This window comes from uncultured Aquimarina sp. (genome assembly GCF_947500065.1).
GTDB lineage: Bacteria > Bacteroidota > Bacteroidia > Flavobacteriales > Flavobacteriaceae > Aquimarina.
In genome coordinates this window covers 1-115,343 of record NZ_CANMQT010000008.1, presented here as the reverse complement: position 1 = coordinate 115,343, position 115,343 = coordinate 1, and the positions used below count along the sequence as shown (strand labels likewise).

The following is a 115,343-nucleotide window of genomic DNA, read 5'->3' as shown; positions in this document are numbered from 1 at the left end:
AGACTCAATAAGGCATAATGTATTCTTTTTTCAATTGCCTTAACCGAAACCCCTGTGATTTCTGCAATTTCTTTATAGGATTTCTTGTCAATTCGCGATAATAAAAATGTTTCTTTTTGTTTTTCTGGTAGTTCGTCTATTGCGTTTTTTAATTTAGACATGAATTCTTTTTCTTCAATAATGAATTGGGGATCTTGATTATTGAGATCAGAATGCGGTCTCTGTTCATATTTAAGTACCACTTTTTTATGAGCAATATGGTTTAGTAGATTGTTGTTCGCTACAGTAAACAGGTAGGCTTTAGCCTTTAGAAAAAATACTTTTTTACAATTTTGCCATAGTTTGATGAAAGCATCTTGAATAATATCTTCTGCCAGATCAATATCACCACATTTATAGTAGATAAGATTCCGCAACGATTTTGAATAATCATCAAAGATTGATTCAAAGTTTTTTTCATCACAAACAGATTTCTTTTCCATATATTTTCCGAAGATATTTATTTTATAGAGATATCAAAAAAAGTAAAACTTATTTTGTTTATATTTTTAACATTGGACGACTACAATGTTAATAGATTTTAGGGGCTTTTTTGTGTTTAAACTGATAAATCTATAGAATGTTATAGTATTAATGGTTTTAATAATTAAAATTCATTGCAATCGCACCCGAAAAAGTTACCATAAATTTGCCTAATTACGCAAGAGGGATTTATTTCCTAAACGTAACAATGGATAATGTAAGTAAAGCGGTGAAAATTGTTAAAAACTAGATTGCTATAGAGTTTTTAAATAAAAATCTATTTTAGATATCCAAAAACCCTTGTATAATGTATACAAGGGTTTTTTATGATTACATTGAAAAGTAATTCTAGGGTTATGTGCAAATAAAAAATCCACCACATTTGCGATGGATTTTTTACTTGTAGTGACCTAGGGCGGATTCTAGCAACCTCCTGCGCTATAATCATAAGTTCGTAGTATAAATTATTGCGGTTTTTTTTAAAAAACTGATAATTATTGTTTTACAAACCTCTTTACAATTGTTTTTCCTCTATAATCTAAAAATACTATTTTGATCAAATAAACTCCAGATGGCAGAGTAGCTACATGTATAGTTTCATCTTTCGAATAGTCAATTATTTGTTTTACCAGCCTTCCGTTTGCATCGTAAATGGATAATCGGTTATTTGATGGAATTTCAGCAATCTGAATCTCATTTACTACGGGATTTGGATATAGTTTTACAAGTTCCTCTTGTATTTCTCCAGGAAGTACGGTTAAAATCCTAGTCACAAAATTAGCAGAAAGATAGTTTTCGTTACCTGGTTGATGAGCCGAAATAACAACAGAACCTTCACCAACAATTGTTACTGTATTTCCAGAAACAGTAACTACATTTGTATTAGAACTACTATAGGTAATTGGTAATCCTGAAGAAGCAGTTGCGTTTAGGTCAAATGCAGGATTTCCAAAGTTGACATTCGTCAATTCATTAAAAGTAATTACCTGAGTTGCTTTGGTGATCTCAAAATTCTCTGATTTAAAAGTAATGTTATAGTTAGAATTATTCAATGTTCCCTGATTAATAGGGTAGATCCCTACATCTTCTCCTGCGGCTCTTTCTAGGTTTCCGGTAAGTATATCACTCACTACTAGATTTCCGTTAGTAATGATATAGGTAAATACTGGATCTGCAGTACCATACTCTTTACTTTTGCCTGTATCCGCTGTTACGGTAATAGTTTTTGGAAGTACTGTCAAAGTTTGATTAACAGTAACGAAATTATAGTTTTCATTCCCTTCTTGTATAGCAGTGATGCTTGTTGTACCTGCTCCGATAATAGTTATGGTATTTCCAGAAACAGTCGCTACATTGGTATCAGAACTACTATACCTAATTGTTAATCCTGAAGAGGCAGTTGCATTTAGATTGAAATCAGTATCTCCATAGATAACATCTGCCAAAGCATTGAATGTGATGCTTTGATCCACTTTAGTGATTTCAAAATCATTAGCAACAAAGGTGATATCATAATTAATATTATCCAATGTTCCTTGGTTAATAGGGTAGGTTCCGGCATCTTCTCCAGCAGTTCTTTCCAGATTTCCGTTTAGTACATCGCTCGCTACCAGATTTCCGCTAGTGATTGTGTGGGTCAATATTGGATCTGCTGTTCCAAATATTTTACTTTGACCAGCATCTGCAGTGACTGTAATCGGTCTTTGAATAACCTGTAAGCTTTGAGATACAGAAGTCGCTACATTGTAGTTTTCGTTTCCGGCCTGATTAGCAGTAATCGAAGTGGTTCCAACTCCAATAATCGTTACGATATTTCCTGAAACAGTAGCTACATTGGTATCAGAACTACTATATGTAATTGTTAATCCAGAAGAAGTTGTTGCATTTAGATTGAAATCAGCATCTCCGTAGATAACATCTGTCAAAGCATTGAATGTGATGTTTTGATCCGCTTTAGTGATTTCAAAATCATTAGCTGCAAATGTAATATCATAATTCGTATTGGCTAGCGTTCCTTGTTGAATCGCATACAATCCAACATTTTCTCCTACTTCTCTCGTTATGTTTCCGGTAAGTACATCGCTTCCTACCAAACTTCCGGCAGAAACAAAGTACGTTAAAGCAGGATCTGCACTTCCGAACACTTTACCTTGCCCTGAATCTGCAGTTATAGTAATTGCTTTTGGCGTCACCGTTAATGTTTGTGTAACATCAACTGCTGTATTATAGTTTGTATTTCCAATTTGACTTGCAGTAATTGTTGTTGTTCCTATTCCTGAAATCGTTACTGTGTTCCCTAAGATAGTAGCAACAGAAGTATCAGAACTTGTATAATCAATTGCTAAACCAGAATCAGCAGTAGCATTTAAGTTAAAATCTGCATCGCCATAAGTTACATCGCTTAAGTTGTTGAATGTAATGATTTGGTCTGCTTTTGTGATTTCAAAATCATTGGTAACAAATGTAATATCATAATTCGCATTGGCTACTGTTCCTTGTTGAATTTCATAGAATCCAACATCTTCTCCAGTGTTACGTGTTAGGTTTCCAGACAGTACATCACTTCCAACTAAACTTCCTGAAGTAATTGTGTATGTTAAAACAGGCTCCGTGTTTCCGAATACTTTTGATTGTCCTGTATCCGCAGTAATTGTAATTGCTCTTGGAGTTACGGTTAGTGTTTGTGGAATAGTAATCGCAGCATTGTAGTTCGCATTTCCAGCTTGACTTGCAGTAATTGTTGTTGTTCCTATTCCTGAAATCGTTACTGTGTTCCCTAAGATAGTAGCAACAGAAGTATCAGAACTTGTATAATCAATTGCTAGACCAGAATCAACAGTAGCATTTAAGTTAAAATCAGCATCACCATATGTTACATCGCTTAAGTTGTTGAATGTAATGATTTGGTCTGCTTTTGTGATTTCGAAGTCATTCGCTACAAAGTTGATATCATAATTAGCATTGGCAACTGTTCCTTGATTGATAGGGTAGAAGCCTGCATTTTCTCCAGTAGTTCTTTCCAGATTTCCGTTAAGTACATCTCCATCAACCAAGCTTCCTGTTGTAACAGAATACGTTAGGGTTGGCTCGGCTTCTCCGAATACTTTGCTTTGATTCTCATCGGCAGTAACTGTAATCACTCTTGGATTTATTTTTAAAGATTGGGTAACATCCAACGCGGGTAGGTATTCTGTGTTACCAGCTTGACTTGCAGTAATGGTTGTGGTTCCTACACCTACAATGGTAACCGTGTTTCCTGAAACCGTTACCACAGAAGTATCAGAACTACTGTATGACACCTCTAGTCCGGAATCACATGTTGCGGTTAAATCAAAATCAGCATCACCATAGGTTACTTCTGCCAAAGGATTGAATGTGATGGTTTGTGATAGTCTTGAATACTCATAAGCGCCGATATCGATGGTATTGGTCATATCCATATCTCCATCGATAATTCGATAATTTCCACCTAAGCCTTTTAAGGTGTTGTTTGCAGTATTATCACCTTGATCAACTAAAGCAGAGCCTCCTTGTAATGTGAAATCATTGTTTGCAGCATCTTTAAATAAGACATCTATAATGATTGTCCCATCAATATTTCCAGTACCTGTAGGATATTCTCCTTTTAAATAACTATACGTTGTGTTTAGACTTCCTGTTCCCGTAATGAGGATAGTCGAATTATGTGGACCTTCTACAATTGTGTTTTCTAAGCTAATAGTTCCATCATTAGTTCCAAAAACTCCAAATCCTGACGGTATAGTATTGTTGACTATTGTGCAATTAGTAAATGTTAGATCATGATTATATGCATAAATGGCATCCGTTACTGTAGCGGTATTATCATAAAATAAGCAGTTAGTAAATGAAGCCATACTTGCTCCATTGGCATAGAAAATAATGGCGCCTAACTCAGCTTGATTATTTCTAAAAATACAGTTTGTAACAGTTAGATTATTCCCATTAGAAACAAAAATGGCACCCCCACTGTTATCAGATATTCTTGTTGAATTTGAATCTAGAGCTGCATTGGCATCTTCGATGATAAAACCATCTAAGGTAATATTTTCGCTATTTTCAATCTTGATAATGGTTTCCGTATTTCCGTTATTATCATTGGGAAGACCAATATCACCGCTTAAAATAGTTTGATGGTTCACCCAATCTCTTTCGGATAGGTTGGTTTCTGTTCCAGAAAAACCTCCGTATAGTTTAATATTGCTTGGAATTTTAAATGTGTCAATTTTGCTTTTTCCAGGAAGATACACTCCTTCTTGCACCCAAATTTCTTCTACAGTTGGGCAGCTTTGAGCAATTTTTAAGGCTTGTTTTAGCGTAGTGGCTTCATTCCATGAAGTTCCATTGGCTGAGTCTGTTCCCGTAGTGCTTACGAATAATTTATTTGAAGGTAAGCTACTACAATCATAAGGAATAAAGACATACAATTCATCACTATGAATACCATCATTAGCCCTTAAGTACAATCGATTATTCAAAGCAGTCAAAAAGTCTGGATTAGAACTTGAACCTATACGAGAGTCAATATCCGCAGCCATACGAGTTCCTGCTTCTGTACCATCTGTCTCCCACAATTCAGCAGCATGGATCCCATCATTAGCTCTAAAATATAAGTGATCATTTAAAGTCTCGAAATAGCCAGGGAATGAACCATTAATGCCTGGTCTAATATCGGCCACCAATTGCGTGCCAACTTCGGTACCATCACTTACCCATAATTCATTTCCGTGAACTCCATCTTCAGCTCTAAAATACAGTTTGTTGTTATGTACATATAAACTATTGGGCTGGGAGCTGTTTGGTCCTGCAAAAATATCTTTTATTAATTCGTTGGTGTCAGTTGCAGGATCATAAGCCCATAACTCCAAGCCAGATCCAGAATGAAATTCTACATGATATAACTTACTATTAAATGCAGTAATTTCTCGTGGATATGTACTGGCATTACCTGGAGCAGTTTCAAAAGCGAGTTTACTACCGGCATCAGTACCATCCGTTTCCCATATTTCACTTCCATCTACCGGCGTGTACCCTTGTAGATACAGTTTATCGTTTAGGACTACAATTTCATTAATAGATGCTGTTCCAGAAGTTAATTTAAATACATCCACTTTTTGGGTACCCGCTTTGGTACCATCAGTTTTATACAACTGAGAGCCACCAGTAGCAAAATCATAAATGCTGAAATATAGGTTATCTTGAAACACTATTAAATTGGCTGGATCGGCATTAGTGCTACCGTCCAGAATATCTACGGCCAATTTGGTGCCAGCTTCTGTACCATCAGTTTCCCACAATTCGCCGCCATGGATGCCATCGTCAGCGGTAAAATATATTTTATTATTATAAACCGTTAAATTTCTGCAAGAAGAACTATTTGATCCCACTTTTATATCTTTTAAGAGTTGAGTTCCTGTTTCGGTTCCATCACTGGTCCATAATTCTGTTCCGTTGATTCCGTCTCGAGCAGCAAAAAATAATTTATTGTTATAGGCAATCATATCTTTCAAAGAGTTGTTACTGGTACTTTGATCGATAAAACTTATTTGTTTTGTACCCGCTTCGGTACCATCTGAAACAAAAAGTTCTTGACTTCCTTTTTCTCCATCAGCAGCAAAGAATAGTTGATTATTAAATACAACTAGGTCTCTAGGTTCACTTCGGTCAGAACCAGGATTAATATCAGCAGTCAACTTTGTTCCTACCGCTGTTCCGTCACTTTCCCATAATTCCCGACCATTTATTCCATCTTCAGCATTAAAATAGAGTTTGTTATTATAGATAGTAAGTTCTCTTGGACTACCACTGTTTGATCCAGGACGAATATCGACCACAAGTTGCGTACCACTGGGTGTTCCATCACTTTTGAATAATTCACTTCCGTTAGTACCGTTGTCTGCTGAGAAATATAAACTGCCGTTGAAAACCTGTAAGTAGGATGGTCTAGAACTAGAAAAAGATGCACCTGGTTTAATATCTATAAAAAGTTTTGTACCCATTTCTGTCCCATCAGTTTCCCATAATTCCTCGCCGTGAACACCATCATCCGCCTTGAAATATAGTTTTCCGTTATATACTTGAGCGTGAGAAATATTTGAGCCTCTAGTTCCTGCATATATATCCTTAACCATCTGGGTTCCTGCTTCGGTTCCATCGCTTACCCATAATTCGTACCCATGTGTTCCATCATCGGCTGCAAAGTACATTTTATTGTTATAGACCATTAAATCCCTTATAAAACTACTATTAGTACCACTCGTAATATCTTTTACCAAATGGGTGCCAGCAGCTGTACCATCACTTACCCATAGCTCGCTACCATGGTTTTCATCGCTGCCTCTAAAGTAAATTTTATTATTAAATACCGTGATATAAATGGCAGTTCCACTATTGCTCCCAGGCCAAATATCCTTGACTAGTTGTGTGCCTTCTGGTGTTCCGTCGGTTACCCATAATTCACGACCAATGTTCTCTCCATTTGCAGAAAAATATAGTTTACCATTTAACTCAGCAAAATCTCTAGGAGACGAACTATTTTGTCCTGGTCGAATATCTGCAAAAAGACGCGTTCCGGCTGTTGTACCATCACTTACCCATAACTCTTCTCCATGAGTTTGATCATCAGCACGAAAGTATATGTGTCCATTGAATTCGGTTATGTATTCGACATAAGCATAACCATTTAAATTGGAATTAATGTCTTTTACAAGTTCTGCATGTTGTCCAAAAAGACAAAAAGTACTAAAAAACAGTAAAGTAAAAATTGATCTCATATAAAGGGGCTTTTAAAGATTTTTATAGTTCGTTCTATACTATGTACAGGCTCAACTATAAAAACCCTATTTTAATTTGATTTTTTTCGATAAAAAGAATAAAGATGTAAAAAGGGATGCCGTATGGCAATAAAGACATAGTAGGTTCATTACGATAGTTAATATTATAGATTTGGGCATCGCAAAAGTAGTTAAGGCTACTTTTTAATACTAAAAAGTTACCCCTACAAGTATCCCTACAAAATGGGTTTTACTTGTGGGTTGATAGGATCAAAATAAAAAACGCTATCTTTTCAGATGACGTTTCTTCTTTTGACGTGAGTTCGATCTAAGGATTTGGAATCAAAAAAACAAAATTCACAACGAACTAAAAATAGATCCTAAAAACTGCATTAGGGGTAAAACCTAAAGAAAATCTTTGAATTACCTGTTCCAGAATTACTTCTAGTTCTTCTGGTGAAGATCCATCGGTGCCAGGTATAGCAATTCCACCATCATCCAGTGGCTTTCTTTCTGCTTTATATATTAAGTCTAAAGGCTTAACTCTATTGTAAATGTTTAAGAAAGACAATCCAATTTGTGATTTTAGTTTTTTAGTACCTGATTTAATACTAAAATCATATAATATAGAAGCATCTAGCCTATGAAAATCAGGCAATCGATCACTATTAACAGCTCCAAAATTTACTACTCCTGCATTTTCTCCATCGGCATCAATCATAATCTCATAGCTATTTACAGGAGTTACAGGCTTTCCACTTCTAAATTGCCATCCCAATGAGAATTGCCATTTTTCTAATTGTAAGGTGTTCGAAATTCTAAAGGAATGCGTGATATCATTATTCCCTGAAAACTTAAATGGGGTATCTTGTAAATTAGGAAATTGGAAGGTAATATCGTTAAAGGTATATCCGGCCCATATTTTGTAGTTATTCCATCTATATTTTAATAAAACATCTAATCCTTTTATAGTACTTTCGCCTTCCTCAAGATTTTCTAAAGGATTACTAAAACCATTGGTAAATGTAGTTAATCCGTCTAACTCTTTATAATAAGCATCTACATCAATATTTAGATTTTTAAAATGATACAGTATTCCTCCAGAAATTTGATTACTGCTTAATAAAGGAAATTGCTCATTATCAGAGAGACGCCATAATTCATTTTCTAAACGCAATTCGGTATGATTGAATTCTACTAATTGAGAAATGGGTTGATTTCTTCTTTCGATAGCCGTTTTAAATCTGAAACGATCTCCTATAGGATATTCGAAATTAATACGAGGTTCTAATAAAAATTGATCCAGAGAGCTGTAATGTACGAATCGAAGCCCTCCATTTATAATTCCACTGTTTTTAAAATTATAGGTGTATTCCCCAAAAATGGCGTTCTTAAGATTATTATCGTCCTGCACTGATCTTTCTAACTCAGCATCAATTGGATTTTCGCTACTAATAATTACATCTAAATCGGTATAGGAAAGTTCATATCCTAATGTAAGTTTTTGATCTTCTTTAATTCTAGAAATAGAAGAAAGTTTTAAGCCAACATCTATGATATCATTTTTTCGGATATTAATTTCAGCTAAGTCCAGAACACCATCTCCTGTTTCATCTTTGATTTCATCATTTTGATAAAAAGAATTGTATTCCGAAAAATAAAAAACGGCCTTTGTTTGTTGCTTTTCACTTGCGGTATGCTTCCAAGAAAGACTTAACCCCTTGTTTTGTGTAATTAATGAGTCTACGACAAATTCTTCACCATCACCAGTGAAATCAAAGTCTAAACGATTTCGGGTGTACAATCCACTCACCGAAATATCATTCTTAGCATTGGGTTTTATAATAAGTTTGGTCCCAAAATCAGCAAAAGAAAAATCAGTATTACTAGTTTCGGGGCTAAAATCATCATCCGTTTCAAGCTCTAGTACGTTTCCATTAATATCACGAGCTACTCCAAAATTCGTAAAAATCTTATCTTCATAACTGTTATACGTTGGTGTTTCTAAAATATCGGCATAAGATCTTCTGGCAAAAGCATATACTGCAGTTTTTTCTGACAAAGGAACTTTGGCATATCCATTAACAGATAAACCATCGACTTCGAATCCACCTTCAGTTTTTTTAGGAATAGCATCACCACTAGAAATATCGATAATCCCCGAAATACGGTCACCATAACTTGCACTTGTACCAGATCTAAAAACGGTTGCTTTTTGAGTAGCAAATGGGTTAAACATGGAAAACATGCCATAAAAATATCCAGTATTAAATAACTTAATATTATCATACAATATTAAGTTTTGATCCGGTGATCCTCCACGAATTTGGATGCCTGTAGCAGACTCGTCTAAAGTAGAAACTCCAGGAATTAATTGAATACTTTGTGCAATATCAGGGCTTACCAACCCAGGCAGTATCCCTAGTTTTTTAGAGTCGAGCAATATCGATCCGTCTTTATTCCTATCGATACCTGATGTTACATATCCTAATACAACCACTTCATCAAGAGTATCACCGAGCGGGTTAAGGTATATTTCCTGACAGGGATCACCAATCTTTAGAGAAATAGTTTTATCATCATACCCATTAAAAACAACTTTCAGGTTGTTTATATCTGAATCGACATTTTCAAAGCTGAAATATCCTTTTTCATCGGTCTCTGTACTTTGGTCATTATTGATGCTTACAAAAGAAAATGGTATAGGTTCTTTACTTTCTTCATCGAACACATAACCACAAACAATTCTTGGGACAGAAATAATCACCTGTTGTGATGAAACTTTTTCAAAAACTAATCTGGATTGTGATGCTAATTGAGGTAGTAGTTCATCAATGGTTATTTCCTGCTTCTCCAGTGTTATCTTTTTAGAAGCAATAATTTCAGGTGCATAAGAAAACAGTATAGAAGTTTTGGATTCGATATCCGTTATTACTTCTTTTAACGGGGTTTGAGAATAGGTAACCGTTATTTTTTGTTGGGCATAGCCAAGAATTGAACACAGCAGTAGTGCTGCAAACAGTAAGGGGATTTTTACCTGCATTTTTCATTGTATTTAATAAGAATTCAATGATAAAAAAAGGGGACTTTATCATTACCAATAGTCTTTGTGTATATGATAATGACTACACAAAGGTTTTATATGATTTAATACAAATTTAAGGTAAATATATGATAGTTTTATCCTCTGATAAGGTATAATTAATCCCCATAGGAGTTAAAGTAGATTTTAATGCTGTTTCCAGATTATTATGTAAAAAACTTCCTGTAAACAATCTCGTTAAATCCACTTTATTTGATTGAAAAGTAACATTATATTGACGCTCTATTTCATCAATAACTTCTTGTAATGGCTGTTCCTTAAAAACGCTAAGTCCTTTCATCCAATTGGGTTGATTTTCGGTTGACTTTTCGGCAACAACAATCTTGTCAGAAACAACTACACGATCATTTTTGCGCAAAATTTGATGCACAGTGGTATTTGTTTGATCAAATCTAACGACACCTTCATAACAATTTAATTCAAAAGTGTTTTGACGGGTTTTAATATTAAATTCTGTACCTAGAACAGCAACTTTTCCATAAGAAGTCTCAACCGCAAAACCGTCACTTTTTTGTACTTTAAAATATCCTTCTCCTTTAAGATGAACAGTTTTGTCATTCATCCAGAAAAATCGTTTATGTGTTAATTCTGAGTCTGCATTTAATTCAACTTTAGAACCATCAGGTAGCGTAACGGCCAATTGTTCACCGTAAGCAGTTTGATAACTTTTAGAAGAATTGAATACACCAACTAAACCAATCACTATTGCAATTGAAGCAGCAATAGCATACCAGGTACTATTCGATGATTTTCGAGTTTTACCAAAAGTAATTTGCTCTTTAGTTTTAATAAGCGCTTGTCTTTTATCAACCGGAGGAGCTTTAAATTTTTGTGACTCTATATTGATTCGATCAAACATCTGATAAGCATCTGATTTCTTAAACTCAGACAATTCTTCTTTGTTTAATTCACCAGCTACCCAACGCGCTATTAATGTTTCATCTGATTCGTACTTTTCCATAATTATTAAAGTTTAGGTAAACCCCTGCTCTTATACCTAATACAGGTTGTTGTGGGATTACCCTACTTTTTTTAAAATTTTATTTCACTTCCCAGTAATTCTCTTAGTGTAACAAAGGCTTTACTCATTCTTCTTTCTACCGCTTTTACTGATATATTAGTCATCTCAGCAATCTCTTTATACGTTTTTTTATCAATTCTACTCAATAAAAATACTTCTCGCTCTTTAGGAGATAGTTTTGAAATACAGAATTCTAGTTTTTCTCTAAATTCTTCGGTTTCCATAATAAAATCAGGACTTTCATGATTTCTGTCATCTCTTGGTGTATTTTCATACCGCAAAACCACTTTTTTATGCGCAAATTCATTTAGAAGTGCATTATTACATATCTTAAATATCAAAGATTTTGCAGTATTATAAATGATATCAGCACATTGTTTCCATAATTTCACAAATGCATCTTGTACGATATCTTCTGCTTGTTGAAGATCACCACACTTATAATACAGGTGATTTCTCACTGATTCATAGTGAGTATTGAAAAGACTATCAAAATTCTTTTCTTCGCAAACCGATCGATTTCCTTCCGACATTTGGTGTTTACATGGTTTAGTTTTCAAAACTATTAAAAAAAAATAGAAAAAAGATAGGGTATTCCCGTATTCATCTGTATTGAATATAAACCCAGAATAATGAAGAACTTTTTTTTAAGTACATGTCTTAGCTTTTTTTGCTTTTGTACAGCACTCTCGCAAGATTGGAATACCGATATCGAAGTAGCAAAATCAAAGGCAACTAAACAGCAACAAAATATTGTATTGGTATTTCAGGGATCCGATTGGTGCGCGCCTTGTATCAAACTGGATAAGGAAATTTGGAGTACAGAAACTTTTAAAGCATATGCGAAAGACCATTTCGTTATGTTACAAGCAGATTTTCCCAGACGAAAGAAAAACAGACTTCCAAAAGAACAACAGAATCATAATAACAGACTTGCAGAAGCCTATAATAAAAATGGGCACTTCCCTTTGGTTGTTGTACTTGATAAAAACGGAGAAGTTCTTGGTCAAACAGGCTATAAAAAACTATCTCCATCTGAGTACATAGTGTTATTAACATCTTTTAAAGGATAATCAGTTGAAAAAAATCATTGTCTTTTTAATAGCTATTCTCGTTTCGGGTATCGTTAATGCACAAGAAGTATATCAACGTACCTCTAAATTAATGGGAAGCCGTTTTGATATAACAGTCGTAGCTGATAGTGCAGAGCAAGGGAATCAATATATAGATATGGCTGTGGCAGAAATCTCAAGAATAGAAAAATTAATCTCTTCTTGGGATCACAAATCCCAAACATCTAGCGTGAATAGCAATGCTGGAATGCATCCGGTAAAGGTAGACAAAGAGCTTTTTGATCTTGTAGCACGATCTATTCATATTTCTAAACTAACTGGTGGCGCCTTTGATGTTAGTTATGCTTCTATGGATCGAATTTGGAAATTTGATGGTAGTATATCAGAAATGCCCTCAGCAGAAGCTATGAAAGCTTCAGTAGAGAAAGTAGGGTATAAAAAAATAATACTTGATCAAAAAAAAAATACTATTTTCTTACCTAAATCAGGAATGAAAATAGGTTTCGGCGCTATAGGAAAAGGATATGCAGCAGATAAGGCTAAAAAACTTTTACAAAGTAAAGGTGTTATTGCTGGAATCATAAATGCCTCTGGAGATATGAATACCTGGGGAAAACAACCAGATGGTAGTGATTGGCAAGTAGCAATTACCAATCCACTTAACAAATCCAAAGTATTTGCATGGATGCCAGTTTACGAACAAGCTGTGGTCACTTCCGGTAATTATGAAAAGTACGTAGTGCTGGATAATAAACGATACACGCATATAATTGATCCCAGAACCGGATATCCATCAAGTGGTATAGCAAGTGTAACTGTTTTTGCTCCAAAAGCAGAATTAGCGGATGCGTTGGCTACTTCAATTTTTGTAATGGGTGTGGATGCAGGATTACACCTTATTAATCAGTTACCCGAAACAGAATGTATCATTGTTGAAGAAGGTGGAGCGATAGTATACTCTAACCATTTAGAAAAAAGAAAAATATAATATATGATAAAGATAATATGTATTGGTTTTTTACTCGGAGTACTAACCACTTCTTGTGCATCAGTTAAAGAATATGAGAAAGTGAATATTAATGATCCTGACATGGAATTAGCTGCGTATAGTAGCGAGCGATTCGAAACTAATTTTCAGGTTTATAGAGAGGCAGCCTCTGGTGCTAATGGAGGGAAATCAGGAGGTGGCTGCGGCTGTAATTAAGTGAAACTCTATTTTGAAAAGCTATCTCTGATAGCGCATTCAAAATAGTAAGTTGAACTTATCCCGTTTAAAAGTTGGGGTCTGAAAAAAATAAAAAATCTGAGTTTGTCTGGCCACAGAGCTAGATCTAAAAAACAACGAATGAAGGAAATAATTGTAATTGTGATATGTTGTATGGGTTTTGTGTCTTTCTCTCAGGAGAAAGACTCGATTCCTGTTTATAAAAAAAGAGTACTAGAATCTACTGAGGTAGATTATATAATGAGTTATTATAAACAAGATGGAATACATTCTTCGGTTGGGGGGGGAATTGGAACAGAAGATCTTACTGATTACACGCCAACGGTGGTAGTAAGTGTTCCATTAAATGATGATGAGGTATTAACTGTTGATGTTGGAATTTCGGCCTATACTTCTGCTTCTTCCAGTAATTTAAATCCTTTTGATGCATCCGGTGCTTCTCAAGGATATGAGGATGACGAGGATAAAAGTGGTAAAGCTTCTATGCCATTAGGAAGTCCGTGGATTGCGTCCTCAGGTGCATCAAAGAGTGATGTGTGGAGTAATATAACGCTGGATTATAGCCATAGTTCTAATGATCGGAATGATGTCTGGAACGCTCATGCTAGTTTTTCAATAGAATATGATTATTTCTCCATAGGATTTGGAGGTGGTTATACAAAACAATTTAATGATAAAAATACAACTTTGGGTATCAGTGGTAATGTATACTTAGATACTTGGAAAGCACTTTATCCTACAGAGTTAGAAGAATTCGCTGCTTATGGTTCTAATTTTCAGAATCAAGGGTATTTTGAAGGAGTAGATGTTTGGGATCAGAATGGTGCGATTTCCAGAGAATATAATCCAGAAGGGTTTACTGAGTTTGAAAATGAGGGACGTAACTCCTATGCATTATCTCTAAGTTTTTCGCAGATCGTTACTAAGAACTTTCAGTTGTCGTTATTCGGAGATGTTTTGTATCAACAAGGATTATTATCTACTCCATATCATAGAGTCTATTTTGCCGATCGACCCAACTTTTTTATCGGAGGTAATGCTAATGCTATTGCAAACTATACCTCATCTTCTAATACAGAAGTATTTCAATTAGCAGATGATAAAGAACAATTACCTGATACCAGATGGAAAATTCCTTTGGGTATGCGTGCAAATTATTATCTTAATGAATCCTTATCCTTAAGAAGTTACTATAGATTTTATATAGATAATTGGGGTGTAATGGCTCATACAGCTTCTCTTGAAGCACCAATCAAAATTGCTAGAGGTAAATTTACAATAATACCGACCTATCGATTTTATAGCCAGCAACAGGCGGATTATTTTGCTCCTTATGAAACGCATCTAAGTACTTCAGAATTTTATACCTCGGATTACGATTTATCAACTTTTGACAGCCATCAATATGGTGTAGGTATACGATACACTGATATTTTTACAAAATTTAAGTTATTTACATTCGGTCTTAAAAACTTAGAATTGAGATATAATCGATATGACCGCAGTGATGGACTACAAGCTAATATTATCAGTACCGGGTTTAAGTTTGTATTGGATTAAATTATTTGAAAAAAATGTTTTATTGTTCTATCTTTTTGTGTGTAATTTAAAAATTATATAATGAACTCATCTTGACTTTTTCTATTTCCTAAAAAATGATCAGAATTCACCCACATTTCGTTATTTTTCTTACTCGTAGCACAGCTATGACTTTCAAAAAATGCCTCATTTGGTTAAATTCTAGTTCATTTTCGGTCAAACACAAAAAGTCAAGATGAGTTCAGTAAGAAATTCCAAAAATTACTTATAATAGATTTAGATTAATACTTTTATAGTTCGATGTGAGAAATATTTTTATAAATACATTCTTCTTATTTTCTATTCTTTGTTTACAAGGACAGGGAACGGTTATTCCAGAATGGTTAGGTATCGAAGAAGGACTTTCACAAGGAGCAACTTCTTCTATTATTCAAGATGAGGAAGGATTTCTGTGGATCGGCACAAAAAATGGTTTAAATCGTTATGATGGAGAGCGGATCGAAATATTTACTAAGAATCCTGATGATCCGTATAGTTTGACCAATGATAATGTTTTGGCATTGCACGATGATAGAGGATTTATAATGGTAGGAACCCAAGGAGGATTAGATCTATATCACAAAGCAACCAAACGTTTTTATAGAATCCCTCTTTCAAAGGATACTAATGAGCCTTCAATTTCTGAAATTATTAAAGATTCTTTAGGGCAATATTGGGTGACAGCTTTTAATAATTCTTTGTATAAACTAACGCTAGATGAACAGTTTTACAAAAAGCTTTCAGAACCAGAAAAAGCTGCATCCTTTATTAAAATTAAAAAACTTCCTTTTACAGTATATCCTCCTTTTACCTGTATCTATAAAGATAAAGTGCTTTTCGTAAAAATTGATACTGAAAGAGGGTATAAAAGAATATTATCAACCTTAGATACCAGAACGGAACAAATAAATACTGTAGATGCAGAAATTTTAAGCAGACATCCGAATCGAATTAAATACATTCCTGTAGATGACTCAATAGTGGTTTCTTTCTGGGGGTTGAATTTTTTTTATGTAATTGATTCAGAAGGAGTGCGGAAAATTACCACTGATTTTAGCATAAATCTTATTTCTTCATTAAATCATGGGAGTCATCTATTATTTGATAATAGCACCAATTACTTTATTTTCAATAAGAATGTTCTTATTCGAAATCATCTTACAAGAAAAGAAGCTTCGGGCGGTATAAAGGGTATTAGAACTTTTCATGATGATGCGATGGTTGATCGCTCTGGCATTAATTGGATTGCTACGGCTGGGTACGGTGTTATGAAAATTAGTCAAAGACAACTGGCTATTGAAACTCATTTTGAAGGAAAATCTATTTACGCAAAACCCTTTATTTCTGATCAAGGAAATTTATATATAGGAAATCCCACTACTAATGAAAACTTATTCATTACGCAATCTAAACGTGAAGTCAACAATCTAAAAGCAATAATTGCACAATATCATAATACACTTTTCACAAAAGATAAAGAAGGTATCATTTGGGGAATATTAATAAAAAATGATGCGTTTAGTCTAGCTAAAATAAGTGAAGGTGAAGTGGTAGAAGAACAAGTGTTATACACAGCACCAAATCGAGATGCCACACTTTTAAGATACGATAATCAAACACATAGTCTTTTAATAGTTATAAACTCAGAGCTTTTTGTTTACAATATCAAAGACGGACAGTTGAATCAATACAGTTTTTTAGACCTATTTGAATTTTTACCAAATCGTTTCGATGTTACAAGAACCCCTAATGGTCACTACTGGATTGGAACAGGTCTTGGTCTTGTACAAGGATCTCCCAATGATAATGGTTCGTTAGATTTTAAAGTATGGAATACAGGTAATGGTTTGCGGCATGATCAAGTAGCTAGTTTGTTACCAGATTCGGAAAATAGAGATATATTATGGATCGGTACTAAAGGAGGAGGATTACATCATTTTAATACTAAAAACAACTCTTTTGATTATATAAACTCAAGTAATGGGCTTCCTAATGATGTTATATACGGAGTGTTAGAAGATAACTTGGGGAAGCTTTGGATGAGTTCTAACAAAGGGATCATAAGCTATGATAAAAAAACTAAAATCATACAAAATTTCACAAAAGCAGACGGACTGCAAAGCGATGAGTTTAACACCTTTGCTTATACAAAATTCGAGGATGGGAGAATGGTTTTTGGGGGTATTAATGGACTTAATATTTTTCACCCTAAAGATTTTGATAAAAATGTAAATCTTCCTAAAACATGGATTACCAATTTAAAAACGAATAATAAAAAAATTAGTGTTGACGACACCTCAAGCATACTTTTTAATACTATTGAACATACTAATGAGTTAACCTTACCATATTCGCAGAATAATATCGAATTAGAATTTGCTGCTATAGAATTTACTGCTCCTGTAAAAAATGTATTTTCCTATTATTTGGAAGGGGCAGAATCTCCTTGGATACATATCACTAAGGAAAATAATGCTAATTATTTAAATCTTGATCCAGGCTCTTATACTTTTAGAATCAAAGCTGCTAATGGAGATGGTGCGTGGAGTGAAGAAATAAGAAACCTAAAGATTAGAATCCTGCCCCCATGGTATAGAACTTTTGTGGCCTATTTAGTATATGTTCTCGCAGGCATTGTATTAATTTGGTGGATTATAAAATTTAGAGAAGATCGCATTAAAAAGCGTCAGCAAATAGAACAGGCTGACCTCGAAAACAAATTATTGAAAGTAGAAATTTCGTATAAGCAGAAAGATTTGGTTGATTTCGCAGCAGCTATTTCAGAGAACCAAAAGTGGGATGACTTTTTGTTAGAGAAAATTCAACAAATTAGAAATTCAAAAGGTAGAGCTAAAGGAAAGTATTTTGATCAATTGGAAGAAGATATTAAAAATAGATCATTTATTGAGCAAAACAGAATTGATTTTCAATCTAGAATAGATCATCTAAATCATCAATTTTATCAAACATTATTACATCAATTTCCGAAACTTACAAAGACCGAATTGAGGTTGTGTACATTGATTCGTTTGGACTTATCAACCCGTGATATTGCCTTGATGCAAAATATAACCACAGAATCAGTTTATAAAAGCCGGAAACGCCTCAGAAAAAGACTACAAATTGCCCCTGAAACTGATCTAAATGTGTTTTTAAAGCAGTTTTAAAATAAACACTTAAATATTTGATTTTTAGTGTTTTGAATATATGTATTAAAGCCGTTGTCCCTATTTTGTACCTATAAAAAATAGTGATTTTTACATTCTATTATTCTACTTTCGTTTCTGAACCCAAATCAAATAATCTACATATCCTGTATAGTAAAAATAAGGGTATATAAATAGATTACGATACTCATACTAAAGCTAAAAACACCCTAGTAAATCTACTTATGAAAAACACAGACCTAACTACCTCAGATACATTGTAATCAGACAAGACCTTAAAACCCTTAATCCCCTTAAACAATGAAAAAACTTGTCACTAGTTTTTATATATACTCTTTGTTTTTTGCAAGCTTAGTGATTTCTGCTCAGGAGCAAGATACTACTGTTGTTAGGCTTACTACCGAAATAAAGTTAGCACAATCCGATACGGCAAAAATTAGTGCGCTCATTGACCTTGGCGATTACCAAATAACCAAAGATTTTAGAAAGGCAGAAAAACATTTATTACACGCCTTAGAACTTATTAAGAAAAGACCGGAAACAGAAAGGCAAAAGACACTAGCAATTGTCTATGAAGCGCTAGGTATTGTAAGTAAAAGAAAAGGAGATTACCCTGAAGCGGTAGATTACTATTTAGAATCCCTCAATTTATACAAGCAATTAAAAGATGACTCGAATATAGCAGATATCTACCATAATATGGCAATGGTATTTAGGGATCAAAAAGAGTATAAAAAATCAATTGAATATTTCAAAAAAACAATAATCCTTAAAGACAATTTACATGAAGAAAAAGGAGTAGCAATTGTGTATAATATGATGGGCGTTGCGTATCGGCAATCCAAGCAGATGGATTCTGCTTATAATAGTTATCAGAAAGCAAAGGCTACATTTTTACGATTAGGAGATCAGGAAAATATATATAGAGTAAACTCTAACCTTGCAGCTTGGTATCATACCCAAAAACAGTATCAGAAGGCAATAGCCATCTATAAAGAAAATCTTGAATTTGATATCAAAACCAATCGTCGTTTATCGCTGCAACGAGCATATTACAATACTGCAGGTGGTTATATGCAACTTAAAGAATATAGAAATGCATTGAATTATATAGATCAGGCATTAACTATTGCAAAAGAACAACAAGCCAAGACACGTATATCCAAGTCGTATTTAAGACGGAGTTTTATTTTACGAAAATTGGAAAATTACAAAGAAGCGTTAGAAAATTATCGATTGCACAAAAAATATTCAGACTCTGTGTTTAATATTGAAAATGCTAAAAAGGTACAAGCATTGGAGCTTAAATATCAATTTGATCAGGAAAAGCTAGCAGACAGCTTGCAGTTTGCTAAAGAAAAAAGTGAGTTAACCTTGATCACCAAAGCCGAAACTGCTCAAAAAAGAATTTATTTTGTACTTCTTTTGGTAACTATCGTTGCTGGGATTGTAATCACGTATCTTATAAGAAGAATATATAGAAGCAGAGTCAGGTTAGCAGCAGAAGCATTAGAAAAAAATAAGCAAGAATTAACAAGTTTCACCAAACAGCTAGTGGCGAAGAGTAAAGAACAAGAAGAATTAACAAAGGAGCTTGATAAACTAAAAGCTGAAGTTGTAGAAAAAAGTTCTTTAAAAAAGCTACACGAAGTAGCAGCTGAAAAGATTTTAACCAAAGATGATTGGTATAATTTCAAGGAAAAGTTTGTAAGAGCATACCCTTCTTTTTTTGAAAATATCAAACAAAAAGGCTACGAACTTACGCAGTCAGAAGAAAGATTGGGTGCAATGGAAAAATTAGGATTGGATACTCGACAAATTGCTAATATGCTGGCAATATCAGAAGATAGCGTGATGATGAACCGATACCGCTTACGGAAAAAAATCAATGCTCCAAAAGGAGCTCCAATTCTTGAATATCTTGAAAACTAATACTGGAGAATTGCCGTCATATTACATGATTTTTTGAACTGTTGATCTAAATTCCAGTAGCAAATTCATCTTATAATGCAATTTTTTTTTCAACTATTTGTAAAGCCCGTTAAGCATCATAAACAAATACAATTCATAAATAGATCAAGCAGACTACAGTGATTGGTGTAAGTGTTTGTTTTTCAGTTGTTAGAGGTGGTTTTGTAGGGGTGTTTGTAGGGTGTGATTCTTTGTGTTGAAGGTATTCTATAATCTATTTTTACATAATCCAAATCAAATAATCTAGCATATCCTGAAAAATAAAAATAGGGTATCCAAAAGATTAATTGTACTAATAATAAGTTAGAACCCACCCCTAATAAACCTACTTATGAAACAAAATTACTTTACTACCCCAAGTATATTAGTATTCCCTTGTATAATTTTAATGTTTATGACTACTAGACTCTTCAGTCAGGTAGTCAACTATCCCTTAGATGGTAATCTTAGCGATGTGGTTAACTCGGTAAATGGAACCTTTTCTGAGTATCAAAATGGGTCGGCAACACCAACTTATGTGTCTACACCTTCAGGAGGACAAGGAATAGATCTTGCACGCGATCAATATGTCTCGTTAGACAATTCTTTTCAATCATTAATAGTTAGCGATGATTCGTTTGAGATAGAGATTGATTTTACATATACTTATACCGGTACTGGTAATGGTCGTAAACCTATTTATGGTTCAAAAGCTACAAGTAATGCGAGTGAAGGATTGGTTATTAATGCACTTAAGAATGATGCTACTACATTCAATATCTTTTTAGGAATAGCAGATGGTAATTTTGATGTTTCTCCTTTTTTTAAGGTGAACCCCGTTCCGCTTACCACGAATGAAGAAATTAATTTGAGTTTAAAGATAAATTATCAGGAAAGATCGTGGTTTTTTATAGCCAATGAGGTATATAATTTTGGTTTTTTACCTGAAGATTTTGATATGGATATCTTTAAAACCGCTCTTGAAAACATTCCTGCGTATATAGGTTGGCAGAAAAATCATGAAGGAGATATGATTCATCATAATATGGATGGAACGATGACCATCGATCAATTTAAGTTGTACGTTCCAGCAAGATCTGGAGATATTAGTGCATTGCAAACAGCTTTACAACAGATGACAAATCATATACTGGGGAATATTAGTTTGACCCAGGCAGAAAAAGATACGCACACCACTACGATTATTGTGAATCATCAAAAGAGTTATACTAGTACTAAAACTGAAATAGATAATTATTTAGCAGCATTCGAAGCTAATTATGAAGCACTATTTACTAATAGAGCGGCAACACCTAGTCTATCTAGTTTGTTAAATGAAGAACGTATAGCTTATTATTTAATGCAAGACATTTTTGATAATGAATTTGTAGCTGGAAATATAACAAATATGGCAGGTATGAGTTTTAGAGAAGGCAATATTTATCCTGGACCAGTAAGTAGTGTTGCACCTCGTAGTAATAACGCTCAAGTAGCAATAAACGCTACTTATATTAAAGATCCAGGAATACAGCTGGTACAAGGTCATCATGGTGTATTACGTCCTACAGGATATTATGCTGCATCAGGAGAATTAGTAACCGTAACTGTACCTCCAGCTATGGTTAATCAAGGTGTAAAAATTGTTGCAGGTGCTCATAACAATGAACCTTCTGTTGCAGGTATGCAACGTTTTCAGCGTATTTCTAAAGCAATTGAAATTACGTCTACTACAACACAAATAGCAAATCCTTTTGGAGGTGCTTTATATTTTAGGATTCCCCAGGAAACTACCATAGGTTGGCAAACAGTTACAATTAATGGAGCTGTAAAAGCACCTTATTTCAGAATGCTAACCGGGCAACCACAAAATGTAGGTGAATGGATCGCTGATCTTACCAATGCATACGTTCCCTGGGCTGATATAGAATCTGATAAAATGATGTTTACACTACCAACGAGTATGGTTGGTGTTACTGACGTTACAGATGTGATGCTTAAGTGGGATGAGATGATCGATCTGGTAAATACAGTCGCCGGAAGACCTTTGACTCCGGTTCGTGCAGAATACGTTCAGGCAGATTGTTCTGGAGGTGTTGGATCTGGAGGATATCCCAAGCGTATGCACGAAAATACTTATGATCAAGCATTGCCATCTACGTATTGGAGTCCGTTACGTATTTTAGAAGAAGACTTTGTAGAGACCAATCAGGGATTTATTTTTCATGAACTAGGGCATAATATGCTATTTCCAATCCCTAGAGGACATGCAGAAACTGTGGTGCAAATGTTTTCGGTGTCAAGTTACTTTGTATTATCTAATGATTTAGAAAAGTCAATTAGTTATGTGGAGGATGAAACTTACGGAAGAGATACTGGAGCAATTGCTTGGATGATTACTCCTGAGTTTAGAAATAATATGCGTATGGAAGACGAGCATGCTAAATATCAGGTTCGTGGAGGCGTAAAATGGTTTGATATTGTAGATATGTTTAGTTGGGAAGATCTAGGAAAGTTGAATAAATTCTTTTATGATAAGTGGACAGTAGAAGGAGGCTCTCCTCTAGGAAATACACACGTGACTGATTCTGAATATTTACAAGCAGCTACAGAACGTATTGGATTTAATATGACTCCATTGTTAAATTTTTGGGGAACAATCCCTACAACAGGAGAAATTAGTATGTATGCCACATACTCTCAAAGTTGCGAAATTTATGATCGTTTGATATATTATCGTAATCTGGTTCCACAAACACAAAGCGATTTTTTACCTTGGAAAGACTTTTTATTAGCCGAAGTAGATCCATACCATCATGCAGAAATCAATGATATTTATAACAATTATGATATTCAAAATATAGGTGATCAAATTATCGCTCAAATCGATTCCTTATTAGCAATTTATTATCCTAACGGAGCTTGTCAAACATTTCAAAATGATGTCAGTTTACGTGCCATTAATAATCCAAATGCTTCACAAGCAATTTGTGGTGATATTTCACCACAATTACTACTAAGAAATAATGGAATAAATGACATAGGTGAGATTAATATTATGTATGGTGTTATTGGAGGTGAAACTCATAATTATACTTGGGATGGGATGCTGCAATCTGATGAAGAAACAATTGTAAATCTATCTTCAATTTCAGTAGGATCTGGAAATTTCACGTTAAATGTTGAAGTATCTATAACTAATGACGAGAATAATACGAATGATAACCTTTCACAAAACTTTAGTGCAAATACATCAGGGGATTTTAATGTGATAAATTCTTTTGAAAATCCTCAGGATGAATTAATTGTTCAAAATGGTGTTTGGGAACGAGGTGTTCCAACGGGTTCTGTCTTAAATAATGCAGCAACAGGAACTCAGGTTTACGGTACTAATCTATCTGGGAATTATCCTGCAGATGCAAATGCAAGTTTGCAATCAAATTGTTACGATTTTACCCAGATTGTTAACCCAGTACTTAAATTTCAAATGGCTTATGACCTTGAGGAGAATTGGGATTGGGCAAATGTTCAGTATTCGATAGATGGTGGGCTAACATGGGAAAATTTAGGTACTGTAAATAGTCAACCAAACTGGTATAATAGTGATAATGATGGTAGTGGATTTGGTTGTCTGGGTTGTCCAGGAGCCCAATGGACCGGAACAAATACAACGATGATATCTTATGGATATGATTTTGCGGAAAACGCTGCTTTGGGAGAAGCAGATCTTACTAATGAAGATAATATTATGTTTAGAATGACTTTACATTCTGACAATATCTTTAATGAAGAAGGTGTTATTTTGGATGATTTTGTAGTTGAAGGTAATGAAGGATTACAAGTCGCTCCAAAAGTGTATTTACAAGGCGCTGCATTAAATCCTAATACCGGAGAAGAAAATTTAATGCGAGATAATCTTAGAGTTGCTGGATTATTGCCAACTACCAGCCCATATGTAGATGCATTAACCTGTAACACAAGTGTTTTTGATGCCATCGGAAATGATGCTATAGTAGATTGGGTATGGTTAGAACTAAGAGATGGAAATGATGTTAATACCTTAATTAATGGTAGATCAGCATTGTTACAACGCGATGGCGATATTGTAGATATTGATGGAACTTCGCCAGTAACTTTTCAAATCAATCAAACCCATGGAGATTATTACCTCATGATCCAACACAGAAATCATCTGGGAATCAGAACTCAAAATCCAGAATCCTTAACATCAAATCCTGTTACTATAGATTTGAGCTCAGATCCTGCAATAATTGCAGGAGGAGCCAACGCACTTCAGTTAATGACTAACGGAAAATATGCGCTCATTACAGGAGATTATGATGGTAATGGACAAGTGCAAAATGCCGATATCAATCAAGTTATTCAGTTATTAGGAGGTTCAGGCTACCATAAAGCAGATACAGATCTGAATGGACAGATTCAGAATACAGATATTAATAATTCTCTAAGTCCTAATCTCGGAAAAGGAGAACAGTTTTAAATACTTAGGTATTAAACACTTTAATAAAAAATATAAATAAAATCCCTAATCATGATAAAAAAATACGTCAACAATGTATTTAAAAAAGTAATTACGATTACAGTTTTGAGCTTTACTTTGGGTATCAATGCTCAAGTTGCTAATTATTCTTTTGAAGGAAACCTTGATGATCCAATCACAGGAACTACAGGCATTTTTGGAGATGCAGATACACCTAGTGAATTACCTACTTATGTAGTAACCCCGTCTGGTGGTCAAGGATTACAGATAAACTTTAATGAAGCTTTTGTTTTTAATGAAAATTTAAAAACTTTATTTACCAGTGATGCTTCTTTTGAAATTGAAGTAGATTTTAGATATACTTATAATGGACCAAATGCAGGTAATAAACCATTGTTTCATATGAAACAAGGAAGTACTGAAGCTAGCCATGGTTTTATGATTGCTGTGAGAAAATCTGCTACTCCAGGTAAATTTGATGTATGGTTAAATTATTCTGATGGAAATTGGGAAGCTGCTAGATCACAATACATAAGTACAGGAGAATTGAATATAAACGAAGAAATTAAGTTGGCATTCAAGATGAATTATGATTTAGAAACTTGGAATGTACGCTTTAATGATATCTATAATTCAGGAGTTTTTCCAGATAATTTTGATGTAGAGGGATTAAAAACTGGAATTGAAACTTCGGCACAATCTTTTGGTTGGTCATGGAATCATAGTGCTACCGGAAATGATGATTCTTTTATTATAGATAATTTTCAAGCACATGTTCCAGCAAGATTAGGCAATGTTTCTGTATTGCAAACAGCATTGCAACAACTAACAGACCATATTCTTGGAAACACAGTACTTACTCAAGTACAAATAGATGGCTATACGCAAGATGTATTATTCAATCATATTCAGAGTTATGCAATTGCTAAAACAGACATTGATGCGTATTTATTAGCTTTTGAAAATAATAACCCACCACTGTTTAATGATAGAACTATTACCTATGATTTAAACATGCTAGATAACTTTGAAAGAGTAACCTACTATTTACAGCAAGATATATTTAACAGTTCATTTGTGTCAGGCAATATGGCTAATGTGGCAGGTGTTTCATTTGAAGCACATGAAGCGTTTCCTGGACCTGTAAGTGCAAGTGCGCCAAGAATTTCTAATGGGCAGGTTGCTATTAACGCAAGTTATATACTAGATCCAGGTATATTTTTAATAGATCAAGAAGATGGAGTTATCAGACCTACAGGATATTACGCAGCTCCTGGTGAATTAGTAACCATTACAGTGCCACCTTCAATGGTAGGTCAAAATATTGAAGTTATTTCAGGTTCTCATCAAGATGAGGTGTTAGTTTCAAGTTTGCAACGTTTTAAAAATATTGTGAAGCGATTAGAAATCACAAGTACAACTACAGAAATTGCAAATCCTTTTGGAGGCACATTGTATTTTAGAATTCCTGCAAACGTAGACTTAGGCTGGAGTACAGTAACCATTGATGGTGCTGTAAAAGCTCCTTATTTCAGAATGGTTTCTGGGCAACCTCAAAACGTAAGTGAATGGGTGACTGATTTAAATAATAATTATGTGCCATGGGTAGATATAGAAACAGATAAGTGGATGTTTACCATTCCAACGAGTGTTGTTGGTCAAACCGATATTACTGATATTATGAAAAAATGGGACGAGATGCAAGATCTTGCTAGTGTAGTCGCTGGTAGACCTATGGCAAGACCTCGTGCAGAATATATTCATACAGATTGTAGTTCAGGAAATGGAAGTTATGGCTATCCTAAACCTATACATGTGAATGGATATAATACCGATTCACCAACAGCTCAATGGAGCCCATTGCTAATATTTGATCAAAATTATATTGAAAGTCATTTTAGATTTATTTTCCATGAAATGGGGCATACTTTATGGCTGCCTACACCAGCTGCATACCGTGAAGCTTTTACGCAATTGACATCTTTTGCGTATTTATATACTATTGATGAAGATTTTGATCGTGCTATGATTAATAATGAATATGGTGGTAAGTTTGACAGAGATTTAGCAGCAATGCATTGGATGATTACAAATGAGTTTAGAACAAATGTTCCTATGCTTAAGACTCAATACGATTATCAAAGACGAGGTGCTGGTTATTGGTACGATATGTTTGCTTTATATGGTTTTGAAAGTGTAGGTAATATTCATAAAGAGTTTTACAACCTTTGGGCTTCTGGAGCAGATACAGATTATTTCCGATATAAATCAATAGACGAATACATAGGTGCTGCAGCGGCAGGAAATAATAAGAATTTAACACCTTTGTTTCATTTTTGGGGCATGCAAGCATCAGCAAGTCAAGTTACAAACTTGGCTTCATATCCAGAAGGCTGCGAAATTTATAATCGTTTGATGTATTATCGTAGTCAAATTCCACAAACCCAAGCAGAGTTTGCGTCATGGAGAACAGCTTTTGAAGCAGCTACTGGAGGTTCAAATGCAGAAGTGAATACTGCTTTTGCTAATTGGGATTCTCAAAATTATTATGCACAAATCGTTGCTCAAATTGATAATGTTATTAACACCTATTATCCCTCAGGTTCTAATTGTGCTAATTTTACAACAACCTGGACTGTTGCCGCTGATGACACAACTATAACAATACCAACAGAAACAGGTGCATATAGTTATAATTATGAGGTAAATTGGAATGGTGATGGAGATTTTTTAGATGCTAATGAAACAACGCCTTTTACTGGAAATGCTACGCACGACTTCGGCGCTGCGGGAACTTATACTATTAATATTCGAGGAACTTTTCCTGCTATTTATTTTAATAATTCAGGAGACAAAGATAAAATTACGTCTGTTGACCGTTGGGGAAGTACGCAATGGGAAGGTATGGATTTTGCATTCTATGGTTGTACAAACTTAAGCATTTCCGAAAATGCCGGAATACCTGATTTATCTTTTGTATCTGATCTTTCTTCTATGTTTAGGTCAAGTGGTATTAATACTAAAGGTAATTTAGATGATTGGGACGTTAGTAGTATTGAATTTTTTGATGCTATGTTTATGGATGCCGTAAATTTTGATCAATCACTGGGCAATTGGGATATTGGAAATGTTGGATCAATGAGTCAAATGTTGCAAGGTGTAACAATTTCTACAACTAATTATGATGATACCTTGACCGGATGGGCAACATTAAGTGAAGGTGAAACTGATATACCAATTGCAATTGATTTTCATGGTGGTAATAGTGGTTTTTGTTTGTCTGATGCCCTAAGAACTCAATTAATTACTTCTGAAGGATCTGGAGGATATGGTTGGACTATTACAGATAGTAATGTTTTAGATTGTGAAGTTGAAATTTCCCCAGTTGTATACCTGCAAGGAGCCGCATTAAATCCAAATACAGGAGAAGAAGGATTAATGAGAGATGATTTAAGAGTAGCTGGCTTAATACCAATTACAAGTCCTTATGCAGATGCATTAACATGTGATAGCAATGTTTTTAATGTAACAGGAAATAATGCTATAGCTGATTGGGTATGGATTGAGTTAAGAGATGCTACAAATACCACCACTATAATAGGATCCAGATCTGCCTTACTAAAAAGAGATGGTAAAATTGTTGATGTAGATGGAGTGTCTACTGTTAAAGTAAAAACTAATGTTGTCGGAGATTATTATGTAGTTGTTAGACATAGAAACCATTTAGGAATCAGAGCTCAAAATCCGAAATCTTTCACATCGACCCCTGTTATTGTAGATCTGAGTATAGATGCTTCTAAAGTAGTAGGAGGAGCTAATGCACTTCAATTAATGCCTAACGGCAAGTATGCGGTGATTGTTGGTGATTATGATGAAAATGGTCAGGTACAAAATGCAGATGTAAATGCGGTAATTCAATTGTTAGGAGGATCAGGTTATAACAAATCCGATATGGATATGAATGGTCAGATACAAAATACAGATGTGAATACTCTAATGAACCCTAACCTTGGAAAAGGAGAACAGTTTTAGAATTTATATAGTAACAGAACCCGTTGTGCTTTTAGGTATTTTTGGGATAAGATTCGTCAATTCGAGTGCTTCGAATTTAGGAGAAGTGTATCGAGAAAAGAATTTTACCTCAAAAAAGCTGTTCTCGATACATTTTGTCTTCATTTCATTTGGATAAAACACTCGAATTGACGCTTTTTTTTTCATAATTATTTCTAAATGTACGACAGGTTAATAGAGCTAACTGAATCGATAAGCATAAAGAAAATCCATTGCGAATACTATCTGGGAATTAAGAGCTGAGATATGAGTTCAATTTTCAACACTACAAACCATTCCGATACGTTGGAGTGGTTTTTTCATTTGTAACCAAAAAATAACAGTTTTCGGTTAAATCTCTGTTTTTTGGACTTTTGTGACTATGAATTTGCTTAAGATGTTGTTAATCAGGTGTATGAGTTTATTTTGTAGGGGTGTTTGTAGGGGTCGTTTTTTAGTAAATACAGGGTGTCTTATATACTTTTACATCACCTGAATTTAAAAAACTTAAAACCTATGAACCCTTATGTCATTATTACAATACCAAATACTACTATAAGTCTTTTGGCCTTTTTATCGAAAAACTAAAAATAAAAATAGGGTATTTCAAAACCTACCTGTAATAGAATTAATTCAGGCGATCAAAATCGCTTGGTTATTAATAAACAATAAACCTATAAAACCCCCTTTACTATGAAAAAAATTACTCCTTTAGTATTAGCAACCTACTTTAATTACTTCTTCTGCAAGTTTATGCCTTCGCGAAGTAGTATTTATTTCCAAACGACACATATAGATTAAATCCAGTTTATCAATAGATAAAGAATCAATACCCATGCATCAAATGGATTGTTGATATGGAAAACCTATATAAAACATCAATTCTTTTACCCCCTCTTTACTATGAAACAATGCTATAAACCTACAGTGCTTTTTAGAAAATTATATACTACAATGCTACTTTTTTTAGCGGTAGTCTTTAGTACTTTTTCCCAAATCTCTCCAGAAGCAGAGCCCAATAACACGGTTGCTGAAGCTCTTGCTTCCTCTCAGAATCGAATTTTCGAACCTACTACCCTTACGGGAACCGTTTCTTCAGGAGATGATGATTATTTCCTAATCGGTTATGATTTTTCGATGAGTTTTATTGACACACGATGGTGGGTGTATTTTGATGGTGACATTCCAGCTGGTTTAACCGTAGAAAGAGGATTGATCACTAACCCAACAGGAATTTATTCGGGAACAGAATCTGGTTTTACAGGTCCTTTTTCTGAGTGTGCTACATTTGAGTATACCTCTTCTTTTACAGATCGATACACCTATCTGAGAATACGATCTACCGATGGGACGCCAAGGTCTTATTCAATAGGAATTACAGAAAGACCCACAGATGCTACTGCTTGTGGATTTCCAAATGGACCTCGCGAAAATGTAATTCAGCCTTGTAATGCACCTACTGCATCTACACTTTCTGGTACGACTCCAACCAGTATAACTAGTTTACAACTCAATAGTTTTCCCGCTGTAGCTGATGCAGATGGTTATATCGTTCAAATCTCTGATAATGGAACGTTTTCAAATCTTCCAAGTCAATATGATGAAGGATATACCGGTACGCCGAGTACAACCTATACAGGTTCTGGAGATCAGGTGGTAGCACATCTTACTACTTCTGGGGCTGTTAATGTGACTGGGTTAACTCAGGGAACAAATTATACATTCAAAGTAACACCTTATATCAACTGTCTGAGTTTTCATAAAATGGGCACTGGTGTAACTACCACTCCTTCTCAAACCTGTGGTTCAGTTCCTTCAGAACCAACCAGTGTTACAGCGGTTTCGCCTTCACCAACATCGATTACCTTACAATCTATAGGTGTATCTGCCGGTGGAGCTACAGGATACATCACCTATATTAGCGATAGTAATACATTTACCCCACCTTCTGCTATACCTTCTGTTAGTACTACTTATAATAGTACTGGACAGCAAGCTATTTATGTAGGAGGTTCTACTTTTCCTAATACAACTGTTAGTGGTATAGGAATAGTTGCAGGAAACACATATTATCTCAGAAGTTATGCATATGATACCTGTGGTGGAGTTAATTATATAGAAACAACAGGAGTAAGTACATCAATAACTACTTGTACAGGGGCTCCTACAGGTTCTCCAACAACGCTTTCTTTAGCTAACTCAAGTCATAGTTCTATAGTGCTTGCTTCTATATCTCCAGTGGCGGATGCCGATGGATATGTAGTAATCATCAATACAACCAATAGTTTTACCAACCCTGTCGATGGAGCATTGTCAAGTGCAAATACAGTGTATACAGGAAGTGGTGAACAAGTAGTATATGTAGGTACTTCTTCGACTATCAATACGCCAATTACAAATCTGGACAATAGTAATGGAGGTGTCACGTATTATTTCAAAGCATTTGCATACAGAAATTGTGGAAGCAATGGCCTTTTTGAATCTACAGGTGTAGAAGCAAACGCTATGACATTAGGTGCTGTACAAACGGTTGCAAGTGATGCGGTTATTTTAGAAGTCGGAGATACATTTATGGACTTGAACTCTTTTACGGGAGCTGCAGGAGCCACAGGACATGTAATTAAAATGAATACAACAAATTCTTTCACCCTTCCAGCAGATGGAAGTGCTTCGCTACCTGGTGCAAGTACTACGTACTCAGGAGGTGAGCAAGTGGTATATGCTGGTACATCCGTATATCCGGATATTCGAATTTCTGGACTCTCTGCGTCTACCACGTATTACTTTACGATATATACATATTCTGAAATTGATGGTGTAATCTTTTATAATACAACCGGCTATGCATTCTCACAACAGAATGTAAAACCTAGTCCTACGTTGACTCTTAATGATATTATAAAAACATATGGCGATGCTACTTTTAATGCAGTTACTTCTTCAAACTCTGGCGGTGATCTTACATATTCTTTAGTAAGTCAAACTAATGGAGGAAGTGCTGTGGCTACAAATGGTACAGTTACCGTAGGTAATGCAGGAACTGTAACTATCCAGGTAGATCAAGCTGCTACTGCAAATTATAATCCTGGTATGGTACAAGCAACAATGACAATTAATAAAGCGGATCCAATCATTCAATTTGACCCTGTTACGGTTCCTTCTGGTTCCCCTAATCAAGTACTTTCGGCAACTGCTCAAGTTGTAGGTTCAGGAGCAAGTGCTTCTACAGGTACCATTAGTTATAATATAGAAGGTGGTGCACCAAATGGGAATACCTTATCTGGGGCTAACAATTCTGTATGGACAGTTGGTGGCGGAGGTGTTTTTACTATCAGAGCTACAATTGCCGAGGATGCTAATTACAATATGGGTATCCAGGATGCATTGTTTACAGTTACAGTACCATCACCAGCACTACACTTTGAGCAAGTGGTAAACTTTACAGATTATGATTATCTATCAGTGCCAGATGATAATTCATTAGATTTTACAGACCATTTTACTTATGAGGCATGGGTGAATTTTGAACAATTAAACGTATCTAATGCAGGGTTTGGTTGGAGAGCACTATTTGCAAAATCAAGATATGTAGATAGCTATGGCTTAATGGTGTATGCCCCAAGTAAAACAATGCGTTTTTATCATACTGGTTTTGGAAATGGGTTTACCGATTATACTTGGACGGCTTTAACTGCTGGTAGTTGGCATCATGTAGCAGTAAAGTTAGATGGTACGAACAATAAAGCGTCTATTTTAATTGATGGGGTTGAGGTAGCATCTAGTTCGGGTTCTGGATCAGTATCAGTCAATTCAGAGCCACTTTTAATAGGAGCGAGTAGAAATGCAAGCAATGATCCTTATCCGTTTGACGGAGCCATGGATGAGATCAGGTTTTGGCATGTTGCTAGAACGGATGCTGAAATTGACGATTATAAAAATGTAGAGCTTCAAGGTTCGGAATCGGGACTTGTATTGTATTATAACTTTAGCGAAGGAACCATCAATGGTGACAACACAGGAATAACACAGGTGCCAGATCAAAGTACTGCCGGGAATCATGCAACTTTTAATAGATTTGCTTTAACAGGAGCACAAAGTAACTATGTAGATGGTTCGGGAATTGGATTTATACCTCGTCTATCTCAAGTCATTACATTCAATGCATTAAGCGATAAAACTTTCGGGGATCCAACATTTGATTTAACAGGGATCTCAAGTTCTGGTTTACCTGTAACATATGAGAGTTCAGATACTTCAGTGGCAACCATTTCAGGAAATACAGTGACAATTGTAGGAGGAGGAAACGTTAATATCACAGCTTTACAAATTGGAACTCCTAATTACTTGCCGGCACCAAACGTTGTGCAGAGTTTAACAGTAAATAGAGCATCGCAAACAATCACTTTTGATGCATTAGCTGATGTAGCCTTTGGAGACGCAGATTTTGATCTTATCTCATCTGGAGGAGCTTCAGGCAATGCAGTTATATTTATGAGCTCTGATACCAGTGTGGTAACAATTTCAGGAAATACAGTAAGTATTGTTGGGGTTGGAACTGTTGATATCACTGCTTCTCAGGGTGGTAATGATGATTACGATGCAGCTCCGAATGTTGTACAATCCCTAACTGTAAATGCAGGAATGATCCTAGTATCTCCCAAAATATACTTGCAAGGAGCAGCAACCAATCCTAATACTGGAGAAGAAACATTAATGAGAGATGATCTTAGAGGGGGTGGAATGATTCCTACTACAAGCCCTTATGCTGATGCACTTGTGTTAGATTCGGCTGTATTAGCCGTAACAGGGGCTGATGCCATTGTAGATTGGATATGGATTGAATTAAGAGAAGCCAATGATAATACAGTATTTGTAGAAGGTAAATCAGCTTTATTACAGCGTGATGGTGATATTGTGAACGTTGATGGAGTATCATCAGTGTCTTTCGTTCTATCAGCCGATGATTACTATATAGCAATTAAACACCGTAATCACTTAGGCGTACTTTCTATAAATACCCATTATTTATCATCAAGCAACCCTATTGTTGATCTTTCTTCAGACAACACATCATTACAAGGAGGAGCTAACGCAGTAGTCGATATGGGTAATGGCATTTTCGCAATCCCTGTAGGAGATCAAGACGAGAATGGTCAGATCCAGAATGCGGATATCAATGCAGTAGTTCAATCTTTAGGAAGCTCTGGCTATAACAAAGCTGATATGGATATGAATGGTCAGATACAAAATACAGATATCAATACTCTAATGAACCCTAACCTTGGAAAAGGAGAACAGTTTTAAACTGATTATGAATATATCATAGTAGGCAGTATATGGTCTATAAATATACTGTCTACTAAGAATTAAAAATCTAAAAAACTCACTGTAAAAACCCAGAAATATGAAACATATTACTAATACAATGAAACCTTTATCGCTATTAATAGTTGCATTATTTGTTACTCTGATGAGCGTAAAAGCACAGGATATCCATTTTACTTTTGCCAATGCGCAAAAAACGATTGAAAATGGAGCATACTACTACGAAGTAGACGTTATGATTGAGAGCTCTGAGGCTTTTAAATTAGGTTCAGGACAGTTATACCTTACTTATAATCCAGAAGCCTTTGGAGAGAATATTTCAGTTGCTAAAGGAATTGAATATACGCATGAAACAGGATATATTGTGGGAGAAAGCTATTCTTTTCCCGCTTACAAAAGTTTTGTGCAGAATGACAATACAGCTTCCAGAGTATCTTTTGCTTTTCAGCAAGGGGTAAGCGCAGAAACAATGACTAGAAAGAATGTAACGGCTACTCCAAAAGCACTTTTTCATGTAAAGATAAAATATGCCGATCCTACTAGGGATCCTATGGTGTCTTTTGAAGAGGATGAAGTGTATCAAAATCAGTTTTTTACAGCCTGTGGTAGCATGCTAAAAACAGGAGCTAAAGCCGGTTTTCCGGATTGTGCTAACCTGCCTGGAAAACAATTAACGAACGACACCTATGATTCCTCTGGAGCATCATTAAATATTATAAATACAGAAGAAGAAACACTAAATACATTAAACCTGTATCCAAACCCCGCTAATGATTATTTCATAGTGAGAGGACTGGATGTTACTATAGCAGATATAAGTATTGTAGACACAAATGGTAAGCTGATACAACAGATTATGGATCATAATCTTGAAGACATCATCAATGTTTCTCAATTACCGACAGGAGTATACTTTGTACAGGTACGAACAGAAGGAATACAGAAAAATTACAAACTAATACATCAATAAATCAAATGTAAAGAACCATTGTCGTGCTGGTTACTTTTTTGACCTAGAAACCTACATTTTAGTATTCTTTTTAATTACGAATTCTGATTGTTTGTGTTTTTGATCGAAAAAACAAAAATAAAAATAGGGTATATCAAAATGTAACTGTAACAACAATGAAACAAACCATAAAATTATTGAAAACTAATAAAAACAAACAATCCTTAAAACCCCTTAAAGACAAATAACATGAAACACAATTATTACAGATTTATCAAGAACTTAACATTGGCACTTGCCCTGGTGTCAGGACTAATAAGTGTTCAGGCACAGGATATCACTTTTACCTTTGCCAATGCCCAAAACACGAATGATGGAATGGACGACTTCTACGAAGTAGATGTCTTGATCGAAAGTACAGTAGATTTCAAACTAGGATCAGGTCAGTTATACCTGAACTATAACACTGCTGCTTTCGGAACTAATGTTTCTGCAGGTGGAAACCTTGAATATACGCAGCCTAATGGTTATATTTTAGGAGAAGTATATGGATTTCCGGCTTATACCAGTTTCATACAAAATGACAATACAACTTCCAGAGTTTCTTTATCCTTTCAGCAAGGAGTAAGTTCTGGAACGATTACCGCGGAAAACGTAACCGGTACTCCGAAGTTGTTATTTCATGTTAAAATAAAATATGCAGATATCGCTCAGGATCCAATGGTTACTTTTGAAACCGGAGCGGTATTCTTAGATCAATTTTTTACGGCTTGTGGTCCTGCAGCTTTTGGATTTCCTGATTGTACAAACAATCCAGGAACACAGTTATTCAATGATACCTTTGATTCCTCTGGAGGGGTAATAGATGTGATACCTCCGGTAATTATGTTAACAGGAGCAAATCCACAAACTATAGAATTAGGAGCTGGATATACAGAATTAGGAGCTACCACAGATGATGGATCAGCTGTAGTAATTGATGACAGCGCTTTTGTAGATGCAGTAGGAAGTTATAGTGTTACCTATAATGCAACTGATGGGTCAGGAAATAATGCGGTAGAAGTAATTAGAACAGTAAATGTTGTAGATACCACTGCGCCAATAATTAGCTTAACAGGAGCAAATCCACAAACCATAGAATTAGGTGCTGGATATTCTGAATTAGGAGCTACCACTGATGATGGTTCGGCTGTAGTGATCGACGATAGTGCATTTGTAGATGCCATAGGAAGTTATAGTGTAACTTATAACGCAACCGATGCATCAGGAAACAATGCTGTAGAAGTAGTAAGAACAGTAAATGTTGTAGATACCACTGCTCCAGTAATTAGCTTAACAGGAGCCAATCCACAGACTATAGAATTAGGAGCTGGATATTCTGAATTAGGAGCTACTACCGATGATGGATCAGCTGTAGTGATCGATGACAGTGCATTTGTGGATGCAGTAGGAAGCTATAGTGTTACGTATAACGCAACCGATGCATCAGGAAACGATGCTGTAGAAGTTGTAAGAACAGTAAATGTAGTAGATACCACTGCGCCAATAATTAGCTTAACAGGAGCAAATCCACAAACTATTGAAAGAACGAATAGCTATACAGAACTTGGAGCAACAACAGATGATGGATCAGCCGTGGTGATCGATGCTTCAGCGGTAGATATTAATACAGCAGGAAGTTATAGTGTTACGTATAACGCTATGGATGCATCAGGAAACAATGCTATAGAAGTAATCAGAACAGTAAATGTAGTAGATACCACAGCTCCAGTGATTAGTTTAACAGGAGCGAACCCACAAACCATAGAATTAGGTGCTGGATATACAGAATTAGGAGCTACCACTGATGATGGTTCTGCTGTAGTGATCGATGACAGTGCATTTGTAGATGCAGTAGGAAGTTATAGTGTAACTTATAATGCAACCGATGCTTCAGGAAATAATGCTGTAGAAGTTGTAAGAACCGTAAATGTAGTAGATACCACTGCGCCAATAATTAGTTTAACAGGAGCAAATCCACAAACTATAGAATTAGGTGCTGGATATTCTGAATTAGGAGCTACCACTGATGATGGTTCGGCTGTAGTGATTGATGACAGTGCATTTGTAGATGCAGTAGGAAGTTATAGTGTAACTTATAATGCAACCGATGCATCAGGAAACAATGCTGTAGAAGTAGTGAGAACCGTAAATGTAGTAGATACCACTGCGCCAATAATTAGCTTAACAGGAGCAAATCCACAAACTATTGAAAGAACGAATAGTTATACAGAACTTGGAGCAACAACAGATGATGGATCAGCCGTGGTGATCGATGCTTCAGCGGTAGATATTAATATAGCAGGAAGTTATAGTGTTACTTATAACGCTATGGATGCATCAGGAAACAATGCTATAGAAGTAGTCAGAACAGTAACTGTAGTAGACACAACAGTTCCAGTGATTAGTTTAACAGGAGCAAATCCACAGACTATAGAATTAGGTGCTGGATATTCTGAATTAGGAGCTACCACTGATGATGGTTCGGCTATAGTGATTGATGACAGTGCATTTGTAGATGCAGTAGGAAGTTACAGTGTAACTTATAACGCAACCGATGCTTCAGGAAATAATGCTGTAGAAGTTGTAAGAACAGTAAACGTAGTAGATACCACTGCGCCAATAATTAGCTTAACAGGAGCAAATCCACAAACTATAGAATTAGGTGCTGGATATTCTGAATTAGGAGCTACCACTAATGATGGTTCAGCTGTAGTGATTGATGACAGTGCATTTGTAGATGCAGTAGGAAGCTATAGTGTTACTTATAACGCAACCGATGCATCAGGAAACAATGCAGTAGAAGTTGTAAGAACAGTAAATGTAGTAGATACTACTGCACCGGTGATTAGCTTAACAGGAGCAAATCCTCAGGAAATTGTTGAAGGTACTTCTTATGTAGAACTAGGAGCTACAACAGATGATGGATCAGCTGTAGTAATCGATGCTTCTGCAGTAAATACAAACACTGTTGGAAGCTATAGTGTTACTTATAACGCTATGGATGCATCAGGAAACAATGCTATAGAAGTAACCAGAACAGTAAACGTTGTGCCGTTACTAAGCATAGATGATAATGAACTAGCATTAATAAAACTATATCCAAATCCGGTATCAGATAGGTTTGTAATATCTGGAATTTCTGAAACTGTTGATTCTGTAGAGATCTACAACATGCAAGGTAGGTTAGTGAAGCATATAAGTAGTTATGGTTCAGAGACTATTAATGTTGCACAACTTCAGGAAGGAGTTTATATGGTAAGAATTACTGCAGGAACAGCAGTAAAAACTATGCAGTTCGTAAAGAAAAGGTAAAACCAAAACTAAATGCGCTAATAATTGATGTGTAAAAGAAATGTCTCAATCAGCTCTTAAAAGGTTGAGGCATTTTCTAAAAATATAGCAAAATACCCCTACCCATGAAAAAGACAATAGAAAAATATAGACTTAGTCTAACATTACTCGCTCTATACACTTTACTGTTCTTAGGAATATTAGAGATTATAAAGGGATAAACTTATATCACGGAAAAAGGTGCCGTGATACGCAATAATATGCGGGGCATGAGGGGGTTGTTCATAGCAACCCCATATGTCAAACTCAATAAAAACTATATAAACTTATATAAATAATGAAAAAATATATATGCTTTTTAATAGCTGCTCTATGTTATGGGATTGGATTTTCACAAACCTTTAACTACCAAGCAGTAGTAAGAGATGCAGCCGGTGATCCGGTTACCAATCAATCCGTTGGTGTGCTCGTAAGAATTATAGAAGGAAGCGCAACAGGAAGTGTTGTGTATAACGAAGCCCATACAGTAACCTCTAATGATCAAGGAGTAATTACTTTCCTTGTTGGAGGAGGAACGTCGGGAGCGAATTTTCTGGCAATCGATTGGAGTAAACAAAATCAGTGGATTGATGTCCAGGTTGATATTACTGGTGGAACGAGCTATGTACAGATCGGTACCTCAAAACTACAATTTGTGCCTTATGCGATGTATGCATTAAATAGTAATAATGCTACCAATGCCGGTCCTTTTGATTATACAGCAGGAGTAGTTAGTAATGCTAACGGCAATATTCAGAGTGATGATTTTGTATTCGGATCTCCTCAACTGGATGGTAATGGTCTTTTTAGCCCTACTTTGAATAATCGCATGTTCTTTGATAAAAGTAAAGCTGCTTTCCGTGCAGGGTATACTCCACAAGATGAGTGGGACGAAGCTAATGTCGGTCAATATTCCGTAGCTTTTGGAGAAAGTGCACAAGCTAGTGGGACTAACTCATTTGCCATGGGACGTAATGCCAATGCCACGGGTAATGAGGCTTTTGCTTTTGGTACTAATGCAGGTGGTTTTGGAGATTTTTCCCGAGGATTAGGAGTAACTGCACGAGCTCATGGAAACTATGCTACTGCGATTGGGAGACAGGTAATTGCCAACTCCATGGCTGAAATTCAGTTGGGTCAATATAGTACATTTGTTTCCGGTTCTCCAGATACCTGGGTACCTACCGATCGTTTATTCGTAATCGGTAATGGACAAGAAGATATTAACCTGGCTTTGAGTAGTGATGCCTTGGTAATGCTTAAAAATGGTAATACGACCTTAAATGGAATGTTAACTATTGATGGTGATAACCAGGGAGCAGGAACTTCATTTACATTACCTGCACAAGATGGTACGGCATTACAGATTATGCAAACAGACGGAGCAGGGAACGTATCTTGGGTAACTCCAGCAGCAGATGCGATTCCAAATGGTGGAAATAACGGAGAAGTACTTTCTACAGACGGTTCAGGAAACTTATCTTGGATAAGTAATGACATATTGCCTGCTGGTGGTACAAACGGATTTGTACTAAGCACAGACGGATCCGGAAACTATTCCTGGATTACCTCTGATGATGCAGATGCAGATGCGACCAATGAAATCGAATTACCAGTAGGAGGAAACAACGGACAAGTATTAGCCACAGATGGTAGCGGTGTATATAGCTGGGTAGATCAACCAGCATTACCTGTAACTGTGTTTTCTACGGTAAATAATGTGACCAGCAATGCACCGGGAGATACTGCTACAGATGATTTTGTATTTGGTAGTACGCAGATTAATGACATTACTGGGGCCAATGACAACTCAAGGATGTTTTTTGATAAAAGTTTATCAGCATTTAGAGCTGGATTAAACATTGATACTTTTACAGGTTTTGAACAATCCAATCTAGGACAAGGTTCTGCTGGTTTTGGAGCTAATAATACAGCAAGCGGATGGTATTCTGCAACTTTCGGAGTTTTGAATAATTCCCAAGGATTATATTCTTTAACCGCAGGAGATAGTAATACTGCCTCTAATACTTCTACGGTAGCTATGGGTAGATCAAATACCGCTTCAGGTGCATATTCGGTTGCTTTAGGAATTGGAAACACAGCTTCGGGATCAAGAACTGTAACTTTAGGAAATAGTCTTACAGCAGAGAGTGCGGGGCAGGTTAGTTTAGGATATTTGAATACAGCAGCTGCAGGAAATGCCAATGCTTATATAGAAACAGATCGTTTGTTTGTGATTGGTAATGGTGTATTTGATATAAATGGTCCCGTTAATTCGGATGCATTAGTAATGCTTAAAAACGGGAATACTGCTTTTTCAGGTAATGTTGGGGTAGGTACGACTACACCAGAAACCACCTATGCATTGAATGTAAACGGAGATTTAAATTATACCGGAAACTTAACTAATATCTCAGACCGTCGTTATAAAAAGAATATTGAATCTTTATCTGGTAGTTTGGGAAAAATCATACAAACTGAAGGAGTTCAGTATGAAATGAGAAAAGACGAATTCTCGGATATGAAATTTGCGGATGGGACACAATATGGTGTAATTGCACAGGACATCGAAAAGATCTTCCCAAATCTGGTATCTACTAATGATCAGGGATATAAAAGTGTAAACTATACAGGATTGATTCCTGTATTGGTAGAAGCACTTAAAGAACAACAACAACAAATACAACAGCAACAATCTGAAATAACAGAACTAAAGGCTGAAGCTGCTGAAGCTTCTAATTTAGAAAAACGCCTTGAAGCTATAGAAGCAATTATAAAAAGTCAGGTAACATATAAAAAGAACTAGGTATGCAAAAGATATTTCTAACAATACTAGGTGTATGTACATTCTTTGGTACACAAGCACAAAGCGTAGAAAGACAAGTAATCAGTTCAGGAGGTAACACCATTAGTAATGGTGTTACCCTTGACTTTACTATTGGAGAACTTGCGGTTACTACCATCACAGATGGTACCACTACCCTAACTCAGGGATTTCAGCAAGCAACTCTACAATTAGCCATAAAGATCAATCCAGTTGTATTTTTACAAGGCGCTGCCATCAACCCAAATACAGGTGAAGAAACACTGATGCGGGATGATTTAAGAGTTGCGACAGCCATTCCAACAACATCTCCGTATACAGATGCAGCAACGACAACAACTACTGTTTTTAATGCTACGGGAGCTAATGCTATTGTAGATTGGGTTTGGGTAGAATTAAGAGATAAAAATAATGCCAATACAGTACTTGCCTCAACTTCTGCTCTACTACAACGAGATGGAGATATTGTTACTACAGATGGTACATCGGATATAGAATTCGAATTACCACAAGATAACTACTATGTGATGGTTTCTCATCGAAATCATTTGGCCATCCTCTCAGCAAATACTGTCGCGCTATCTTCTACGGTAGCTACCTTGGATTTTAGCGCAGCTAATACAGTAGCTCAAGGAGGAGCTAATGCCGTAGCTGATTTAGGGAATGGAAAATTTGCAATGCTAGGTGGTGATTTTGACGAAAACGGACAAGTACAAAACTCAGATATTAATGCAGTAGTAATATTGTTAGGAGGATCAGGGTATTCACTTGCTGATATGGATATGAATGGTCAGATTCAAAATACGGATATCAATAATGTCATGAATTCCAATCTAGGAAAAGGAGAGCAATTTTAGATGAATACCTAACATCCTTTACCATATGCATATGTAAAAATTCTATTAATGCCTTTTTATTAGATCAGCGATCCCCTTTTGAAGCACTACTAAAAAACCCCAAATAATAAACCTATGAGAAATGTTACTTTGTGGATACTACTATTATGCAGTAGCCTTGCTATGGCGCAATTGAATTCTACGGCTCCCTGGATGAAAGAACTCAATCTAAAAAAGAGCAATAAAAAACCTACTTTTTCAGAGGTTCAACAAGCCTTTAACAAGTATTGGGAAACCCATGATAAAGATGCCAAAGGAAGTGGTTATAAACCATTTAAAAGATGGGAACAATTATGGGGAAGACAGGTAAAAGTAGATGGTAGTATTCCTACAGGAAAAGATATATGGGAAGCTTGGGAAGCAAAAAAACGATTTGGATCAAGTGCTAAAATTGCAAAGATGTCGGATCTTAGTAATTGGCAACCTATAGGGCCTTATAATCACGTGCAAGCGAATGCACAACCTTCTGGTCAAGGCCGCTTAAATGCCGTGACTATTGATCCTAATAACAGTAATGTTTGGTATGTAGGTTCTCCTAATGGCGGGCTTTGGAAATCAATAAACGGAGGTGGTAATTGGACTCCAATGACAGATGAGTTACCAAGAGTCGGTGTTTCTGCGATCGCAGTAGATTATAACAATTCTAATATTATTTATATCGCTACCGGAGACGATGATGCTGATCAGACACCTACCATTGGAGTGATGAAATCAATAGATGGAGGAGTTACCTGGAATACAACAGGGCTGAACGTGAATACCCTCGGAAATGTTACTAAGCTAAGTGAATTATTTATAGACCCTAGTAACTCTAATAAATTAGTATGTGCTTCTAACCAGGGAGTTTTTACTTCTTCAGATGCAGGCGTTACCTGGTCACAAACGCTTACTGGAATTAATATTAGAGATTTACGCCTAAAACCGGGAGATGCCAATATAGTGTATTGTGTTAGCCCTAATGTTTTTTATCGCTCAACAGATGGAGGCGCCAGCTTTGCACAAGTAACCAGCGGTGTTCCTACCAATGTTCGCAGAATGGTGATTGATGTTACACCGGCAGATCCAAACTACGTGTACATTTTTAGTTCGGATGCCGATAATGAGAGATGGCATGGAATTTATCGTTCAACCGATAGTGGACAAACATTCTCTACAAGAGAAGAGGGTGCTGGTAGCTTGATTGGTAACAGTCAGGTCTGGTATAATTTTGCAATGGGTGTTTCGGATACCAATCCAAATGAGCTTTATACCGGGGTAATGGATGTTTGGAAATCCACCAATGGTGGTCAAACCTGGGATAAACTAAATCGCTGGGATCAATTAACGGAAGCCTATACACACGCAGATATTCATGGAATTCGAGTCGTAGGAGGCAAAGTATTTGTGGTTTCGGATGGAGGGATCTATTCGAGTTCAGATGGAGGGTCAAACTTTACTCCGCATTACCAGGATCTTCAAATAGGAGAGTTTTTTAATGTAGCCGTAGCTCAGGGAAATCCCAATAATATTTCTGGTGGATTGCAAGATAACGGTGGTTTTGGAGTAGGAGTTAATGGAGAATACAGAGCGTATCACCCAGGAGACGGAGTAAACACATTAATTACACCTACCGATGATAATATCTATTACGGTCTTATACAAAATGGAGATGTTTTGTATGTATCTAATCGAGGTGACGGTCAGTTGGCTCGAGTATATCGACCTTCGAATGCAGGTGCTGGTGTTTGGGTACCTCCTTTATCTGCTGATGCTAATGGAGATGTATATGCCGCATGGAGTAATTTATTTAGACTAAACCGAACCAATTATTCGTGGGAATTAGTAGGTGATCTTGGTGGATATACAGATGTACTGGAAATCGCACCTTCAGATCCGAACCGAATCGTTTCTTCGAGTCACCAAAATATAAGAGTAAGTAAAGATGGAGGTCGGACGATTGATTTTAATATCAATGCTGTAGGAAATTCTATTGCTGGTATTGCAATCCATCCTGTCAATCCGGATATTATGTGGATCACAACAGATGGAAATGGTGCTAACAAAGGAATTCATAAAACTATTGATGGAGGACTTACCTGGACAGATATCACCTTTAATTTCCCGGTAGCGACAGAATATCCCGAGGATATAGTACATCAGCCAGAGCATTCTCAGAACCCAATATATGTATCGACAGACCTTGGGGTATATCGATTAGACGATAGTAGTAATACCTGGGAGCCTTTTATGAAAGGGTTACCCAATACTAAGATTGAAGATTTAGAAATCAATATTGAAGACCAAACCCTAACAGCCGGAACCTATGGACGAGGAATATGGCGCACTTCAATTCCTGTAGAATTACTTCAGGAAGATGTTCGTTTGGCTAAAATTGTAAGTCCAGAAAGCACAGATTCCAATTGTGGAAGTATTAGTCCTCAAATTAATGTTCGAAATAATGGAATCAATACTATTAATGCTATAGATATCACCTATACAATTGACGGAGGAACACCTGATGGAATCACCTGGACCGGAACATTAACTTCTAATCAGGAAATCCCAATCAATCTTCCACAAATAACCTTACCATCAGGAACATATCAATTAACAGTCAATATCAATTCTGCAAATGATGAAAACGCTTTAAATAATCAACGCTCTGAAACATTTACGATTAATGATACAGGAATAGTAAATGTTACAAATACTTTTGAAGCAGCATCAGACAATTTACTTGTTCAGGGTGGTGTCTGGCAAAGAGGAGTTCCAACCGGAAATCGATTAAACGCAACCAGTAGTGGTACTCAGGCGTATGGAACGAATTTATCCGGCAATTATCCGTTAAGCGCTAATGCATTTTTGGTCACCAATTGTTTTGATTTTACCACGATTCAAAATCCAGTACTGAAATTTCAGATGGCTTTTGATTTAGAAACCAATTATGATTGGGGGAATGTTGAATACACAATCAATGGCGGGCAAAACTGGAATACTTTAGGCCGAAAAACCAGTCAGCCTACCTGGTATAATAGTGATTTAGACGGAAGTAATTTTAATGGAGATTGCTATGGATGCCCAGGAGCACAATGGACAGGAAGAGATACAACACTGAAGCAATATGCATATGACTTTGTTGCCAACGCTGCTAATGGAGAAACAGACCTAACGGGTGCAAAACACATCTCTTTTCGATTTAGGTTGTATTCTGATACCTATTTAAATTGGGAAGGAATGGTAATCGATGACCTTGTGATCGAAGGAGTCGATGTCACCACAAGAATACACCCCATTGCCTTCTTAGAAGGAGCGGGAATGAATCCGGTAAACGGAGAAGAAAACCTCATGCGAGATGACCTTAGAGTTGCAGGAATCGTACCCAACACCTCTCCATACAGCGATGGTTTAATTGTGCCATCATCTATGTTGAATACAACTGGATCAGATGCAATTGTGGATTGGGTTTGGTTAGAGTTTAGAGAAGCTACCAATAAAGCTAATGTAGTGGCAAGCCGTTCGGCACTACTACAACGCGATGGAGATATTGTAGAGGTAGATGGAAATCAGGATTTAAGACTCGATTTAGTAGCAGGAGACTACTATTTAGCCATTAAACATAGAAACCATTTGGGGATTGTTTCGGCATCGACCTATTCGTTAACGGCAACAACCACAACGGTAAATTTAAGTATAGATACGGCGTCCATCACCGGAGGAGCAAATGCGGTAGTGTTACTTAACAACGGACGCTATGCGATGATTGCTGGGGATTATGATGAAAATAGCCAGGTGCAAAATTCGGATATCAATCAAATGATACAGTTATTAGGAAATAGTGGCTATCACAAAGCTGATATGGATATGAATGGTCAGATCCAAAATACCGATATCAATAACCTGATGAATCCTAATCTGGGAAAAGGCGAACAGTAAAATGTATAACAATATAAAGAAAAAAATAGGGTAAGTATCCACTTAGCTGTACTTAACACATACTATAAAACAATACCCCTTTCACTTATGAAAAAACTAGTACTATTATTTTTTATTTTATTTTCTTTTTATACACCATTACGGGCACAATGTGGCCCGGGAGAAGATACCGAAGCCCCTGTGTTTGCTGGCTTAGGAGATGGGACATTAAACAACCCTTTTCGTAATTTATTATCATCCACTGTTGCAAGTGTTCCCAGCGGTAGATATTATTTTAAATTTAATGGAAGTACTTTTCAAGCAGAATTAGATAATGATACTGATGGCGGTGGATGGTTAATGATCCTTAATTATGTACATGTGGCAGGAGATAATCCACCATTACAAGTGCGTAATACCGACCTACCGCTACTAGGTTCTTCAACTTTGGGAGATAATGAGGCGGCTACTGCAAATTGGGGTCATATGGGAAATCAATTGGCTGCTGATTTAGACTTTGAAGAAATGAGATTTTATGGAGTAACAACCGGGCATAACAGAGTTATTGATTTTAAAACAAACTATACTCCGGCGGTTACATATGCCAAAACTGGATCAGGGTCTTTTAGCGGTATGGAAAATGGAGGATATACAGAACTTTCAGGGCATACTGCAAATCTTCCAGGAGACGGATTTCGGGTGTTCGCCGATCAGGGAAACAATGCATTGACCTCTTTTCCTTTTTTTGTAACAGGAAGTGCACATTGGGGGCTGGGTATTGGTAATCGATGGGAAGTAGATGATCAGGCTGGAAATACACAAAGTACCATCCATAGAATGTGGGTTCGCGGAGATCTTTCTCCGATAGGGAGAACAACTTACACTACTCGTTTGAATCTTACCGGAAATGTAACGATTGCTCCTGAGGATATTGGGCTTTCATTTACCGATAACTGTGGAAATGTAACCCTTAGTTTAAGCAAAACAGATTTTAACTGTGCCGACATAGGAGATCACTTAGTACAATTGGTAGCTACAGACACAGCTGGTAATATGAGTTCAATCGATGTGACCATAATAATAGAAGATACCCCTCCTGTAATTACTACAGATACATCTATAGATGTGATTGTCGGAGCAGTAACAGGTACTGCATCCATTACATTAGCAGATTTGAACGCTAGTGCCGCAGATGATTGTGGATTACAAAGTTTTACAATGAGCCAGTCAGATTTTAGTTGTGCAAACGGTATAACTAGCAGTACAATATTAACGGCTACGGATAATGCTGGAAATACCTCTACGACTACGGTGACTGTAAACCTCATTGATCAAACATTACCTGTAGTACAGTGTGTAGCGCCATTTACCTTAGAATTAAATGATACCGGGTCTGTAAGTCTTACGGCAGATGATATTTTACAAGAGGCATCTGATAATTGTGAAATAAACAGTTTATCTGTAAGTAAAAGGTTCTTTGATTGCTCTGATATTGGTGATCATACAGTTACACTTACTGTTACAGATGCTGCGGGTAACCAGGCAAGCTGTTCTACCATAGTAACCGTTACGATACCCTATTGTCCTGGAGATATTACATTAACTTCGGAGGCTAATAGATGCGGGGTGGTCTATAATTATCCTTGTGCAAGTAATATCACTGCAGGTCCCGCCAGTGGAACTATTTTAGATGTAGGTAGTATCACCAGGTATACTTACGATAGTTTGGATAATGATGGTAATACAGTTTCTTGCTCTTATGATGTTACCGTTATAGATGAAACAAGTCCTCTATTTGCAACTCAGGATTATAATGTTACATTGGGAGCAAATGGCACAGCCACCGTAGCTGCAAATGATCTTATTGGTGTGAATCCGTTTGCCACCAATTATACGGTTGATACTTCAGGAACTATAAATCGCGAAGACATCAGTGCTACAGGTACCGAGGTAATACTAAACGATGATGATGTCTCTTCGGCATTACCCATAGGGTTTACTTTTGCTTTTTATGGAAATCAGTATACAGAATTATATTTGTCATCTAATGGATTCATTACCTTTTCTGACGAAAATGAAAGTTCTAACAGAGCTCAACTAATCCCTGATACCAGTAAACCTAATAACCTGATCGCTTTTGATTGGAATGATATAAACCCAAGCGTTCGAGGTACGATAAGATATACTACTATTGGAACAGCACCTAACAGAACCTTGATAGTAGATTTTGATAATGTAGCCTATTTTGCTTCTTCATTAAATACAACAGTACAGGTTAAATTATTTGAAACGTCCAATCGTATTGAAATCCACGCCACCAATATTGAAGATGTAGGTAAAGACAAAACTATGGGTCTTGAAAATATTAACGGTACTTCAGCGATAGCTGTATCCGGACGAAATAGGACACGATGGTCTGCCAATAATGAGGTAGTTGCCTTTTTACCAACATCCGAAGTCTTTGATAATTGTGGTGTAGATACGCTGGAAGCTTCACAAACCACTTTTGATTGTACCAATATTGGAGACAATACAATTACATTGACAGCCACGGATACGAATGGAAATCAAACTCAAAAAACAGTCACCGTCACCATAACGGATCCCGGTGGACATTGTTCCATAAAAATAGCTCCAAAAGTATATTTGCAAGGAGCTGCGGTTAATTCTACAATTACTTCAGATGGATTGATGCGGGATGACCTTAGAAGTGCAGGAGTACTTCCTTTAACTAGTCCTTATACTGATGCACTAAGTACAGATGCATCTGTATTTGATGTAGCAACCGTTAATGATGCTATCGTAGATTGGATTTGGGTAGAGTTACGAGATGCCACTGATGCTTCAATAATCATAGAAGGAATATCAGCTTTACTACAGCGAGATGGAGATATTGTAGCAGTTGATGGTACATCTACAGTATCTTTTGCACAACCCGAAGGGCTTTATTTTATAGCAATTCAGCATAGAAATCATTTAGGGATTCTTTCTGCAAATACGATGAATCTAACTACCAGTACTAGTAACATAGATTTTACAGCGAACCCTTTAAATATATTAGGAGGAACCAATGCTGTGATCGATATAGGTGGAGGAATTCTGACAATCCCATCTGGAGATTTTGATGAAAATGGTCAGATCCAGAACTCTGATATCAATATGGTAATCCAATCATTGGGAGGATCAGGATATAACAATGCAGATTGTGATATGAATGGCCAGATACAAAATACCGATATCAATAACCTGATGAATCCTAACCTAGGAAAAGGAGAACAATAAATCAAAGCTAATACATAAAAATAGGGTAAAATATAAGTTGACTGTATTAGATAAATAATGAAATAAAAACAATTACCAGAACATGAAAAAAAATACCCCTTTATTCGTTTTGCTACTTTATAGCATGCTAAGTTTTTCACAATCGTTCAACTACCAAGCTGTCGTAAGAAGTAGCACAGGAGATATCGTTACAGATCAATCTGTAGGAATGCAGATTAAACTGTTACAAGGTAGTGCAACGGGTACAACCGTATATACAGAAACTCATACTGCTACAACGAGTTCGCAGGGCGTAGTATCCTTAGCGGTGGGTACGGGCACCACAACCGATACGTTTGCCAATATTGACTGGTCTTCACAGGATTATTGGTTAGAAGTTGCTATGGATATTACGGGAGGAACAACCTATACGGTTATTGGAACCTCTCAATTATTAAGTGTACCCTATGCCAATTATGCAGCCAATAGTCCGGATGCAGATCCGGCCAATGAAATTGAACTACCCACAGGAGGAACCAATGGACAAGTATTAGCTACCGATGGATCGGGCAACTATACCTGGGCTAATCAAACTCTGGCGGATAATCTGGGAAACCATACAGCTACTACAAACCTACAACTAGGTAGCAATTGGTTGAGTAATGACGGGGGTAGTGAAGGGGTTTCTATAGGTACTGATGGAGCGTTGACAATAGAAGCAGCCTCGGCTCGACCTGTTCTTGTTAATGGAGTAGGTACTGGATTGGCCTCGTATATAGAGATAAATAATGAAGCAGGAACCCGTGCACTTTTCGGCCCCGATGGAGATGGGCTTTCCGGAGGAGATACCGGAGATGTAGCAGTAGCCAATTGGTCTAATGGAGACCTGACATTCTTTACCAATGCAAGCGAACATATGAGAATAGATAATACCGGTAACGTTGGTATCGGTAAAACCATTCCAAATGCCAAACTCAATGTAAACGGTGCTATACGGGTAGATACCGGAGGAATACGCGTGGATGCCGGTGGAGTAAGAATCGATGGTGGAGGAAACGGACTACTAACTTATGGAGCCAATGGAACTCTTAATGTAGCGATAAGAGAGGAATATGCAAATGCAGGAGGTATCAGTCTGTATAATGATTCGGGCCAGGAAAGAATAGCTTCTTTTATAGATACCAGTACTGATGTAGGAGCTTTATTTGTGTATGGGCCAACTTCTTCCAATATTTTGTTGGGAAATTTAAACGGAGAAAATAATAACGGGTTTATTGGAGTAGCTGATTCAAATTCTTCGCCCAATGCAGGAATGTACATAGATGCCAATGGACAAGGAGTGGTGTATGGAAATATCAAAAATTTTAAAATGGATCACCCTAAAGATGCTTCCAAAGAAATTTGGTATGCCTCTCTCGAAGGACCCGAAGCCGGTGCGTATATGCGAGGAACAGCAAAATTAATCAATGGAAAAGCAGTAATCCAACTTCCGGAGCATTATCAAGAAACCATAAACGGAACTACGCTTACCATGTATCTAACTCCACACAGTGCAGACTCCAAAGGGTTATCTGTAGTATCCAAAAGCCAGGAATCCTTTACCGTAAAAGAATTGACAAAGGGTAAGGGGAACTATACATTTGACTGGGTAGCTTTTGGAGTGCGCAAAGGTTTTGAAGATTTCGAGATAGTGCGAGAAAAAAGTCAAACCAAGCTTTATAAAATGGCTAAAAAACAAGGTTCGGCAATGGCTCCACCAGCAAAGGTAAGTGCTTCTAAGAAAAAAATGCAGGTATCAAAAAGTATTTCTAACAGTATTCAAGATACCAAAACAAAGAATACTACCGAAATAGAAACACTAAAGCAAGAAGTGGCCAGCTTAAAAAAGTTAGTAGAATCATTACTAAATGGTAAAAATTAGAATATTATAAAAAAAAAGCGTCAGTTCGAGTGTTTTGTCGTAGTAAAACGAAGACAAAATGTATCGAGAATAGCTTTTTTTATTCAAAACCCTATTCTCGATACATCCGCCTGAGGCGGACACTCGAATTGACGGATTTGGAATCAAAAAAATCAAAATGCAAAACGAAAAGAAGAAAATAAAAAAGTTATTTAGAAATGAATAAAAATACCCCTTTCGTCATATTGCTGCTTTGTAGCATGCTAGGTTTTTCACAATCCTTTAATTACCAGGCAGTCGTTAGAAATGCCGGTGGAGATCCTGTCGTCAATCAATCTATAGGAGTTCAGGTTCAGGTTTTAGAAGGAGCTGGACCCGATACAGTAGTATATACAGAAACGCATACAGTAACATCTTCGGCTCAAGGAGTAATCTCAATACCTATAGGAACTGGAACAACTTCAGATACCTTTAGTAGTATTAACTGGAGTCAGCAAAACCAATGGATTGGCATTGCTGTAGATATAACAGGCGGTACCACATATATTAGTATAGGAACGACTAAACTACAACAAGTGCCTTATGCGTTGCATGCTAGTATGGCTACCACAGCTACTACTGCCAATGCTATATCTGGAAACCTGACCACATTAGCCGATGCTGATGGTAATACCCAAATACAGGTAGAAGAAACTGCTAACGAAAACATCATTCGATTTGATACCGATGGTACAGAAATAGCTCAAATGAGCAAGAATGCCAATGGTGACTTGCTGTTTAATACTATAACATCCAATGTGATTATGGGCCAGGGAGCTGGAGGTGTTAATACAGGAGATTCTAATGTTTTTGTAGGTAGAGCTGCAGCCAGATTAAATACTACAGGAAGGCGAAATGTCATTATGGGATCGCAAGCTGGTTTCTTATTAGTAGACGGAACGAATAATGTATATGTTGGTACTATTGCAGGACGAGATAATGTCAGTGGCTCCAGAAACACGTTTTTAGGAGATGGTGCAGGAGCAACTACAACAGCAGGGAATAGCAATACGATGATCGGTACTGCTACAGGAGGAACCAGTGCTGGTGGTAGCAATGTTGTAATTGGAGATTCTGCAGCAGGAGCTAATGCCATAGGAAACAATAATACCATAATGGGTACTGCAGCAGGACTGAATGCCACTGGTAATGGTAATATTTTTTTAGGATATTTTACCGGAGCTAATGAAACAGGAGATAATAAGTTATACATCGATAATAGTGCCACAGCTACACCACTGATTTATGGAACTTTTGATACCAACACTTTAATTTTTAATGGAACTACCACTACAACCGGCGCAACTTATGCTAATGGAGGAATTTACTTTCCTGGTTCTTTTGCACCTGATGACACCTATGTCGGCGCAGCTGGTAACTTTATTTCCTTTGGGCATCCTGGAGCAAGTGAGGACTTTTTGGGGTACACCAACAATAACTTTTACTTCAGGGATAGTCCGGGAGGAGGAGATGCAGCACAACCAAGTGTATATGCACAAAGTTTTCCTACCTATTCGAGCCGTAGGTGGAAACATAGTATTAATGATATTCAAAATGCTTTTGATACTGTGGAAAAATTAAGAGGAGTTACCTATACCTGGAATAAAGACCACGGGGGACATCAGGATTTTGGGTTTATAGCTGAAGAAGTACACGAAATACTACCGCAAGCAGCAAAAAAAGGAACTGATGGCGAGATAGACGGAGTTGATTACGGAAGAATAACCCCTTATCTGGTCGAAGCTATTAAAGAACAACAAGAGCAAATTGAACAGCTTAAGGCCATAGTACAAAAACAACAAGCCCAATTAAATAAAATTAGTAAAATCGAAGCTGTTCTGTCAGCTCTTGGGCAACAACTTCCCGAACAAGAGAATTCGATTCATGCTACAAAAAAATAAGTACCGAACAAATAGAAGAACAACCGAAACTTGTTGTTAATCAAAAAAGTGTTCAAATGGTTTTCTCAAAACGTTACAAAATGAAGTATAGAACATTAATCATCATCATATTATTTACATGCGCATTTGCGTCAGCACAATCCTTTAATTACCAGGCAGTCGTTAGAGATGCAACAGGAGATTTGGTAATAAATCAATCTATAGGAGTTCAGGTTCAGGTTTTAGAAGGAGTTGCTCCCGATACCGTGGTATATACTGAAACACATACAGTAACATCTTCTGCTCAAGGTATAATCTCTCTACCCATAGGAACTGGAACGACTTCAGATACGTTTGGTACTATTAACTGGAGTCAGCAAAACCAATGGATCGGTATTGCCGTAGATATTACAGGCGGAACTACCTATACTAGTATAGGTACCACCAAATTACAACAAGTCCCCTATGCCTTATTTGCGGCCAATTCTGGAGACAAAGTATTTTCTACGACAGCCAATATAACCAGTAACAGTACTGGCGATATTGTTAATGACGATTTTGTATTTGGGAGTACGCAGTTGAATAACGATCCTATGACCATTGATGATAATGCTAAAATGTTTTTTGATAAAAGCAAAGCAGCTTTTCGTGTGGGTAGATTGAGAGATCTTGATCCAAATGATCCGGAGGATAATGAACCTGGAGATCAATGGGATGATGCTAATGTTGGAGAAGAATCCATAGCTCTGGGACAAGGTTCTCTTGCCGCAGGAAGAAGTACTATCGCTATTGGAGAAAATAATATTATAAGATCAACTTCTGCAAACTCCATCGCAATTGGAAGCAGCAATACAATTGAAAATAGCGTAATAAGTTATGCTATAGGTCAAGGCAATAACCTTACCGACGGAGCTTCAATGGCATTTGGATATTCAAATACTTCTTCAGCTTTTGGTGCAATATCCATGGGATTTGTTACCAATGCGGCGAGTTATGGACAAATGTCAATAGGATTCAATAATACCGAAGTAAACGGGACAAAAGATTCATTCGTAGCTACAGACCGTCTTTTTGTTATTGGTAATGGGATATCAGTTTTACAAAGAAGAGATGCGTTGGTGATGCTTAAAAACGGAAATACAACCTTAAATGGATCCTTAACAATTGATGGAGATAATCAAGGAGCTGGAACTTCCTACACATTACCTGCACAAGACGGTACTATAAACCAGGTAATGGTCACCGACGGAAGTGGAAATGTAAGTTGGACAGACAATGCAAATACTATAGGAGCTTTCACAGCTTTAACCTTAAACACAGTTGGCGGCTGGGAATATTACAATGCTGCTTTTGGTGTCACCAACTTTCAGGATCCGAGATATCGAAAAGTAAATAACATCGTGTACCTCGAAGGCTTGTGTAGAAAGAACGCTGCCATTGACAATGCAGATACGATTATGACCTTGCCAGTTGGATTTCGTCCTGCAAAAACACGCATCTTTTCAGTAGAAACCGAGAACGGATCTATACGGGTAGATGTTAATGCCAATGGAACTGTTTTGGTCGCTACCGGATTTAATGTGAATCAAAACTGGGTGTCTCTTGATGGGATTACCTTTAGTGTAGATTAAAAAAATAAATAGGGTATTTCAAAACCTAGCTGTAATACAAATAACAAAGGATAATCATTCAATGAATTACTATAAACTAAATAGAAACTTTTAAACCCCTTTCATTATGAAAAAACTATTATTATCATTAGCAACAATTCTGATCACTGTATACGGTTCGTATGCTCAGTGTGGTCCAGGCGAAGATACTACAGCTCCCGTATTTGTCGGTGCGGGTGATGGAACGTTGGCCAATCCATTTGTCAATTTATTGGCGTCTACCGTAGGGAGTGTTCCCAGTGGTACGTATTATTTCAATTTTAATGGAAGCACCTTTCAAGGAGCACTAGACAATGACACAGATGGTGGTGGTTGGTTAATGGTACTGAACTATGTACATTTAGCCGGAGACAACTCTGTATTACAAGTACGTAATACAGATTTACCTTTATTGGGCTCCTCTACCTTAGGTGATAATGAAGCCGCAACTGCCAATTGGGGACACATGGGGAATCAGTTAGCAGCTGCCATCGATTTTGAAGAAATGCGATTTTATGGAGAGACAACCGGGCATACGCGAATCATCGATTTTAGAACGAGCTACACCAATGCCATAAGCTATGTAAAAACAGGAAATGGCTCTTTTAGTGGTATCAACAATGTCACTAATTTTACAGCGTTAACCAATCATACAGCTAATATACCTGCCAATGCACCTAATACGTTCTCTAGTCAAGGGGATTTAGCCTTAACAGAATTTCCTTTTTGGAGAGGTGGGCAGTTTCATTGGGGAATCCGTGGATTAGGAAATCGATGGGAAGTAGATGATCAAGCTAATAATACGCAAAGCACTATTCACAGAATGTGGGTACGTGGGGATCTCTCTCCGGCAGGAACTACAAGTATTAGCCGTAATTTAGATACTTCTGGTAATCTTACCATTACTCCTGCAGATTTTGGATTAGGTTTTACCGATAATTGTGTGAATGTCAACCAAAGCTTAAGTCAAACTGATTTTACCTGCGCTGATATAGGGACTAATGCCATACAAGTGATTGCTACAGACGATGAAGGAAATAGCACGCCAGTAGATGTAACAGTAATTATTGAAGACGCAGCTCCAGTAATTACTTCAGATAATTCGATTACTTTAAACATAGATAGTATGAATCCTACCGCTTCTGTTACTTTGGCGGCTTTGAATGCAAGTGCTGCAGACGATTGTGGATTACAAAGTTTTGAGATTACAGGTCAAGCCGATTTTAGTTGTGCAGATATAACTACGGGGCCACCTAATATAGTTACGCTGACTGCAATTGATAATATGGGACAAACTACTACAACTCAAGTATCAGTTTTTGTAAATGATGCAGAGAATCCTACAGGACAATGTGTAGCCCCTTTTACTGTCGAGTTGAATGCTACAGGTAATACAACTATTACAGATGTAGACGTGATTACAAACGTTATGGATAATTGTAGTATTAATAGTATAAATTTAAGCCAATCTAATTTTACCTGTGCAGATATAGGAGATAATATAATAACCGTTACCGTTACCGATTTAAGTGGAAATATTTTCTCTTGTAACACAACCGTAACCATCGCAGCACCTTCTTGTCCGGGTAATCAAACGCTTGAGGTAGATGCAGATGCATGTGGAGCGGTATATAATTATCCATGTGCTAGCAATATTACAGCTGGTCCGGCAAGCGGAACCTTATTAGCTGAAGGAACAACCACTACGTTTACGTATGATATTCCTGATGGAATCGGTGGTACTACCTCTTGTAACTATACGGTTACTGTAGAGGATACACAAGGCCCAACTTTTACCGCACAAGATCAGACCTTGGCGTTAGACGTGTCGGGTATGGCCTCATTAACAGCAAATGACTTGTTAGGTCCTGATCCGTTTGCCAGTGATTATACGGTAGATATGACAGGTAGTTTAGACAGAGTAGACATTAGTATGACTGGAACAGAGGTTGTTCTTAATGATGATGAGGTTACTTCGGCCTTACCAATAGGATTTACATTTGCATTCTACGGCAATCTTTATACAGAATTTTATATTTCATCCAATGGCTTTCTGACCTTTACAGCTAATAGTTCAGACGGATGTTGTAACGGACAATCACTTCCAGATGCTACTGTTAATGAACCAAGCAATTTAATTGCTTTTGACTGGAATGATATCAATCCCGAAGATGGAGGAACCATGCGTTATGAAACCATAGGAACCGCTCCTAATCGTATCCTGATTATGGACTGGGATAGTGTAACACATATTGATGATGTAAATGATATCACTACCACCCAGGTGAAATTATTTGAAAATACAAATCGTATTGAAATACATACTACCAATATTCCACAAACTACCGATGATAAAACACAAGGATTGGAAAATATGGATGGTACTGCTGCGGTTATTGTACCAGGTCGTAATGCTGCGCAATGGGGTGCTACCAATGATGTGGTTGCTTTTAACCCAGTACGTATTGTAACCGATGGATGTGGCGTCGATACCTTAGTAGCATCTCAAACGGACTTTGATTGTACCAATTTGGGTGCAAATATCGTAACCCTTACCGCTACAGATCTTAATGGTAATGTTTCTATGCAAAATGCAACAGTAACGATTACCACGACAGATACTACAGCACCTGTTATTACTTTGACAGGAGATAATCCGCAAGAAATTGTACAAGGAACTGCATATTCAGAATTAGGAGCAACTGCAGATGATGGATCTATGGTAGTGATCGATGCTTCTTCGGTGGATACGAATACTGTAGGAACATATAGTGTAACTTATAACGCTACGGATGTATCTTGTAATGATGCAATAGAAGTGATTAGAACCGTTAATGTGGTACCATTATTAGCAATAGAAGACAATCTGTTTTCTAAAGCTATAACAGTATATCCTAATCCGACCAGCAGTACACTTTATATTGAATCCTCAGAAAATCCAATGGATACTATAGAAGTGATGGACATGAGCGGTCGTGTTATTAAACGTATAGAGCAAGATGCGGTAAGCCGTTATCAATTGAATACGTCTCATCTTGCTGGTGGTATATACTTCGTAAAAATCACCTCTGGAAATAAAGAAGCGATCAAACGAATTACAAAGAATTAATATTTCTGATACATAATAACTGATAGCCTAGTGCTCTCGGTCTAAAGATTATATTTGATAAAGAACTGCCATTGTGAGTGATACAGTGGTAGTTCATTTATTAACAATGAAATTTATTCTTTTGAATATATTTAGTTTTACTAACTAACTTATTCGAAGTTAAGTACCTTTACTAAAATACTAACCAAAAAAATAAATCTCCCCTTATGAAAACACTTCAGCTTATAACCATGTTACTACTTGTTAACATGGCATTGTCACAAACCCCTAATGCTTTTAATTACCAGGCCGCGGTCAGGGATACAAATGGCGAATTGCTTGTCAGTACTTCTATTGGTATAGAAATGATTATAAGACAGGGAGGCACTGCAGGTACAGCCTTGTATACAGAAACACATACCGCATCTACAAACACCTATGGTGTATTTAGTATTGCTGTAGGAACTGGAACGACTTCAGATAGTTTTACAGCAATAGACTGGAGTGTGAATACCTATTATATAGAAGTAGGTGTCGATATAAGTGGAGGAACTTCTTATAGCTCGATAGGAACACAACAACTGCTAAGCGTGCCATACGCTATGCACTCCAAAACAACCGAATTAGGAGATAACCTGGGAAACCATACTGCAACCCAAGACCTGAATTTAAATACTAATAATATAACAGGCGTAAGTACAACAACATCAAATACTTTCATTTCAACAGCTGCAAATGCAACCGTGAATAATACATCTCTAAACGGAGGCGAAGGTATTGTAATGCCAGGAGTTACTTCGGACTATTTAATAAGTGTACAAGACGGTAATGGTAGAGTGCAACATAAATGGAATGCTAGTCACGGAATTAATGAGACATTTATTGCAGGAAACGAAGATGCAGCGTTTATCGATATTAATGCTACTGCAAATACCGATAATGATGCCTGGATAGAATTTAAACATGCAGATGGGATATCTGCAGCTGCAGGAGATCCAATTTCTTGGAATACACAGATGATTATCAATCAAGGAGGTGAAGTTGGAATTAATGAAACCAGCCCAGATGACAAACTACATATTACAGATGCCGGAAATGGAACTCGTGTACGGTTAGAAAACACAGGTAATGGTTGGGCAGGCATGGTTGCAAAAAATGCACAGAGAGAAATATTCGTGGGAATACAAGGTGCTTTTGACGTTAACCCAGGAGAATTTCATATCTATGATAATACAGCAGGTGCCAGAAGGTTAGTTATTGATGCTGCCGGAGAAGTAGGGATTGGCAGAAATAATCCTTCTGTAAAACTAGATGTAAATGGATCAGTTAATTGTACTGGAGGAACTTGCAGTTCAGATGTAAGATGGAAAAGGAATATTACGGCACTCCCTAATGTTATCGAAAATATCAAACAAATGAGAGGTGTTTCCTATTATTGGAAAACAGAGGATTTTCCTGATCAAAACTTTACAACGGATAGGCAAATAGGATTGATTGCCCAAGAAGTGGAAAAAGTATATCCAGAATTGATAAAAACCAATAATGAAGGTTTCAAGTCCATGGATTATATGTCCCTCACCGCTGTTTTGCTAGAAGCAGTAAAAGCACAACAAGCTCAAATAGATGAATTAAAAAATAAAGTAGACGAAATCGATCAGTTAAAAGAAATGATAACAGCTATGCAAGAACAAACGCGAGAAAATAAAGTTGATCGTTCGAATATCGGGAAGTAATTTTTTAATACCTATATAGTTTTATTGAGATATTGGTTGGATCCGAAGTTCTAATTAATCGATATTAGGTGTAATGAATTACTTGTATAAATACATATTCAAAATGTAAATGGTATAACAGCTAATTTTATATGAGAATTGGTATTGAACTCTTCTGATAAAGCTTTTTATGAATAAGATAATGGTAGATATCGAAATGGTTAAGGATGGAAATCTACGTATAGGATAAGGAAGTGGTGTTTCAATAACATACATTGGGATCAATCCCTCAAAAAAATAGGGTAAATAGAAGTTTAACTGTATTACCTATGAATAGATAAATAAAGAACCCCAAAATAATGCCCCTTTTACTATGAAAAAACTACTACTATGCCTATGCTTATTAATTAGCTATTTAATTAATGCGCAAACATTTACCGAACTAGTCACTGCAAATTTAACCGATGTAACTCAAAGTGCTGTAGCATGGGGAGATTATGACAATGACGGAGATTTAGATGTATTATTAACTGGTTGGACAGGTAGTACAAGGGTTTCAAAAATATACACCAATACTGCAGGAACTTTTACTGAGCTTGCCACAGCAAATTTAACAGGAGTAAATAATAGTGCTGTAGCCTGGGGCGATTATGATAATGATGGCGATTTAGACGTATTATTGACTGGCTGGACAGGAAGCGCACCCATTTCAAAAATATATACCAATACAGCAGGGACTTTTACCGAACTCGTCACAGCAAATTTAACAGGAATAACAAATGGTGCGGTAGCCTGGGGTGATTATGATAATGATGGAGATTTAGATATCTTACTAACAGGATTTACAGGAAGTGCTACAGTTTCAAAAATATATACCAACACAGCGGGAACTTTTACCGAACTAGCTACAGCAAATTTAACTGGGGTAACAGATGGTGCAGTAGCATGGGGTGATCATGATAGTGATGGAGATTTAGATATTGTACTAACTGGCTCCGCAGGAGGTTCGCGTATTTCAAAAATATACACCAATACGGCAGGGACTTTTACTGAGCTCGCCACATCAAATTTAGCACAAGTGTCTTTTAGCTCAGTAGATTGGGGCGATTATGACAATGATGGCGATTTAGACATATTGTTAACCGGTATAGAAGGAAGCACAGCTAGCGCAAGTATTTCAAAAATATACACCAATACGGCAGGGACTTTTACCGAGCTGGCCACAGCGAACTTAACAGCAGTTAATGTGGGTGCTGCGCTTTGGGGCGATTATGACAATGATGGCGATTTGGATGTTTTATTGAATGGTTGGACTGCAAGTGGAAATATTTCAAAAATATATACCAATACAGCTGGAGCTTTTACTGAACTTGCTACAGCCAATTTACCAGGCGCTGCATTTGGTCGTTCTGCATGGGGAGATTATGATAATGACGGTGATTTAGATATACTATTAACAGGAGAATTTCCTGTAAGCTCAAAAATATTTACTAATAATACAGTTACACCTAACACAGCTCCTACTGCACCTACTACGCCAACGGCAGTAGTAAATGGAAATGAAGTGACCTTAAGTTGGACAGCCAGTACCGATGCAGAAACTCCTAGCAGTGGATTAAGTTATAATGTATATATAAAAGATGCTTCGGCAAGCTCAGCATATACCGTTGGCCCGATGGCACAAGAAAATGATGGTTGGCGTAAACTTCCTGACATAGGTAACGCGCAACAAAACACTTCATATACATGGAAACTACCTCAACAATATCACGGCGTAAATACTAACTTTACTTTTAAAGTACAGGCTATTGATCATAATTTTACGGGTTCTGCATTTTCTACCGAGGGTACTTTTACTGTGGACTTAAGACCTTTTACTGAACTTAGTACTGCAAACTTAATGGATTTGCTTAATAGTTCAGCAGCCTGGGGAGATTATGACAATGACGGAGATTTGGATGTACTTTTAATAGGGCAGGATTCACCAGTAACACTTAATGCATACTCTAAAATATATACCAATAATAACGGGATTTTTACAGAGCTTACTTCGGCTAATTTACAAGGTTTGAATTACAGTAAGGGAGCCTGGGGGGATTATGATAATGATGGGGATTTGGATGTGTTAATAACGGGTTCTATAGGGGGTTTTTCAGGAGTTACAAAAATATATACCAACACTAATGGGGTTTTTACCGAAGATACTGGTACCAATTTACCAAACTTTGTTGGTGGTTCAGTAGTCTGGGGCGATTATGATAATGATGGCGATTTAGATGTTTTAATAACAAGAGCATCTAAATCAGAAATTTACACAAATGATAATGGAGTCTTTTCAGAACTTGCTACCGCAAATTTAATAGGAGTTAGTGATAGCTTTGCCACTTGGGGCGATTATGATAATGATGGTGATTTAGATATTCTTTTAACAGGGTATACTGGGAGTGCAGATATATCAAAAATATATACGAATACTAATGGAGTTTTTACAGAACTTACTTCTGCAAATTTAACAGGGGTATCTTATAGTCATGCAGCTTGGGGCGATTATGATGACGATGGCGATTTAGATATTTTATTGACGGGGTATACTGGAAGTACTACCGTTTCAAAAATATATAACAACAATGCAGGTACTTTTACAGAATTGGTTACTGCGAATTTACCAAGACTTCAATACAGCTCAGTTGCTTGGGGCGATTATGATAATGATGGCGATTTAGATGTATTACTCTTTGGATTAAATAGTGGTGCTTCTATTACTAAGATATATACCAATACTTCAGGTGTTTTTTCCGAATTAGTTTCTGCAAGTTTAACTGGTGGATTTAATGGTAATGCTACTTGGGGTGATTATGATAATGATGGCGATTTAGATATTTTAGTATCTGGACAAGAGTCTATTGGAGTAAACTTTTCGAAAATATACACCAATAATTCGTTTACGCCTAATACGCCGCCTACAGCACCTACGAATCCTACAGCTGTAGTAAGTGAAAATGAAGTAATCCTAAGCTGGATAGCCAGTACAGATGCAGAAACGCCTAGTAATGGATTAAGTTACAATGTATATATAAAAGAAGCTTCGATAAGCTCAGCATACATCGTTAGTCCAATGGCACAGGAAAACGATGGATGGCGTAAGTTACCAGCTATTGGTAATGTAGGACAAGGTACCAGTTATGTATATAAACTTCCTGCTGCTTGTACTACGAATTATACCTTTAAAGTACAAGCTGTAGACCATAGTTTTGCAGGATCGGCTTTTTCTGCAGAAGGAAGTTTTAGTATAGTAGATACTACCAATCCCACCATAGTAACCCAAGACATTACGGTACAATTAGATGCTTTGGGAAATGCGAGCATTACTCCGGCACAGATAGACAATGGTTCTTCTGATAACTGTGGAATTCAATCCATGAGCCTGGATATCACTACATTTAACAGTACCAATGCTGGAACCAATGTAGTGACCCTAACAGTGACTGATGTCAATGGAAACTCAGATTCTAGAACTGCTACAGTAACAGTACAAAATATATTTGAAGAACTTACTACAGCAAATTTAACAGATGTTTTCCAAAGTGACTTAGCGTGGGGGGATTATGATAATGATGGAGATCTGGATCTGTTGTTAACAGGAAAAAAATCAATTTCTGTAGCCGTTGATCCTATTTCAAAAATATATACCAATAATGGAGGGACTTTCACAGAGTTAGCTTCTGCCAATTTAGAAGGAGTACAATATGGATCTTCAGAATGGGGCGATTATGATAACGATGGAGATTTAGATATACTCTTAACAGGTTTAGGTGTTGGAGATACTCCTGTAGCAAAAATATATACCAATAATGGAGGTACGTTTACTGAGCTCGGAACGGCCAATTTAACAGCAATAGCTTATGGAGATGTAGCTTGGGGAGATTATGATAATGATGGGGATTTAGACATTTTATTAACTGGTAGCACAAGCAGTTTTTCTCCTATATCAAAAATATACACCAATGATGAAGGAACTTTTACAGAACTTACTACGGCAAATTTGCCAGGATTATATAGCGGTGCTTTAGCTTGGGGCGATTATGACAATGACGGGGATTTAGATATTTTATTAACAGGATATACCGGAAGTGAAGATATCTCGAAAATTTATACCAATAATAATAATAATGGAACTTTTACAGAATTGACCTCTGCAAATTTAACAGGTGTTTCCTTTAGTTCAGTTGCATGGGGAGATTATGATAATGATGGAGATTTAGATATCTTATTGGCTGGATATACAGGAAGCACGAACGTCTCCAAAATATACACCAATACTGCAGGCAGTTTTACAGAACTGGCAACGGCAAACTTACATGGTGTACAGGAAGGTTCAGTGGCTTGGGGAGATCATGATAATGATGGAGATTTAGATATATTATTAACAGGTACAGGAGGAGGCGCTAGAACCAGAATATATACAAATACTGCCGGTAATTTTACCCATCTTGTTACTGGTAATTTAACCGATATAGCAGTTAGCAATGCGGTTTGGGGAGACTACGACAATGACGGAGATTTGGATATAGCCATGGCTGGTGTTACCACCAGCTCGTTCACTTCAAAAATATATACTAATAATGCGATTACTCCTAATACTTTACCCACGGCTCCAGCAAATCCTACAGCTGTAGTAAACGGAGATGAAGTTACCTTAAGCTGGATAGCCAGTACCGATGCAGAAACTCCAAGTAGTGGTTTAAGTTATAATGTATATATAAAAGACGCTTCGACAAGCTCAGGATACAAAGATTTTGAGAGAAAAAATAACTGAATTATTAAATGATAATTGGGGACAAATCAAAAAAGATTTCAAGCAATTAGATGCTAAAGAACGTATTGATACTTATTTTAAAATTTTAGAGTATGCGTTGCCTAAATTATCCAGACAGGAAATAAAAAATGATGGATTAGAAGAAGTCACCTATAATATTTTAGATTTGGGAAGCGGTATCGATCCCAATGCCGAGTGATATTTTTACAAACTTGTTATTTGTTTTAGGAAATACTATCGAGAGGATATATATACGGATTATGATAAACAATTAAAGAATATAACTTCAGATATACGGGCTTTTGAGTTTTTACCTTGCTTCGAGGGTGAGGGTGCTAAAGAAAATATTTCTTTTGAATATTAATTATCTATTCAATTATGTATATATTTTTCTTCACATTCGTAACAAGTTTCCGTATTTATAAATTCATTTACAAATTCTTCATTACAGGAATTGCATTTTTTTGCTCTATGGTCTTTTAAAATTATTTCGTATTCTCCGATATAATCATAATCATTACTAGTATCAACGTAAAAAACATTTCCGCAACCCCCAATACATTCTATTTTTTCATTGTAATCCGTATCTGAAATTCCTGTTGTTTGTTCACATTCATGACATTGTATGTGTAGGGTGTTGCATTTAGTACAATTGCTGGTATTAATATATGATAATTTTGATCTAGGATGTGTAATTGGATATTCGTTATTTAGTGTTTGACTAGTCCAAAAAGAAACAAAATTCCCATCTTGATCACAAGCATCACATGTATAGTGATCAGGTGGAGCGATCTCATAATGACCAATTCTTATCTTGCCTTTGGAGTCTAATGTTTTGTAAAAACTCAAAATTTCAGAATCATTCACAGTTTCTTCTATATGCTTATTTGCCATAAACAAGAATTGCGGTAAATTATACATCCAAAATTCTGTATTAGAATGGTCATAAATCTCTTTTATTAATTCCTCACGTGGACTTTTGATTCTTTTCTCAGTAGTATTCTCTAAATAACACCAATCTTCTTTTAAATCATTACAGATAAATAAAACAGGTTTTTGAGTCTTTTTTGAATATTCTAAGATTTGTTTCCAAACAATAAGATCACCAAAAATTTGAGTTCCTTGTTTATCTTTACGATCCATATAGCCTGGAGGTATAGAAAATTCATACCTATGTTTACCTTCTTTTGTTATTTTAAGTATTTCTTCAAAATTATAATTTTCCCCTACCTCAAAGTTCTTGTATATAGCTTTTTGGACATCATCATCTGATAATAAGTTGTTTATTTCTTCTTCTTGTATAGCTATTTCTGTGATAATCGATTTTTCAAATTCTTCTGATTTAATTATGAAATCCTTTAGTTGTTTCGAAAAATTATTAAATTTTTCTTTTGGTAAATGAGGATGCTTATCATCATTTTTGGTTCTATTCTTTATGCTGGAAAGACATTTGTCTGTGTTTGAAATGAAGCTATTAATTTTTTTCAATTCCTCTTTTAATGGTTTATAATTTTCAACTATTGGTTTGCAGATTGTTGTTTCACGATTTTTTAAATACTCGAACTGGACATGTGCAGGAATCCATAGTCGGTTATGAAGTTTTTTTTCTAAGAGATTGTTGAAGATTTTTTCTCTAGTTATTTTGGGTAAAAAATAAAAGTCAAGAAGAGCAGAAGAATCGAAAATAAATATAGCATTATCCCAGAGTCTTTTTTCTTTTTCTTCAGTCATTTGATATAGATCATTTCTCATATAGTTCTCTTTATAATAGATACCTTTATATTATTTTTTTTCACTTAATTGTGTTGCGAATAACCTAACAATTACAGATAATAATACTAAGAATACCGATATAAAGTGTAGACCGTAGATAATATTTGCAATTCTTGATTTAGGTTTTAGATTTCCAGTGAAAAAAGTGCTAAATGAGTACGATAAAATTTTACTATAAGTCCAATAATTATTATCTTTTTCTATACTTATCTGTTCGTTTTTAAACTCATTATTTATTTCCGTCTGATTACTGATTTGATAATTGAAAAAAGAATAAAATTTCATATCTTCTTCTTCTTCTTCTTTGAAAGGGAATAATGATATTAGTTTGCCGGCTGAATCACATACAGCAATTTTATGTATAATTTGTGTACCACTATTGATACTACCAAAGAAAACAGAATCTGTTTTATGAATCATAAGCTCATTAAAAAATAAAATATTATTACCTAGTGCAGAAATTGAAGAGTCTAAATAACTTGACTTTTCTTCAATAATTTTTTTGCAGAGTTCGGTTCGTTTGACTAATTCCGTTGGTTTGTACTTTGTATATAAGCTAAGAATTGATCTCTCTTTTTCCATGGCTGAAATTTCGGGATCAATAACAATGCTATTTATATCTTTTTTTATAACCCAAAGATATAAGCAGGGGAAGACTGTAAGGTGCAGGAATAGACAAATTGAAATTAATTTAATAATCAGCTCGTATTTTGATTTTATACTTATTCCCCATATAAATAGACAGCCTAAAAAAATAAAATAGATAGGGATAATATCTTCATAATAGTTTATATGTATAAAAAAAACTAGAATTGTAGGGATAGCAACGGAAATAGAAACTATTTGTAAGCGATATTTTTCAAAAAGTTCCTTGCTTATTTTTTTAAAGTCCATTTAATGATTTTAGAGAAAAAACTAAAAATACTAATAATTCCCCAATAGTTGAGTTGTTGCAATTTTTAAATAAAACTAATCGATTAGTAGTGTTATATTTTACCTTATTAGCTATAGGTGCTTTATTTTCAACACATACAATTATTAATAAACCATTGATCTGTTAAGTAAAGAAGAACAAAGGAAGAAATTAGAGTCAATCTTCCCATATCATATAGAATTACGAGGTGAATTAAATATTGTTTCTTATTCGAGGTGCTTTATGGTTTGATTTAAAAAGATTTACATATTAAGAAACTTCGCTCCAAATGAGACTGGAGCCAATCTGATTTGGCGCGTGCTTGTGATAAAGATCGTCAAGCTATTGAGAAAATAGAGAATGGTAAAGCGAATCCTACTGTTTATAATCTTTATCAGATATCGCAGGTTTTGGGCATCGATTTACATGAATTGGCAAATATTAATTTTTCTTAATCTTCAAATCGCTCATCAAACATTTTCCTCAATAGACCGTAGTTTCTGATAGAGTATTCCTCTTCCCTTATATAATTGTGTTCTTTAAATTTAAATTTCATTTCCAATTCGACAACGCGATTTTCAAGATGCATATAGTCAGTAACTGTTTCCATATGTAACTGAATAACTTTTGCTTTTCCATTGAAACTATAATCATAGTCTGTATTGGAAACTATTGTTTTGATCTTTTGAAACCTTAGTTCTAAATCATCTTTGATTAAAAAAGAGCATTCAATTTTCTCTAAGTCTGTCGAAGCAAAGTAATCTTCAGATTGAAAAAGTATGTGTGTGCCTAAATGGAACGAAATCTTATTATCTTTTTTTCGATAAACTTTAACTATGAAATTTGAAAGGTTGATGGTTTTATTTTGCATTAGGGAAGCTATTAGTAATAATCGATAAATATATAGCAAAGGAAAAGTATTTTAAGAATATGACTTTTTTTATTGTCATTTTATCATATAAACTAATTTTAGATTATTTGAATATTCCCCACATTTACATTATTTTGTTAATCTTATTGGCTATTATTGCTAATCTAATTTTATGCGTATGAAAAAATCTTTAAAAAATATTTTGATTTTTATTAATCTTGTTATCCTAGTTTTAGCTGCTTTTTGGTTTTATTCCAACAAGGGTTATGAGCCAGCAATCGTTTTTGTAGGACAACTTTCTTCTTTAGTAATATTGGCAGTTGAGGGCAGGACAAAATCCACGGATATTGAAGGGGTTGAAAAATCGAAAATAAGGATTAAGTCAAAAGTTATTGATGATACTCTAATAAGCGTAAAAAATGTTAAAGATGATTCTGAAATTGATGTAACAAGAGATTAGATGATTAATTGGTTTAAACGTTTTTTTGGAATTGATAAAAGTGTGAACATTAAAAATATTAGCAATTCTAAAGTGTTATACATAAATGGATTAATTATAAAATCACCAGAAGAATTAGCAGCCATTGTAGACTTCAATCCGATTGTAAAAAGTGATTTGATAGGGGTTGATGGAGAAAAGTTTATTGGTAAAATAAGTTTAAGGAATGATCTTATTAAGAGAACGTTTTCTAAAGAGGATACTTCATCGCAACTCGATGTAATATGGCAAATAGAGGGGGTAGGGAAAGAATTAAAAAATGTTGTTCAAGAGAATGATAAAGTTGCTTTATTAGGAAATCCCGGTTTGGGGAAGAGCACCGAATTAGAACAATTAGCTGTTGAGTTGTGGAACGATTCAGAAAATCCGATTATTCCTATTCATAAAAACCTTAGAAATTTTACTAATCTCGATGACATCGATTCTTTCATAAAAATAAACTGGAAAACTTTGGCAGATGTTATTTTTATACTCGATGGAATTGACGAAATTTCTGACGTGGAAGATTTTACTTCAAAGTTAGAAACCTTTATTTTAAAAGTAGAAAGCACTGAAATTAGAAGTAGGTTCCTGATAAGTTGTAGAACAAATGTTTATGAAGATGAGGTCAAGAATATTGTAGAGTTTGATAAGTTTTATTTAGAAGATTTAACTTTACAACAGGGAATAAAGATTTTAGAAAGTAAGTGCAGTATTCATATATCAGAATCATCTATTAATGAGAATTTTAAAGTTTTTGTTAAAAATCCGTATCAAATAGAAATCGTTGCGAAATATATTAAAGAAAACAATAAGATTCCTACAAATACATCAGAATTGTGGGAAAGCTACATTCAGGGAAGATTAAAAGACGATAGTCGATTTAAATTTAGAAAGCGAAAACTAAATCCGACAATTATAGTTTTATTCTCAAAAAAATTGTCATTGGTAAATGAGTTGATGAAAAGAAATACTTTTCGGGATGATGATCTTATAAAAATCACTAATGGGGATATATCTGCTTATGGGGAATTTAGAAAAAATCCTTTATTTGATTCAAAACCTGATGATCAAGAGAAATTTTTTGTGCATAGAAATGTTCAAGAATACTTTGCATCGCTTGCTCTTGTGGAGTTGGAATTTAAGAAGATAACTAAATTTATTTGTATCGATGGAACGAACAAAACCCATCCATCCTTATTTAATACAATTACTTTTCTCATTAATTTATTGTCAGTAAATTCTGATAAATTCGCACATTTGGTTGAATGGATTACTATAAATGAACCTGAGTTATTGTTTAGAGCAGATACGGATAGAATTAGCAGCAACATAAGGAATGTTGTCTTTCAAGCCTATTTTGAAAGAGAGTGTGTAAGAAAAACACTGTGGATAAATACAAAAAGAACCTATGAAATGGATAAGATAGGGAAGTTTGCTGATACCAGTGAAAACTTTAAGTATTTATTTGAGATCATTCAAGATAAAGTAAAACATTTTCGTATCCGGTATTCCGCCTTAGAGTTGTTAGAGTATTTCAAATTGCCCCTTTTTCGAGCTCGGGAAATCCAAAAATATTTTTTGGAGGAACTAAAAGATGATGATTTAGAAATAGGCATAAAGTGTAAAATGTTAGATTTAATATGCGCTAAACCTATCTTACGTGAAGATCGCGGTTTGATTGATGAAGTCTTTAAAATTTTTATAAATGAATCTAATAAGCAGATAAATTCTAGTCTGTTACATTTGCTAGAAGATTTTGAAAATGTAGATGAATTTTCAGAATACATACATCAAGAATTTCAAAGAGCAAACAAACTTCTTCCGAGGAATGACAACGATGAGGTTATTAGAGGAAATAAATCTAGAGTTGAGAGGCTGGTTTTTAAGTTTAAATTGGCAGATAATTTTTTGCAAGCAGTGAGACATTATTTTAATAATAATATCAGATTAAGAGATGTAAATAACCAAATAGAGAAAATTTCAGAAAGATGTATCTATTTCATAATTAAGGATGAACAATCTTTAATTAGTCTACTAGAGGAAATTAATGTTGAATTGAGGTTTCATACCCACAGAGACTTGTTATTACATATAATTAAGAATACTAATAAATATGATTTGACAGTAACGCATTTGATAAATAATTGGGAATTGAAGGAAATTCTTCCAATGGTAGCTCGAATTCTTAGAATGAGTAATATTCATTTAGTTGCTAATAAAATGGTTGAAAAAGGTATGGGAGCTAGAGAGGTGGAAGGCTTTAGAAATAGAATTTCAAATACAAACAGTATTGATTTAGCTTTGCAATTCGAAGAAATAATGTCAACAAAAGGAATTCAATTTACGGAACGTCTTTTTACTCAAAAGGAAAAGGATCAACAAGAGAATTATTTCTTTGATACTATTCAAGAAAACCTAAATATTCTTTTTGATAAAGAATTATTATCTGAAAGAATTCAAATGATTTTTTCGGAGACTAATAATTCAATGGACTGGAGAGATTATCATAAAATAGAAAATGAATGGTATGAAAAGAATGGGTATCATAATATAATGGTCGATACTCCGATGTCATTAATTGGAACTTTTATTTCTGAAAATAGGCAGCCTGTGAGGTATGAAATTTTAAGTAAAAATCTTGAAGATAATTTTTTAAGGTACTACCAAATAATGAAATATATAACTGATTGCAAAGAACGTAATTGGGAATATAATTTATATGATCATCAAAAAACAAGCATAATAGATTGGTGTCTTCAGGAAGCTACGGATTTTGATTTTGACAATGTCATAATAATTAATGAGGGAGGAAAGTCATATTATAGGAATGGTAGAAATAATGATATTAAAATTAGGACGATTATCTTTTTTGAAGATTTGTTGAAATTCAACTTATCTCAAGAGTTTTTAGTAGGTTGTATAGAGTTTGATTATTTAGTAAATCAAGAAGGAGTGGGGAATCTTGAAGAGAGTTTTGACTATTTAAGAAACAAAATAAATGATGATGAAGCATTCAAAAAACGAATAGTTGATAATCTGAAAAATAAGGAATTATTTTCTATGACATTAGCAAATCATATAATGTATGCCTTAGATCATAAAATTGAAGAAGTTTATCCCTTGATAAAAGAATATTTTTTAAATGATGGTTTGTCTCGTCATCTAAGTGCGAGATTGGAGCAATATTTTAAACTTACTGATGATACAAATTTGTTGTTAGAGTGTTGTAAAGATCCTGAAAGTCAATTTTATTGGTCAGCTATAGAAATTTTAACGGAATTTAATAGAGAACAGGGTTTTTGTGTCGATAGGTCATTGGAATATTTGCATACTAATAATGATACTTTTAAGACTAATGCGCTCAAAACTTTATTTTTAAACAATAAAATTGAAGCAATTGAATACTTAGTTAGTGCATTGGAAAATGGGTTGAAAATACCCACTATACGTTCTTATAAATTTGCTAACTATAATGTGGTTAATGATTATAACATTATTGAATTGCTTTTTGACTTAATTTATGATAAAGAATTTGATGATTTTGAGAGAAATGATTATCGCTCTTTTTTAACCAAATACCTTGAGAATTTAGTAATAAAAGGGGATAAAGAATATGCTATGGTTATGCAAGTTTTAAATAAAATTAAAGAAGAATTAAAAGGAGAAAACAAAGATTTATATCATATCAATATTTTAATAGATGAAGTGAATTACAGTTTCTATTTATCAAAATCTAAACCATATGAACTTAATGAGGCATTAAAATATGTCAATGATATAATTTAATCAATATTAAAAATTAGTTCTGGACTAAATATGGACTAGAAATAGAAAGTAAAAAACGCAATAAACTAATTATAAGTTTATTGCGTTTTTAGGAAGTGACCTCGGCAGGATTCAAACCTGCAACCTCTTGAGCCGTAATCAAGTGCACTATTCAGTTATGCTACGAGGCCTTTTTTGCGGGTGCAAATATATGAGTATTTCGGAAAATATAAAACTATTTTGAGATTTCTTTTTTAAATTTTTTAATTATCCCGCTAGCTTTTTCAATATCAGAATTTAAAATAAAAAGTTCCGATGAATACCCCAAAGTTCCAAAACCAGCTAATCTACCTGATTCCGGATGATCCCTAATTACAGAAGGGATGCTTATTTCGTTTAATAAAAAGGCTAATCTATTGATTAGAATGGATGTTCCGGTGTATATTTTTATATGTTCTCTCATCATGTAATGTTTTTAATTTATCAATGAATCTATTATTCTGAGCGGAATGAAATCTTTTCATTCCGCTCTTCTGATTATTATTCTTTTGATGTTTTTTGTGACATCATTTTTTTCGCTAGTTCAGCTCCGATCAATGATTGAAGTAAATTGCTGTCAGAACCTTGTTTTCCTCCATCCTGAATATAAATCTCAGGTAGTTTAAGATCTTTAAGCTGTTTAGCAACATTTACAGAGGTTTTAAATTCCCATTCTGCGCGTTCCTGAGGTGTAAGTCCAGCGTTTACTAGTTTTGCATTCTCATATGATTGAGCGTCTGCCATTGTTTTCTGAGTTTTTGCTTTAAACTGTGCTACTTCATAGTTCTTACGTTCTTCAATAAGATTGAATTCTGCTACTTTGGCTCTTGTTTCTGCCTCAATCGTTTTCTGAATTTGCTCTTTTTCTAATCTAGCACGTTCAGTTGCTTTTTCAGCTTCACCTTTTGCAGTTTCTTTCTGTGCACGGTAAAATTGGCGTTCTGCTTGTTGTTTTTCTAATTGAGTTTGCGCTACCTCTTCTTTTTGTAACTGTAAACGTTTATCAAAAGTAGTTTCCCAGTCAATTTCTGTTACAACTGCTTGCACGACTGTAAGACCATATCCCGATAGAGAGTTTCCTCTTTCTCTAATAGGTTCTCCGTTTTTATATTGAATACGAAAACGCTTTTGTTTTGATTCTTTATTTACAACTGTTCTAACTGTAGAACTGTCTCCAATAATTTCGCGACTTTCACTAGCGAAATACTCTTCTAGTACATACATTCCGTTTTCTAACTGATCTTTGAAATATCTATCGAAATCAGAAGCTTGTCCGGATATATAATCCTGAGCGTCCATCAGTTTACAGGTGTTTTTAATCGATTGATCGATATTAGGAATGATCCTAGAACGAATTAAGTTTCTTTCTGTTTTATTACGATCAGCAACAGATAAAAATTGATCTTCATCGGCTGTATTGATACTGATAACTACAGAAGTTGCGATTCTTGCTTTTACCGCATCGCTAAACGCCCAATATTTTGCAATATCTACGTTAGCATATTTACTTTGCTCACCAAGTTCATTCTTTTTATTAGGAATCACATATTTAATGGGTAATTCAAATTGAATAGGTATCAATCGCCCCCACATCTTAGTATTGATTCCTTGATGTACAACGGCTTTCTGACTTCCCCAAGGATATTGAACAGCATAAGCTGTACCTGGCTCTGCGTAAAAGAATATTCCAGAGATAATACTCATAACGAGTCCAATGATAATCATGAAAACATTTCTCTGTCGGGTAAACTTGTGTAGCGTTTTTGATTCCTTAAAAAATGGTTTGATAATAAATATGACGGTTCCAAGTAGAACCATTGTAATTCCTAGATATGTTAGCATAGTAATGATGTATTAAATTTTATTAATTAGTTATTTAGTTAATAATATTACATTGTTGATTACATGATTTCTACGCTTTTATAATGAAAGTTGATTTGACAATTTCTTGTCCATTTAATATATATCGACTGCTATTATTAGAAAAATATTTATACTAAAATCTGTGAAATCGCATATTTTTTGTAAGCTTAAAGATGATTTTTGTTTTAATATGAAATGTTATTTGCTTAATTTGTGTTTTAAAATGTAATTGTTTTATTTGTTTTTAGTTGTTTATTGTAATAATTCAAGATGGTTTTAGATGAAGAATTTTTATTTCAAGGCGGTTTTCATGATTTTTTAGCACTCTTTTTCGATTTTCATTATTTTGCGCCTATGAACATACAAAAATTGATAAGAGATATTCCTGACTTTCCTAAGCCAGGAATTATTTTTAAAGATATTACTCCACTTTTAGGAAATCCTGAAGCTTTAACGCATTGTGCAGATCAATTAACAGCCTTGTGTCCGATGGATATGAAAATTGATAAGGTGATCGGTATTGAAGCAAGAGGGTTTATTCTTGGAGGTATGATTGCTGAGCGCTTAGAAGCAGGCTTTATTCCTGTTCGTAAAAAAGGAAAATTACCATCAGAAGTAAATTCCAAAAGTTATGGATTAGAGTATGGAGAAGATGTTTTGGAGATTCATAAAGATGCAATAAAAGCAGGAGAGCATGTGTTGATACATGATGATGTGTTGGCTACTGGAGGTACTGCAAAAGCTGTTTGCGAATTAGTAGAAGAGTTAGGAGGTATAGTGGTACAGTGTAATTTTATTATGGAATTGGGTTTCCTTAATGGTAAAGAAAAACTTACTACAACTGCAGCGTCCTTAGTAAAATACTAATGTAAAAATCGGGGAGACTTTTTTTAAACTTTTTCTTAAATCAAATTGAGCGGAGTCGAAATGTTATGGAAACCATAGCTTCTTATTTTCTCGACTACGCTCAAAAATGACAGTGAATATTTTTTAAATGATCTTACTTCTTGGTAGTAGCAATGATGGCTCCATCTTTTGCTTTGTCACCATATATGCTTATTGCTGTTGTTGCTTTTAAGAAATCAACGTCTTCTAATTGATCCGCTTTGGCTAATTCATCAAGTGTTTTAAAGTCGGATTCTTTTCCGTCAATAATAATTAATTTCTCAATATCCGGATCATCAACGAAGCTATATTTCTTCGACTTACCAAAATAAGAAGGAAACTGTTGACCGTTAAAAATGAAATTTCCGCTTTCATCCTCATCAAATTCAAATGAATTTTTTATTTGATCCTTTAATTTACTGATGTCAAAATGCTTTCCATTAAAAAATATAGAATCTCCTTCTTGGTCAAAATCGAAGTTAAATCTAAAATTCTGATTTTTTAAGATGCTATCCATATCAAAACTGTGATTATTAAAGCCAATCTGATTTTTCCACGAAGTAATATCAAACATGCCTGAATTAGTAATGTATAGATTGCCATTTTTAAATCCAAGTTCTACATCTGATATAGGCTCGGAAGAAGATGACGAATATTTACTTTTAGAGTTTCCTTTTTTAAGAATAATACTCAAACTGGTAATCTCATTTTGCTTATTGAATTCTATTTTGTCAATAATTAATTCAATACCATTTTCAGAGAAGAACGTCTTAAGGTCTTCAAGTTCTTTTTCAGTGGTGTTTTTATTTATGGTTGCTATAATCTCATTCGGTTGAGATGTTTTCTGAATTAGATTCGTATTTGATCCAGAAGAAAATGCTGTTAAGGAGAGTATACCTAGTACACTCATTCCTAGAATGATCCATTTTTTCATACTACATATTATTTTTCGGTTTTTTGATAATAAATTATAACTCAAATACGAAAAAATGGTGAAGATGTTGCAGATTTACATCGTTTCTTTGCTAAGAATTTATAAGAAATATATTATCCCAAAGCTCTTTTCGTAACATATAGTCTCCAACCAAAAATTAACATTTGTAGTTTAGTTGCCTTACTAAGATCTAAACGTTTTTTTGTGAAACTAGGGAGTAGTAGTTTGTTTAGTTTTGCCAGAAAGATAAAAAGCTGTGTTTGCATAGTGCTAAAATAAGAAAAAACATGTAAAATGTATTTTATCTTGTAAGTAGTATATCACCAAGATTCCTTAGGTCAAAAATATTCTCTTTTGATGATTTTTTTTCTGATCTCTCCTTTAATTCATTATGGATAGGATCATTTTCAATCATTTTCATTAAAGTTTTTTTAGCTTCAAATTTCTTTTTTCTTGTATACCCTTCGGAGTATCCCGTTATAGATGCAATTTCTTTCATACTTTTTCCTTCAAAAAATAGTTTTAAGACTTGCTTTGATGAGTTGCTAAGTTTATAGAAATACTTACGATATAAATGCTCTTTTTCTATTTCTTCAATTTTATTGGTAATTATATTTTCTTCTTTTGCTTTAAGAGTTAGAGATTCATCATAAGTTATTTTTTGACTTTTTCGAAGATGACTTCTCCATATGTTTTTACAAGTCCCAAGAAAGTAAGCTTGTATGGAAGTGTCTATGTTTAATGAATTTGATTTTAATTTTTGATAAACTATTATAAGCGCATCCTGAAAAATATCTTCCACATCTCCTTCAGAACCCGAATTAAGGATGATATACTTTCTTACGTGAGGAAGATTTTTCTTGTAAAATTCCTTGAGAATTATTTCGTCTCCAGAAATAATACCATTAATAATTTTTAGATTTCTTACTACATGCATGCTTATTGATGTTTTTGAAAATCGGTTAGAAATTATTTGGTGGTAATAATTACAGCTCCATTTTCTCCGAAATCACCATATTTAGTTACTGATTCTTTTGGAGTTAGTTTTGTGATATCTTTAAAAGTATCAAAATCTTTTTGTCTGAGTTCTCTGTAGGTTATAGCTATATTATCTATAATAATTATTGGATCTTTCTCGGGATTTCCTTTTATATTGGAAAGCCCATGCTTTTTGAGCAATTTATTGAATTTGTAATTGTTGGCGGTTATAAGGTAGCTATCTCCTTTGTAATAAGTTATAGATGATAATTTGGGTAGTTTCTTTTTGCTTATCTCGATTGCGGTCATATTAATATCTTTCTTGCCTAGAATGTCTTGGAACTTTTTTATAAATAATTCCTCATTTGGAAACGGTAAAGCATTTTTAATAATGATAAGTCCATCCGTAGCAATCTCTCCATATTTTTTATACGCATCATATTGAGGAATTATTTCTAATCCAATATTGGTTATAAAAGATTTTCCTATCAGATCTGATTTTTTATAAATGGTATCATTAATCATATAGCTAGGTTCTCTGCCTAATTCGTAGATATCATTTATTTCTTTGCTTCGTCGTTTGTTGTTCTCGTAGCCAAATTGAATATATTCCGTGTGAAATTTAAATATTTTAACACCTCCTTGGTTATTTGTTTCTCTCACTAATACTAAATGCTGGATGGGACTATCATTATCTTCATCTGCAATACCACCAGTATTACCAAACTCATCTTCGAAAGTAAGGTTGATTTTGGATATAAATCCGTCATAGTGTTCTAAGGTGTTTATAATAAGGTCTGTTTTGAATTCTTTTTTTAACTTCTTTTTTAAAGCAATTATTTCTTTTTTAGAAGCAGTGTTGCTAATCCTGAATTTATCTATTCGATTAGGGATGTTTTTCGTAGAGAATTTTTCTTTTTCTGCTTCTTTTTTATTTGTAAGATTAGGTTTTTTGAGAATTTGTTTGCTTTTAGGTGTTTTTAATACTGGAATTGTATTCTCCTTATTTTGTTTAATAAGAAGTGGCTCTTTTTCATTTTTTTCTAATGAATCAAGGTTAGTCGAAGGAATCTCTTTTTCCAAAGATATTGTTGTTGTGATATACTTGATTTCTTCTTTAATATTAAAACTCCATATAAATAAGCTTAGAAGCGGAAGAATAATAAATATTTTTAGTTGTTTCCATTTATTAGATTGATCGATGTTTAACATCAGAATGCGTTTTTTGATAAATGATTGATAAAAATTATTTGTAATAGATATAGGTTGATTCAATGAAACATTAATCAATGCTAATTGATAATTTTTGGCAGATTCAGTTTTCGAAATAGTTTCGCGATCCGCAATATATTCAAGGTTTTGTTGCAACGCTTTTTTATACATCCATATAAAAGGATTTATCCATTGAAAAGCACATAGAATAGTAATACTAATAATATCATATGTATGCCTTTGGTAAACATGAACTTCTTCGTGTTTGATGATCATGTCTAATTCGTAGTCGGAATGCAAGGATGGATTGATTACAATACTTTTGTTAAAAGAAAAAGGAGCAATTTTATCCTCAATGTGTATTTGTTTGTAGCCCTTCTTTTTGGTATTTATTCCTTTATTGATAAGACTCTTTATAGTGAATAATTGCCAAAGAATCCAGCTTAAAAAAAGTATCACTCCCATTGTATAAAAAACTATGATAATATATGTCCAGTTCCATTTTTTTTCTGTTGTGGGCATCTCTAAAGGTAATTCACTAGAAAAAAGAGGGGTATTTGAAAAAGCCTGAGATTTAGTATGATATACTTCCTGTTGCATTGGGGTTTCTATCTCAGTAGTTGTTTTGATTGTAATAAAGGGTAAAAAAATAGAGCAGATAATTCCTACTAAAAAGAAATGTCTATTGAGGTTAAAAAAAGTATCCTTTCTAAGGAAGAAAAAATGTATCAAATAGAATAACGCTAGAATTGCACTTGATTTAAGAAGGTAGGGGATGAAAAACTCCATAACTTATTTCTTTTTTTCAATAATCTCAAGAATTTCTTTTAATTCTTCTTTGGTTACTTTTTCTTCTTTTGCAAAAAAGGAAAGCATATTTGTATAAGAGTTGTTAAAGTATTCCTTAATAGTTTTACTTACATATTGGTTTCGGTATTCCTCTTTGGTTATAATAGGATAATATTGATGAGTTTTTCCAAAGGCTTTATGTCCTATATATCCTTTGTCTTCAAGGTTTCGAAGAACTGTTGATATTGTGTTGTAATGTGCAGAATTGTTTAGTTCTGCTTTTATTTCTTTTGCGAAAGCTTTACCAAGCTTCCACATAATTCTTATTATTTCTTCTTCTTTGTTTGTTAGCTTTTCCATGAGTAAAAGTTTTAACTATGAAGCAAATGTATAACTAAAAAAGCAGTTATACAACTGTTTTTTTAGTTGAAGTAACTGTTTTTCTAGTTGAAGTAACTGTTTTTTTAGTTGTTTTTTTTAAGAGGTAAGAATTCTTCAAACCTTATTGGTTAGTCTTGATTTAATTATAATTAGATAGTTTTGGGTAGAGGTAATTAATTGATATTAAGTACAATGAATTTATATTTTTTTATTAATAATACTAATTGAAAAGTGTTATCGATTAGGATAATAAGAATAAAAAAAACTCGCGGATTATTGCGAGTTTTTTGAGTATGCTTATTATTGATGTATTCGTTTATTTTTTTAAAATGACTTCTACAACTCCATTTTCTCCTTCAGAACCAAATTTTGTTATTGCTTTTGTTGATTTATAAATATTGACAGATTCGATTTGATCTTGATTGATTTTTTGGAATTTTGCATAATCAGCTTTTTTTCCATCAATAAATATTAGTGGTCTTATTTCGTTACTGTTTGATGTGCCGATGTGGATATCATTTTTATCCATTTTAAAATTGAAACCTGTTCCCTTTTTGGCGCCCTTTTTTGTTGTGATATTAATAACGCCATCCTTTGCTTTCTTTCCATATTTCTTGGTACCAGCTTTGCCTTTAGAAACATCAATGCTATGTATTTCATCAGACTTTAGCTTTTTAACATCTTTCTTGCTGGCTTTTTTTCCGTCTATAAAAAATAAAGGTTCTTTATCTGAATCACCGCTAAAATCAAAAATTGTTTCGTGATCGTTAGAATTTATGAATATATGTTCATCATCATTAGAATCACTTTTTATTGTGAACTTGTTTTTACTACCTTTTTTTCTGATTATTTTTCTTTTATGTTTTTTGTCAGTATCAACAATAAATATGTTTTGCCCATCATCATCGGCATCAATTTCTATAATATGCCCATCTTTATGTTTACCATGCTTGGATTTACTAATCCATACATTCTTGCTAGAGTTCCCAGATTGCCCAATTCTAATTTTTTCTTTTTTACTATCATAAGAAACTACGAAAGGTTTAATCGGCGTTTCATTTTCTATAGAAAAATTAGCATTACTCTTTTTAGCAGACATTTCAACGCTGATCCCAGTAATCTCATCGGCTTGATTTCTGCTAATGTTGCTAAATGCAATTTCTACGTCATACTCATTTTTAAAAATTCGTTTAACTCTATCTAGGTCTTCTTTTGTAGAGTTTTTGTTAATGATGAACTCAACCGTATTTTTTTTAGCCTCAATATTTTGTGATTTAATGATAACTTCTTCTTTGTCATCTTTTTTAGTATTCACAGGAAATTTAGAGGTTGGCTCCTGAGTAGTTACGTTCTGTTGTTTGTTTACTGTTGAAGGTTCTTTTTTAGAAGGGAAAGAAGGTTCAGCAATCTTATCTGAACTTTCTTTTTTACTGGGAAATGTCTTGTCTCTTGAGTCATTAGAGGTTGTTTTTTCTGGGTACTTGTTGGATATATCTGAATGTTCCTGAGTTTTACTAGGGATATACTGTATTTCAGTTTTGGTGTTAAAACTCCATAAAAAGACACTTAGAAGAGGTAATATGATTGCTGCTTTCCATAAATTTTGATAATTAGACTGTTTTTTGTTTAACATAACGATTCGCTTTTTGATTAATGATTGATAAAAATTATTCGTGATTGTAGAATAATTATTTGATGATACTTTTACTAATGTAAGCTGGTATTCTTTTTTGGATGGTAGATCACGGATTGCTTCTTGATCAGCAATGAATTCCAGGTTTTGTTGTAAACTTTTTTTATAAAACCAAGAGAGTGGATTGACCCATTGAAAAATTACAAAAAGATTCATAATTAATAGATCAAGAGTGTGATATTGTTTAGCGTGTATTTTTTCGTGTTTCAGAATCATTTCAAGTTCTGTAGCATTGTGCAAAGCAGGATTAAATATGATGTATTTGAAAAATGAAAATGGAGCAATATCTTTGGAGGTTTTTATAAATGAAAACTCTTTATCTTGTTTGTTTTGACTTTTTGTAAAGAGCATTTTTAGGGATAAAAGTTGTAGCCCAAAACGCCCTAGTAAAAGTAGAGTTATAGTAATATATATATTAAATGCGATGAGACTCCAATGTATTGGTTCAGGTAAATTTTCTGTGTTTTTGGTGGGATAAGAAATATGTTCTACTATTTGAAAACTAGGTTGTTCCATGAATTCTATAGTAGTAAATTCTAAAAAAGGGAGTAGTATGGCGCTTAGGATTCCTGTTAATAAGAAATGTCTGTTTACTGTAAAGAATGTGTCTTTTCTTAGTAGGAAAAAATATACTAGATAGAATAAAGAAAGTATTATGCTGGATTTAAGTAAGTAGATCAAAAATGCTTCCATGATACTATTTTTTTTGTTCGATTACATCTAAAATTTCTCGTAACTCTTCTGCAGTTATTTTTTCTTCTTTAGCGAAAAAAGAAACCATATTTTTGTAAGAATCATTAAAATATTGCGTCATAGCCTTGCTAACAAAACTACTTCTATACGCTTCTTTGGTGATAATAGGGAAGTATTGATGGGTTTTTCCGTATGCAGTATGGCCGATATATCCCTTATCTTCTAAATTTCTAATAATAGTGGATACGGTGTTATAATGTACGGTGTTATTTAATTCTGCCTGAACTTCTTTTGCAAATGCTTTTTGCAATTTCCACAAGGCTTGCATGATCTCTTCTTCTTTATTCGTTAATTTTTCCATTATTACTAAATATTAAGTTGGTCAAATATATAACTACGAAATTAGTTTCACAACTATTTTTGTAGTTAATTAACTATTTTTATAGTTTTCAAAATAAAATTGAAACCAAATGACATCAAAAAATGATGGTAACATTCATGACATATGATATACTTATTCTATATTCGCAAACAAATTAGTGGCTTATGATTCAGAGTATAATTTTTGTAATTATTGGATTTGTACTTCTTGTAGTTGGAGGAGAGTTTTTAGTACGTTCTTCAGTTGCTTTATCTTTTAGATTGAAGTTGTCAAAAATGGTAATTGGCCTTACTGTAGTGTCCTTTGCTACTTCTGCTCCAGAACTATTAGTGAGTTTACAAGCGGCATTAGGTGGTTCTGCGGATCTTTCTCTGAGTAATATTATAGGTTCTAATATAGCCAACATTGGGTTGGTATTGGGTATAACTGCATTGATTGGGCCTTTAGCTATCGATAAAGACTTTTATAAATTCAATTGGCCAGTGATGATGCTTCTATCTTTGGTATTATATTTTTTTCTGGATAATGACGGAGTACTAACAAGAACCGAGGGAGGTGTGCTATTGGTTTCTTTATTTGTGTACTTGTTTTTATTGATCAAAAGAGCAAGAAAACATGCAGATAAAATGATTGAAGAAGTGGATGATGCTCTAGGAAAGGTTTCTAATTTTAAAATGATTATTTGGTTGTTGATAGGTGGTTTATCGCTGTATTTTGGCTCAGAGTTATTGGTTGAAGGAGCAAAAGATATAGCTACTAGAATGGGAGTAAGTGAGGCAGTCATAGGTCTTACCATGGTTGCAATAGGAACTAGTGTGCCAGAATTGGCAGCTTCAGTGATTGCAGCATTGAAACAGGAAAAGGCGATTTCTTTAGGAAATCTTATAGGATCTAATATATTTAATATAGCATCTGTTTTAGGTGTAACTTCTTTGATTCAACCTATAGCGGTAACAGATACAAGATTAATGAATATAGATATCTTTTGGATGCTTGGTTTTGCAATGATTTTATTGCCTTTGGCTTTTATTCCTAAAAAGATGGTTTTAGGGAGACCAAAGGGGTTTTTGATTTTTGCTGGGTACTGTATTTTTATCGCTTTAGTATTTATAAAGTAGATTATTATTCCATTAATCTTTGTTAGAAACCGTTCGTCATATTTTGGTGTATTCTATAGATGAATGCCGTTACCTTTGATGTATATCAAAAAACAACAGCATATGACTACTATTATTAAAATTATTATCGCCATAATATTAGGATTGATTTCTCAGATTATTGGTGCGCAAGAGATTGCAGGTACTTGGAATGGAGTGTTAAATGTTTCTGGATCGGAATTACCGGTTGAGATTACTATTAGTAAGAGCAATGATGAGTATACTGCAGTGCTAAGGAGTCCAAGTCAAGGGAACCGCGATATTCCGGCGGATAAGGTTAGCTTCGAAAATCAATTGTTAACTATCGAGATAGGTGCAATGATGGTTACCTATAAAGGAAAGCTGGAAAATCAAGTTTTTAAAGGTACTTTTACGCAAGGAGGAAATAGTATTTCTCTGAACCTTACTGAAGGAAAAACAGTCTTGGAAAAACCAAAAAGGAGACCTCAAGATCCAGTAAAACCATATCCGTATATATCTGAAGATGTTGTTTTCTTAAATAAGAAGGCTGATGATATTAAACTATCCGGAACACTTACGTTACCTAAAGATATAAAAAAACCACCTGTAGTTATTTTGATTTCGGGATCTGGTCCACAGAATCGAAATGAGGAATTACTAAATCACAGACCTTTTTTAGTGCTTTCGGATTATTTAACCAGACAAGGAATCGCGGTGTTACGATATGATGAAAGAGGAGTTGGGGAGAGTGAAGGTACTTTTAGTGGAGCTACTTCATTGGATTTTGCAAGTGATGTAGAAGCAGCCATAGAGTTTTTAAAGAAAAGAAATGATATTGATACAAAGAAGATTGGTCTGATAGGACATAGTGAAGGTGGATTTATTGTGCCAATCATTGCATCAACTAATAAAGATGTGGCATTTATTGTTTCTCTTGCAGGTACTGGAGTAATAGGGAAGAAAGTATTAATTTCTCAGGCTAAAAGAGCGTTGGAGCTATTGGGGGCTTCAAAAGAATATATTGAGGTAGATGGAAAAACAAGAGATATTGTGTTTTCTACTGTTCAACGAGAAAGCGGTAAAGAAGCAATCGTTGCAAAATCAAAGGAAAGGTTAAAGAAATATAGCGAAACTTTAAGCGAAGAGAAAAAAACTTTTTTTCTTACATTACCATTAGATCAATTAATTTCTGTCTTTTCGGAAAGTGCATGGATGCAATATTTTATACGAACTGATCCTGATCAATTCTTATCTAAAGTAAGTGTTCCGGTGCTTGCAATTAATGGAAGTAAAGATTCTCAGGTGTTACCAGAACTTAATTTAGGTGGGTTTAAAAAAGGGTTGGAGAAAGCAGGAAATAAAGATTATACTGTAAAAGAAATAGAAGGATTAAACCATCTTTTTCAAACAGCTGATACCGGAGCTGGTACTGAATATGGGACTATAGAAGAAACATTTAATCCAGAAGCTATGAAATTAGTTAGTGATTGGATTCTTAAACGATTTTAGTTTTATCTTAGGGTATTAATTGTTTATCTAGTAGTAATTGAAAAACCTTTTTAGTGAGTACATTTAAAATTTCAAAAAGAAGTTGGTTCTGGGTGTTGCAACTTATTGGTTGGGGACTTCCTGGTGGTTTAAATGCATATTCTAAAATTGTATATATAAAATCTATATCAGCAGAATATGTAATAGCAGAAGGAATTCTTTTTGTAATAACTGGAATTTTGTTTTCTACAATTCTCCGGTTTCTTATAAGGAATAGGATTTCTTTTGATAGTATAACTTCTAAAACAATTGTTAGAACAATTATTGTCTTTTTAGTAGTTGGTATTCTAATGACCGTATGTACAGAAGTAGTAGCTCAGCTTTTGTATTTAACTATAGAAGGAAAGGGAATGCCTTCTCGGTCATTAATTAACTATGTCAGTACTTTTGTAAACATGTCGCTTTTGCTGTTTTTGTGGCTGGTATTGTACCTTTCTGTTAAATCCATCTGGAAATCACAAAAAAATAAAGTAGAACGCTTAAAGCTAAAAACTACCTTAAAAGAATCTCAGTTAAATACATTAAAGGGACAGATTAACCCTCATTTCATGTTTAATAGTCTTAATAATATTAGAGGTTTAATGCTCGAAGATGTTCATAAATCACGAGATATGATTACTAAATTATCTGAGTTGTTGAGGTATTCACTTAATAGTAATAAAGTGGATGTAATATCTCTACACGAAGAGATTGAAATGGTTAGGAATTATATAGAATTATCGAAAATTCAATTCGAAAAACGTTTACAATATAAAGAAGAAATAGAAGACGGGCTTTTAGATATAAAAATCCCACCTATGTTGATACAAATGTTGGTAGAGAATGCAATAAAACATGGTATTTCTGATCAGGTAGATGGAGGAGAAGTGTTTCTTAAGATTTTTAAGCAAGATCTTTTATTGAGTATAGGGGTTAATAATACAGGGAAGTTGAAAGATCATGGTTCATCAACAAAAATTGGATTACAAAATATACAGGAACGGTTACGATTGTTGTATGGAAAGAGCTCATTTTTTAGTTTAACTGAAGTAGGCAATGAGGTTGTGGCTTTAATTAAAATTCCTTTACATGAATAATACTGCTGTAATAGTCGAAGATTCTCGTTTAGCACGACAGGAACTTAAAGAGCTTCTTAAAGATTATCCAGATATTGAAGTTCTTGGAGAAGCTGAAAATGTGGATCAAGCATTTACTCTTGTTAATGATGTTAATCCTGATATTCTGTTTCTTGATATTAATATGCCTGGTAAAAATGGATTTGATCTATTAGAAATGTTAGATCAGGTTCCATTAGTTGTTTTTACTACAGCTTATGATGAATATGCAATTAAATCGTTTGAGTATAATGCTTTTGATTATTTGCTGAAGCCTATTAATCAAGATAGATTTTCTAAAACTATAGAAAAATTACAGATAGAAATAGCCGATAAGAAAGAAGCGAAATCTAAAGAAGAATTATCAGAGACTAGTCAAATTTTTATAAAAGAAGGAGAGAAATGCTGGCTAGTTACAATAGCTGATATTAGACTTTTTGAAATTGTTGGCAATTATACAAGAGTGTATTTTGATAAAGAAAAACCATTGGTCTATAGATCCTTGAATCAAATAGAACAAAAACTTCCTGTGGAAACTTTTTTTAGGGCAAATAGACAGCAGATTATTAACTTAAATACTATTAAGCAGGTGACTCCTTGGTTTAATGGAAAACTAAAAGTGAATCTTGATACTGGTGAAGAAGTAGAGATATCAAGAAGACAATCGATAAAATTTAGAGAGCAGCTTGGATTATAAAAAGATGTGGAATGAATAAAAAAAAGCCTCCAGAATAATTATTCTGGAGGCTTTTTGCGTTTAACTAGTTTAGTTACTTGCTAAAGCATTATACTGTAACGGCTGAGATATCAGCAGTTTTAACGGTTTTTACAATTCTTGCAGCAATTTTATAAGGATCTCCATTAGAAGCAGGACGACGATCTTCTAACCATCCTTTCCATCCGTTTTCTACGGTGATAATAGGGATTCTTATAGATGCTCCTCTATCTGATACTCCAAAAGAGAATTCATTGATAGATTGTGTTTCGTGCTCTCCTGTTAATCTTTGGTCATTAAATTCACCATAAACAGCGATGTGCTCTTTAGTCACTGGTCTAAATGCTTCGCAGATAGTTTCATAAACTTCTTTAGATCCACAGGTTCTTAGTACTTCGTTAGAGAAGTTTGCGTGCATACCAGAACCATTCCAATCTCCTTTTACTGGTTTTGGATGATATTCAATATAGTATCCGTATTTTTCTGTAAGTCTATCTAGTAAATATCTAGCAACCCATATTTCATCACCAGCTTTTTTGGCACCTTTAGAGAATAATTGAAATTCCCATTGTCCACTTGCTACTTCTTGGTTAATACCTTCAAAATTAAGTCCAGCATCAATACATAGATCAGCATGCTCTTCTACAAAATCTCTACCATGTGTGTTTCTTCCACCAACAGAGCAGTAGTACATTCCTTGTGGTCCAGGATATCCACCAACAGGAAACCCTAAAGGTAACTGAGTGTTTCTATCCATAATAAAGTATTCTTGCTCGAAACCAAACCAGAAATCGCCATCATCATCTATTGTTGCTCTTGCATTAGATTCATGAGGAGTTCCATCAGCATTCAAAACTTCTGTCATTACCAAGTATCCATTTCTTCTTGTAGGATCAGGATAAATAGCAACAGGTTTTAATAAACAGTCAGAAGAACCTCCTTCTGCTTGTCTTGTAGAACTTCCGTCAAAAGACCATACGGGACAATCCTCGAGTTTTCCACTAAAATCATCCTCAACTTTTGTTTTACTTCTTAGATTAGCAGTTGGCTTATAACCATCTAACCAAATGTATTCTAATTTAGCTTTACTCATAATTAACACTTTATAAATTGAACTCTTAAAGGTTTCAAAATTAGTTTTATTTTGTGATAACCGAAAAAAAATAGGGGGTGAAATGTGATTTAGTTATTAATTTTTATCAACACCCTACTTTTTTATAGGGTATTTTGATTTATTTTTAATTTTTAAAGAGCATTTTTTTGATATTATCAATAAAAACTTCCTTTATATTTGTAAAAAATTCGCTTAATTATGTCAACACTTAGATTTCAAGCCCTAAAAGAAACCTTAAATCGTAGTTCTGTGACGGTTACGGAAACGGAACGTAGATCAGTACTTTTTGGAGAAAATGTTTTCAATCAAGCTACCATGCTTCAGTATTTAACTAGAGATGCTTATGATAGTGTGATGGACGCAATTGACCATGGAACTAAGATTGATAGACGAATTGCGGATCAAATAGCTTCTTCTATGAAGGATTGGTCTTTGTCTAAAGGAGTTACGCATTATACGCATTGGTTTCAGCCACTTACTGGTGCTACAGCAGAAAAACATGATGCTTTTTTTGAAACTATTGGCGATGGTAAAGGTATAGAGAAGTTCGGAGGAGGGCAATTAGTGCAGCAGGAACCGGACGCTTCTTCTTTTCCTCATGGAGGAATTCGTAATACATTTGAGGCTAGAGGATATACTGCTTGGGATCCAACTTCTCCTGCATTTATCTATGGAACGACTTTATGTATACCAACCGTTTTTGTAGCGTATACAGGCGAAGCTTTGGATTATAAAACTCCTTTGTTACGAGCATTACATGCGGTCGATACCGCGGCAACAGCTATTGCTAAATATTTTGATAAAAATGTAAAAAAAGTAAATGCTTCTCTCGGTTGGGAGCAGGAATATTTTTTAATAGATAGAGCACTTGTAGAATCTAGACCAGATCTTGTAATGACTGGTAGAACATTGTTAGGGCATTCTTCAGCAAAAGGGCAACAACTGGATGATCATTATTTTGGAAGTATTCCTAACAGAGCTTTGGCTTTTATGATGGATTTAGAGGTAGAGTGCATGTTGCTTGGGATACCAGTAAAAACTCGTCATAATGAGGTAGCACCGAATCAATTCGAGTTAGCGCCTATTTATGAAGAAACAAATTTAGCAGTGGATCATAATTCCTTATTGATGGATATTATGGAAAAAGTGGCGTCCAGACATAATCTGAAAGTATTATTGCATGAAAAACCATTTGCAGGAGTCAATGGATCTGGTAAACATAATAATTGGTCGTTAAGTACTAATACAGGTGTAAACTTATTAGGACCTGGTAAAACTCCTATGAGTAATCTTCAGTTTTTAACTTTTTTTATAAATACTATTAAAGCTATTAATGAGCACGAAGAGTTGATGAGAGCTGGTATTGCTTCAGCAAGTAATGATCATCGTCTTGGTGCTAATGAAGCTCCTCCTGCTATTATGTCTGTGTTTATTGGAGAACAGCTTACATCAGTGCTTAAAGAATTAGAAGGGGTTACCGACGGAAAATTGTCTCCAAAGGAAAAAACGGATCTAAAACTTAATGTAGTAGGTAAGATTCCTGAGATTTTATTAGATAATACAGACCGCAACAGAACATCCCCATTCGCATTTACAGGTAATAAGTTCGAATTCAGGGCTGTTGGTTCTAAGGCGAATTGTGCGAATCCAATGACGATCCTAAATACTATAGTGGCAAAGCAGCTTGTAGAATTCAAGAAAGAAGTCGATAAATTAATCGATAAGAAGAGCTTAAAGAAAGACGAGGCTATTTTTAATGTATTAAGGGAATATATTAAAAAATCTAAGAATATTCTTTTCGAAGGAAACGGTTATGGTCAGGAATGGGAAAAGGAAGCAAAAAAACGTGGTTTAAGTAATAATAAAACTACACCTGAAGCCTTAAAAGCTAAAGTTTCTAAAAAAACGCTGGATCTTTTTGAAGAAATGAAAGTAATGAATAAGGTTGAAGCTGAAGCACGCTATGAAATCGAAATAGAAGAGTATGTGATGCGCATTCAGATTGAAGGTCGAGTACTAGGTGATATTGCTAGAAATCATGTGATACCGACCGCTATCAAATACCAGAATATGTTAATTAGTAATGTTTCTGGGTTAAAAAATCTATACGAGAAGGATTTTAAGAAGTATGCAAAAGAACAAATGGAGATTATCGAAGAGATTTCAGAACACATTGGTAAAATAAACACCAAAGTAAATGAAATGACCGCAGAGCGCAGGAAAGCAAATAAATTAGAAAATATAGAAAAAAAGGCAGCTGATTATTGTAATAAAGTAAAGCCATTATTTGATCAAATTCGATATAGTTGCGACAAATTAGAGTTGCTAGTTGATGATGAATTATGGCCTTTAACTAAATATAGAGAGCTTCTTTTTACTAGATAGGTAAGAATTTACTGACCAAGTGTGTTTTTTGTTTTATTTTTAACAAAAAATTAATATCTGTTAAACCCTTGACAAAACCATAGAAAATTCCCATTTTTATGGGTTTTCCGTAATGCATTTTATCGAATTGTTGCGGAATTTGTAAAAATACCCTTAATGTTTTCATAAATTTGCCTTGTTGAGTAATGACTCTTAGGTTTTTTTGCTTGATCACTTTCCCCCAGATTTTTTTAAAAATAGAGCGTTAGATGTATTTATCTATCACTCCTTGCTACGCCCTAAATAGTGTTTGAAAAATTGAATTATTAATCAAATTAAATATATTTTACGTATGAAAAAAGTAATTTTTAGTCTAGCAACTTTATTAAGCGCGTCAGTGATGGTTGCACAGTCGAATGTTAGTAGCGTTGATCAATCTGGTGATATGAATGGAGCAAATATCACACAGGTAGGTTTAGCAAACACTAATACAACTACACAGTTAGGATCAGGGAATAATGCAGAGGCTATTCAAGGTAGCGAGGCATTTGCTTCTAGGAATGGAACTGTTACTCAAATGCAAACAGGAGATAAGAATAATGCTTTTGCTCAACACGAGGAAGATAGAAATGAAGTGTATCAGGTGCAAGTAGGAAATGGGAATTCTGCTTCTGCGACTCAAAACCTATTGAATTTCGGTGGAGATAACCTTTCTGAGCAACTTCAAGAGGGTAACGGTAATACCGCTACAATCTCACAAGAGGGAGCTGGTTTCTTTGGAAATGGGTCTTTCAATTATGCTGGTCAAGGTCAGTTTGGAGATGCTAATACAGCTACAACTTCTCAAGGTGGTGAAGAAAACTTTAGTTTAATTATTCAGGACGGTTCTTTCAATACTGCATCAATGGCACAGGTTGGAGATGTTAACACGGCTGATCAAAGACAAACTGGTGAAGCTAATCTTGGTACTGGTGAGCAGTGGGGATCTAACAACCTATTGATTCAATCACAAAATGGTGGAGGTAACATTGCTACTTCTCTTCAAGGAAGTAGTGCTTTTGATTCTAGAGGTGGTATTGTAGATCAGTTTCAGTCTGGAGACGAGAATGAGGCTTATGCTCAGCACGAGGAAGATAACAACATTATTGTACAAACTCAGTTAGGTGATGGTAACTCTGCTTCTGCAACTCAGAACTTAGCGTTTTTTGGTGGAGAAAATCAAACACAACAATTTCAGTTAGGTAATGGAAATGTTGCTACTGCATCTCAGGAAGGTGATTTCGGTATTTTTGGAGAAAATAATGTAGCCCTTCAAGGACAAATTGGAGATGAAAATATGGCAATTTCTCTTCAGAATGGAGCTGGAAACATCAGTGATATATTCCAAGTAGGTGATTCTAACTTTGCACAAGATACTCAGTTTGGTCAGGGTAATACTACTTTTGTAACTCAAACTGGAGAGTCTCATAGTAGCATCATTCTTCAAAGTGGAACAGGTAATGCAGCTGTTGTAACTCAGACAGGTTCAGGAGAGCTTTAGGAGATAAATTTAATATATTTGAAAAGAGTTACGCTAGCGCAAAGTTAGTGTAGCTCTTTTACTACTTTTAAAACCTTTTACCTATGAAAAAATATATCACACTTTGCATTGTAGTATGTAGTTTATTATTTTTTGGAAATACATATGCTCAAAATGATGAAAATCAGGATGGAGTATTGGTAGAAAGTCAAGAACGATTCATTACACTTAATCAATTGCAGCGTAATACTTCTGTACAGGTCGCCAGAGAAAATATGGCGGGAAATAATGCAGTGTTTATTCAACAGGTAGGTACAGGTAATCAGATATTCTCTAATATTACAGCGCAATCATCAGATATTCGTTTAAATCAGAATGGAGAACAAAATCTGATTGATATAAATGAGACATCTAAGGAAATAGAAAAATTTATTACCCAGAATGGTAATAATAATACCGTTACTGATTTCTCTTTCAATCCAGATATTTCAACGAATTTAGAAATCTTTCAGGAAGGAGATAATCTTTCTTTTGAACGATTTGGAAGTAATGAGTTGTCTAAGAACTTAAAGTTTAAAATGACCGGAAACGCTCGCACAATTATTGTTAGAAGTTTTTAATAAAGTTTTCTTGTTGCTTTATGAATTTTAAACTGATCATATTATTTCTTTTAATTTTTCAACTTTCGAATGGTCAGTTTACAAATATTGAGGTTGTTGCTAAAATTAAAACAGAAAGAATTGATGATATAGTATCTGTCAGTGCAGAAGCTGCAAATTCTACAGAAGTCTATAAAAGTTTAAAGTATACATTTTCGGTTTTTAGAACTGATTCTGATAATAATGTTACAAAAAACAATCAAGAAGGTAGATTTACATTAGAAGCTAATGAACAAAAAAACATTGCTACAACATCAGTTGGAATCGATGAAAGTGATAAAATTGTAATCCTTTTATTGGTTTATGAAGAAGAAACGATCGTAGGTAAAGATCGAATTGCTTTTAATGAAGTAATAGTTAAGAAAGAAGAAGAAGAATATGCTGAAGATGATGGTATAGAGCTTAAAGGTATTGTTATTGAGGAAACAAAGACAAAACCAGGAAAAGATTTTTACGAGTTTTTTTATAATTTGTATACACTAAATAGAATAAACGGTTCTAAAATAGTCGGAGTTTATGAAAAACTAAGTTTTGGTAGAAGTACTATTATTCAGGTTAAAATTGAAGATAAGGTCATACTTGAATTCCTGGGAAAACCAGATATCGAATATTTAGAGCAAATGTCCAAAAATGCAATACGTAGAGTTTATAAATATTTTAAAGACCTAAAGAAACAAAAGAGAGATATTTTTCAGTATTAATTACTTATTCTAAAAAAAATGAAGTCAATCATAATTACCGTTATACTTATCTTCTCGGCTTATCAATATAGCTTTGGACAAGATTTAGTATATAGGCCAAAAAATCCAGCTTTTGGAGGTGATACCTTTAATTACCAATGGTTACTGAGTTCTGCAGAATCTCAAAACACCTTTACAGATGATAATGATCCAAATGCTGATGACAGATCAGAATTGGAGCGATTTACTGAAAGCCTTAATAACCAGTTGTTAAGCCAAATATCCAGAACTTTATTTAACGAACAATTCGGACAAGAAGGTCTTACAGAAGGTACCTTTAGTTTCGGAACATTGTTTATAGAGATTTTTCCTTCAGGAGAAGGGTTGGTGATTAATATTTTGGACACCAGTACCGGAGATCAATCTCAAGTAATAATTCCTAATTAATTTTTAATGCGTCATAAGTTTTATCAAGTAATTCTAGTAATTTCTTGTACAATATTGTTGTCTGGATGTGGAACCTATTTTAATCAACCTATTACAATAGAGCAAGCACGAATCGGAGAAGATACTCGATTTACTCAGACTTTAAGAGATTTTCCTAGACCTATAGAACCAGTGGTTGTAGGTGTGTATAAGTTTAGAGATCAAACAGGTCAATATAAACCTACCGAGGCAGGAAGTACTTTTAGTACAGCAGTTACTCAAGGAGCTACAACTATTTTGGTTAAAGCCTTAGAAGATTCTAAATGGTTTGTACCAATCGAAAGAGAAAATTTAAGTAATCTTTTGAATGAGCGTAATATCATACGTTCTACAAGAAAAGAATATAGAAAAAATAAAAATCCAAACGAGCCTCAATTACCTCCACTATTGTATGCAGGAATTATTCTGGAAGGAGGAATCGTGTCCTATGATTCTAATATTATAACTGGCGGATTAGGAGCTAGATATTTTGGAGTTGGTGGTTCTACTCAATATAGACAAGATAGAATAACAGTGTACCTCAGAGCTGTATCCACCTCAAGCGGTAAAATACTTAAAACTGTATATATTTCTAAAACAATATTATCTCAGGCATTAGACGCAAGTTTTTTTAGATATGTTAAGTTTAGTAGGCTCTTGGAGGCTGAAACAGGTTTCACAAAAAATGAACCTGGACAAATTGCTGTTTCTGAAGCTATCGAGAAAGCTGTAGAAGCTTTAATAATAGAAGGTATAGAGGATAAATTATGGGGTTCTAAAGCAGAACCAGAAAAGGTAAATGCACTTGTTGCTAATTATAATGCAGAGAAGGATGTGGCGCAAAATACTGGGCTTTATGAGCGTTACTTTAAAGAAAGACGAGGAGAAAAGGCGATTTTTGCTAATGGAGGATTGGCACTGATGAGTGGTGATTATAATAATGCAGATTTGTCATATTCTGCAAGAATAGGAGGGAAATGGTATTTCAATCCGTATCTAAATGCTAATGCAAGTCTTAGTAAGTTTGAGTTGAGAAATGAAGGCGCTTTTTCTGAAGGATTTAATGCAATAGACCTTAACGCTGAATTAACGCTATTGCCTTTTGAAAAGTTTACTCCTTTCTTTTTTGGGGGAATGGGGACTGTGAATAGTGATGGTTTTGATAGAACTTTTTTTAAGTTTCAATATGGAGGCGGACTTGAGTATTTAGCTTCGGATAATATAGGTATTTCATTAAATGCAACACATAATCTCGTTTTAGGAGATAAGCTAGATAATATTACACAAGGAAAACGAGATGATCAGTATTTTAATTTCTCTCTAGGCTTAAACTGGTATTTCAAGAGTCCTATAAAAATGGATAAAGAGCTGCGTAAACAAAATCGTAGAGAGCAGAAAGAACTCAGGAAACTGAAAAAAAGAAATCGAAAAGTAATTGAAAACGGTGAAGTTCCTAAAGGATAAAACCCTGATTAAAATGAAGAAATATATTATAAAAATAATAACTGTATTTGCCATATTGGCTGTGGCTTCATGTAGTGAAGATACTATAGATCTAGAAGGTTTAGGTGCTGTCAAAGGAAGAGTGGTAGCTGTAGGGACAAATGAGCCTTTAGAAAACGTTAAAATATCTACAAACCCTTCGTCTAGTACCGTTTTTACAGATGTAAATGGAGAGTATCTTATCGAGAATATCCCTTCAGGAGATTACTCGCTTTCGGCTCAACGAGAAGGGTTGTTGGCGCAATTCGAAGCGATCTCTGTAATAGCGGATAGAGAATTAGAAATAGTTTTCGAAATGGATATTGAAACAGCTGGGAATAGACCTCCAGATGCTGCGATTTTGGATTCTCCGGCTGATAATTCAGTTGATCAGCCGTTAGAAGTAAAGTTGATTTGGACAGGAGCTGATCCTGATGATGATACACTTACTTATACAGTTGCTTTGCGTAATGATGAAAATTCGGATGTAGAGATTTTTGAGAATATTACAGATACGACGTATACCCTTACGAATCTTGCTTATAAGGTTAAATATTTCTGGCAGGTAAGTAGTAATGATGGGATAAATGACTCCGTTAATAGCAGTAGTTTTGCTTTCGAAACGATGGGTCCACCAAATAATCGAATTGTTTATACAAGATCTGTAGGAGGTAATAGTGTAATCTATTCCGCTAATGAGCAAGGAGGAACAGAAATTCAACTGACTCCAGAAACCAAGAATAGTTTTAGACCAAGGCGTAATGTAAGTACAGGTAAGGTTGCTTTTTTACAATCGGTAGGTTCACAAACTCATCTGTTTATAATGAATGAAGATGGTTCTCAGGTATCTCAGGTTACTTCTCAGGTTTCGGTTGCTGGATTTAACTTAGGAGAAATTGATTTTTCTTGGTTAGATAATGGTTCAAAATTATTATTTCCTAATCAGGATAAATTATACAGTGTCAATATAGATGGCAGTGGATTAACTTTGGTGTATCAAACTTCAAATGGGAATCTTATTTCTGAAGTAGATAAGAACGATAATAATAATGTGATAGTATTAAAAACAAATAACCTTGATGGTTATGAAGTAGAGATTTTTACCATTAATACTTCTGGTATATTGTTGGAAACGATATTGTCAGGAGTAACTGGGGCAGCAGGAAGTGTGAATCTTTCGGTTGATGGGACTAAACTGCTGTATTGCCAGGATGTTTCTGGATTCGAAAGTAGTGATTATAGACAATTAGATTCTCATCTCTTTGTGTATAATTTTGGTGATAGTTCTGTATTAGATATTTCTATAGAAAAACCAGCAGGAACAAATGATATAGATGCCCGTTTTTCTCCAAATGAAGCATCTGTAATTTTTGTAAATACTTCTAATGATGGGATATCTCAAAAAAACATACAAACCATGTCAATTTTAGAAATTGCAAACAGAGCTGATTTAATCTTGAATGCTTCTATGGCAGACTGGGAATAAGCGCTGTTATATATAATTCATATCCCAAATTCGGAAATATTGTAACTGAATTTGGGATTTTTTATATTCAGTTTAGTCTTTGAGCTAAATTCAATTATCTTTGCGCTTTACTATCGGTATAATACTATAATAATGAGTCAAGAAGTAAGCAAACGCTACGCTCAACGTGGAGTTTCGGCATCCAAAGAAGATGTACATAGTGCTATTAAAAATATAGATAAAGGTCTTTTTCCACAAGCATTTTGTAAAATAGTTCCCGATCATCTTACAGGTGATCAAGATTATTGCTTGATTATGCATGCTGACGGAGCTGGTACAAAATCTTCTCTAGCATATATGTATTGGAAAGAAACAGGAGATGTTTCTGTATGGAAAGGTATTGCTCAGGATGCATTAATAATGAATATCGATGACCTGTTGTGTGTTGGAGCTACTGATAATATTATGTTATCATCCACCATAGGTAGGAATAAAAATTTAATTCCTGGAGAAGTTATTTCTGCTATTATCAATGGAACAGAAGAATTGTTAGAAGAGCTAAAAAGTTTTGGAGTAACGATTCATTCTACAGGAGGTGAAACTGCGGATGTAGGAGATTTAGTGAGAACTATTATTGTAGATTCTACCGTTACTGCACGAATGAAGCGTGATGATGTTATTGATAATGCGAATATAAAAGATGGAGATGTTATTGTTGGTCTTGCTTCTTTTGGCCAAGCTACATATGAAAAAGAATATAATGGTGGTATGGGAAGTAATGGACTTACCTCTGCGCGTCATGATGTATTTCATAAAATTCTAGCGGAAAAGTATCCGGAAAGTTTTGATGCAGCTGTGCCATCTGATCTTGTGTATTCGGGAAAAACGAAGCTTACAGATGAGGTTAAAAATGCTCCCATTGATGCGGGGAAATTGGTGTTGTCGCCAACAAGAACGTATGCGCCAATAATTAAAAAGATTCTATCTAAATATAATAGTGAAACTATTCATGGAATGGTACATTGTAGTGGTGGAGCACAAACTAAGATTTTACATTTTGTAAATCATCTGCATATTATTAAAGATAATTTGTTTGAAGTGCCTCCTTTATTTCAATTGATTCAGGAAAATTCTGGTACAGATTGGAAAGAAATGTATCAGGTGTTTAATATGGGACATAGAATGGAGTTGTATGTTTCTCCAGAGATTGCGGATGAGATTATTTCGATTTCTAAAAGCTTTGATGTAGATGCTAAAATTGTAGGTCGTGTGGAAAGTGCAGATAAAAAGAAACTTACTATTAACAGCGAATTTGGGACTTACACTTATAACTAAACTACACTATGGATTACGATAATAAACCAACAGGCTACTACGATAACGTACGACATGAAATGATAAAGTATCTACCACTAGATGCTAAGAAAGTTATGGATGTTGGTTGTGGTAATGGAGCTTTTGCAAATGTTGTTAAAGAAAAAACAGGAGCAGAAGTATGGGGTATTGAATTGATGCCTGAAGAGGCTGCTATTGCTGAAAAAACATTGCACAAAGTATTTGCTGGTCCTTGTGAAGACTATTTAGATGAATTACCAGATGGTTATTTTGATGTCATTTTTTTTAATGATGTTTTAGAACATCTTACCGATCCTTATGCTGTATTGCAAAAGATAAAAACCAAACTTTCTTCTGGAGGTATTGTTATAAGTTCCATTCCTAATGTGAGATATCATAATACTTTTATGAAAGTCTTGTTTAAGAAAGATTGGAAGTATGAAAGTTACGGAGTAATGGATAAAACCCATTATCGATTCTTTACAGGTAAAAGCATTCGAAGAATGTATGAAGAAGAAGGATATACTGTGATAACGCACGAAGGAATCAATAAAAGTCGTTCTATAAAACCGATTTTGTATAATATCCCAGTATTATTTATGCACTTGGATATTCGTTTTCCTCAGTATGCTACTGTGGCCACAGTCAAGTAATTACAAAAGCATTTTATCTGTATACTTTTTTCTAAGCAAATCAAGTTTGGGATGTATATACCGTTTGCAAAAGGGTTTTTCAGGATTCTTTAGGTAGTAATTAATGAGCTCTGTTCTTGAAGGTTTAAAAGCATGAAATTTTAAAACCTGTGTAATTAATTCATTTTCAAAATCTTCATTTAGTTCATTCAGATAATTTTTGATAATTGGTTTTTGATGATTGTCGAAATAATACACAGCACTCCGATATTTTTCTCTAAAGCTGTGATCAGAAGTGCTTTTATGAGTATGTAAATGAATCTCAATCAAATCTTTTAGTTTAATTATCTTAGGATTATAAGATATAATTACTGCCTCAGAAAAAGAATTGTTTTTTTTAATACTAGAAATATAACCCTGTTCTACCGAAATCACACCTTTTAAAGATTGGAAAACTGCCTCTGTGCACCAATGACATCCTCCGCCTAAACCTATTTGTAAACCGTTCATCATATATAAAAGTCGTAAATTATTCTGAATACTTATATTAGATGCTATAAAATTGTAATTATGAGTAATCCGATAATTAGAGTTAATAAAGAAGCAATAGATATTGTACTAGAGATATTAACCTTTGTAGGTTTAGGGATTTTGATTTTAGCACCAATATTTTATATTAATGAGCTACCTGAAATGATTCCTACTCATTTTAATGCACAAGGATTGCCTGATGATTATAGTTCCAAATCTACAATTTGGTTCCTTCCAGTAGTAGGTTTGGTTATGGGAATAGGTCTTTATATCTTAAATAGATTTCCTCATATTTTTAATTATCCCGCAGAAATTACAGAGGATAACGCTTTTCGTCAGTATAAAAATGCTACTAGATTAATTAGAGTGTTAAATCTAACTATCACTTGGACCTTTGTTTTTATTATATATAAATCAATTGCGGTGGCGTTAAATAGATCAGAAGGTTTAGGAGCCTGGTTTATCCCAGTTTTTATTGGGGTAATGATCGGGCCAATTGCTTATTTTACTCTTAAATCTTTTAAAGCATAATTATTTGCTTTGTTTTTGAGAGCCCAAAGACCTCCTTTCAGACTCTCATATAAAGCTAGTTTTGATGTATTTAAAGTCAAGTTATGATTTTAAATCATCATTAAATTGAATTGTTTTTGTTTCTGTATCTTCTTCTTTAGTTTCTACAAGTTCTATGGAGTTGTCGTCATTAAACTTTCCTTCTTTTTTTTGGAAGAAAATAGGTACAGGAATCATGGCTACCATGATGATAAACATAAGTAAAACAATACGTCTTACTACTTTTTTGAATTTTTTCATTTTTGGAAATAGTATAAGCCACTACCGTTTATGATAGCAGTGTTAAAATGTTTTTAGAAAATTGGCTATAAAGCCTAAAATGGAGATGTTATCCTAAATGAAAAGAATCTTCTTCAGAAGTAAATACATTGTTTCTGAAAAGAAATATTTTATCGATCATCGTTAAAGAAATAGAGGTATCAAGATCTTTATTTTTAACAATGGAAATATTACTGTGATGTTTTGAGATTAACTTTAAATGATTTTTAAAGAGATAAAAAGAGTTGAAATGTTGTCCGTCAGCTAAAATATCTTTGAAAGACGATATTTTAGCGAAGCTTTCTTCATTAGTAATTACTAATTCAATAGTATCCTGACTGGATATTGGTTGTGTATAATTAGTATATCCTCCTATGCTAAAGAAAAGCATAAGCGTAATAAACCACCTTGAAATCAGATTGTTATTATATGTGTTAGAATGTTTTAGCATTTCAGTTGTAAAAATACGAATTTTTAAGATACATCATCCTGTCAGAGAATATTAAAAGGCGTATGACCTTTGGACAAAAAAACGTACTTTTGTGAATTCTACGCACAGGACAGATAGAACTATGATTGATAAATTAAATATTGTAAAGCAGCGATTTGATGAGGTGACTGATCTGATTATTCAACCAGACATTATTGCTGATCGGAAAAGGTATGTACAACTCAATAAAGAATATAAGGATCTTAAAGCACTTATGGATGTAAGAGATCATTATATTGAGCTGACTGATAATAAGAAAGAAGCGGAAGAGATTATTGCTGACGGTAGTGATGCAGAAATGGTGGAGATGGCTAAAATGCAGTTAGAAGAGGCCAAGGAAGAATTACCAACTTTAGAGGAGAAAATACGGTATATGTTAGTGCCGAAGGATCCGGAAGATATTAAGAACTGCGTAGTAGAGATTCGTGCTGGAGCTGGTGGAGATGAAGCCAGTATTTTTGCAGGAGATTTATTTAGAATGTACACCAAATATTGCGAAGGAAAAGGATGGAGCGTTAGTGTAGTGGATCTTAGTGAAGGTACAAGTGGTGGTTATAAAGAAATCATATTAGAAGTAAATGGTGAAGACGCTTACGGAACCATGAAATTCGAAGCAGGAGTGCATCGTGTGCAACGTGTACCCCAAACAGAAACTCAAGGACGTGTTCATACCAGTGCGGCTACCGTAATGGTATTGCCGGAAGCAGAAGAGTTTGATGTAGAACTTGATATGACAGAAGTACGAATTGAGCGAACTACTTCTACAGGTCCTGGAGGACAATCTGTAAATACAACGTATTCTGCTATTAAATTACATCACGAACCAACAGGAATGATTGTGAGTTGTCAGGATCAGAAATCTTCTCATAAAAACTTAGAAAAAGCTTTAAAAGTATTGCGTTCTAGATTATATGAGATAGAGTTGGCTAAGAAACAAGCAGCCGATTCTGAGAAACGAAAAAGTATGGTGTCTTCTGGAGATAGATCTGCAAAAATTAGAACTTATAACTATCCTCAAGGTCGTGTAACTGATCACCGTATCGGATTAACCTTATATGATCTAGGTAATATTATTAATGGTGATATTCAAAAAATTATAGACGAACTTCAGTTGGTAGAAAACACAGAGAAGTTAAAAGAGTCTAATGAAGTCTTTTAGTCGTAGTTATAATATTAGATAAACTAAAAAAGAGGATACATTCTAGCATGTATCCTCTTTTTTCTTGAACTCTTCTGGAGTTTATTATTTTAATGTAAATGATTTAGGATCTTCCTGAACTTTTTTGGCTCTAATTACAAAATAAAGTCCAATGAGTATAAATGGTATACTTAACCATTGACCTGTGGATAATGATTCACCTAAGGAATCTTCAAAGCCTCCTTGACTCTTTTTAACGTTTTCTACAATAAAACGAACAATAAATATCAGCATCATATACATTCCGAAAAGGAATCCTCTATTATTTCTTTTGTCAGTTTTCCAGTAAAATAGCCAAAGTATCAGCGATACAAATATATAGCCAAAAGCTTCATATAATTGAGCAGGATGGCGATATGGTATGGCTTCTAGTAAATTAGAAAATTGAGGATTGTTTACGACTGCAGAATATGCCTCATTAACGTTCTTGATTCCCGTTTCCCTTATCACTTCAGCTTTGCTTAAACCATCTCGTATAAACTTTACTCCAAAAGCCGAATCACCAGAAGTTTCTCCTATAATTTCTGAATTAAAAAAGTTTCCTAGTCTTACAAAAATTCCTCCTACAGCAGCAGGAATGGTAACTCTGTCCATAACCCATAATGGGTGCTTTTTTAGAACATTTTTAGAATAATAATACATCGCAATAATAAATGCAATTGCCGCACCATGACTTGCTAATCCTCTAAAACCAATAAATTCAAACGCTGGGTTGAATTTAAAAGGAAGTATGATTTCTAGTAAATTATTTCTATAGTAATCCCAATCATAAAAAATGACATGCCCTAATCTGGCACCTAATAGAGTTCCAATAACTGCATAAATAAATACAGAGTCTAGTTTCTCCATGGAAATATTTTCTCGGATATATATTTTTTTCATTAAATACCAACCTAAAGAGAATGCAACTACAAACATTAGACTGTAAAAACGAATGACAAAAAAGCCAAGATCGAATCCTTCTATGGGATTCCAAACTATTTTAGAGAATATCATGTGGAAATCTATTTTTCAAGGGTAAATATAGGTATTTAATTAAATTTGAAATTCGAAATAGAATAATAATGAGTTAATGCCTTATTTGGATGAGTTAACGTTCTTTTCTTTTTTAATCTCTGGAACAGGATCGTATCCGCTACCTCCCCAAGGATGACAACTAAAAATACGTTTTACAGCAAGTACTCCTCCTTTTAGCAATCCGTGTTTTTGTAATGCCTCTAAGGTATAGTGAGAACAGGTAGGTTGATAACGACAGGTAGCAGGAGTTAAAGGTGAAATCAAGTTTTGGTATAATTTTACCAATCCTACAAACGGTGCAATCAAAATCTTTTTTAAAGTTAATTTTGAAGCCAAAATATAATATTAGTTAAGAGTAAAACTAGTTCCTTCACGTCCGTCTTTAAGTTGGATGCCCATAGCTAATAACTCATCTCTGATTTTATCACTAGTTGCAAAATCCTTATTTGCTCTTGCTTCTGCTCGTAGATGAATTAAAAGCTCAACAGTACCAGAAAGTTTATCGCTAATGTCCGAAGAAGCTTCATTTACATTTACTAATCCTAAAACATCAAAAACAAGCTCGTTCATAGTTTTTTGAATTAACATATGATCCGCTTCAGAAATAGTAGCTTTGTCTTCTTTAGCAGAATTAATGAATTTTACAGCTTCAAATAATTTTGCAATTAAAATTGGACTGTTGAAATCATCATTCATCGCTTCATAACATTCGTTAATCCAGTTCTGAATATCAAATCCTTGTGTAGTCTTGCTGGTTTTTAAATTTCCTAAAGTCTCAATGGACTCCATTAATCGATAAAAGCCTTTTTCTGAAGCTTCTAAAGCATCGTTAGAGAAGTCAAGAATACTTCTGTAATGAGCTTGCAGCATAAAGAATCTAGCAACTGTAGGAGCGAAGGCTTTATTTAATTTATCACTTTCTCCATTAAAAATTTCAGCAGGAGAAAGTATGTTTCCAGTGGATTTAGACATTTTTTTACCATCTAGAGTAAGCATATTCGCGTGCATCCAGTAATTTACTGGGGATACACCGCAAGCTGCTTCTCCTTGGGCTATTTCACATTCATGATGTGGAAACTTAAGATCCATTCCTCCACCGTGAATATCGAATTTTTCACCGAGATATTTTGTACTCATTACAGTACATTCCAAATGCCAACCAGGAAATCCATCACTCCAAGGAGATGGCCAGCGCATAATATGTTCTGGCTCTGCTTTTTTCCATAGCGCAAAATCTTGTGGATTCTTTTTGTCACTTTGGGCAGTTAGTTCTCTCGTGTTGGCGATCATGTCCTCGAGATTACGACCACTTAACTTTCCATAGTCATTGGTCTCGTTAAATTTCACTACATCAAAATATACAGACCCATTAGCTTCATAAGCAAAACCATTATCGATAATGGTTTTGATAATTTCAATTTGCTCTACAATGTGACCAGTTGCTGTAGGTTCTATGCTAGGAGGCACGTTATTGAATTTAGCTAGTATATTATGGAAATCTAATGTGTAACGCTGTACAATCTCCATAGGTTCTAGCTGCTCTAATCGTGCTTTTTTAGAAACCTTATCCTCTCCTTCATCAGCATCATTTTCTAAATGACCAGCATCGGTTATATTACGCACATAGCGCACTTTATATCCTAAATGTTTAAGATATCTATAAATTAAATCAAAAGAAATAAACGTACGGCAATTTCCTAAATGAACATTACTATAGACGGTCGGGCCACAGACATACATTCCTATATTACCTTCAGTAATAGGAGTGAATATTTCTTTTTGACTGGAAATAGAATTGTAAATCTTTAGTTCCTGAGTTTTGTACAACGGAGCTGCTGCCATAATTTTGATAAATGCTTATGATTGTTGATTAAAGATAAAATTAAAAAGTAGTATCTAATTTGATATAGTCTAAAAATTCTCTTCGTACAGCTTCTTCTTTAAACTTGCCTCCAAATTCACTAGTTACTGTACTGCTTTCGATATCTCTTATTCCTCTAGAATTTACACATAAATGTTTTGCATCTATTACACAAGCAACATCTTTAGTGTTTAAAACTACTTGAAGATCCTGAACGATCTGCATCGTTAAGCGCTCCTGTACCTGAGGACGTTTTGAATAATAGTCAACGATACGGTTCATTTTAGATAATCCCACAACAGTTCCATTAGAAATATATGCCACGTGAGCTCGACCAACTATTGGTAAGAGGTGGTGCTCACAAGTGGAGTATACTGTAATGTTTTTTTCGACTAACATTTCACCGTATTTGTAGTGATTGTCAAAAGTAGAGGCGTCTGGTTTTCTTTGTGGATGTAATCCTGAGAAAATTTCATTGACAAACATTTTCGCAACTCTCTGCGGAGTTCCCTTAAGACTATCATCACTAAGATCTAATCCTAAAGTTTCCATAATATGTTTAACGTCTTCTTTGATCAAAGCAATCTTTTCTAGATCACTTAATTTAAATGCGTCTTCTCTCAGAGGAGTGGTAGCGCTAGTAGCTACATGATTATCACCTAGCGCTTCAATAGCTTCAAGGGCCTTGTCTATCTTCACAAGTTTTAAATTTTGTTATTATAAAATGTAAAAGAATCATAAAAAAAACATATTTCAATATTGCTTTTTATAAGCAATGTTTGTGATATTTTTTTTCTATTTAGAATTGAAATGATACTTTACAAAAATATATGATTTCAATACAATCTTTTTTTAATTCCCCAGAATGTGCAGGTCGAAATATGTCAATAAATTCATATGATATCCTGAATTCGTGTAAAATCAACCATAAACGGGCTGCAAAGATACGATTTTGTCGTTTTACTTAGTGAAAGCTATGTTAACAATTATAAATAATGTGATTGTAATCTTAGTTGTATATTTTAAAATTAGTAAATTTAATTCCTACACAAGAAAATGAACGAACCTACGTTATATTAAACATGACAAAATTACTACCTCAAATCTTAATATTATTCGTACTATTTTGTTTTAATAGTGCATTGACAACTGCTCAGGACTTTGATACAGCTTGTCAAAACTCCCAACCTTTTTGTTCTGATGCATCCTTAGAACTAACTTTTCCGAATACTACTGGTGATTTGGATGGTTTAGGAGAAGTAGGTTGTTTAAATACTACGCCTAACCCATCTTGGTATTTTCTTCTTATTGATGAGTCAGGTGAATTAGTTTTTGATATTCGACAATGGGTTGATGCAGATGGAGATAATCGCTTAGATCGCAATGAACGACAGCTAGATGTTGATTTTATTGCTTGGGGGCCTTTTCCGACTTCTTATATTATTAATTGTGACGATGAGTTGGCAAGAGGTTGTGATAATGATGGGGATGGAGATAATCTTCGTCCGGCAGAATGTGCAAATAATGTGGATGATCCTGATTATTATACTACTAATCTTCCCTTAGGTCAGGATAATACTAATATTGTAGATTGTAGTTATGCTAGAACATCCGATGATAATTTTATAGAAACTTTTACGATACCTAATGCTCAATCGGGAGAGTTTTATATTGTTTTGATTACTAATTTTGCTGATGAAGCTGGGGTTATACAGCTAGAACAAACGAATCTTGGAGAAGATGGTGCCGGAACTACAGACTGTAGTGTTTTGGAACCAGGTATTCCGCAGGATAGGATAGCAACTTGTGGAGAATTTCCATTAACTATCGAAGGTAGATTTCCAGGAAGTACTGGTCCGCCATTAGTTTTGCCAGCAGTGAGGTTCCAATGGTCCAGAGCCGATTTAGGAGATACTAATTTCGTTGATATTCCTGCGCCTGAAGGAACACGTCCTTTTTATGATCAGGTAAATTCTAATGGTATTTATAGGTTGAGAGGTTATGATGTTAATGATGTCGAAGTTCCTGGTTCTCCAGATCAAGTTTCTGTTTTGGATGTTTCTCAAATCACTTTCCAAGTGGGTTATACAATTACAGAAGAATCATTTGCAGGAAGTTATACGCTTACTGCAGAAGTGTCAACCGATCCAATTGTTGAAGCGGAAGGGTTTACTGATTTTGAATATCGACTAGATCGAGATGTGAATATGGACGGTACTTTTGTAACGTATAGACCTTATCAATCGTCACCAATATTTGAAGAAGTTCCTCCTGGTGATTATAGAATAGTGGCTAGATATGCTAATTGCCCAGATAATGAAAGGACATCGGTAGATATAATGATTCTTGGATATCCTAAATATTTCACGCCCAATGGCGATGGTTTTCATGAGACATGGAATTTAATTAATCCTGAAGATCAGCCTACTCCAGCATCTGTTTATATATTTGATAGGCACGGAAAATTATTGAAACAACTTAACCCAACTGGAGCAGGATGGGATGGCACATACAATGGAAACTTAATGCCATCTTCCCAATACTGGTTTAGAGTGGAGTTTAATGAACAGACCGATCGAGACCCTAATAGAGGTAGGAGAGTTTTTGCAGGTAGTTTTTCGTTGATTCGATAATTTTAAAATATAATTCGTTTTTTTTCGGTTTTTGTAATTTAGTAATAAGATATGCTTTGAGGTTTCACTAAGAAAAGGTTCTCGTTTCTTTTCAAATCTGGTATCCCAACTTAAAAATAAAAAAAACACCATTATTACAATATTTCTAATACTTTTCTTAGGGTTTCTTCTTGTAAGACTGTTTTATATAGGAATACTTAGAATAGTAGGAGATAGTAATGTTTTATCATTGATTTAAAAATTAGTAATGATTAAGAGTACACCTGTATTTATATTGTTTTTATGTTTTTTTATTTATACTAATGTTAGTATTGCTCAAGGTTCTGTTTGCGCAGATGCTGTGGGAGATAATGGAGCTGATCCTTTTTGTAGTAATACGGGTATAGTTTTTCCTAATTGCAATAGTTCTAATGGTAGTTGCGTGGGGACTGCGGAGATTGGTCCAAACTATGGTTGTTTGACTACTCAGCCTTTTCCTGCTTGGTATTATTTACAGATAGATGATACCGGAGCTTTAACTTTTAGTATATCACAAACAGCTAATGAAGATGGAACAGGAGCCCAATTAGATGTGGATTTTATTTGTTATGGTCCTTTTTCTGATCCAATATCACCTTGTACTGCACAATTAACAGCAGGGAATACGGTGGATTGTAGTTATTTGCCAGATGCTGTCGAAACAATGGATATTCCTGCTGCTACTGCAGGAGAGTTTTATTTAGTTTTGATTACCAATTTTTCTGAATCACCTGGTTTTATAAGCTTTCAGCAAACAAGTGGTACTGGTTCAACTGACTGTTCAATATTAGAAGCAGCACTTGGGCCTAATCAAGATATATGTGGCTCTGATCCAGTAGTCTTGGATGGAGAGTCCGATGGAGCAGTGAGATACGAGTGGTCCGTGTATAATGAAACCACTATGGTGTTCGAGATTATTCCTGGTGAGGTCGGCACAACGTATACCGTTACCACTTCTGGTCGTTATCAATTGTTGATTGAAGATATAGATGGGAATACAGAAGTTGATGAGATAGTGATCACTTTTTATACTCCTCCAATTATTGCGAGCCCTCCAATGGATTTAATGTCATGTGATGACGATGACAATGGATTTGATACTTTTGATCTTACTCAGAATTCACCTATTATTCTTGGGGCTCAAGACCCAACAGAATATACTGTTACCTATCATGTAACACGGGTAGATGCCGAGAATTATACAGGTGCGGCTGGAGATAATATTATTGCGGATCCCGATACATTTGTAAATACTACAGCGGATCAAATAATATGGGCTAGAATTGGTGGGACCAATCAAATATGCTTTGAGGTTGTATCTTTTGTACTTAGAGTTTATAGGAACCCGGTAGCTAATACGCCTTCTGATATAGAATTGTGTGATAATGATCTTGATGGTGATGATACTAATGGATTGGTAGTGTTTGATCTTTCTGCAGTACCAGCTGAAGTGTTAGGAACACAGAATGCTGCTGATTTTACTGTTTCATTATATGAGTCTCAAGCCGAAGCTGATGCGGGCGTTTCAGGAACAGAATTGCCTAATAGTTATACGAATACTACTAATCCACAGACCATATATGTACGAATAGAAAATGTTTTAGAACAAAGTTGTTATGAAACTATAAATTTTCAATTAGTTGTTAATCCGTTACCCGTTGTATCGGCAGTAGTGTCTTTGTTACAATGTGATGATGATACTGATGGTATTTCTTTGTTTAATTTGTCTGAAGCAAATACGCTAATTTCTACTAATTCTACAAACGAAACTTTTACATATTATCTTACAGAAGCTGCTGCTATAAGTGAAGATGCGGCTAATCAAATTATAAACTTTACCGCATATCTTAACCCGACACCTATTAACAGTACGGTGTTTTCGAGGATAGAAACTAGTGAAGGTTGCTTTAGAACTTCACAGATTGATTTAGAGGTTTCTGCTACTCAGATTCCGGCAACTTTTAATCTTACCTATAGAGAGTGTGATAACATTGATGTGGATAATGATGACACTAATGGAATTGCAACGTTTGACTTTAGTAACGCTACCAACCAGGTTATAGCATTGTATCCACCAGGTCAAAATTTGGTTATTACTTATTATGAAAATTTAGCAGATGCTTTAGCTGAGGAGAATGCAATTGCTGACCCTTCGAATCATAGAAATGATGCGTCTCCTTTTACTCAGAATTTATATGTCAGAGTAGATGACGGTACAGATAACGAATGCTTAGGTCTAGGACAGCATATACAATTGGAAGTAGCTCCTTTGCCTTTGAATAACTCAGTTACAGATTTCCCATTATGTAGTGATGATCCGAATCAAGCGACTTTTGATTTAACTGATAAAGACGTAGAAGTTATTGGTGCACAAACCGAAGCCTTATTAATAAGCTATCATAGGACAGAAGCAGAAGCGGTTAATAATACAGGAGCTATTGTAGGAGCTTTTGCAAATGAGTCCAACCCACAAACTATATGGGTACGTGTTCAGTTTGATGAAAATAACAATGGTGCTGCTGATCCAGATGAATGTTTTCGATCTACAATTTCGTTTGACTTACAAGTGCTTCATAATCCTGAGTTAGTAGATCCTGATCCTATTGTGTTGTGTAGTGATCAGATAAGTACAGTGTATGACTTAACAGTAAGAGAAGGTCAGATCGTAGGAGGTGCTACAAATATTACATTAACTTATTACGAATCTCAAAACGATGTGGATACAGATAACCCTATTGGGGATCCTACAGCGTATACCAGTACAATATTGACAAGAGATGTAATAGTAGTAGGTAGGGATAATGATAACAGTTGTGTGTCAAGTGTGATATTGCAATTACAGACAATAGTGTATGATGATTTTAACCTAACTCCGGACGCATTAGAAACTTGTGAGTTAGATGAAGCGGGTATCGGAGTTTTCGATCTTACAATAGCGACACAGGATATTCTTAATTTAAATGATGCTAATGTGTCAAATGATCTAAATGCTTCTGATTATGAGATCTTGTATTATGAATCTATGCAAGATGCTGAGTTGGGTAATGCTAATGTAATCACATCTTCTTCTTCATACCAGAACGTACAGGCGTTTAGTCAGACAATATATATACGTTTTGATCCCTTGGTAAATGGTAATGATTGTTTTAGAGTAGTTCCGGTTCAATTGATTGTTAATGAGCTACCGGATTTCTTGTTGGAAGAAGAGTATGTTATTTGTCTTGAAAATGATGGAACTGTTATTAACCTGATGCCAACAGATGTGATTGATACAGGTTTAGATAATACTGTTTATAATTTTCAGTGGTATACGGGTACCGCTACAACGGCAGGAAATGAAATTCTTGGGGAGGTGGAATCTACTTACGAACCTAATATGTCAGGTCAATACTCAGTGTTAGTAACAAATATTCGGACTACGTGTGTATCATCAGCGACAACTGTGGTTATAGAGTCGTATCCTCCGCAGCTAGAAAATTTTACTGTAGAATTACTTTCTGGAGCTTTTTCTGATAATGCAACTATTCAAGTTATAGTTTCACCTGAAGCAATAGGAGAATATGAATATAGACTAGATAGAGGTGATTGGCAAACTTCTCCGGTATTTACAAGGGTGTATCGAGGAGAGCATTTTATTTATGTACGAGATGTAAATATGTGTGCTGAAATAGAGCTTCCAGTAGAATTTGTGGTTGATTACCCAAGGTATTTTACACCTAATGGAGATGGTTTTCACGATACTTGGGGAATTGCTGGTAATGATAACGTGCAGATTAATGGGGTTGTGATTTTTAATCGATTCGGAAAACTATTAAAAGACCTTGGTTCTCTAGGAGAGTGGGATGGAACCTATAATGGAAATCTACTTCCATCTAATGACTATTGGTTTAAGGTTCAGTATACTGAAAGTGGAGTTATGAAAGAATTTAGAGCTAGTTTTTCATTAATAAGATAGACGTTATAAAAAAAAGGAGCTGAAAATACTCAGCTCCTTGAATTTTTCAATGCGACTTATTGTTATAAATTTAAACTTAGAGTAAAAGTAAGATTATCTCTATAGCTATCTATAGAAGCAAAATTTGTAAAGGCAGAGTTGGGATAAAACTCTTGATTACGTTCTTGTTCAGAGTAATCGTACGCGACATCAAATTTTACTTTTCCAAAATTATAACCTATACCTAATGATAATCCTTCTCTTTCACTGAGAATAAGTTCGTTTTTATAAGGACTCTCTTCGTAACTATAACCACCTCTGAAGCTCCAGTTTCCATTTCTTAATTCTCCACCGATTCTAAGCGTAGAAGCTCCTTGTAATGTATTTTCTATATCTCTGTTTAAATCTGAAAAATCGTCAAACCCATCAGAATCAAATTCAGTAGATGAATAATCTTTATAAGAATAATCTAAGCTTATTAATCCTCGCTTTCCAAATAATACAGCGATACTACCTGTAGCTTTTGCTGGTGTGCGTAATTGATACTCAGGAAAAATGTTGATTACATTAGGGTCTAGAATTATTCTACCGTTACTTCCATCTGTTACTAGTCTTTGCGTTGTTTCTTCTTCAATATAATACCAGGTAGGTGATTCTAATGACGCACCTAATCTAAGCATATTAGATACTTTTAGAATACCACCTATTTGGGCTGAGAAACCTGCTCCAATAGTAGAAAGACGATTGGTAAATATTATTTCATTAACCGTACTTCCTGTATTGTTGTTGAACTCTTCAAACCTTGTAATCTTATCGTAGTTAATAAAATGAGAATTGAGATTTACTCCAATAAAAAACTTATCGTTAATCTGAGCACCTCCATTTACTGTGAATTTACCGTTTAGACCTGTGCTTTCGTAATAATAGTCTTGGTCAAAAAAACCAGGAGCGACATTTGAAAAATAGCCAGTGTTGTTAGGGTCTGCAAGGTCATTTGCTTCAATAATAAAAGATTCATGCCCTAGAAATGCCTGCTGCGCTCCATATCCTTCTCTTTCACCTAAAAAGCTATAAACTCCATCAATACTTTCTCCTGATCGCACTGTTATTAGGTCCAAAGGCACGCCTTGCGCTTCTGCTAGAAAGAAATTATCTATCGAGTTGTTGCTTCTTCCGAATGCTACAAACTCCTCGGCAAAATCCGTTGTCTGATCGTAGGCAATACTTAGTGATAATCTATTAAGGATGGAAGATTCACTTCTGTTATTGTATACAAAAACTGCTCCAATCTGATTAAAATTAAAATTTGAGGATGAGGTTTCGCTCAAACCATTAAAATAATTTACATCATTCTGTATGTTCGCTGTAGAAAGTGTAATGGAACCAGAGGAGCCTAGAAAAACTGCAGAACCTGCAGGGTTTATTTGTAATGCAGATAAATCCCCTCCTAAAGCTCCAAAGGCGCCGCTCATTCCTCTGAAACGTGCTGTGCCTAAAATATCCTGTTGAGAATATCTTAATGCATCAGTTATGTCCTGAGCGTTCAAAAAAGACATGGATAGTACACCTATGAATAAAAATATCTTTTTCATATATAAATTATATTCTTTTTGATTAATGTGAATTTAGCCTCTTCCTCCGCGACCTCTAGATCCACGGCTTCCACTAGATCGTGAGCCACTGCTACGACTAGAAGATCTACTACTTCTTACAGATCCGGAGCTTCTACTGCTATTACTTCTAGAACCTGAATAACTTCTGGATCTAGAGCTACTTCTTGATCTTATGCTGTTTCTGTTAGGTGAACTGGATCTCGATCGAGAATATGAGCGACCGTTTTGAGTTCTTGTGCCGTTTGAGTACGTAGAAGTTCTTGTTCTTCTATTATTATCTGCAGATACCCTTCTTCTATTGTTATAAGTGCTACGGTTGTTATAGGAGCGACTTCGAGATCTATTGTTGTAAGATCTAGATCTAGAGTTATATGCACTACGACTTCTGTAATTGCTCGCGTAGGCATTTCTAAAACCTCTATTTCTGTATCCTCTGTTATATGCAACTCGGTTTCTTCCATAGTATCCAAATCCATTATTGTAGTAAGGAGGACACCAGAAGCCACCGCCATACCAGTATGGGTTTCCAAATCCTACGCCCCATCCGAATCCACCATATCCGAATCCACCATATCCAAACCCAGGACCCCAACCGGCATTCCATCCCCAGTTGTTCCATCCTAATCCAAATCCGGGTCCCCAACCAGCGTTCCATCCCCAGTTGTTCCATCCAGTATTGTAAATATTTACAGACACTTCATCATAATCACTGCCCCAAGATGGTTGACCTGATTCGTAATTAAGTGCAACATTAGTAGAGTCCGCAGGATCGTAATTTTCACTAGAATAAGAATCTACATCTGTGAAAATGGCGTCTTGTTCTATGGCATTATCTATTTGAGCGGATTTTTCAGAAAAATAATTCGCGTAATAATTAGACGTTGTTCCTGTTTCTGCTGTGGCAGTGCGTGTTGGTACCTGATTTCTTTGGCTTCTTGCTTCTCCATAAATACCGTCATCATAAGATGCGTACTCGTACGAACCGCAAGATGTCAACATAAGTAGAGAGGCTGTGAGAAAAATCCCAACAGCTCCTTTTTTTTGAAAATAATTTTTAAGTCGCATATCTCCTTATTTTATTGTTGAACAATACAAATTTAGTTAGTTTTGCGCTAACTATTTTTTATTTAACAAAGTCACAACATTTGTGCCAAATAGCAGGTTATGAGCAAAAATCTAACGAAACGTAGTGAAGATTATTCGAAATGGTATAACGAATTGGTTGTAAAGGCTGATTTAGCTGAGAATTCAGCTGTAAGAGGGTGTATGGTGATCAAGCCTTATGGGTATGCTATTTGGGAGAAAATGCAAGCAGAATTAGATCGAAAATTTAAAGAAACTGGACATCAAAACGCATATTTTCCGCTATTTGTTCCAAAAAGCTTGTTTGAAGCAGAGGAAAAAAATGCAGAAGGATTCGCAAAAGAATGTGCTGTTGTTACTCATTATAGATTAAAAACAGATCCAGAAGATGCTTCAAAATTAATTGTAGACCCAAAAGCAAAGTTAGAAGAAGAGCTGATTGTGCGTCCTACTTCTGAAGCTATTATCTGGAATACATATAGAGGTTGGGTTCAGTCATACAGAGATTTACCTATTTTAATAAATCAATGGGCTAATGTAGTGAGGTGGGAGATGAGAACTCGTTTGTTTCTTAGAACAGCAGAGTTTTTATGGCAAGAAGGTCATACCGCTCATGCAACTAAGCAAGAAGCGATTGCAGAGACTGAGCAAATGAATAATATATATGCTAATTTTGTAGAAGAGTTCATGGCAATTCCTGTAATTAAGGGAAGAAAAACAGAAAGTGAGCGCTTTGCAGGGGCAGAAGATACATATTGTATAGAGGCTTTGATGCAGGATGGTAAAGCGTTACAGGCTGGAACTTCTCATTTCTTAGGACAAAATTTCGCAAAAGCATTTGATGTGAAATTTACTTCTAAAGAAGGGAAGCAAGATTATGTGTGGGCAACTTCTTGGGGTGTATCTACTAGGTTAATGGGTGCACTGATTATGACACATAGTGATGATCATGGGTTGGTTTTGCCTCCTAATTTAGCGCCTATACAAGTGGTTATTGTTCCTATTTATAAAGGAGAAGAACAATTGAATCAAATTTCTGAAGTTGCTAATGAATTAGTAAGTGATTTAGGATCTAAAGGAATTTCTGTGAAATTTGATAATCGAGATACATATAGACCAGGAGCTAAATTTGCGCAATATGAGTTACAAGGAGTTCCTTTACGAATAGCAATTGGTCCAAAAGATCTAGAAAAGGGAACTGTGGAGCTTGCTCGTCGTGATACGCTGTCCAAACAGTTTGTGGCTAAAGATGAAGTCGCTGATACTATTGAGTCTTTACTTAAAGAAATTCAAGAGAGTTTACATAAGAAAGCTACTGATTATAGAGATGATCATATTACAGAAGTATCTTCTTTTGAAGAGTTTAAGGAGGTTTTGGAGAATAAAGGAGGATTTGTATCCGCACATTGGGATGGTACCATAGAGACTGAACAGAAGATTAAAGAGTTGACAAAAGCGACGATACGCTGCATTCCTTTTGACGCTAAGGAAGAAAATGGTAAGTGTGTGTATAGTGGTAACTCCTCCAAAGTGAGAGTGTTATTTGCTAAAGCTTATTAAGTTTTAGAAAAAAATAAAATAACACTTGTGCGATTAAAAAATAGTTGTATTTTTGCATCCGCAATTAGACAAACAACTATGGCCCGTTCGTCTATCGGCTAGGACGCCAGGTTTTCATCCTGGTAAGAGGGGTTCGATTCCCCTACGGGCTACGA

72 protein-coding genes, 2 tRNA genes and 1 pseudogene (1 of these 75 running past the window's edge) are annotated in these 115,343 nt (G+C 34.9%); 46 read left to right on the top strand and 29 right to left on the bottom strand.

The genetic code is table 11. From position 1 onward, the window contains the following. On the bottom strand, positions 1–482 hold the 5' portion of the coding sequence (locus Q0975_RS20565; RefSeq protein WP_299440157.1) for an RNA polymerase sigma factor. 28 nt of this gene lie to the left of the window's left edge; only the first 482 of its 510 coding nucleotides appear in the window; the start codon lies at positions 480–482; its stop codon lies beyond the left edge, outside the window. A 173-nt stretch (positions 483–655) separates the two neighbouring features. On the opposite strand from Q0975_RS20565, the gene Q0975_RS28525 reads away from it, so the two are divergent. Then, the gene (locus Q0975_RS28525) at positions 656–772 is read left to right on the top strand and encodes a T9SS type A sorting domain-containing protein (RefSeq protein ID WP_366889334.1); all 117 of its coding nucleotides are present in this window, start codon (positions 656–658) and stop codon (positions 770–772) included. Between the two features lie 244 nt (positions 773–1,016). On the opposite strand, the gene Q0975_RS20560 is transcribed toward Q0975_RS28525, so the two are convergent. From Q0975_RS20560 to Q0975_RS20545, 4 genes are all read right to left on the bottom strand, one after another. Then, the gene (locus Q0975_RS20560) at positions 1,017–7,313 is read right to left on the bottom strand and encodes an ELWxxDGT repeat protein (RefSeq protein WP_299440155.1); all 6,297 of its coding nucleotides are present in this window, start codon (positions 7,311–7,313) and stop codon (positions 1,017–1,019) included. A gap of 367 nt (positions 7,314–7,680) precedes the next feature. After that, entirely contained in the window at positions 7,681–10,356 is a 2,676-nt protein-coding gene (locus Q0975_RS20555) for a TonB-dependent receptor (protein ID WP_299440153.1), read from the bottom strand. A gap of 115 nt (positions 10,357–10,471) precedes the next feature. Then, positions 10,472–11,377 carry a FecR family protein gene (locus tag Q0975_RS20550; protein WP_299440151.1) on the bottom strand — a complete coding sequence of 302 codons (906 nt, stop codon included), beginning with the start codon at positions 11,375–11,377 and terminating at the stop codon, positions 10,472–10,474. Positions 11,378–11,448: 71 nt separating this feature from the next. After that, positions 11,449–11,970 (bottom strand): RNA polymerase sigma factor, encoded by a 522-nt coding sequence (locus Q0975_RS20545; RefSeq protein WP_299440149.1) that lies wholly within the window; start codon positions 11,968–11,970, stop codon positions 11,449–11,451. A gap of 99 nt (positions 11,971–12,069) precedes the next feature. Here Q0975_RS20545 and Q0975_RS20540 point away from each other — a divergent pair, with 99 nt between their 5' ends. The 8 genes from Q0975_RS20540 to Q0975_RS20505 all read left to right on the top strand — a co-directional run bounded on the left by Q0975_RS20540 (position 12,070) and on the right by Q0975_RS20505 (position 28,960). Then, a complete protein-coding gene (locus tag Q0975_RS20540) occupies positions 12,070–12,510 on the top strand; it encodes a thioredoxin family protein (RefSeq protein ID WP_299440147.1) in 441 nt (146 codons plus the stop codon). A 4-nt stretch (positions 12,511–12,514) separates the two neighbouring features. Continuing rightward, a complete protein-coding gene (locus tag Q0975_RS20535) occupies positions 12,515–13,498 on the top strand; it encodes an FAD:protein FMN transferase (protein ID WP_299440146.1) in 984 nt (327 codons plus the stop codon). A 3-nt stretch (positions 13,499–13,501) separates the two neighbouring features. Beyond that, entirely contained in the window at positions 13,502–13,714 is a 213-nt protein-coding gene (locus Q0975_RS20530; RefSeq protein ID WP_299440144.1) for a DUF4266 domain-containing protein, read from the top strand. 141 nt (positions 13,715–13,855) lie between these two features. Further along, entirely contained in the window at positions 13,856–15,295 is a 1,440-nt protein-coding gene (locus Q0975_RS20525; RefSeq protein WP_299440142.1) for a DUF3570 domain-containing protein, read from the top strand. Positions 15,296–15,576: 281 nt separating this feature from the next. Next, complete coding sequence (locus tag Q0975_RS20520) at positions 15,577–18,480, top strand: triple tyrosine motif-containing protein (RefSeq protein ID WP_299440140.1); 2,904 nt, start codon at positions 15,577–15,579, stop codon at positions 18,478–18,480. Positions 18,481–18,780: 300 nt separating this feature from the next. Next, positions 18,781–20,412 (top strand): tetratricopeptide repeat protein, encoded by a 1,632-nt coding sequence (locus Q0975_RS20515; RefSeq protein ID WP_299440138.1) that lies wholly within the window; start codon positions 18,781–18,783, stop codon positions 20,410–20,412. Positions 20,413–20,845: 433 nt separating this feature from the next. Further along, a complete protein-coding gene (locus Q0975_RS20510; protein WP_299440136.1) occupies positions 20,846–24,928 on the top strand; it encodes a M60 family peptidase N-terminal accessory domain-containing protein in 4,083 nt (1,360 codons plus the stop codon). 51 nt (positions 24,929–24,979) lie between these two features. After that, positions 24,980–28,960, top strand: a complete 3,981-nt coding sequence (locus tag Q0975_RS20505) for a M60 family peptidase N-terminal accessory domain-containing protein (RefSeq protein ID WP_299440134.1) — start codon at positions 24,980–24,982, stop codon at positions 28,958–28,960. 3 nt (positions 28,961–28,963) lie between these two features. On the opposite strand, the gene Q0975_RS20500 is transcribed toward Q0975_RS20505, so the two are convergent. Further along, a complete protein-coding gene (locus Q0975_RS20500; RefSeq protein ID WP_299440132.1) occupies positions 28,964–29,146 on the bottom strand; it encodes a hypothetical protein in 183 nt (60 codons plus the stop codon). 786 nt (positions 29,147–29,932) lie between these two features. On the opposite strand from Q0975_RS20500, the gene Q0975_RS20495 reads away from it, so the two are divergent. The 14 genes from Q0975_RS20495 to Q0975_RS20430 all read left to right on the top strand — a co-directional run bounded on the left by Q0975_RS20495 (position 29,933) and on the right by Q0975_RS20430 (position 64,779). After that, positions 29,933–34,282, top strand: coding sequence for a LamG domain-containing protein (locus Q0975_RS20495; RefSeq protein WP_299440130.1), 4,350 nt, complete (start codon positions 29,933–29,935; stop codon positions 34,280–34,282). A 100-nt stretch (positions 34,283–34,382) separates the two neighbouring features. Further along, the gene (locus Q0975_RS20490; RefSeq protein ID WP_299440128.1) at positions 34,383–35,273 is read left to right on the top strand and encodes a T9SS type A sorting domain-containing protein; all 891 of its coding nucleotides are present in this window, start codon (positions 34,383–34,385) and stop codon (positions 35,271–35,273) included. 228 nt (positions 35,274–35,501) lie between these two features. Further along, complete coding sequence (locus Q0975_RS20485) at positions 35,502–38,606, top strand: immunoglobulin-like domain-containing protein (protein WP_299440126.1); 3,105 nt, start codon at positions 35,502–35,504, stop codon at positions 38,604–38,606. Between the two features lie 316 nt (positions 38,607–38,922). After that, the gene (locus tag Q0975_RS20480; protein WP_299440124.1) at positions 38,923–41,430 is read left to right on the top strand and encodes a tail fiber domain-containing protein; all 2,508 of its coding nucleotides are present in this window, start codon (positions 38,923–38,925) and stop codon (positions 41,428–41,430) included. 2 nt (positions 41,431–41,432) lie between these two features. Continuing rightward, positions 41,433–42,305 carry a hemagglutinin protein gene (locus Q0975_RS20475; protein WP_299440122.1) on the top strand — a complete coding sequence of 291 codons (873 nt, stop codon included), beginning with the start codon at positions 41,433–41,435 and terminating at the stop codon, positions 42,303–42,305. Positions 42,306–42,419: 114 nt separating this feature from the next. Then, positions 42,420–46,256, top strand: coding sequence for a glycosyl hydrolase (locus Q0975_RS20470; protein ID WP_299440120.1), 3,837 nt, complete (start codon positions 42,420–42,422; stop codon positions 46,254–46,256). 87 nt (positions 46,257–46,343) lie between these two features. Next, on the top strand, positions 46,344–49,517 hold the full coding sequence (locus Q0975_RS20465; protein ID WP_299440118.1) for an HYR domain-containing protein: 3,174 nt from the start codon (positions 46,344–46,346) through the stop codon (positions 49,515–49,517). An 82-nt stretch (positions 49,518–49,599) separates the two neighbouring features. Continuing rightward, positions 49,600–51,417 carry a hypothetical protein gene (locus Q0975_RS20460; protein ID WP_299440116.1) on the top strand — a complete coding sequence of 606 codons (1,818 nt, stop codon included), beginning with the start codon at positions 49,600–49,602 and terminating at the stop codon, positions 51,415–51,417. Between the two features lie 197 nt (positions 51,418–51,614). Continuing rightward, complete coding sequence (locus Q0975_RS20455) at positions 51,615–53,336, top strand: tail fiber domain-containing protein (protein WP_299440114.1); 1,722 nt, start codon at positions 51,615–51,617, stop codon at positions 53,334–53,336. A gap of 80 nt (positions 53,337–53,416) precedes the next feature. Beyond that, positions 53,417–54,946: a hypothetical protein gene (locus Q0975_RS20450; protein WP_299440112.1), complete on the top strand. Its 1,530-nt coding sequence runs from the start codon at positions 53,417–53,419 to the stop codon at positions 54,944–54,946. Between the two features lie 106 nt (positions 54,947–55,052). Continuing rightward, positions 55,053–58,073, top strand: a complete 3,021-nt coding sequence (locus tag Q0975_RS20445; protein ID WP_299440110.1) for a T9SS type A sorting domain-containing protein — start codon at positions 55,053–55,055, stop codon at positions 58,071–58,073. A gap of 206 nt (positions 58,074–58,279) precedes the next feature. After that, positions 58,280–59,785, top strand: a complete 1,506-nt coding sequence (locus tag Q0975_RS20440; RefSeq protein ID WP_299440108.1) for a tail fiber domain-containing protein — start codon at positions 58,280–58,282, stop codon at positions 59,783–59,785. Between the two features lie 352 nt (positions 59,786–60,137). Beyond that, entirely contained in the window at positions 60,138–64,580 is a 4,443-nt protein-coding gene (locus Q0975_RS20435; RefSeq protein WP_299440106.1) for a VCBS repeat-containing protein, read from the top strand. After that, a complete protein-coding gene (locus tag Q0975_RS20430) occupies positions 64,561–64,779 on the top strand; it encodes a hypothetical protein (RefSeq protein ID WP_299440104.1) in 219 nt (72 codons plus the stop codon). The genes Q0975_RS20435 and Q0975_RS20430 overlap by 20 nt, the downstream gene beginning before the upstream one ends. Before the next feature lie 173 nt (positions 64,780–64,952). Here the strand turns inward: Q0975_RS20430 and Q0975_RS20425 are convergent, their stop codons facing one another. Together Q0975_RS20425 and Q0975_RS20420 are read right to left on the bottom strand one after the other, a co-directional pair. Beyond that, positions 64,953–66,332, bottom strand: a complete 1,380-nt coding sequence (locus tag Q0975_RS20425) for a PIN-like domain-containing protein (RefSeq protein ID WP_299440102.1) — start codon at positions 66,330–66,332, stop codon at positions 64,953–64,955. A gap of 30 nt (positions 66,333–66,362) precedes the next feature. Next, positions 66,363–67,247 carry a hypothetical protein gene (locus Q0975_RS20420; protein ID WP_299440100.1) on the bottom strand — a complete coding sequence of 295 codons (885 nt, stop codon included), beginning with the start codon at positions 67,245–67,247 and terminating at the stop codon, positions 66,363–66,365. A gap of 327 nt (positions 67,248–67,574) precedes the next feature. On the opposite strand from Q0975_RS20420, the pseudogene Q0975_RS20415 reads away from it, so the two are divergent. Next, positions 67,575–67,721: pseudogene (locus Q0975_RS20415) on the top strand (helix-turn-helix transcriptional regulator); the annotation flags it as partial. Here Q0975_RS20415 and Q0975_RS20410 read toward each other — a convergent pair. Continuing rightward, on the bottom strand, positions 67,718–68,137 hold the full coding sequence (locus Q0975_RS20410) for a hypothetical protein (RefSeq protein WP_299440098.1): 420 nt from the start codon (positions 68,135–68,137) through the stop codon (positions 67,718–67,720). The pseudogene Q0975_RS20415 and the gene Q0975_RS20410 overlap by 4 nt on opposite strands. 178 nt (positions 68,138–68,315) lie before the next feature. On the opposite strand from Q0975_RS20410, the gene Q0975_RS20405 reads away from it, so the two are divergent. Continuing rightward, positions 68,316–68,597 carry a hypothetical protein gene (locus tag Q0975_RS20405; protein ID WP_299440096.1) on the top strand — a complete coding sequence of 94 codons (282 nt, stop codon included), beginning with the start codon at positions 68,316–68,318 and terminating at the stop codon, positions 68,595–68,597. Beyond that, positions 68,598–72,404, top strand: a complete 3,807-nt coding sequence (locus tag Q0975_RS20400) for a hypothetical protein (RefSeq protein WP_299440094.1) — start codon at positions 68,598–68,600, stop codon at positions 72,402–72,404. Between the two features lie 96 nt (positions 72,405–72,500). On the opposite strand, the gene Q0975_RS20395 is transcribed toward Q0975_RS20400, so the two are convergent. The 3 genes from Q0975_RS20395 to Q0975_RS20385 all read right to left on the bottom strand — a co-directional run bounded on the left by Q0975_RS20395 (position 72,501) and on the right by Q0975_RS20385 (position 74,264). After that, positions 72,501–72,574, bottom strand: a tRNA-Arg gene (locus Q0975_RS20395). 44 nt (positions 72,575–72,618) lie between these two features. Next, entirely contained in the window at positions 72,619–72,846 is a 228-nt protein-coding gene (locus Q0975_RS20390; protein ID WP_299440092.1) for a DUF2007 domain-containing protein, read from the bottom strand. A gap of 77 nt (positions 72,847–72,923) precedes the next feature. Beyond that, positions 72,924–74,264 carry an SPFH domain-containing protein gene (locus Q0975_RS20385; protein WP_299440090.1) on the bottom strand — a complete coding sequence of 447 codons (1,341 nt, stop codon included), beginning with the start codon at positions 74,262–74,264 and terminating at the stop codon, positions 72,924–72,926. 375 nt (positions 74,265–74,639) lie between these two features. On the opposite strand from Q0975_RS20385, the gene Q0975_RS20380 reads away from it, so the two are divergent. Continuing rightward, positions 74,640–75,152, top strand: a complete 513-nt coding sequence (locus Q0975_RS20380; protein ID WP_299440389.1) for an adenine phosphoribosyltransferase — start codon at positions 74,640–74,642, stop codon at positions 75,150–75,152. Between the two features lie 133 nt (positions 75,153–75,285). On the opposite strand, the gene Q0975_RS20375 is transcribed toward Q0975_RS20380, so the two are convergent. The 7 genes from Q0975_RS20375 to Q0975_RS20345 all read right to left on the bottom strand — a co-directional run bounded on the left by Q0975_RS20375 (position 75,286) and on the right by Q0975_RS20345 (position 82,211). Next, a complete protein-coding gene (locus Q0975_RS20375) occupies positions 75,286–76,104 on the bottom strand; it encodes a hypothetical protein (RefSeq protein ID WP_299440088.1) in 819 nt (272 codons plus the stop codon). A gap of 113 nt (positions 76,105–76,217) precedes the next feature. Next, positions 76,218–76,370: an SsrA-binding protein gene (locus Q0975_RS20370; RefSeq protein ID WP_299440086.1), complete on the bottom strand. Its 153-nt coding sequence runs from the start codon at positions 76,368–76,370 to the stop codon at positions 76,218–76,220. 35 nt (positions 76,371–76,405) lie between these two features. After that, positions 76,406–77,041 (bottom strand): sigma-70 family RNA polymerase sigma factor, encoded by a 636-nt coding sequence (locus Q0975_RS20365; protein ID WP_299440084.1) that lies wholly within the window; start codon positions 77,039–77,041, stop codon positions 76,406–76,408. Positions 77,042–77,073: 32 nt separating this feature from the next. Next, entirely contained in the window at positions 77,074–79,083 is a 2,010-nt protein-coding gene (locus Q0975_RS20360; RefSeq protein WP_299440082.1) for a M56 family metallopeptidase, read from the bottom strand. 3 nt (positions 79,084–79,086) lie between these two features. Continuing rightward, positions 79,087–79,443 carry a BlaI/MecI/CopY family transcriptional regulator gene (locus Q0975_RS20355; RefSeq protein ID WP_299440080.1) on the bottom strand — a complete coding sequence of 119 codons (357 nt, stop codon included), beginning with the start codon at positions 79,441–79,443 and terminating at the stop codon, positions 79,087–79,089. A gap of 337 nt (positions 79,444–79,780) precedes the next feature. Then, a complete protein-coding gene (locus Q0975_RS20350) occupies positions 79,781–81,850 on the bottom strand; it encodes a M56 family metallopeptidase (protein WP_299440078.1) in 2,070 nt (689 codons plus the stop codon). A 4-nt stretch (positions 81,851–81,854) separates the two neighbouring features. After that, positions 81,855–82,211 (bottom strand): BlaI/MecI/CopY family transcriptional regulator, encoded by a 357-nt coding sequence (locus Q0975_RS20345; protein ID WP_299440076.1) that lies wholly within the window; start codon positions 82,209–82,211, stop codon positions 81,855–81,857. 185 nt (positions 82,212–82,396) lie between these two features. Here Q0975_RS20345 and Q0975_RS20340 point away from each other — a divergent pair, with 185 nt between their 5' ends. From Q0975_RS20340 to Q0975_RS20325, 4 genes are all read left to right on the top strand, one after another. After that, positions 82,397–83,350 (top strand): calcium/sodium antiporter, encoded by a 954-nt coding sequence (locus Q0975_RS20340; protein ID WP_299440074.1) that lies wholly within the window; start codon positions 82,397–82,399, stop codon positions 83,348–83,350. Between the two features lie 102 nt (positions 83,351–83,452). Next, positions 83,453–84,859 (top strand): alpha/beta fold hydrolase, encoded by a 1,407-nt coding sequence (locus tag Q0975_RS20335; RefSeq protein ID WP_299440072.1) that lies wholly within the window; start codon positions 83,453–83,455, stop codon positions 84,857–84,859. Between the two features lie 53 nt (positions 84,860–84,912). Next, positions 84,913–85,974: a histidine kinase gene (locus Q0975_RS20330; protein ID WP_299440070.1), complete on the top strand. Its 1,062-nt coding sequence runs from the start codon at positions 84,913–84,915 to the stop codon at positions 85,972–85,974. Further along, entirely contained in the window at positions 85,967–86,689 is a 723-nt protein-coding gene (locus tag Q0975_RS20325; protein WP_299440068.1) for a LytTR family DNA-binding domain-containing protein, read from the top strand. Before Q0975_RS20330 ends, Q0975_RS20325 begins: the two co-directional genes overlap by 8 nt. Positions 86,690–86,777: 88 nt before the next feature. Here the strand turns inward: Q0975_RS20325 and Q0975_RS20320 are convergent, their stop codons facing one another. Next, the gene (locus Q0975_RS20320) at positions 86,778–87,800 is read right to left on the bottom strand and encodes a glutamine synthetase beta-grasp domain-containing protein (RefSeq protein WP_299440066.1); all 1,023 of its coding nucleotides are present in this window, start codon (positions 87,798–87,800) and stop codon (positions 86,778–86,780) included. 219 nt (positions 87,801–88,019) lie between these two features. Between Q0975_RS20320 and Q0975_RS20315 the strand changes: the two genes are divergently transcribed. From Q0975_RS20315 to Q0975_RS20275, 9 genes are all read left to right on the top strand, one after another. Continuing rightward, on the top strand, positions 88,020–90,206 hold the full coding sequence (locus Q0975_RS20315; protein ID WP_299440064.1) for a glutamine synthetase III: 2,187 nt from the start codon (positions 88,020–88,022) through the stop codon (positions 90,204–90,206). A 331-nt stretch (positions 90,207–90,537) separates the two neighbouring features. Continuing rightward, entirely contained in the window at positions 90,538–91,725 is a 1,188-nt protein-coding gene (locus Q0975_RS20310; RefSeq protein WP_299440062.1) for a hypothetical protein, read from the top strand. A gap of 83 nt (positions 91,726–91,808) precedes the next feature. Next, complete coding sequence (locus tag Q0975_RS20305; RefSeq protein ID WP_299440060.1) at positions 91,809–92,324, top strand: hypothetical protein; 516 nt, start codon at positions 91,809–91,811, stop codon at positions 92,322–92,324. Positions 92,325–92,344: 20 nt separating this feature from the next. After that, positions 92,345–93,064 (top strand): CsgE family curli-type amyloid fiber assembly protein, encoded by a 720-nt coding sequence (locus Q0975_RS20300; protein WP_299440058.1) that lies wholly within the window; start codon positions 92,345–92,347, stop codon positions 93,062–93,064. 18 nt (positions 93,065–93,082) lie between these two features. Continuing rightward, positions 93,083–93,490, top strand: coding sequence for a curli production assembly/transport component CsgF (locus tag Q0975_RS20295; RefSeq protein WP_299440056.1), 408 nt, complete (start codon positions 93,083–93,085; stop codon positions 93,488–93,490). Between the two features lie 6 nt (positions 93,491–93,496). Next, positions 93,497–94,972, top strand: a complete 1,476-nt coding sequence (locus Q0975_RS20290) for a CsgG/HfaB family protein (RefSeq protein WP_299440054.1) — start codon at positions 93,497–93,499, stop codon at positions 94,970–94,972. 13 nt (positions 94,973–94,985) lie between these two features. Further along, the gene (locus tag Q0975_RS20285; protein WP_299440052.1) at positions 94,986–96,476 is read left to right on the top strand and encodes a carboxypeptidase regulatory-like domain-containing protein; all 1,491 of its coding nucleotides are present in this window, start codon (positions 94,986–94,988) and stop codon (positions 96,474–96,476) included. Positions 96,477–96,608: 132 nt separating this feature from the next. Further along, on the top strand, positions 96,609–97,790 hold the full coding sequence (locus tag Q0975_RS20280) for an AIR synthase related protein (protein WP_299440050.1): 1,182 nt from the start codon (positions 96,609–96,611) through the stop codon (positions 97,788–97,790). Between the two features lie 8 nt (positions 97,791–97,798). After that, a complete protein-coding gene (locus tag Q0975_RS20275; protein ID WP_299440048.1) occupies positions 97,799–98,443 on the top strand; it encodes a class I SAM-dependent methyltransferase in 645 nt (214 codons plus the stop codon). Here Q0975_RS20275 and Q0975_RS20270 read toward each other — a convergent pair whose 3' ends face one another. Continuing rightward, positions 98,444–98,935, bottom strand: a complete 492-nt coding sequence (locus Q0975_RS20270) for a peptide-methionine (S)-S-oxide reductase (RefSeq protein WP_299440046.1) — start codon at positions 98,933–98,935, stop codon at positions 98,444–98,446. A 57-nt stretch (positions 98,936–98,992) separates the two neighbouring features. On the opposite strand from Q0975_RS20270, the gene Q0975_RS20265 reads away from it, so the two are divergent. Then, a complete protein-coding gene (locus tag Q0975_RS20265; RefSeq protein ID WP_299440044.1) occupies positions 98,993–99,484 on the top strand; it encodes a DUF1648 domain-containing protein in 492 nt (163 codons plus the stop codon). 81 nt (positions 99,485–99,565) lie between these two features. On the opposite strand, the gene Q0975_RS20260 is transcribed toward Q0975_RS20265, so the two are convergent. Both Q0975_RS20260 and Q0975_RS20255 read right to left on the bottom strand, forming a co-directional pair. Next, positions 99,566–99,763 (bottom strand): hypothetical protein, encoded by a 198-nt coding sequence (locus Q0975_RS20260; protein ID WP_299440042.1) that lies wholly within the window; start codon positions 99,761–99,763, stop codon positions 99,566–99,568. 88 nt (positions 99,764–99,851) lie between these two features. After that, complete coding sequence (locus Q0975_RS20255) at positions 99,852–100,232, bottom strand: hypothetical protein (protein ID WP_299440041.1); 381 nt, start codon at positions 100,230–100,232, stop codon at positions 99,852–99,854. 121 nt (positions 100,233–100,353) lie between these two features. Between Q0975_RS20255 and prfA the strand changes: the two genes are divergently transcribed. Next, positions 100,354–101,430 carry a peptide chain release factor 1 gene (prfA, locus tag Q0975_RS20250; RefSeq protein ID WP_299440387.1) on the top strand — a complete coding sequence of 359 codons (1,077 nt, stop codon included), beginning with the start codon at positions 100,354–100,356 and terminating at the stop codon, positions 101,428–101,430. Between the two features lie 84 nt (positions 101,431–101,514). Here the strand turns inward: prfA and lgt are convergent, their stop codons facing one another. The 4 genes from lgt to folE form a co-directional block, all read right to left on the bottom strand. After that, positions 101,515–102,465, bottom strand: a complete 951-nt coding sequence (lgt, locus tag Q0975_RS20245; protein WP_299440039.1) for a prolipoprotein diacylglyceryl transferase — start codon at positions 102,463–102,465, stop codon at positions 101,515–101,517. Positions 102,466–102,546: 81 nt separating this feature from the next. After that, entirely contained in the window at positions 102,547–102,822 is a 276-nt protein-coding gene (gene yidD, locus Q0975_RS20240; RefSeq protein ID WP_299440037.1) for a membrane protein insertion efficiency factor YidD, read from the bottom strand. Between the two features lie 9 nt (positions 102,823–102,831). After that, on the bottom strand, positions 102,832–104,328 hold the full coding sequence (gene cysS / locus Q0975_RS20235) for a cysteine--tRNA ligase (RefSeq protein ID WP_299440035.1): 1,497 nt from the start codon (positions 104,326–104,328) through the stop codon (positions 102,832–102,834). A 40-nt stretch (positions 104,329–104,368) separates the two neighbouring features. Continuing rightward, positions 104,369–105,046: a GTP cyclohydrolase I FolE gene (folE, locus tag Q0975_RS20230; protein ID WP_299440033.1), complete on the bottom strand. Its 678-nt coding sequence runs from the start codon at positions 105,044–105,046 to the stop codon at positions 104,369–104,371. Between the two features lie 383 nt (positions 105,047–105,429). On the opposite strand from folE, the gene Q0975_RS20225 reads away from it, so the two are divergent. Together Q0975_RS20225 and Q0975_RS20220 are read left to right on the top strand one after the other, a co-directional pair. Next, positions 105,430–106,980: a T9SS type B sorting domain-containing protein gene (locus Q0975_RS20225; RefSeq protein WP_299440032.1), complete on the top strand. Its 1,551-nt coding sequence runs from the start codon at positions 105,430–105,432 to the stop codon at positions 106,978–106,980. Positions 106,981–107,227: 247 nt separating this feature from the next. Further along, positions 107,228–110,953, top strand: a complete 3,726-nt coding sequence (locus Q0975_RS20220; protein WP_299440030.1) for a T9SS type B sorting domain-containing protein — start codon at positions 107,228–107,230, stop codon at positions 110,951–110,953. 62 nt (positions 110,954–111,015) lie between these two features. On the opposite strand, the gene Q0975_RS20215 is transcribed toward Q0975_RS20220, so the two are convergent. Both Q0975_RS20215 and Q0975_RS20210 read right to left on the bottom strand, forming a co-directional pair. Further along, a complete protein-coding gene (locus Q0975_RS20215) occupies positions 111,016–112,524 on the bottom strand; it encodes a transporter (protein WP_299440028.1) in 1,509 nt (502 codons plus the stop codon). Positions 112,525–112,557: 33 nt separating this feature from the next. Continuing rightward, positions 112,558–113,610, bottom strand: a complete 1,053-nt coding sequence (locus Q0975_RS20210) for a hypothetical protein (protein ID WP_299440026.1) — start codon at positions 113,608–113,610, stop codon at positions 112,558–112,560. A gap of 99 nt (positions 113,611–113,709) precedes the next feature. On the opposite strand from Q0975_RS20210, the gene proS reads away from it, so the two are divergent. Further along, positions 113,710–115,188 (top strand): proline--tRNA ligase, encoded by a 1,479-nt coding sequence (gene proS, locus Q0975_RS20205; protein WP_299440024.1) that lies wholly within the window; start codon positions 113,710–113,712, stop codon positions 115,186–115,188. 80 nt (positions 115,189–115,268) lie between these two features. After that, a tRNA-Glu gene (locus tag Q0975_RS20200) sits at positions 115,269–115,340 on the top strand. Positions 115,341–115,343 lie beyond the last annotated feature (3 nt).

Coding starts and splice junctions, on each gene's coding strand:
- Q0975_RS20320 (WP_299440066.1), bottom strand. CDS start 87,800: ATGAGTAAAGCTAAATTAGAATACATTTGGTTAGATGGTTATAAGCCA.
- Q0975_RS20300 (WP_299440058.1), top strand. CDS start 92,345: ATGAATTTTAAACTGATCATATTATTTCTTTTAATTTTTCAACTTTCG.
- Q0975_RS20390 (WP_299440092.1), bottom strand. CDS start 72,846: ATGAGAGAACATATAAAAATATACACCGGAACATCCATTCTAATCAAT.
- Q0975_RS20425 (WP_299440102.1), bottom strand. CDS start 66,332: ATGAGAAATGATCTATATCAAATGACTGAAGAAAAAGAAAAAAGACTC.
- Q0975_RS20545 (WP_299440149.1), bottom strand. CDS start 11,970: ATGTCGGAAGGAAATCGATCGGTTTGCGAAGAAAAGAATTTTGATAGT.
- Q0975_RS20405 (WP_299440096.1), top strand. CDS start 68,316: ATGAAAAAATCTTTAAAAAATATTTTGATTTTTATTAATCTTGTTATC.
- Q0975_RS20540 (WP_299440147.1), top strand. CDS start 12,070: ATGAAGAACTTTTTTTTAAGTACATGTCTTAGCTTTTTTTGCTTTTGT.
- Q0975_RS20410 (WP_299440098.1), bottom strand. CDS start 68,137: ATGCAAAATAAAACCATCAACCTTTCAAATTTCATAGTTAAAGTTTAT.
- Q0975_RS20495 (WP_299440130.1), top strand. CDS start 29,933: ATGCTACTTTTTTTAGCGGTAGTCTTTAGTACTTTTTCCCAAATCTCT.
- proS (WP_299440024.1), top strand. CDS start 113,710: ATGAGCAAAAATCTAACGAAACGTAGTGAAGATTATTCGAAATGGTAT.
- Q0975_RS20365 (WP_299440084.1), bottom strand. CDS start 77,041: ATGCATGTAGTAAGAAATCTAAAAATTATTAATGGTATTATTTCTGGA.
- Q0975_RS20385 (WP_299440090.1), bottom strand. CDS start 74,264: ATGCTAACATATCTAGGAATTACAATGGTTCTACTTGGAACCGTCATA.
- Q0975_RS20460 (WP_299440116.1), top strand. CDS start 49,600: ATGAAAAAAAATACCCCTTTATTCGTTTTGCTACTTTATAGCATGCTA.
- Q0975_RS20355 (WP_299440080.1), bottom strand. CDS start 79,443: ATGGAAAAGCTAACAAACAAAGAAGAAGAAATAATAAGAATTATGTGG.
- Q0975_RS20315 (WP_299440064.1), top strand. CDS start 88,020: ATGTCAACACTTAGATTTCAAGCCCTAAAAGAAACCTTAAATCGTAGT.
- Q0975_RS20550 (WP_299440151.1), bottom strand. CDS start 11,377: ATGGAAAAGTACGAATCAGATGAAACATTAATAGCGCGTTGGGTAGCT.
- Q0975_RS20455 (WP_299440114.1), top strand. CDS start 51,615: ATGAATAAAAATACCCCTTTCGTCATATTGCTGCTTTGTAGCATGCTA.
- Q0975_RS20275 (WP_299440048.1), top strand. CDS start 97,799: ATGGATTACGATAATAAACCAACAGGCTACTACGATAACGTACGACAT.
- Q0975_RS20350 (WP_299440078.1), bottom strand. CDS start 81,850: ATGGAAGCATTTTTGATCTACTTACTTAAATCCAGCATAATACTTTCT.
- Q0975_RS20420 (WP_299440100.1), bottom strand. CDS start 67,247: ATGGACTTTAAAAAAATAAGCAAGGAACTTTTTGAAAAATATCGCTTA.
- Q0975_RS20475 (WP_299440122.1), top strand. CDS start 41,433: ATGCAAAAGATATTTCTAACAATACTAGGTGTATGTACATTCTTTGGT.
- Q0975_RS20270 (WP_299440046.1), bottom strand. CDS start 98,935: ATGATGAACGGTTTACAAATAGGTTTAGGCGGAGGATGTCATTGGTGC.
- Q0975_RS20290 (WP_299440054.1), top strand. CDS start 93,497: ATGCGTCATAAGTTTTATCAAGTAATTCTAGTAATTTCTTGTACAATA.
- Q0975_RS20480 (WP_299440124.1), top strand. CDS start 38,923: ATGAAAAAATATATATGCTTTTTAATAGCTGCTCTATGTTATGGGATT.
- Q0975_RS20370 (WP_299440086.1), bottom strand. CDS start 76,370: ATGCAAACACAGCTTTTTATCTTTCTGGCAAAACTAAACAAACTACTA.
- Q0975_RS20215 (WP_299440028.1), bottom strand. CDS start 112,524: ATGAAAAAGATATTTTTATTCATAGGTGTACTATCCATGTCTTTTTTG.
- Q0975_RS20260 (WP_299440042.1), bottom strand. CDS start 99,763: ATGAAAAAATTCAAAAAAGTAGTAAGACGTATTGTTTTACTTATGTTT.
- Q0975_RS20515 (WP_299440138.1), top strand. CDS start 18,781: ATGAAAAAACTTGTCACTAGTTTTTATATATACTCTTTGTTTTTTGCA.
- Q0975_RS20295 (WP_299440056.1), top strand. CDS start 93,083: ATGAAGTCAATCATAATTACCGTTATACTTATCTTCTCGGCTTATCAA.
- cysS (WP_299440035.1), bottom strand. CDS start 104,328: ATGGCAGCAGCTCCGTTGTACAAAACTCAGGAACTAAAGATTTACAAT.
- Q0975_RS20225 (WP_299440032.1), top strand. CDS start 105,430: ATGACAAAATTACTACCTCAAATCTTAATATTATTCGTACTATTTTGT.
- Q0975_RS20435 (WP_299440106.1), top strand. CDS start 60,138: ATGAAAAAACTACTACTATGCCTATGCTTATTAATTAGCTATTTAATT.
- Q0975_RS20340 (WP_299440074.1), top strand. CDS start 82,397: ATGATTCAGAGTATAATTTTTGTAATTATTGGATTTGTACTTCTTGTA.
- Q0975_RS20470 (WP_299440120.1), top strand. CDS start 42,420: ATGAGAAATGTTACTTTGTGGATACTACTATTATGCAGTAGCCTTGCT.
- Q0975_RS20335 (WP_299440072.1), top strand. CDS start 83,453: ATGACTACTATTATTAAAATTATTATCGCCATAATATTAGGATTGATT.
- Q0975_RS20445 (WP_299440110.1), top strand. CDS start 55,053: ATGAAAAAACTATTATTATCATTAGCAACAATTCTGATCACTGTATAC.
- Q0975_RS20265 (WP_299440044.1), top strand. CDS start 98,993: ATGAGTAATCCGATAATTAGAGTTAATAAAGAAGCAATAGATATTGTA.
- Q0975_RS20525 (WP_299440142.1), top strand. CDS start 13,856: ATGAAGGAAATAATTGTAATTGTGATATGTTGTATGGGTTTTGTGTCT.
- Q0975_RS20400 (WP_299440094.1), top strand. CDS start 68,598: ATGATTAATTGGTTTAAACGTTTTTTTGGAATTGATAAAAGTGTGAAC.
- Q0975_RS20505 (WP_299440134.1), top strand. CDS start 24,980: ATGATAAAAAAATACGTCAACAATGTATTTAAAAAAGTAATTACGATT.
- Q0975_RS20380 (WP_299440389.1), top strand. CDS start 74,640: ATGAACATACAAAAATTGATAAGAGATATTCCTGACTTTCCTAAGCCA.
- Q0975_RS20255 (WP_299440041.1), bottom strand. CDS start 100,232: ATGCTAAAACATTCTAACACATATAATAACAATCTGATTTCAAGGTGG.
- Q0975_RS20375 (WP_299440088.1), bottom strand. CDS start 76,104: ATGAAAAAATGGATCATTCTAGGAATGAGTGTACTAGGTATACTCTCC.
- Q0975_RS20450 (WP_299440112.1), top strand. CDS start 53,417: ATGAAGTATAGAACATTAATCATCATCATATTATTTACATGCGCATTT.
- Q0975_RS20530 (WP_299440144.1), top strand. CDS start 13,502: ATGATAAAGATAATATGTATTGGTTTTTTACTCGGAGTACTAACCACT.
- Q0975_RS20485 (WP_299440126.1), top strand. CDS start 35,502: ATGAAACACAATTATTACAGATTTATCAAGAACTTAACATTGGCACTT.
- Q0975_RS20280 (WP_299440050.1), top strand. CDS start 96,609: ATGAGTCAAGAAGTAAGCAAACGCTACGCTCAACGTGGAGTTTCGGCA.
- Q0975_RS20555 (WP_299440153.1), bottom strand. CDS start 10,356: ATGCAGGTAAAAATCCCCTTACTGTTTGCAGCACTACTGCTGTGTTCA.
- Q0975_RS20325 (WP_299440068.1), top strand. CDS start 85,967: ATGAATAATACTGCTGTAATAGTCGAAGATTCTCGTTTAGCACGACAG.
- Q0975_RS20210 (WP_299440026.1), bottom strand. CDS start 113,610: ATGCGACTTAAAAATTATTTTCAAAAAAAAGGAGCTGTTGGGATTTTT.
- Q0975_RS20465 (WP_299440118.1), top strand. CDS start 46,344: ATGAAAAAACTAGTACTATTATTTTTTATTTTATTTTCTTTTTATACA.
- Q0975_RS20510 (WP_299440136.1), top strand. CDS start 20,846: ATGACTACTAGACTCTTCAGTCAGGTAGTCAACTATCCCTTAGATGGT.
- lgt (WP_299440039.1), bottom strand. CDS start 102,465: ATGATATTCTCTAAAATAGTTTGGAATCCCATAGAAGGATTCGATCTT.
- Q0975_RS20490 (WP_299440128.1), top strand. CDS start 34,383: ATGAAACATATTACTAATACAATGAAACCTTTATCGCTATTAATAGTT.
- Q0975_RS20220 (WP_299440030.1), top strand. CDS start 107,228: ATGATTAAGAGTACACCTGTATTTATATTGTTTTTATGTTTTTTTATT.
- Q0975_RS20560 (WP_299440155.1), bottom strand. CDS start 7,313: ATGAGATCAATTTTTACTTTACTGTTTTTTAGTACTTTTTGTCTTTTT.
- Q0975_RS20310 (WP_299440062.1), top strand. CDS start 90,538: ATGAAAAAAGTAATTTTTAGTCTAGCAACTTTATTAAGCGCGTCAGTG.
- Q0975_RS20440 (WP_299440108.1), top strand. CDS start 58,280: ATGAAAACACTTCAGCTTATAACCATGTTACTACTTGTTAACATGGCA.
- Q0975_RS20345 (WP_299440076.1), bottom strand. CDS start 82,211: ATGGAAAAATTAACGAATAAAGAAGAAGAGATCATGCAAGCCTTGTGG.
- Q0975_RS20305 (WP_299440060.1), top strand. CDS start 91,809: ATGAAAAAATATATCACACTTTGCATTGTAGTATGTAGTTTATTATTT.
- Q0975_RS20360 (WP_299440082.1), bottom strand. CDS start 79,083: ATGGAGTTTTTCATCCCCTACCTTCTTAAATCAAGTGCAATTCTAGCG.
- prfA (WP_299440387.1), top strand. CDS start 100,354: ATGATTGATAAATTAAATATTGTAAAGCAGCGATTTGATGAGGTGACT.
- Q0975_RS20285 (WP_299440052.1), top strand. CDS start 94,986: ATGAAGAAATATATTATAAAAATAATAACTGTATTTGCCATATTGGCT.
- Q0975_RS20500 (WP_299440132.1), bottom strand. CDS start 29,146: ATGAAAAAAAAAGCGTCAATTCGAGTGTTTTATCCAAATGAAATGAAG.